Here is a 109,612-nt window from a genome sequence, read left to right on the forward strand (position 1 = left end):
CTGTTGGTAACCACCGGGAAAATAAAAGTGGACAGGGAAATTGAAGATAAGCTGACGGTCGACTTGTGGGTAAGTGGAAGGTTGGCGTAAATTTAAGAGCGGTGAGTAGGTTATCAAAAGCCCCAAAAAGGGGCTTTGCCGGCGGCTGAACTCGGAGGGCTATTCCTGTTGCTCGTAGGCATTGTCTGGAACCAAGTCGTAGTGCATCTCTTTCAAGCTCAGCTCATCGAGGGGCACAAGCGCGGAAGGGAGAGAGAAGCGGCGGATTGGGTGGTTACCACAGCAATCCATTACTTCAATGTCTTCCAGAGTTTCCTGTAGGTTATGTAATAACCCCTTTAGGTATGCGGTACTGGCAGAGGTGAGAGATAGGTATTCGTGTGAGCCACCGAGTTTAACAAAACGGGCTTCACTATCGGCCTCTTCAATTCGAAGCCAGGCCTCACCGTTATCGATATCTGGCTCGCCAAGAATCATAGGGCCGAGAGGGTCTTCATGGATAGGGGTCAGTCTTGTATCTGCTGGAGAAAGCAGTGAGCCTACCCAGACCCAACCTGAAAGACTGATCCGGCTTAGTTGCCATTCACACAACCAAACCGTTTGATCCTCATCGATACGAAACTCCCGATAGTCTCGTTGGCTGAGGTAGTTGTCGAAACTGACCTGGGTGCTGGGATTATCTCTGCGGAAGCTCTGCAGTTGCTGGGTCATTTCATAGTTAACTTCCCAGTGCTTTTTGAGACGCCACTGCATGGGGTATTGTCCCCATTCGACAATGTACTCCTCTCGCTCAGAGATGGTTTCTACCACGCGCCAGAAAGCACCATCAATCAGGATACAGGTTTCACCTATTTTACATCCGGGAGCGATGATACTAGATTCCGGGGAAGCGTCGGAGGCACTGACAATATGTTCAGGACGCCCTTCAATTACTTCATACCAGGGGAAACCATGCCGTAGCGGGGGAGGAAAAGCTAGTGCTGGCCGGCCGCCGAGTAAGCGGCGGAAAAGTACCGACTTCTCAATTTCCAGGTCAGAAAGTGTATAACCCTCCTGTTGAGTGATCTGGCCCCAAGTAAAAGCGGCTCGAATTAAATGTTTTTCACGGTCTGAAAAGCTCATGGGTGCAATCATGGGCAAACTAAAACGGAAACCTTACCACTGTGGGAGGGCGGGTGCTAATGCAATTCTGTGACTCGAGCTAGCCAAGGACAGGAATGTCTGAAGTTGGATACACTGTCATGCTCGACGTTATAGGTTAAGGAGAATACTGTCGTGATAGGGTTTAGGGGGCTACTTTATGGTGCAGTCATGTTATGGGGCTTGTTGACTACCCCCATGTTGATCTCGGAGGAAGTAACTGACTTACAGGATTGCTACTTGGATGGTTGGGGTCAACCATTACGATGCACACGAATTCCTGTAGGTGAGGGGGATGCCGAAGTGACTCTGGCCGTGTTCGTATCACCGGCTATGAATAAAGTACAACGGGAACCTTTGTATCTCCTTGCTGGGGGGCCGGGCCAAGCGGCGAGTGACTTAGCACCATTTCTGCACAAGTTTCGAAAAATTAATCAAAACCATGCAATCGTCATGGTGGATCGTCGAGGAACTGGGCTTTCCCGCTCATTTGACTGTGGTATTGATCGGGATACACCGATGGATTTGGAGTTTATATCCAAAGCTCTTGAGAAGTGTTATTTACAGCAGGCGAATTTTGCGAATTCATTGAGTAGCCGGCAGTCTGTTGAAGACCTGGAACGAGTGCGAAAGCACCTCAATCATCAGCGTATATCCCTCTGGGGCGGTTCCTGGGGGACTCGTACAGCACTTCTTTATCAACAATGGTATCCCAATAGTTTAAAAGCCCTGGTGTTGGATGCGGTAGCGCCAATCGATTCAAAAGTATTTTTGAGCGCGACAGCAGCCGAAGACGCATTAAAAATATTGGTGCGTGACTGCCTATCTGATGTGAGCTGTTCTAAATTTGGGAACTGGAGAACTGTACTGGATCAACTATTAAATGATTGGAATAAATCTATAGCGGTCGACTTCCCTGATCCCAATACGGGGAAGCCAATGGCGCATCCGATGTCTCGTTGGGTTTTACAAAATGCGATACGTACTGCACTTTACTCTCCAGAGGCGGCTGTACAAATACCATTTGCTATACAGCAGGCCGGTCTGGGTAATTATTATCCGCTATCGGGAATTCTAGGTTTATTTCCCGATGGCACTTCAGGAATGTCACTTGGTTTAACGCTCTCCATCGCCTGTGCAGAGGAGTTATCCCGGCTTAGCGAGGAGGAAATTGCTGCGGATATCCGGGGTACTTTTGTAGGAGATGCTTTCTTCGGGATATTCGAAAGTGGCTGCGAAGTTTGGCCAGTACCTGATAGAGCTTATGAGCAGCCTGAGTTGCGCAAGCACCCGGTACTTTTGATTTCAGGTGAAGCCGATCCGATTACTCCTCCAGCGTACGCTGAAAAACAGCTTGGGTATTTAGTGAATAAACAGCACTTGGTCGTTAGCAGCGGTGGCCATATCAATTCAATGAGAGGGTGTATACCTCGGTTGATTAAAGAGTTTCTTGAGTCGCCAGAAAAGAAACTCGAGCAGACTTGTATTACTGATATAAATAGGCCTCCTTTTACGGCGGGAATTTATGGGCCCGCAATAGAAGGACCTAAACGAAAGCACTTAGAGGAAAAAGGACTGTGATCAGGGTTGATTCTGTCTATAAGAAATTCGCGGCGAAACCTATATTGCGAAATCTTAGTTTTTCTGCGGCCGATGGGCAGGTCACGGCTTTGCTCGGGGCGAATGGGGCGGGGAAGACCACTTGCTTGCGGATTATTGCTGGTCTGCTGAAAGCGGATCGCGGAAAGGTTTTCGTTGGGGGGCTAGAGCCCAGCCAGCATCCAAAAGATGTACGGCGGCAGCTGGGTATTGTCGGCGATAGGGAGGGACTTTACGAGCGTCTCACCGTTGCAGAGTACCTATCCTTTTTTGCTAGTGCACAGGGACTGGCTGGGACGGAGCTTGAAGAGGCATTACTGGCGGTAAAGGGTGAGCTGGAATTATCGGATCTTTGGAATCGCCGCACAAAGGGGTTTTCCCAGGGGGAGCGAATGAAAGTCTCCTTGGCCCGGGCATTGGTCCACCGCCCTGCACATTTGATTCTTGATGAGCCGACACGGGGGCTGGATGTACTCGCGGCCCGCTTGTTACGCAAAACACTACTGCGCTTGCGCTCGGAGGGGAGCACAATTTTATTTTCCAGCCATATTATGGCGGAGGTTCTTGAACTATCCGATAGCGTTCTGGTGATGGCGGATGGCGCAATAGTTGGCAGCGGAACACCCGATGAGCTTATGGCACAAACCGGCTGCGGCAACCTTGAGGACAGTTTTGTGCGCCTTGCTTATGGAGACTTGAGGGAGGGGAGCCGGCATGAGTATTTTTAGGAATATGCGATCTCGGCAAATGCGGGGGCTGCTTCTTAAGGAGTTTCGAGAGGTCTGGCGTGATCGACGGGCTTTAGGGATCACACTGGGTTTTACCCTGCTATTTCCTCTGCTGATGATTGGCAGTGGTGCTTTATCTTACAAGGTAATGTCGGAAACCTCCTTTGCCGTAGCTGTTGTCGGCGGAGAACATGCTCCTTTATTGGAGGAGCAGTTACGTGGGGGAGACTTGCGTATTGAGCCACTGCAGGGTGGGGTGCCGCAGGAACTTTTGCAGGGTAAATATGATGTGGTTTTACAAATAGGCAAAAATTTTGCGGAAGATTATCGCGACTTGCTGTCCCCTACGGTGTATTTATATGTGGATAGTGCAGACAAGTCTGGAGGGCGCGGAGCACAGCGGGTTCAAGAGCAGTTGGCGCGGCTTCAGCAAACGATCATGCAGCAGCGGTTAGCGGTTCGAGGTATTGCCGCCCAGACTTTGTCCCCCTGGCAACTTGAGGTGCGGGATGTCAGTACTCCGTCTAGTCGTGGAGTAGCCATTTTGGGGCTGATGGTTCCGGTACTATTGATCATGGGGTTAATGGTATGCAGCACTGCTCCCTCTATTGATACCTCGGCGGGGGAGCGTGAACGCATGAGTGTCGAAATTTTATTGCAGCAACCTTTAAGCGGCTGGCAGGTTGTTGTGGCAAAAGTTTTGGCGGTTACTAGTATTGCTTGGTTTGGTGCACTCCTGTCTCTCGCAGTGTTGACGATATCTTTTAGTTTGCTCCCGTTAGCGGAGATTGGAGTACGCTTTTCTGCAGGTCTCTCTGAGTTGATAGCGATGAGCATAATATTGTTGCCCCTTGCGCTCTTGGTTGCCGTATTGCAAATTTTACTGTCGTTGCGTTCCCGCTCCTTCAAGGATGCTCAGGTTCAGCTGAGTATTTTGCAGGCTCTTCCTGTCACACTGTTAGTTGGATTAAAACTGTCCAATATTGAGCTGGATGCTCCCATTTGGCAGCTGGTCCCACTGGTTGGGCAGCAACAGTGGCTGAGCGCGCTCATGGCTGGGGAGCCAATTTCGACACGCCTGGCCCTGGCTGGCTCTGTGGTCACCCTTTCTTTGGTTGGGCTGTGTATATTAGTAGGTGCCCGTGCTTTACGACGTGAAAGCTTACTCGGGGCAACCTAGCTGGTGAACTAAGAGTTGTGATGGCATGAACGATTTCCGCGAAGGGTTGCTGAGCATTAATTTGCAGTCCATTGCTGGTAACTACCTGGACCTGAATAAACGTCTGAGGAGCGGTGCCAAGTGTGGCGCTGTGGTCAAAGCAGATGCTTATGGCCTCGGGATGAGTCAAGTGGTACCAGCGCTCTTTCGGCAGGGGTGCCGTGACTTCTTCGTTGCTACTCAAGCGGAAGGGGAGCGTTTGCGTAAGGAGTTGGGTGATAGTGTCCAGATCGTCATCCTCACAGGGGTCCGCGCTGGTGCAGAGTTGGAGTGCGCAAAGGCGGGGCTGATGCCCACGCTTTTTACTCTGGAGCAGCTGCGACACTGGGTCGATATCTGTGCTCAAGCAGAAATCGAAGGCCCCTGTGCGGTAAAAATCGATTCGGGGATGACTCGCTTGGGGATGGGCCCGGAGGAATTCGACCTGCTGTTGCGTGACAGGCAGCTATTAGCCTCGGCAGATATCCGTATCCTACTGAGTCATCTAGCCTGCGCAGATGAGCCGCAGCATCCACAAAATGACATTCAGTTGCGTAGCTTTAAGGAGGCGGGTGAAAAGTTACGGGTTCTATGCCCGGAGGTGCAGCTCAGTCTTGCTAATTCATCGGGTATTTTTCTCGGAGAGGATTATCACTTTGATATTGCGCGCCCGGGTTCCGCACTCTACGGCGTTAACCCCATTCCCGGTACCCCCAATCCGATGCGTCCAACAGTGACGTTGAGCCTGCCCATTGTGCAGAAACGTCTGGTTAGTCGCGAACAGTCGGTGGGTTATGGTGCGACCCAGCAGGTGACGGCGGGGAGCTGGCTGGCGGTGGCCCGCGGTGGTTACGCCGACGGTATAATTCGCGCTCAAGGAGGCCGGGGCTGCGGTTGGGCCTGTGGGCGCCAGCTACCGATAATCGGGCGTATCTCCATGGATTCCACCACGTTTGATATTTCTGCATTGTCCCACGACGAGCGAGATTCTCTTCAGTCGATTGAGATCCTCAACAATAACCTGACGGTGGATGCCGTAGCTGAGCACGCCGGTACAATCGGTTATGAAGTGCTGACAAGCCTGGGGCACCGCTATTTTCGTCGCTACATAAAAAGTTGATCACCTTGCAAGACACTATCACAAAATATCCACTGGAGCCGTTGCGTCCGGTACTGGAATTATTGGCTGATGGCGAGATGCACTCTGGCGAGTCTCTCGGCGAAGCTTTGGGAGTTAGCCGCGCAGCGGTGTGGAAACAAATACAGAAACTAGAACAGTACGGTCTGCAGTTGGAGTCCATCAAGGGGCGCGGATATCGTATACCTGGTGGGCTGGATCTTCTCTGCGCGAAAAAAATTAACAGCACACTCGATGATAAGGCGGAGGCTCTATTACGCGAACTGATTCTCTTTGATGAAGTGGACTCTACAAATGCTCAATTGTTGTCTCTGATGGAAGAGGGCAGTGGGCATGCCATCGCCATACTCTCCGAGCGCCAGAGTGCGGGTCGCGGACGCCGAGGCCGCCGTTGGATCAGCCCGTATGCGTCCGGTATCAGCCTCTCCGTTGGGTGGGAATTTAATGGCGGCGTTCAGTGTCTTGAAGGACTGAGCCTTGCCGTTGGGGTGGCAATTGCTCGGGCTTTGAACCGCTTCTCGGTACCGGATATACGTCTTAAATGGCCTAACGATGTGTGGTGTCGTGGTCGCAAGCTCGCGGGGGTTTTGCTGGAGCTCAAGGGTGATCTCACCGACCGTTGTGCCGTGGTGATCGGTATAGGGTTGAACAGCGGCCTGCGTGATAGTTGCGCGAGTGGGATCGACCAGCCCTGGGCTGACTTGCAGCAGGTTAAGCCTGGGATTCCCCGCAATCAATTGGCGGCGGCTCTTTTAACAGAGTTACTGCCGGTATTAGATAGCTACACAGAACTGGGCTTTGGTGCCTATCGAGATGTTTGGATGCAGCTAGATCAGTTTGCCGGACGAGAGGTCACACTACAGGCCGGTAATCAGACCTGGAAGGGAGTGGCGGCAGGGGTAAGCCGTGGAGGCGCTTTGATTTTGAATATGGATGGTGAATTACGACATTTTCACGGTGGCGAAATCTCTTTACGGGGGCAGCTTTGATTCTCGAATTGGATATAGGTAATACCCGCGGCAAGTGGCGCTTGTTGAGTAAGGGGCAGGTAAAGACCAGGGGTAGCTTTCAAACTGCTGATCTACGTGCCGGAGACCTACCTAAAGGGTGGGATCTACTTAATCCCAAAAGAGTACGTGTAGTCAATGTGGCGGGCCCGGTCGTTGCCGATACTTTGCAGGGGCATATCCAGGCGTTGTTTTCCTTGGAGGTAGAGTTTTCCCAGGTGTTAGAGGAGTGTGCTGGTGTTGCCTGTGGTTATGAAAACCATCGTCTTCTTGGGGCCGATCGCTGGCTGGCCATGCTGGCGGCGTTTGACCGAGACCGCCGGGCGGCTCTAATTGTGGACTGTGGCAGCGCAGTAACTTTGGATTTATTGGACAATAATGGACGTCACCTGGGGGGGTATATTGTCCCAGGTATCGGCCTGATGCAGCGATCGCTGTATCTCGATACCCATGCGGCTAAAAGTGCGCAGGAAGTTGCCTTCATAGAATCCCTTGAGGCTGGCCGCAATACCGACGAAGCGATTAATCGCGGGTTGCTGCTAATGGTACTGGGGGCTATTGATCGCGCGCTGGAGGAATTGTGCGAATTCTGTGACGGGGAGCCTCTTTTGTGGCTAACCGGCGGTGATGCTCCGCTGCTGTCAGCTCTTTACCAGCAGGATCATCGTCTGGCGCCTGAACTGGTAATGGATGGGCTGGCGTTAAGTAATCCTTGATGAAATAACACACTATGCGCTGGATAGCTCTTTTTTTACTGTTGTTGAATGTTGGAATCTTTGCTTGGTTCGCTTTGGGCTCCGGCGCTCAAGAAGAGGCGGTAAGAGTTACAGAAGAAAAAGTGGGGGTGCAAAACAAGCGTATTATTCTGGTTGGCGAAGTGTCGCCACAGACGCTCCCCCCTTTGACCGACTCCCCTGCGCGGTCGCTTGTCGATCACTCCGCAGAGCAGCTCTGCACCTTATTAGGACCTTTTTCAGAAGAGCATCAGGGAGCAGCGATCGTGCAACGCCTAAAAGCTTTGCAGGCCTCGGCTGAGCTGCGCGATATCGAAATGCAAGGGCCAATGCGTTATTGGGTCTTTTTGCCGCCGTTGAACTCCCGGCGGGAAGCCTTTAACCGATTGCGTGAATTGCAGGCCCAGGGGATAGACAGCTACGTAATTCCAAAGGGAGCGCTCGCTGATGGTATCTCGTTTGGTATTTTTAGTGAGCGCAAGCGGGCCGAGACTCTGACAGATAATCTGGTGGGGCGGGGGGTTCGTGCCCAGCTCCGCGAAGAACCTCAGACACATAGAGAGCGATGGGTGGTCTTAGCCCCTGGCGCCTCAGATCATTTGGCCCCCGAATTTTGGCATCGGTTGCAGCAGGAATATCCAGAGTTGGACCGGCGTCGAAACCTCTGTGCTGAGGTGGCGGGCTGAAGGGCCGCCGGACGATAGGTCTAGATCCTAACCAATTAATTATTTAAAGCCCGTATTCTTTGAGAGAAGTATTAGGCGACACAAAAATTCTGATTTATCTGCAAAAAGGGTGTTGCGTGTCGGGATAACATCCCATAGAATCCCGCCTCCACTGACAGGGCAGATTTATCGGTCTTGGCAGTGTACGGGATAGTGCTGGCGTAGCTCAGTTGGTAGAGCAGCTGACTTGTAATCAGCCGGTCGGGGGTTCGACTCCTCTCGCCAGCTCCATTTTATCCCGGTGTTGTTCAGCATTGATTTTTGCAGCTAAGTCTGTGAATTTTAAAGAAAAAGTGTTGACAGCGCGGCGGAAGGTGTAGAGAATGCACCCCGCATTGAGGCAGGGGTTCCCGAGTGGCCAAAGGGATCAGACTGTAAATCTGACGCGAAAGCTTCGGTGGTTCGAATCCACCCCCCTGCACCATTTTTCACACCGTAAGGTGTTGCCGGCAAAACAGGTAGTTTTGTCTGGAGGCTCCCGTAAGCGGGCATAGTTCAATGGTAGAACCTCAGCCTTCCAAGCTGATGATGCGGGTTCGATCCCCGCTGCCCGCTCCAGTTTTGGGTTTGGTTGGAAAGTCCTTCGGGTCGGCAGGCCTTTTGGTAGCCCAAGAGGCGATAATTTGCTCATGTAGCTCAGGGGTAGAGCACACCCTTGGTAAGGGTGAGGTCGGCGGTTCAAATCCGCCCATGAGCTCCATTTTTTAATAGCCGCGAGGGTGAAAGCTCTTGCGGTTGTTTGTGTCCGGGGTCGGGCTTTTCCGGGTCGGATGCGCATGTTCTGGACATAGATGATGTCATTGAGGGCTCATCTATATTAGGAGGCTGCAATGGCAAAAGAAAAGTTTGAACGTTCCAAGCCCCACGTGAACGTGGGCACCATCGGTCACGTTGACCACGGTAAAACCACTCTGACCGCTGCTCTGACCCGCGTATGTGCGGAAGTTTGGGGCGGTGACGCAGTTGCTTTCGACGGCATCGATAATGCCCCGGAAGAGCGTGAGCGCGGTATCACCATCGCTACCTCCCACGTTGAGTATGAGTCCCCGACCCGTCACTACGCGCACGTAGACTGCCCGGGACACGCCGACTACGTTAAGAATATGATCACCGGTGCTGCTCAGATGGACGGCGCTATCCTGGTATGTTCCGCAGCTGACGGCCCCATGCCGCAGACTCGTGAGCACATCCTGCTGTCTCGCCAGGTCGGTGTACCGTACATCGTGGTATTCCTGAACAAGGCGGACATGGTAGACGACGAAGAGCTGCTCGAGCTGGTAGAGATGGAAGTTCGTGAGCTTCTCGACCAGTACGAGTTCCCGGGTGACGACACTCCGATCATCGTTGGTTCTGCCCTGATGGCCCTGAACGGCGAAGACGACAACGAAATGGGTACCACCGCTGTTAAGAAGCTGGTTGAGACCCTGGACGAGTATATTCCGGAGCCTGAGCGCGCGGTAGACCTGCCGTTCCTGATGCCGATCGAAGACGTATTCTCCATCTCTGGCCGCGGTACCGTAGTAACCGGTCGTGTAGAGCGTGGCGTGATCAATACTGGCGACGAAGTTGAGATCGTTGGTATCAAGGACACCACCACTACTACCTGTACTGGTGTTGAGATGTTCCGCAAGCTGCTCGACGAAGGTCGTGCTGGTGAGAACATTGGTGCGCTGCTGCGTGGTACTAAGCGTGACGAAGTTGAGCGCGGTCAGGTTCTGGCTAAGCCGGGCTCCATCACCCCGCACACCAAGTTCGAAGCGGAAGTGTACATCCTGTCCAAGGACGAAGGTGGTCGTCACACCCCGTTCTTTAAAGGCTACCGTCCACAGTTCTATTTCCGTACCACCGATGTAACTGGTGCGTGTGAACTGCCTGAAGGTACTGAAATGGTAATGCCGGGCGACAACATTCAAATGGTTGTTACCCTGATCGCTCCGATCGCCATGGAAGACGGTCTGCGCTTCGCTATCCGCGAAGGTGGTCGTACCGTTGGTGCGGGCGTTGTTGCTAAGATCATTGAATAATCTTTGATCTTCGTGCCGCCGGGATTCACCGGTGGTGCACTAGATGAGAGGGTGAGCTATAGCCCTCTCTATCTTCGAGGGCCAAGGCGCTCGTGATGTACAGGCCAGTAGTTCAATTGGTAGAGCACCGGTCTCCAAAACCGGGTGTTGGGGGTTCGAGTCCCTCCTGGCCTGCCATTTTAAACACTCCACTTGAAATAAGTTTAGGGGTGTCGCAAGACCCTACTTGTCAGTGGGGCTTTTGTGTTTTTGAGCACTAAGGGCTTATCTATAGTGCGCTAAGGGCTTCATATATGAATGCTAAAGCAGAAGCGAAAACCTTTCGTCTTGACGGCCTGAAGTGGCTGCTGATTGTGCTGCTGGTTGGTGGTGCTGTCGCGGGCAATTCTTATTATGCCGAATTCCCCCTGATTTACCGCGTACTGGCAGTGACTGCAATCTGCCTGGCTGCCCTGGTTGTCGCGGTGAATACTGCGAAGGGTAATGCACTCTGGCAGCTGTTGCGCGAAGCGCAAACGGAAGTCAGGCGCGTGGTTTGGCCGACTCGTCAAGAGGCCACCCAGACGACTGTGATTGTGGTGGTTTTTGTGTTGATTATGGCGCTAATTCTCTGGGCGCTGGACTCCGCTTTAGGTTGGGCGGCATCCAAACTCATCGGCTAAAGGTTGATACATGTCAAAGCATTGGTATGTGGTCCAGGCTTACTCGGGTTATGAGAAGCGTGTAGCCAGCTCTTTAAAAGAGCGTATTGAGCTACATGAAATGGATCATCTGTTTGGTGAAGTGCTGGTTCCCACCGAAGAAGTGGTGGAGATGCGAGCAGGACAAAAACGGAAAAGTGAGCGTAAATTTTTCCCCGGCTATGTTCTGGTGGAAATGGAGCTGAACGACGATACTTGGCACTTGGTAAAAGAAACCCCTCGAGTGCTGGGCTTTATTGGCGGTAAGGCAGATAGGCCGGCCCCAATTACCGACCGCGAGGCGCAGGCCATTCTGAATCGTATTGACGATTCCGTTGATAAGCCCAAGCCTAAGACATTGTTCGAACCAGGTGAAATGGTTCGGGTCATTGACGGTCCGTTTAATGATTTCAATGGCGTGGTTGAAGAAGTCAACTATGAGAAGAGTCGCCTGAGAGTGGCGGTGTTGATTTTCGGGCGTTCCACCCCTGTTGAACTGGAGTTTGGTCAGGTAGAAAAGACCTGATTCCAGTCTGAATTTTTGCCCTCTTTCGCCGCAAGGTGGAAGGGGGTTTTCGCGTCCCCGGAAAATAGATTTTATTGGTCGGGGCGGGGAGCCAGTTCTTATAGCCGTATTGGTTAGCTGCAGCTGGCGTTACCACCCATCTAGAGGAGAGCTGTAATGGCTAAGAAAGTAGAAGCTTACATCAAGCTACAAGTTAAGGCCGGTCAGGCCAACCCGAGTCCACCCGTTGGTCCCGCATTGGGCCAGCACGGTGTGAACATCATGGAATTCTGTAAGGCGTTCAACGCCCAGACTCAGAGCCTAGAGCCTGGTCTGCCGGTGCCAGTTGTGATTTCTGTATACAGTGATCGCTCCTTCACCTTCATCATGAAGTCTCCGCCCGCCGCTGTACTGCTGCGCAAGGCCGCTAAGATCAAAAGCGGCTCTGGTCGCCCGAACACTGAGAAGGTGGGCAAGGTTACCCGCGCTCAGCTGGAAGAGATCGTAGAAATGAAGAAGGCCGATCTGACTGCATCCGATATGGACGCGGCCGTGCGCACTATCGCCGGTTCCGCACGCAGTGCTGGTATCGAAGTGGAGGGTCTCTAAGTGGCTAAGTTGAGCAAGCGTCAGCGCGCTATCGCTGAAAAAGTGGAAACTGGCAAAGCGTATGGCTTCGATGAAGCTGTGGCTCTGCTGAAAGAGTTGTCCAAGGTTAAGTTTGCAGAGACCGTAGACGCCTCTGTGAATCTGGGTATCGATCCACGTAAATCCGACCAGGCTGTTCGTGGTGCAACTACTCTGCCGCACGGCACTGGTAAAGACGTTCGAGTAGCTGTTTTCACCCAGGGTGCAAACGCTGAAGCCGCTAAAGAAGCGGGCGCTGACCTGATCGGTATGGACGAACTGGCTGCCGACGTTAAAGCCGGCAAGATGGACTTCGACGTGGTTATTGCTTCTCCCGATGCAATGCGCGTTGTGGGTCAGCTGGGTCAAATCCTCGGCCCGCGCGGCCTGATGCCGAACCCGAAGACTGGCACCGTAACTCCAGACGTTGCGACTGCGGTTAAAAATGCCAAAGCGGGTCAGGTGCGTTTCCGCGCTGACAAAGGCGGCATCATCCACGGTGGCATTGGTAAAGTTGCTTTCGATGCGAATGCACTGAAAGAAAACCTGGAAGCCCTGGTGGCAGACCTGAAGAAAGCCAAACCGGCTTCTGCGAAAGGTGTGTTCCTGAAGAAAATCACCCTGAGCACCACTATGGGCCCAGGTCTGGTTATCGACCAGTCTTCACTGAATATCTAATTATGGCTGTGCAGCCCCTGAGGGCTGTGCGCCGAAATGAACTTTGGGGTCCACCCTATGCTTCGGCAGATGAGTGGGCCGTCAAAGACCGTAGGTGCCCGGTGCGTTGAGGTTTAACGTATCTGGCTTAATCCGAACTTCGGCCAGGTTGGCCAAGAAGAGGTTTGAGCCTACGCAGACGGTGTCGCCCAAACCAGTATTTTGTACTGGATTTGAGCTTTATGCACCGGAACGGATCGGACGTTTAAGTCCGGTTTTTTTCAAATCCAGGAGTGACACTATGGCTATTGGACTCGAAGACAAGAAAGCGATTGTCGCAGATGTCCAGCAAGCTGCTGAGGGTGCCTTGTCGGCGGTAGTTGCGGATTCCCGCGGCGTTACCGTAAATGACATGACCGCCCTGCGCAAAGAGGCTCGCGAGAACGGCGTTTGGTTGAAAGTCGTCCGCAATACTCTGGCGCGTCGCGCTCTGGCAGGAACCGATTACGAATGTCTGACTGACAAATTCGTAGGTCCCAGCATTCTTGCATTTTCTAACGAACACCCAGGTGCCGGTGCGCGCATCCTGAGCCAGTTCGCTAAGGGCAATGACAAGCTGGAACTGAAAGGTGCTGCCTTCGAAGGCGCGATCACCGACGTCGCACTGTTGGCAAGCCTGCCGACATACGACGAGGCGATCGCCAAGCTGATGAGCGTGTTGAAAGAAGCATCTGCTGGCAAGCTGGTCCGCACTATTGCGGCCGTTCGCGACCAAAAAGAGCAGGAAGCTGCGTAATACATTCGCATTGGCGAATCGCGGTTTCAAAACGAAATACGAGCAGTTACTGCTCAAACCAATTCAGGTAATGACTCATGTCTCTGACTAAAGAAGATATCATCAACGCTGTTGCCGAAATGTCTGTTAAGGACGTTGTTGAACTGATCGAAGCAATGGAAGAGAAGTTCGGTGTAACTGCTGCTGCAGCAGTTGTAGCCGGTCCGGCTGCTGCTGAAGCCGCAGAAGAGAAGGATTCTTTCGACGTAATCCTGACTTCCGCTGGCGACAAGAAAGTGAACGTGATCAAAGCTGTTCGCGGCCTCACTGGCCTGGGCTTGAAAGAAGCCAAGGCACTGGTTGACAGCGCTCCGAGCCCGATGAAAGAAGGCGCAACCAAAGACGAAGCTGAAGCCGCTAAGAAAGAGCTGGAAGAAGCTGGCGCAACTGTAGAACTGAAGTAATTCGGTTGTTGCGATTCCCGCTATTGGTCGCCTAAAACGACATATAGCGGTAAGGCTGGTGGACTTTTGTCCGCCGGCCTTTTTGCCGTTTGCGGTACTGAGGTTTTAGCGGTGCCGGCGGGATAAAACCGTGGCAAACCTCATTTAACCATAGCGCAGTTGCGCTGCTCGAAAGCAAGCGGAGAGGTTTCTGAACAGGACAGCCAAGCTGTGTTGTTCAGAGGCTTCTCGCCCGGAGGGGCTCCCGAATGGAGTCCCACGAAGTCTTGTCACTGATCAAGCTGGGGAATTTGAATGGCTTACTCATATACTGAGAAAAAACGTATCCGCAAGGATTTTGGCAAACTGCCTAAGGTCATGGATGTGCCCTTCCTGCTTGCGATACAGCTGGATTCATATCGCAATTTTACACAGGCCGATAAGCGCCCCGACGACCGCTTGGACGTTGGCCTGCAGGCGGCGTTTAAATCCGTATTTCCGATTGTCAGCTATTCCGGCAATGCCGCCTTGGAGTACGTGAGCTATACGCTGGGTAAACCCGCTTTCGATGTGAAAGAATGCACCCTGCGCGGCGTCACTTACGCCTGTCCGCTGCGCGTACGTGTGCGCCTGATTATTTACGATAAAGAATCTGCGAATAAGTCCATTAAGGACATTAAAGAGCAGGAAGTGTACATGGGCGAGATTCCGCTCATGACCGATAACGGTACCTTCGTCATTAATGGTACCGAGCGTGTAATCGTTTCCCAGCTGCACCGCTCCCCAGGTGTTTTCTTCGATCACGACAAAGGCAAGACCCACTCCTCCGGTAAGCTGTTGTACGCCGCGCGCGTAATCCCCTACCGTGGTTCCTGGTTGGACTTCGAATTCGATCCAAAAGACCTGGTCTTCGTGCGAATCGATCGCCGCCGCAAGCTGCCGGCCACCATTTTGTTGCGTGCTCTGGGTTACAGCTCCCAGGAAATGCTCGAAATGTTCTTCGAGACCAGTAACTTTGAGCTGCAGGAAGACAGTGTCAGCCTGGAGCTGATCCCCTCCCGCCTGCGCGGTGATGTCGCTTCCTTCGATATCAAAGACGGGCAGGGCAAGGTGATTGTGGAAGAGGGGCGTCGTATCACCCCGCGCCACATCCGCCAGCTGGAAAAAGCCGGTGTTGAAAAACTGGAAGCGCCCCTGGAGTACCTGTTTGGTCGTATCCTGGCTCAGGATATTATCGATGAGTCCACCGGTGAGATCGCGGTTGAGTGTAATACGGAAATTACCGCTGAGGTGGTTGCTCAGTTACGTGTACTGAACGTCAAGCACTTCGAGACCCTTTACACCAACGACCTGGACCGCGGACCGTTTATTTCCGATACCCTGCGCGCCGAACCTTCCCGCACTCAGCTGGAAGCGCTGGTTGAGATCTACCGTATGATGCGCCCGGGCGAGCCGCCCACCAAAGAGTCTGCAGAATCCCTGTTTGAAAACCTGTTCTTCACCGATGAGCGCTACGATCTGTCCGCCGTTGGCCGTATGAAGTTCAACCGTCGCCTCGGCCGCGAAGATGAAAAAGGTCAGGGTACTCTGAGCAAAGAAGATATCGTCGATGTACTGAAAACATTGATCGATATCCGCAATGGCCAAGGTATGGTCGATGACATCGACCACCTGGGTAACCGTCGCGTGCGCTCTGTGGGTGAAATGGCAGAAAACCAGTTCCGTGTCGGTCTGGTGCGTGTAGAGCGCGCTGTGAAAGAGCGCCTGTCCATGGCCGAGTCTGAAGGCCTGATGCCGCAGGATCTGATTAATGCCAAGCCGGTGGCCGCCGCAGTGAAGGAATTCTTCGGTTCCTCGCAGCTGTCCCAGTTTATGGATCAGAACAACCCGCTGTCGGAAGTGACTCATAAGCGTCGTGTTTCCGCACTGGGCCCGGGCGGTCTGACCCGTGAGCGCGCCGGCTTTGAAGTCCGCGACGTACACCCGACGCATTACGGTCGTGTCTGTCCGATTGAGACGCCGGAAGGGCCGAACATCGGTCTGATTAACTCGCTGGCGACCTATGCCCGTGCCAACCACTACGGCTTCCTCGAGAGCGCCTACCGCAAAGTGGTTGACGGCAAGGTTACCGACGAAATCGAGTACTTATCTGCGATTAATGAAGCCAACTATGTTATCGCCCAGGCCTCCGCGGCGGTTGACGATAACGGCAACTTTGTCGATGACCTGGTGAGCGTGCGTCACCACAATGAATTCGCTTTGAAAAATCCGGGCGAAATCCAGTATATGGATGTCTCCGCCAAGCAGGTGGTATCTGTCGCCGCGGCAATGATTCCGTTCCTCGAGCACGACGATGCCAACCGCGCATTGATGGGCTCGAACATGCAGCGTCAGGCCGTGCCGACTCTGCGCGCTGAAAAGCCGCTGGTGGGTACTGGAATGGAGCGCACTGTAGCGCGCGACTCCGGTGTCTGTGTGGTGGCCAAGCGTGGTGGTGTAATTGAGCGTGTAGACTCCAGCCGGGTAGTGGTTCGTGTAGCGGACGCTGAAGTCGAAGCCGGTGATGCCGGTGTCGATATCTACAACCTGACTAAGTACATCCGCTCAAACCAGAATACCTGTATCAACCAGCGTCCGATCGTGAGCACCGGTGACCGCGTTGCCCGTGGCGATATTCTCGCCGACGGTCCTTCTGTAGACCTGGGCGAGTTGGCGCTGGGACAGAATATGCGCATCGCATTCATGCCCTGGAACGGTTACAACTTTGAGGATTCCATCCTTATTAGTGAACGCGTTGTACAGGAAGATCGCTTCACCACTATCCACATTCAGGAACTGACCTGTATTGCCCGCGACACCAAGTTGGGCAGTGAGGAAATTACTGCGGATATCCCCAACGTCGGTGAGTCTGCGCTGAACAAGCTGGATGAGTCCGGCATTGTGTACATCGGTGCCGAAGTCGGTGCTGGCGATATCCTCGTGGGTAAAGTCACTCCGAAAGGCGAAGCCCAACTGACCCCGGAAGAGAAACTGCTGCGTGCGATCTTTGGTGAAAAGGCGTCCGACGTAAAAGACACCTCCCTGCGTGCGCCAAGTGGCACCCGCGGTACCGTGATCGACGTGCAGGTGTTCACTCGCGACGGCCTGCAGAAAGACCAGCGCTCCATCGATATCGAGAAGGCGCAGCTCGATGAGGTTCGCAAGGACCTGAATGAGGAATACCGCATTGTTGAAGGTGCGACCTTCGAGCGTCTGCAACAAGCACTGCAGGGCCAGAAGGCTGCCGGCGGTAAGGGTATTGGAAAAGGCCAGGAGCTGAACGCTGAGGTACTCGCCGCTCTGCCTCGTGAAGACTGGTTCAAGCTGCGCATGGAAGACGAGAGTCTGAATGAGCAGCTGGAGAAGGCGGAAGCGCAGCTGAAAGAGCGCCGTAAACTGCTCGACGAAGCCTTCGAAGATAAGAAGAAGAAACTGGAGTCCGGTGATGACCTGGCTCCGGGCGTACTCAAAATCGTCAAGGTATACCTGGCGATCAAGCGTCGTATCCAACCGGGTGACAAAATGGCCGGTCGCCACGGTAACAAGGGTGTGATCTCTGTGATCAAGCCGGTTGAGGATATGCCATACGACCAAAACGGCGAGCCGGTAGATATCGTTCTGAACCCGCTGGGTGTTCCCTCGCGGATGAACGTTGGTCAGGTTCTGGAAATGCACCTGGGCATGGCCGCTAAGGGCCTTGGTGTAAAAATCGACAAGATGATCAAAGATCAGCAGGAAATCGCCAAGGTACGGGGCTTCCTGGAAGAGGTGTACAACTCCACTGGTGGCCGTAAAGAAGAGCTGGATACGTTCTCTGACGAGGAAGTGATGGCTATGGCGCACAACCTGCGTCGCGGTGTACCTATGGCGACCCCGGTGTTTGATGGCGCCGATGAAAGCGAGATCAAGCATTTGCTACGCCTCGCTGACATTCCAGATTCCGGCCAGATTACTCTGCACGACGGTCGCACCGGTGATGCTTTCGAGCGTCCGGTCACCGTGGGCTACATGTACATGCTGAAACTGAACCACCTGGTGGACGACAAAATGCACGCGCGTTCTACCGGTTCCTACAGCCTCGTTACTCAGCAGCCGCTGGGTGGTAAGGCGCAGTTCGGTGGTCAGCGCTTCGGGGAGATGGAAGTATGGGCGCTGGAAGCTTACGGCGCCGCCTACACCCTGCAGGAAATGCTCACGGTTAAATCTGACGACGTGGAAGGGCGGACCAAGATGTATAAAAACATCGTCGATTCCGACCACCGTATGGAGCCCGGCATGCCGGAGTCCTTCAACGTACTGGTCAAGGAAATCCGCTCTCTCGGCATGAACTTCGAGCTCGAACACGAGTAAGACCGATTGGTGCAGAAGCCTGTTCGCAGGTGAATTGAGACAAGCGCCGACACCCCTGAAAACACTAGGGTTGTCGGCCTGCCCGGCCCGGCGTAACGGCCGGGTTGACTACCCCCTAGTGGAGGAAAGGCCTTGAAAGATTTATTAAATCTGGTGAAGTCCCAGGAGCACCTGGAAGAGTTTGATGCGATTCGTATCGGTTTGGCTTCGCCGGACATGATCCGCTCCTGGTCCTACGGCGAAGTAAAGAAGCCGGAGACCATCAACTACCGTACCTTCAAGCCTGAACGTGAAGGCTTGTTCTGCGCCAAGATTTTTGGCCCGGTAAAAGATTACGAATGCCTGTGCGGCAAGTACAAGCGCATGAAGCACCGCGGCATTATCTGTGAGAAGTGTGGCGTTGAAGTGACCAAGGCCAAGGTGCGTCGTGAGCGCATGGGGCACATCGAGCTGGCCAGCCCGGTTGCACACATCTGGTTCCTGAAGTCCCTGCCGTCCCGTATCGGCCTGCTGCTGGATATGACCCTGCGCGATATCGAGCGCGTGCTGTACTTCGAATCTTACGTAGTGACCGAGCCGGGCATGACCACCCTGGAGCGCGGACAGCTGCTCAACGATGAGCAGTACTTCGAAGCGATGGAAGAGTTCGCTGATGAATTCGAAGCGAAAATGGGCGCCGAGGCGATCCAGGAGCTGATGAGCGACATCGAGTTGCCCGCGGAAATCCAGCGCCTGCGCGAAGAGATTCCGGCCACCAACTCCGAAACCAAGATCAAGAAACTGTCCAAGCGCCTGAAGCTGCTGGAAGCCTTCTACAAGTCCGGCAACAACCCGGAGTGGATGGTAATGAAGGCCCTGCCGGTTCTGCCGCCGGATCTGCGTCCGCTGGTACCGCTGGATGGCGGCCGCTTCGCGACCTCCGATCTGAACGACCTCTACCGTCGCGTGATCAACCGTAACAACCGTCTGAAGCGTCTGCTCGAGCTGAACGCGCCGGACATTATCGTGCGCAACGAAAAGCGCATGCTGCAGGAATCTGTGGACGCACTGCTGGATAACGGTCGCCGTGGCCGCGCCATCACCGGCTCTAATAAGCGCCCACTGAAGTCCCTGGCAGACATGATCAAAGGTAAGCAGGGGCGATTCCGTCAGAACCTGCTGGGTAAGCGTGTGGACTACTCCGGTCGTTCCGTGATCGTAGTTGGCCCGACCCTGCGTCTGCACCAGTGTGGACTGCCCAAGAAAATGGCTCTGGAGCTGTTCAAGCCGTTTATCTTCGGCAAGCTCGAGACCCGTGGCCTGGCCACTACCATCAAAGCCGCCAAGAAAATGGTTGAGCGTGAGGAAGCGGTCGTTTGGGATATCCTCGATGAGGTGATCCGCGAGCACCCGGTATTGCTTAACCGTGCGCCGACCCTTCACCGTCTGGGTATTCAGGCGTTCGAGCCGGTGCTGATTGAAGGTAAGGCGATCCAGCTGCACCCGCTGGTATGTGCAGCCTATAACGCCGACTTCGACGGTGACCAAATGGCGGTACACGTGCCGCTGACCATTGAAGCGCAGCTGGAATCCCGCGCGCTGATGATGTCCACCAACAACATCCTGTCGCCCGCTAACGGTGAGCCGATCATCGTACCGTCCCAGGACGTGGTACTGGGTCTCTACTGGATGACCCGTGAACGTGTGAATGATAAAGGCGAGGGCATGTCCTTCTCCGATATCAAGGAAGTGAGCCGCGCTTTCTACGCCAAGCAGGTGGGTCTACAGGCGAGAATCAAGGTGCGTATCCGCGAGATGATCGTGGGCGAAGATGGTGAGAAGCACGAGACGATCTCGATTCAAGACACTACCGTCGGTCGCGCGCTGCTGTGGAATATCGTACCGGATGGCCTGCCGTTCTCGCTGGTCAACCAACCGATGAAGAAGAAGTCCATCTCCCGTGTGCTGAATGAGTGTTACCGTAAGGTCGGCCTGAAGGCGACCGTAATCTTTGCCGACCAGCTGATGTACACCGGATTCGATTTCTCCACCAAGTCCGGCTCCTCGATCGGTGTGAACGACTTTGAGATTCCCGCAGAGAAGGCGGAATTGATCGATACCGCTGAAGCTGAAGTGAAGGAAATTGAAACCCAGTTTGCTTCCGGCCTGGTAACTCAGGGTGAGAAATACAACAAGGTTATCGACGTTTGGTCCCGTACCAACGATAAGGTAACCCAGGCGATGATGGCTGGTATCAAGAAAGAGGCGGTGATCGATCGCGAGGGTAATGAGACCAAGCAGGACTCCTTTAACTCTGTCTTCATGTATGCCGACTCCGGCGCACGGGGCTCCGAAGCGCAGATTCGTCAGCTCGCCGGTATGCGTGGTCTGATGGCCCGTCCGGATGGCTCCATTATCGAGAATGCCATTACGGCAAACTTCCGTGAAGGTTTGACCGTACAGCAGTACTTCATCTCGACCCACGGTGCTCGTAAAGGTCTGGCGGATACCGCACTGAAAACCGCAAACTCCGGTTACCTGACTCGCCGTTTGGTGGACGTTGCCCAGGACGTGGTAATTACCGAAGTGGATTGTGGCACCGATGATGGCCTGACCATGGCGCCGGTGATCGAGGGTGGTGATGTTATTGAGTCACTCGGTGACCGTATCCTCGGTCGTGTGGTAGCGCGCGATGTATTGAAGCCCGGCAGCGATGAAATCGCCGTTTCCGCCGGCACCATGATTGACGAGAAGTGGGTAGAGCGCATCGAAGCCATGGGTATCGATGAAGTTCTGGTTCGCTCCCCCATCAGCTGTGAAACCGCACACGGCATTTGTGCCCAGTGTTACGGTCGTGACCTGGCCCGTGGCCACCGCGCCAACTCCGGTGAGTCTGTCGGTGTTGTCGCCGCTCAGTCCATCGGTGAGCCGGGCACCCAGCTGACCATGCGTACCTTCCACATTGGTGGTGCAGCAAGTCGTGCTTCTGCAGCCGACAGTATTCAGATCAAACAGTCCGGTACCGTACGTCTGCACAACTTGAAGACTGTGAAGACTGAGGTTGGCACTCTGGTAGCGGTATCCCGCTCCGGGGAACTGGCTATTGCCGACAGCGCTGGCCGTGAACGTGAGCGTTACAAACTACCTTACGGTGCGGTGATCAGCGTTTATGACGGTGCTGAAGTAAACGGTGGCCAGGTTGTGGCTAAGTGGGACCCACACACCCACCCGATCATTACTGAGGTGGCCGGTTGGGTGAAGCTGTCCGGCATGGAAGACGGTCTCTCTATCCGCAAGCAGACCGATGAAATTACCGGCCTGTCCTCTATCGAAGTCATTGATCCGGCTGAGCGCCCGGCCGCGGGTAAAGACCTGCGTCCGGCGGTGACTCTGGTCGATGAAAACGGTGAAGAGCTGACTCTGGCTGATAGTAATGCGCCTGCGCACTACGCACTGCCTCCGCGCGCCATCCTCAGCCTGGCCGATGGCAACAAGGTGAATGTGGGTGATGTTATCGCGCGTATTCCGCAGGAATCTGGCGGTACCAAGGACATCACCGGTGGTCTGCCGCGTGTTGCCGACCTGTTCGAAGCGCGTAAGCCGAAAGAGCCGTCCATCCTGGCGGAAATCTCCGGTACCGTTTCCTTCGGTAAAGAGACCAAAGGCAAGGTTCGTCTGCAGATTACTCCGCGTGACGGTAAGCCGCTGGCCAACGGTAAGGACCACTACGAGGTTCTGATTCCGAAGCATCGCCAGCTGACCGTGTTCGAAGGTGAAACGGTAGAGAAGGGTGAGGTGATCTCCGATGGCCCGTCCAACCCCCACGACATCCTGCGCCTGAAAGGTGTTGAAGAGCTCGCTCGCTACATCACCAACGAAATCCAGGAGGTTTACCGTCTCCAGGGTGTAGGTATTAACGATAAGCACATCGAGACCATCGTGCGTCAGATGCTGCGTAAGGTTGAAATCACCGAGATGGGTGACTCCGGCTTCATTAAGGGCGACCAGGTTGAATACCAGCGCGTGATCGAAGAGAACGAGCAGCTGCGTGCAGAGAACAAGCAGCCCGCCCAGTTCGAGCGCCTGCTGCTGGGTATCACCAAAGCGTCTCTGGCCACCGAATCCTTCTTGTCCGCGGCCTCCTTCCAGGAGACCACCCGCGTTCTGACGGAAGCGGCGGTCACCGGCAAGGAAGATAAGTTGCGCGGTCTGAAGGAAAACGTGGTGGTAGGCCGCCTGATTCCGGCCGGTACCGGCCTTGCCTACCACGCGGAGCGCAAGCGCAAGCGCAGCCTGAAGCTGGAGGAGAGCTTCGGTGAAGGTCCTTCCGCAGCAGAGGTGGAAGCGGCGCTGACTGAGGCACTTAAGTCCTCTGGCGAATAAGGTATTTCTCCACTCCGCCACGAGGGTGGAGTGGAGGATGCCCAGGCACTTAGGTGCCAAAATGATATTGGCGACTGTCTGTGGTGTAAGCACGTACTTCCGTCGCCGATTGACTAGGCGGGTTGTCGCTTATAGAATGCGGCCCCCGCTTATGTGGGGTGTTTCGTCCGACCTAAGGGTTGGCGCTACACACAGACGATAGGCCCTCACTTTTAGAGGTGGGGGCATTTTATTTTTGGAGTGATTTTTAATGGCAACGATCAACCAGTTGGTTCGTAAGCCGAGAAAACGCAAAGTCGAAAAAAGCGACGTTCCCGCTCTGCAGGCTAGCCCTCAGCGTCGTGGAGTTTGCACTCGTGTGTACACCACTACACCGAAAAAGCCGAACTCCGCACTGCGCAAGGTTTGCCGTGTGCGTTTGACCAACGGTTACGAAGTAACTTCGTACATCGGTGGTGAAGGCCACAATCTGCAAGAGCACAGCGTGGTGCTGATTCGCGGCGGTCGTGTAAAAGACCTGCCGGGTGTGCGCTACCACACTGTACGCGGTGCACTGGACTGTGCCGGCGTAAACGACCGCAAGCAGGGCCGTTCTAAGTACGGTGCCAAGCGTCCTAAAGGTTAATCGCCTTTAACGATTTGCGTTTCGGTTTCCAACCGGAGTAAGGCTGAGCTCGCCGGATTGTAAGGTTTTACGGCGGCGTCTCAGAATAACCCTGAAGAGAGGCAATACCCATGCCAAGAAGACGAGTAGTCGCTAAACGCGAAGTACTACCCGACCCCAAGTTCGGGAACGTCACCCTGGCCAAGTTCATGAACCACGTCATGATCAGCGGCAAGAAATCAGTAGCAGAGCGTATCGTATACGGTGCTCTCGATACTATTTCTGAAAAAATGAACAAAGACCCGATCGAAGTATTTGAAGAGTCTTTGGAAAATATCGCGCCTATGGTGGAAGTAAAGTCCCGCCGTGTTGGTGGTGCGACTTATCAGGTGCCTGTAGAAGTGCGTCCCTCGCGCCGTACGGCTCTGGCAATGCGTTGGCTGGTAGAGTTCTCCCGTAAGCGCGGTGAGAAGTCCATGGCCCAGCGCCTAGCCAATGAAATGATTGATGCAGCCCAGAACAAGGGCGGCGCGGTCAAGAAGCGTGAAGACGTACACCGTATGGCGGAAGCCAACAAGGCGTTCTCTCACTACCGCTTCTAAGTCTGATGATTACCAACATCGGAAATTAATACCGAAAGGCAGCACGGAAATTTCCAGGCTGCCTTTTGCCGTTATATCGAGGATACAACTGTGGCACGTAAAACGCCTATCACACGTTACCGCAATATCGGTATCGTCGCCCACGTAGACGCTGGTAAAACCACCACTACGGAACGCGTACTCTTCTACACCGGCTTGTCCCACAAAATTGGTGAGGTGCACGAAGGTGCCGCCACCATGGATTGGATGGAGCAGGAGCAAGAGCGCGGTATTACCATCACTTCCGCTGCAACCACCTGTTTCTGGTCTGGTATGCAGCAGCAGTTCGATCAGCACCGTGTAAACATCATTGACACTCCGGGACACGTTGACTTCACCATTGAAGTTGAGCGTTCCCTGCGTGTACTCGATGGCGCTGTTGTTGTGCTGTGTGGCTCCTCTGGTGTTCAGCCGCAAACTGAGACCGTTTGGCGCCAGGCGAACAAATACGAAGTACCGCGCATGGTATTCGTCAACAAAATGGACCGCGCCGGAGCAGACTTCCGTAGGGTTGTAAGCCAGCTGAAAGACCGTCTGAACGCGAACGCTGTCCCTCTGCAAATGACTATCGGTGCTGAGGACGAGTTTAAAGGCGTTGTCGACCTGGTGAAAATGAAGGCCATTCTGTGGAATGAAGCCGACCAGGGCATGACGTTCGAATACGCTGACATTCCCGCTGAGATGCAGGATGAGTGCGACGAGATGCGCGAGCACCTGCTGGAGGCTGCGGCCGAAGCCAGCGAAGAGTTGATGGAGAAGTACCTGGAAGAGGGTGAGCTGACTGAAGAAGAGGTCAAGGCAGCTATTCGTCAGCTTACTTTGGCCAACGAGATCGTACCGGTCCTGGGCGGCTCTGCGTTTAAGAACAAGGGTGTACAGGCTGTTCTGGACGCTGTAATTGAATACCTGCCGGCGCCGACTGAAGTTAAGGCGATCGAAGGTACTCTGGACGACGATGAAACTGTTGAGACCCGTGAGGCTGACGACAATGCTCCGTTCGCTGCACTGGCCTTCAAAATTGCCACTGACCCCTTCGTTGGTACTCTAACTTTCTTCCGCGTTTACTCCGGCAAGCTGGAGAGCGGCACTGCGGTGTACAACTCCGTAAAAATGAAGAAAGAGCGTGTTGGTCGTATGGTGCAGATGCACTCTAACGATCGCAAAGAGATTAAAGAGGTTCTGGCGGGCGACATCGCAGCTGCGATTGGTCTGAAAGATGTAACCACTGGTGACACTCTGTGTGCCGAAAACGCCAAGATCGTTCTCGAGCGCATGGAGTTTCCTGAGCCCGTAATTCACGTTGCTGTTGAGCCCAAGTCCAAGCCGGACCAGGAAAAAATGGGTATCGCATTGGGCAAATTGGCCCAGGAAGACCCGTCTTTTCGCGTGAAGACCGACGAAGAAACTGGCCAGACCATCATTGGTGGTATGGGTGAACTACACCTGGACATCATCGTTGACCGCATGCGTCGCGAGTTCAATGTTGAAGCGAACATCGGTAAGCCTCAGGTGGCCTACCGCGAGACCATTCGCAACACCTCTGAGATCGAAGGTAAGTTCGTTCGTCAGTCTGGTGGCCGTGGTCAGTACGGTCACGTATGGGTGAAGTTCGAGCCCGCAGAAGACGAGTCTCAGGAAGGTCTGGAATTCGTTAACGAAATTGTGGGCGGTGCGGTACCGAAGGAATATATTCCGGCGGTGCAGAAAGGTATCGAAGAGCAGATGAAGAACGGTGTTCTGGCTGGCTACCCGCTGCTGGGCCTGAAGGCGACTCTGTACGACGGTTCCTTTCACGATGTGGACTCCAACGAGATGGCGTTTAAAATCGCCGGCTCCATGGCGACCAAGAAACTGTCCAGTCATGGCGGCGCAGTGCTGCTCGAGCCGATGATGAAGGTGGAAGTGGTAACGCCAGAAGAGAACATGGGTGATGTGGTTGGCGACCTCAATCGTCGCCGTGGCCTCATCCAGGGTATGGAAGATAACCCCGCGGGTAAGGTTATTAACGCGGAAGTACCTTTGGCGGAGATGTTCGGTTATGCAACCGATCTTCGCTCTGCTACCCAGGGTCGTGCTACCTACACCATGGAGTTCCTGAAGTACGCCGAAGCGCCGAAAAATGTTGCCGATGAGATCGTGGCAAAGAACAAGGCCTAATTAACTTCTGCACAAAAGGGCTCCGGACGATGTTTGGAGTCCTTTGGCAAACTTTTAGCTAGAGGACATCGAAGATGGCAAAAGAAAAATTTGAACGTTCCAAGCCCCACGTGAATGTGGGCACCATCGGTCACGTTGACCACGGTAAAACCACTCTGACCGCTGCTCTGACCCGCGTATGTGCGGAAGTTTGGGGCGGTGACGCAGTTGCTTTCGACGGCATCGATAATGCCCCGGAAGAGCGTGAGCGCGGTATCACCATCGCTACCTCCCACGTTGAGTATGAGTCCCCGACCCGTCACTACGCGCACGTAGACTGCCCGGGACACGCCGACTACGTTAAGAATATGATCACCGGTGCTGCTCAGATGGACGGCGCTATCCTGGTATGTTCCGCAGCTGACGGCCCCATGCCGCAGACTCGTGAGCACATCCTGCTGTCTCGCCAGGTCGGTGTACCGTACATCGTGGTATTCCTGAACAAGGCGGACATGGTAGACGACGAAGAGCTGCTCGAGCTGGTAGAGATGGAAGTTCGTGAGCTTCTCGACCAGTACGAGTTCCCGGGTGACGACACTCCGATCATCGTTGGTTCTGCCCTGATGGCCCTGAACGGCGAAGACGACAACGAAATGGGTACCACCGCTGTTAAGAAGCTGGTTGAGACCCTGGACGAGTATATTCCGGAGCCTGAGCGCGCGGTAGACCTGCCGTTCCTGATGCCGATCGAAGACGTATTCTCCATCTCTGGCCGCGGTACCGTAGTAACCGGTCGTGTAGAGCGTGGCGTGATCAATACTGGCGACGAAGTTGAGATCGTTGGTATCAAGGACACCACCACTACTACCTGTACTGGTGTTGAGATGTTCCGCAAGCTGCTCGACGAAGGTCGTGCTGGTGAGAACATTGGTGCGCTGCTGCGTGGTACTAAGCGTGACGAAGTTGAGCGCGGTCAGGTTCTGGCTAAGCCGGGCTCCATCACCCCGCACACCAAGTTCGAAGCGGAAGTGTACATCCTGTCCAAGGACGAAGGTGGTCGTCACACCCCGTTCTTTAAAGGCTACCGTCCACAGTTCTATTTCCGTACCACCGATGTAACTGGTGCGTGTGAACTGCCTGAAGGTACTGAAATGGTAATGCCGGGCGACAACATTCAAATGGTTGTTACCCTGATCGCTCCGATCGCCATGGAAGACGGTCTGCGCTTCGCTATCCGCGAAGGTGGTCGTACCGTTGGTGCGGGCGTTGTTGCCAAGATCATTGAGTAATAACTACTCTTGATCTGAGAAAAACCGCAGCGGACGCGCTGCGGTTTTTTTTTGCCTTCCTGTTTCCAGTTGCCGCCTTCCCGCTTCAATTTTCTCGTTGAATGATTCTTTGTGACATTCTCGTACCCTATAGGAGTCCTAGAGTTTGGTTCCTCGGTTGTCGATGGTAAATTTTCAGTGATCAAGTGGGGACTTCGAGCTTGTTGGTTCGGAGAGTGGCATATCAAATCGCACCCACAGTGGGGTTTGCTGGCCGAGTGGTGGCGGGTAAGGGGCGGTGGCCTAAGCGTAAGTAGGAGAGCCTGTTCAAGGGCGCGGTGTGCGAATGATGCACACCGCTGATCAGGGCTTGCGGGCTTTACAGTTCCGGGCTGTTATATCGGGTTGTTTTAACTTGGTTGTTGCTTATGGCCAGTCTTTACTAAGGTCGGCGCTGCGGCACCCCGCAAACAGTTTGTTGAATTGTGGTCCATTCATTTCAACCAATTCTTCGTGATCACCCGCTTCAAAAAAGATGGTTTCGCAGTGGCTCAGCCCGCTATCCAGTAAGGTTGTAATGCCGTAGGCCTGCCCAATCGGGGGGAGGGCACCCAATTCACAGTCCGGGAATACTGAGCCCAATTCATTCTCTGCGACCATCGTGAGACCGTTGCGGCCGGTTTCCATATGCACCGCGCGTAAATCAAGGCTGCTGCTGGCGGGAATCACCGCCATAACGAAGCCCTCTTTGTCCCGCAGAAGGATGGCTTTGGCCAGTTGGTCCTCACGCACATGAGCTGCATGCGCGCTCTCCCGGCTAGTGCGGGTATGAGGGTGTTGGATAAGGTGGTAGTCGACCGATTGGTCGTTAAGGTATTGACTCAACCTGGCGGCAATAGTCATAGCGGTGCCCTCGTTTTACCTAAGGTACTTCATTGTAGTTTGCGCAGATTGAAATTTGATCAGGCTGTACAGTTGACAGCCTCTTGCACGCCTCGTAGAATTCGCGCTCCTTTTCGCCCGCCCTCGGGGCTGCGGAAAAGGACGTTCTTTAGTTCACAAGTTGGAGTTTGATTCCATGCAGGGTCAACGTATCCGAATTCGCCTGAAGGCGTTCGACCATAAATTGATCGACGCGTCTACCCAGGAGATCGTAGAGACGGCTAAGCGCACTGGCGCGCAAGTTCGCGGTCCAATCCCGCTGCCGACTCGCAAAGAGAAGTACACCGTACTGATTTCCCCGCACGTTAACAAAGACGCTCGCGACCAGTACGAGATCCGTACTCACAAGCGTTTGCTGGACATCGTTGAACCTACCGAAAAAACCGTCGACGCGCTGATGAAGCTTGATCTGGCGGCCGGTGTTGAGGTCCAAATTAGTCTCGGCTAACACTTTTACTAACTACCGAACCCCGGGCGAAAAAGGTCTGGGTAGTGTAACGCTCTGAAACTGGGCGGCCGCAGTGGGTTAAAGCCCCGTGCACTGAGAGGTTAATAAGATGACTATAGGTATTGTCGGCCGCAAGAGCGGCATGACTCGCGTCTTCACCGAAGATGGCGTGTCTATTCCGGTAACTGTTGTTGAGGTTACTCCGAATCGCGTCACCCAGGTGAAAACTGTGGAAACCGATGGCTATACCGCTGTTCAAGTAGCAGTGGGTAACCGTAAGGCTTCCCGTGTCTCCAAGCCCGAAGCGGGCCACTTCGCCAAAGCCAATGTAGAGGCTGGCACCAATCTTTTCGAACTGCGCACTGACGGTTCTGAAGAGACTTTCGAAATCGGTTCTGAAATCACTGTAAGCAGCTTCGAAGCTGGACAAATAATCGACGTAACCGGCACTTCCAAGGGTAAAGGCTTCCAGGGCGGCATTAAACGCTGGAATTTCAGCATGCAAGACGCAACCCACGGCAACTCCCTGTCTCACCGCGCTCCCGGTTCTATCGGTCAGTGCCAGACTCCTGGCCGCGTATGGAAAGGCAAGAAAATGGCTGGACATATGGGTGCTGAGCGTGTGACCGTGCAGAACCTGGAAGTAGTTCGTGTCGATGTCGAGCGTAACCTATTGCTGGTTAAAGGCGCTGTACCCGGTGCTCCCGGTGGCAACGTTATCGTTCGTCCGGCAGTAAAAGCCTAAGTCTGAGGGGAATTAGATATGGAACTGAATATCGCTACTCCCGAAGGCGCTAAAGGCACAGTAGCTGTCTCTGAAGTGACTTTCGGACGTGAGTTCAACCAAGATCTGGTACACCAGGCAGTCGTCGCCTATATGGCTGGCGCTCGTCAGGGTACCAAGGCGCAGAAGAATCGTTCTGATGTTTCCGGTGGCGGTAAAAAGCCCTGGCGCCAAAAAGGTACTGGGCGTGCTCGTGCCGGTACTATTCGCAGCCCGCTGTGGCGCTCCGGTGGTGTAACGTTCGCCGCCGACCCGCGCGATCACAGCGTTAAGCTGAACAAAAAGATGTACCGCGCTGCGCTGCGTTGCATCCTGTCTGAGCTGGCTCGCCAAGAGCGACTGGTCGTGGTTGAGTCCTTCAATGTGGACGCTCCCAAGACCAAGCAACTGGTTAGCAAACTGGCTCAGTTTGACCTGTCCGACGCGCTGATCGTGACTGAAGAGGTTAGTGAAAACCTCTACCTTGCCTCACGCAACTTGCACAAGATCGATGTTCGCGATGTACAGGCGATCGATCCCGTAAGCTTGATTCGCTTTGATAAGGTCGTGGTTACCGTTTCTGCGCTCAAGAAAATTGAAGAGGTGCTGGGATGAACCAAGAGCGACTCTACAAAGTATTGCTGGGCCCGGTAATTTCCGAAAAAGCTGCAGGGCTGGCCGATAGCGCCAATCAAGTGGTTTTTAAGGTATCCACCGATGCTGAAAAAGCCGAGATCAAGGCTGCGGTTGAAAAGCTGTTTAACGTTTCCGTTGAACAGGTTCGCACCGTGAACGTAAAGGGCAAAACCAAGCGCACCCGCAACGGCATGGGCCGTCGCAGCGACTGGAAAAAAGCCTACGTTCGCCTGGCTGAAGGCAGCGACATCAACTTTGAAGCTGCTGAGTAAAGGGGACTGTTACAATGGCAATTGTAAAAACAAAACCGACCTCTGCCGGCCGTCGCCACCTAGTTAAGATTGTTAACTCCGATCTACATAAAGGTGCTCCTTACGCTCCATTGCTGGAGAGTAAAAGCAAAAGCGGTGGCCGTAACAACAATGGTCGTATCACTACCCGTCATATCGGTGGTGGTCACAAGCAGCACTATCGTGTAATCGACTTCAAGCGCAACAAAGACGGTATTCCGGCTAAAGTTGAGCGCCTTGAGTACGATCCGAACCGCAGCGCGCACATCGCTTTGGTTTGTTACGCCGATGGTGAACGTCGTTACATTATTGCACCAAAGGGCCTAAAGGCTGGTGCCACCATTCAGTCCGGCGATGCCGCACCGATTGCTGTGGGCAACACCCTGCCTCTGCGTAATGTTCCGGTAGGTTCTGTAATTCACGGGATTGAGCTGAAGCCTGGTAAAGGTGCTCAGCTGGCTCGTTCTGCTGGTGCCTCTGTGCAGCTGGTAGCTCGCGAAGGTCAGTATGCGACCATTCGTCTGCGCTCTGGTGAAATGCGCAAGGTTCTCGCTGAATGTCGTGCGACCCTGGGTGAAGTAAGCAACTCCGAGCACAGCCTGCGTAAGCTGGGTAAAGCCGGTGCTGCTCGCTGGCGTGGTGTTCGTCCTACCGTTCGCGGTGTGGCGATGAACCCGGTAGATCACCCGCACGGTGGTGGTGAAGGCCGTACCTCTGGTGGCCGTCACCCGGTTACTCCGTGGGGCGTTCCGACCAAGGGTAAGAAAACGCGCAAGAACAAGCGCACCGATAAGATGATTGTACGTCGTCGCGGCAAGTAAGCCGCGCGATGTCTGAGCAGCTAGAGAGGAATCGACAGTGCCACGCTCATTAAAGAAAGGTCCCTTCATTGATCTGCACCTGATCAAGAAGGTGGAGGCGGCGATTCAAGCCAATGATCGTCGACCGATTAAAACCTGGTCCCGCCGTTCCATGATTATGCCGGAAATGGTTGGACTTACGATTGCCGTGCACAACGGTCGTCAACACGTGCCCGTTTTGGTTAACGAAGAAATGGTTGGCCATAAACTGGGCGAGTTCGCTGCCACCCGCACTTACCGTGGCCACGCTGCGGACAAGAAAGCGAAGAAGCGCTAAGCCGAGGTTATAAAGATGGAAGTAGCAGCAAAATTACGCGGCGCACGTCTATCGGCGCAAAAGGCGCGACTGGTAGCTGATCAAGTTCGCGGCAAAGGCGTTGAAGAAGCCCTGGATATTCTTGCTTTTAGCAATAAAAAGGGTGCAGCGATCGTCAAGAAAGTACTGGAGTCGGCCATTGCTAACGCCGAGCACAACGAAGGTGCTGACGTTGACGAGCTGAAGGTGTCCACAATTTTTGTGGACGAAGGTATGACCATGAAGCGCATTAAACCGCGTGCGAAAGGTCGTGCTGATCGCATTCTTAAGCGTACTTGTCACATCACTGTGAAAGTGGCCGAGAAATAAGAGAGCAGGCGAGAAAACCATGGGACAAAAAGTACATCCTACCGGCATTCGTCTGGGTATCGTTAAAAAGCATACCTCTGTTTGGTATGCCGGCAGCGACGAGTACGCAGACAAGCTGTACACGGATCTGAAAGTTCGCGAATTTATTCGCAAAAAACTGGCCCACGCTTCCGTGAGCCGTATCGAAATCGAACGTCCGGCGAATACCGCTCGTGTGACTATTCACACTGCGCGTCCGGGTATCGTGATCGGTAAAAAAGGTGAAGACGTAGAACGTTTGCGCAAGGAAGTTGGCGCGCAGATGGGCGTACCTGTGCACATCGATATCGAAGAAGTGCGCAAGCCTGATATGGACGCGGCTCTGGTTGGCCAGAACGTTGCCCAGCAGCTGGAACGCCGTGTTATGTTCCGTCGCGCTATGAAGCGTGCCGTGCAGAACGCTATGCGTCAGGGCGCCGAAGGTATCAAGATTCAGGTAAGTGGTCGTCTCGGTGGTGCGGAAATCGCACGTACCGAATGGTATCGCGAAGGTCGTGTGCCCTTGCACACCCTGCGTGCCAACATCGACTATGCCGCTGTTGAAGCAAAGACTACCTACGGCATCATCGGTATCAAGGTGTGGATCTTTAAAGGTGAAGTTATCGGTGACGAAGTGCCCGATGAAAAGCCGGTAAAGAGCCGCAAGAAAGCTTCTAAATAAGGGGTACGCAAATGCTGCAACCAAAGCGTACAAAATTCCGCAAGGTACAGAAAGGTCGCAACCGCGGTCTTTCTCAGCGCGGCTCTAAAGTGAGCTTTGGCGAGTTTGGCCTTAAGGCCACCGGTCGCGGTCGCATTACTGCGCGCCAGATCGAAGCGGCTCGTCGCGCAATGACTCGTCACGTTAAGCGTGGCGGTAAAATCTGGATTCGTGTGTTTCCGGACAAGCCAATTACCAATAAACCCCTCGAAGTTCGAATGGGTAAAGGTAAAGGTGGCGTTGAATACTGGGTAGCTCAGATCCAGCCGGGTAAAGTCCTCTATGAAATGGAGGGTGTGACCGAAGAGCTGGCTCGTGAGGCTTTCGCACTTGCTGCGGCCAAGCTACCTGTAAAGACAACTTTCGTTAAGCGTTCGGTGATGTAATGAAGACTGCAGATCTACGCGAAAAGTCAGTTGAAGAGCTGAACCAGGAACTGCTGAACCAGCTAGAAGCTCAATTTAAGCTTCGTATGCAAAAGTCCACCGGTCAGCTGGCTCAGACTCATCTGCTGAAGCAGACTCGTCGCGACATTGCTCGCATAAAGACTGTGTTGACCGAGAAGGCAGGTAATTAATCATGGCTGAAGCAAAACTGAAGCGTACTCTGACCGGAAAGGTTGTGAGTGACAAGATGGATAAAACCATCACCGTTTTGATCGAGCGCCGTGTTAAGCACCCGATCTACGGCAAAATTGTAAACAAGTCCACAAAGCTTAAGGCTCATGATGAGAACAATGATTGCAACATCGGTGATGTTGTAACTATTGAAGAATCTCGTCCGCTGTCCAAGAGCAAATCCTGGGCTTTACAGAAAATTGTAGAGCGTGCGGCGAAGGTATAAGCCCTAGCGCATTGACTGCCGAATTGAAAGGTTTCGGAGAGAGACAATGATTCAAGCGGAATCCTACTTAGAAGTAGCTGACAACAGTGGGGCTCGCCGCGTCATGTGCATCAAGGTGCTGGGCGGCTCCCATCGTCGTTATGCCGGCGTGGGCGACATTATCAAGGTAACCGTTAAGGAAGCCATTCCCCGCGGTAAAGTGAAGAAAGGTCAGGTAATGAACGCTGTTGTGGTTCGCACCAGAAAAGGTGTGCGTCGCGCGGATGGTTCACTGATTAAATTTGACGATAACGCAGCGGTGCTGCTGAACCAGCAACTGGCGCCGGTTGGCACCCGTATTTTTGGTCCGGTAACTCGCGAACTGCGCGGTGAGAAGTTCATGAAGATCATCTCCCTCGCCCCCGAAGTTATCTAGGCCTCGAGCGGAGAAGAGTTATGCGCAAGATCAAGCGTGACGACGAAGTGATCGTTATCGCCGGTCGCGACAAGGGCAAGCGTGGTTCAGTACGTAAAGTACTGAACGACGGTCGTCTGATTGTTTCCGGCATACAGATGATCAAAAAGCACCAAAAGCCAAACCCGCAGATGGGTATTGCAGGTGGCATCGTTGAAAAAGAAGCGGCTATCCAAGCTTCTAACGTAGCCATCTTTAACCCTAACACCCAAAAAGCTGACCGGGTGGGCTTTAAAGTACTGGAAGACGGCACTAAGATTCGCGTCTTCAAATCCAGCGGCGAAGCCATCTAAGGCTCTTGACGCAAAAGCAGGTTGGTAGACATGGCAAAGCTTAAAGAGCTCTACAGTAAGGAACTCGCGCCCAAGCTTAAAGATGAGCTGGGTCTCGAGAATGTGATGGCAGTGCCGCGCATCACCAAAGTCACCATCAACATGGGTGTTGGTGAAGCGATTGGTGATAAGAAGGTACTGGAGCACGCTGTCAGCGATATGACAGCAATTTCAGGTCAAAAACCCATCGTTACTAATGCTCGCAAGTCTATTGCGGGCTTTAAGATTCGCGACGGCTGGCCGATCGGTTGTAAGGTAACTCTGCGCGGTGAGCGTATGTATGAGTTCCTGGAACGTCTGATCGACATCGCGATTCCACGTATCCGTGACTTCCGTGGCATTAGCCCGAAGCAATTCGACGGCCGTGGTAACTTCTCTATGGGTGTAACCGAGCAAATCATCTTCCCGGAAGTTGACTACGACAAAGTAGACAAGATCCGCGGTCTGGATATTTGTATTACAACCACAGCCGCAAACGACGATCAAGGTCGTGCGCTGCTGAAAGCGTTCAACTTCCCTTTTAAGGGTTAAGAGGATTCCATGGCGAAGAAATCCATGATTGCGCGTGAAAATAAGCGCGCTCGAACCGCAGCTAAGTACGCCGAGAAGCGTCAAGAGCTGAAGGCGATCATCGCCAGTGCCACTGCTTCTGAAGAAGAGCAGTGGGAGGCTCAACTCAAGCTGCAAAAAATGCCGCGCGATGCAAGCCCGGTACGTCAGCAACGTCGCTGCCGTATCACTGGTCGCCCCCACGCTGTTTACCGCAAGTTCGGCCTGTGCCGTAACAAGTTGCGCGAAGCCGCAATGCGTGGTGATGTTCCTGGCCTCGTGAAGTCCAGCTGGTAATTACCAGCTGGTTTAAGGCAGATTTGAGGAGTCTCATAAGATGAGTATGCAAGATCCGTTGGCAGATATGCTGACTCGCATCCGTAACGCCCTGGCGCGCGGAAAAGCGGAAGTCACCCTGCCTTCATCCAAACTGAAAGTGGCGGTAGCTAAAGTCCTGAAAGACGAAGGTTACGTTACTGATTTGACTGTAAGTGAAGGTGCCAAGCCGGAGCTGACCGTTGCCCTGAAATACTTCCAGGGCAAGCCGGTTATCGCCGAACTGAACCGCGTATCCCGTCCGGGACTGCGTGCTTACACTGGTAAAAAAGCTCTACCAACCGTACGCGGTGGTCTGGGTATCGCGATCGTTTCCACCTCTAACGGTGTGATGACTGATCGTGCTGCGCGTCAGGCCGGTGTCGGTGGTGAAGTGCTTTGCACCGTATTCTAAGCGGGGGTCACAATGTCTCGAGTAGCAAGTAATCCGGTAGTTCTCCCCGCAGGTGTTACCGTTGACCTGAAAGGTCAAAACATCGCTGTTAAAGGCGGTAGCGGTAACCTGGATATGGTTATTCACAGTGATGTAGAAGTAGGCCAGGCTGATAGCCAGCTGACTTTTGCCGCGCGCAATAACTCCAAGCAGGCCAGGGCACTCGCGGGTACTACCCGTGCACTGGTCAATAACATGGTGATAGGCGTAAGCGCTGGCTTCGAGAAGAAGCTGAAGTTGCTGGGTGTTGGTTATCGTGCGAAAGCCGCCGGTAAAACGGTTAACCTGACCTTGGGCTTCTCCCATCCGATCGATTATCAGTTGCCGGAAGGTGTGACTGCGGAAACGCCATCCCAGACTGAAATCGTACTCAAGAGCAGCAATAAACAGCTGCTGGGCCAAGTGGCCGCTGAGATCCGCGCGTTTCGTCCGCCGGAGCCCTACAAAGGTAAGGGTGTCCGTTATGCCGATGAGCGTGTGTATCGCAAAGAGGCCAAGAAGAAGTAAGTAGGGCATAGATATGAACGTTAAGAAAGCATCTCGCTTGCGTCGTGCACGTCGTGCCCGCGCCAAGATCAGTGAGCTGGGCGCCGTTCGCCTCACCGTGAACCGTACTCCGCGTCACATGTACGCACAGATCCTGTCTGCCGAAGGCAATGCGGTATTGGCATCCGCCTCTACTCTGGACAAGGACCTGCGCGAGAGTAAAACCGGTAACATCGACGCCGCTACCGCGGTTGGCAAATTAATCGCCGAGCGTGCCAAGGCTGCTGGTGTTGAAGTTGTTGCCTTTGATCGCAGCGGCTTTAAGTACCATGGCCGTATCAAGGCCTTGGCTGATGCCGCTCGCGAAGCCGGTCTGAAATTCTAAGGGTTGAGTTATGGCTAGAGAGAAAGACAAAAGCAACGACGAAGGCCTGCAGGAGAAGCTGGTCCAGGTCAACCGCGTTGCCAAGACTGTTAAAGGTGGTCGTATCTTCGCCTTTACCGCACTGACCGTAGTTGGCGACGGCAACGGCCGAGTCGGTTTCGGACGTGGCAAGGCGCGTGAAGTGCCTGTCGCGATTCAGAAGGCGATGGAAGCTGCACGCCGCAACATGATCCAGGTAGATCTGAATGGTGACACCATCCAGTACGCTACCAATGGTCGTCATGGTGGTTCCAAGGTTTACATGCAACCAGCCTCCCAGGGTACCGGTGTAATTGCCGGCGGCGCTATGCGCTCCGTACTGGAAATGGCTGGTGTACACAACGTATTGGCCAAGTGCTACGGCTCCACCAACCCGGTGAACGTAGTGCGCGCGACCTTTAAGGCTCTGGATCAAATGCAGAGCCCGGAAGATGTCGCTGCCAAGCGTGGTAAATCAGTCGAAGAGATTCTGGGCTAATCACAGCTCGGATTTAAGGTTATTGGTGGGTTAAGACCATGGCTAAGAAGACCATTAAAGTCACCCAGACCAAAAGCACCAACGGACGCCTGAAAAGCCATCAGGCGTGCGTTGCGGGTCTGGGCCTGCGCCGCATCGGCCACACAGTGGAAGTGGAAGATACTCCTTCCGTGCGCGGTATGATCAACAAAGTAAACTACCTGATTAAGGTTGAGGGGGAATAACATGCGTTTGAATGACCTGTCTCCCGCACAAGGCCACAAGCACAGCGCCAAGCGCGTTGGCCGTGGTATTGGTAGTGGTTTAGGTAAGACCGGTGGCCGTGGCCACAAAGGTCAAAAGTCACGCTCCGGCGGCAGTGTTCGTCCGGGCTTCGAGGGCGGTCAGATGCCTTTGCAGAAGCGTCTGCCTAAGTACGGTTTCACCGCTCGTGTTTCTCGCTTCACCGCAGAAGTACGTTTGGCAGAGCTGGCCAAGGTAGAAAGTGACGTAATCGATTTGGCAGCGCTGAAGAATGCCGATATCATCGGCGGCCATATCAAACGCGCCAAAGTGTTTCTCTCAGGTGAGCTTAGCAAAGCTGTTACCGTAAAGGGCCTGGGAATCACTAAAGGTGCAAAGGCGGCTATCGAAGCTGCTGGCGGTAAAATAGAAGACTAATCGAGGCGCCAATGGCACGACCAGGATCCGGTGGAAATCCCCTGGGCAACAGCAAGGGATTGGGCGAGCTCTGGGCTCGCCTTCGTTTTCTGTTTCTAGCGATACTTGTTTATCGACTGGGGACACATATTCCGGTGCCCGGCATTGATCCGGAAAAGCTGTCGAATCTGTTTAACCAGAACCAGGGAACGATCCTTGGTCTGTTTAACATGTTCTCAGGCGGCGCCCTGGAAAGGATGAGTATTTTGGCTCTGGGCATCATGCCCTACATCTCCGCATCCATCATTATGCAGTTGATGAGTGCGGTGACTCCCTCTCTGGAGGCTTTGAAGAAGGAAGGGGAGGCCGGAAGACGTAAGATCAACCAGTACACCCGCTATCTGACGGTATTGCTGGCCCTGATACAGGGTATTGGCATGACTTTCGGACTGGCAGGGCAAAATCTGGCTTACTCATCTGAGCCCGCGTTTGGTTTTTACTTTGTGGCGGTAACGTCACTGGTGACCGGTGCTGTATTCATGATGTGGCTTGGTGAGCAAATCACCGAGCGCGGTGTTGGCAACGGCATCTCCATGCTGATTTTTGCCGGTATCGTAGCTGGCTTGCCCGGCGCCATCGGGCAGGCCTTTGAGCAGGCACGGCAGGGTGAGTTGCATATTCTTATGCTGCTTATCATCGGTGTGATTGCGTTGGCTGTGGTGTTCTTTGTAGTGGTGATGGAGCGCGGGCAGCGTCGAATTACCATCAACCACGCCAGGCGTCAGGCCGGTCGCTATTCCGCAGCTCCGGCTGCACAGGCGAGCCATCTGCCTCTGAAGGTAAATATGGCCGGTGTTATTCCGGTTATTTTTGCCAGCAGTATCCTGCTGTTTCCGGCTACGCTGGCGCAGTGGTTTGGTCAGGGTGGTGAGGGTATCGGTGCCCAGATCCTGCAGTGGATGGCCTTGCAGCTAGGTCCAGGACAGCCGCTGAACATTATTCTGTTCGCACTGCTGATAGGTTTCTTCTGTTTCTTCTACACGGCGTTGATGTTTAACCCGAATGAAGTTGCGGATAACCTGAAAAAGTCTGGTGCCTATGTACCTGGTATCCGTCCAGGTGAGCAGACAGCTCGCTATATCGATAGCGTGCTGACCCGACTCACCCTGGTTGGTGCTGTGTATATCGCACTGGTATCCCTGCTACCGCAGTTCCTGGTGGTTGGGTTTAACGTTCCCTTCTATCTGGGGGGTACCTCGCTGCTGATCGTTGTAGTAGTAGTGATGGACTTTATGGCACAGGTGCAATCGCATTTGTTGTCACACCAGTACGAAGGCTTGATGAAAAAAGCGAACCTGCAAAGCTACGGTCGTCGCTAGTGCGTCACCTGCTCGCAGTTTGATTGAATTGAGGTAAGGTCATGAAAGTACGCGCTTCTGTAAAAAAGATCTGCCGTAACTGCAAAATCGTACGTCGCAAGGGTGTTCTGCGGGTAATCTGCAGCGCTGAGCCGCGTCACAAGCAGCGTCAAGGCTAATAGGGGCCAGCCCCTTACAGGATACGCCCAATGGGGGTATCCTGTAGAAGCTGGAAGAATTCGCCATCTGTTACAGCCCCGTTTCAGGTGGCAATACCTCAGAGAATTTCGATGAGGTCGGAGGTCAGTCCAAAGGGTGGACCTCCAACTAGGGGGCGTTGACTGTCGTCCACAGCCGTTTCGGGAGGCCGAAGCGGTCGTGGGCTATTGCAAATTAGTGTCTAAAAAGCTATTCTTGCGCGCCTTTTTGGTGGCGCCGTCGGTTTTTTAGTCGCTGTCAGCGCCGAAATCAAAGTAGAGTCACATACTTATTTATAGCAGTGGCTCCAATACGTGGAGTACGCCTCTATGGCACGTATTGCTGGTGTCAATGTACCAGACCACAAGCACGCCGTGATCTCCCTGACCCACATTTATGGGGTAGGTCTCACTAAGTCAAAGTCAATTTTGGCAGCGGTTGGTATCGCTGAATCCACCAAAATCCGCGACCTGTCTGAAGAGCAGATCGAAACCATCCGCGGTGAAGTTGCAAAACTCACTGTAGAGGGCGACCTGCGCCGTGAAGTATCCATGAACATCAAGCGTTTGATGGACCTGGGTTGCTATCGCGGTCTGCGTCACCGTCGCAGCTTGCCGCTGCGTGGTCAGCGCACCAAGACCAATGCTCGTACCCGTAAGGGTCCGCGCAAGCCGATTCGCAAGTAAGCCTGATTAAGGCGCGATATCGCGGTTTAACAAGCCCCTTTCCGGTGTAAAGCCGAGGGGATTTGATACAGGATTTAGGATACTGGTATGGCTAAGCCAAAAACTACTGTTCGCAAAAAGGTCAAAAAGACCGTTGTTGACGGTATTGCCCACATCCACGCATCGTTCAATAACACGATCGTGACGATCACTGATCGCCAGGGTAATACTCTCAGCTGGGCCACCGCAGGTGGATCTGGCTTCCGTGGCTCACGTAAGAGCACCCCGTTTGCAGCCCAGGTTGCCGCTGAGCGCGCAGGAACTGCAGCTCAGGACTACGGCCTGAAAAACCTTGACGTAGAAGTAAAGGGCCCCGGCCCCGGTCGCGAATCTGCTGTTCGCGCACTGAACAACTGCGGCTACAAGATCACCAACATCACCGACGTGACGCCAATCCCGCATAATGGTTGTCGTCCGCCCAAGAAACGTCGCGTGTAAGAGGGGGCTGATAAAATGGCACGTTATATTGGACCAAAATGTAAACTGTCCCGTCGTGAAGGGACTGACCTGCAGCTGAAGAGTGGTGTTCGTCCACACGACTCTAAGTGTCGCGCAGAATCCAAGCCCGGTCAGCATGGCGCTGGTCGTGGCCGTCTGTCCGACTACGGCATCCAGCTGCGCGAGAAGCAGAAAGTTCGTCGTATCTACGGCGTACTGGAAAAGCAGTTCCGCAACTACTATAAGGAAGCGGCGCGTCTGAAGGGTGCAACTGGTGAAAACCTGCTGCAACTTCTGGAAAAACGCCTGGACAATGTGGTTTACCGCATGGGTTTCGGATCAACTCGCTCTGAAGCGCGTCAGCTGGTTTCCCACAAAGCGATTCTGGTAAATGGCACTACTGTAAACATTCCTTCTTACCAAGTGAAAGAAGGTGATGTAATTGCAGTTCGTGAGAAAGCCAAGAAGCAGCTGCGTATCCAGAATTCCGTTTCCCTCGCTGCCCAGCGTGGCGATGTCGAGTGGGTAGACATAAACGCGAGCAAACTGGAAGGCACTTTCAAGCGCATTCCAGATCGTGTCGATCTGCCGGCAGAGATCAACGAAAACCTTATCGTGGAACTGTACTCCAAGTAACAATAACTCCACTTTAAGGAATGCAACTGTAAACAGGTATGGCTATGCAGACTGCTGTCAACGAGTTTTTGACACCGCGTCGTATTGACGTCACCGAGTACAATCAGAATCACGCCAAAGTGGTTCTGGAGCCCCTGGAGCGTGGCTTTGGCCACACTCTTGGCAATGCGCTGCGTCGCATCCTGCTGTCCTCCATGCCGGGCTGCGCCGTCACCGAAGTTGAAATCGACGGTGTCGAGCACGAGTACAGCGCGATTGAAGGTGTGCAGGAAGATGTTATTGAAATCCTGCTCAACCTGAAAGAAATCGCGGTTGTTATGCACGGTAAGGATCAGGCGATATTGAGTCTGAGCAAGAAGGGCGCAGGTGCAGTGACTGCTGGAGATATCCAGGTAGATCACGATATCGAGATTGTGAATCCTGAGCACGTGATCGCCAATATCACTGGTGATGTAGAACTCAACTTACGTCTCACCGTAGCGCGTGGCCGTGGTTATCAGCCGGCTGACGCTCGTCGCGACGAGGAAGAGGAAAGCCGCGCAATTGGCCGTCTGCAACTGGACGCATCTTACAGCCCGGTTCGCCGTGTTTCCTACAGCGTCGAAAGTGCGCGTGTAGAGCAGCGTACTGATCTGGATAAGCTGGTTCTGGACCTGGAGACCAATGGTACTCTGGATCCTGAAGAGGCTATTCGCCGTGCAGCCACTATTCTGCAGCAACAGCTCGCAGTATTTGTGGACCTGGAAGGTGAAAAGGATGCACAGCCGAAGGCTGAAGAGCCCGAGGTTGATCCAGTATTGCTACGCCCGGTTGACGACCTGGAGCTAACTGTACGTTCGGCTAACTGTCTGAAAGCAGAAAATATTTACTACATTGGTGATCTGATTCAGCGCACCGAAGTAGAGCTGCTGAAGACTCCGAATCTTGGTAAGAAGTCTCTGACTGAAATCAAGGACGTACTGGCTTCTCGTGGTTTGTCACTGGGTATGCGTCTGGAAAACTGGCCACCGGCCAGTCTTAAAGGCGACAGCAAATTAAGCCCCCTGTAAGCATTTGGTAGTCGCGGCGATGCCGCGACCAGTAGAAAGAACCCGAGCGGTGCCACAGCTTAGCGCGACACCGCTCCAGAACGACCTGCTGAGACAGCAACTGTGGTCGTAAGGAATTGAGTCATGCGTCATCGCTATAGTGGCCGTAAGTTCAGCCGTACCAGCGCTCACCGCAAGGCCATGTTCAAGAACATGAGCGCTTCTCTGGTAGAGCACGAACTGATTAAAACCACATTGCCAAAAGCCAAGGAGCTGCGTCGCGTCGCCGAGCCGCTGATTACCCTGGCCAAGAAAGACAGTGTTGCCAACCGTCGTCTGGCTTTCGCTCGTATCCGTGACAAGGATGCTGTGCGTAAGCTTTTTGATGAGTTGGGTCCCCGTTACGAAGCCCGCCCAGGTGGTTATATCCGTATCCTGAAGTGTGGTTTCCGCGCTGGTGATAAAGCACCTATGGCTTACGTTGAGCTGGTGGATCGTCCACAAGCTGAAGACGAAGCTGCTGAAGCATAAATTGCTTTAGCAATTGTGCTACGGAAGGCCGGTCTTAGACCGGCCTTTTTTGTATATGCGAGAGAGTTTTGTATGTCTTTTGAGCAATTGTTAAGTAATTTAAATCCACAAATTGTCGCAAGCCTGCGACGAGCCATTGAGCTGGGAAAGTGGCCTAATGGGGTTGTGCTTACCACTGAGCAGCGTACTCTTTGCGCAGAGGCTGTGGCCAACTGGGAGGCTCGCAATCTGCCGAAGGAGCAGCAAGTTGGTTATGTTGCTCCGAAGACTACAAAAGAGCCCTGTGTGGGTAAAAAAGAGGATGAGCAGCCGCTGAGCTGGGTATAGCATTGCTTTCTAATTTATTTTTAGTGATCCCGGCTGGTTTACAGATATTGGCGTGAATGTCTACAGCTGGGACGTTCTTTCCATTCCTGCTCCCCGCTTTCTCTGCTTATATAGTTACCGATAGATAAATATAAAACTCCCATTTGCTCGGTAACTAATTATGAAAAAATTGATATTGCTTGCCGGCGCAGCAACTCTGGCCGTTGTCGGCATTGATCACTACGACATTGATGTACAGGCCAGCGTGGCGAAGGTGCGTCAGTTTATTACCCCTATTGCGGAAAATAGTAGGTTGGCACAGGATATCGCAGAGCGTATACCCTGGTCACAACTTGAAAATTCCGAGATGAGGGAGTTACTAGACCACCCCCGTGTAAAGGCATACCTAGATCAGGAGCAGGCAAAACAGGCATTGAAAGATTACTTCGCCAATCTTGGTAACCTGTCCAGTAAGCAGGCTTGGGATGCCATTGAGCAGGTAGAAGATGAAAACCGGGTAACTGGTTATGAGGCACTCTCTTTAAAGTTGGCATGGTTGGAAAAAAATAGCCTCAATGAGGCAGAGTTCAAGCAGCGTGCCGAAGAGCTGTTTAATATCTATCGCGAGCAGGCGCAGTCGGTAATCAGTCGCTATGATCCGCATACCGAAGTACCGGGTTTCTCCACTTATAAGGACCTTGAAAGATCCATAGTGGAAGAGGTGCAGCAGATGACCGCTTTTCCGAATGGTATGAGCAAGCATGAGTACCTACGCAAACGTCTGCAAGAAGCACGTGAAACGGTTTACGGTACTTAAATAAATAGCAGTGCTGTTACAAACCAAGTAGCAGCACTGCTTCCTGACTGGCCCTATTTACATGAACAGGCCTATCAGGTCGTAGAACCAATTGCTGTTGTTCTCAAAGTCAGAGACTTCGTCTGTCTCATAGGCGCGAACCATACTGCCGCCATTGTGGTTCACGATATTATTTAGGAAATCCTTCAACTCCAATCCATGTTCGGCAATCTCTCCATAGTGGAGGTCAATAATTGTCGTACAGTGGCTCTCATTCAGGTTGCGAAACATGGGGAAGTAATAACCCCAGTTACTCGTCTGATTCAGCAGTGGAATTAGATTTTCATGGGTATCCTTCTGCCAGCGTTGACGCAATTTACTCAAGCGGGAATCAGCGTTGGGGTCGTTATAGATATCCTCGTAGAAGCGCTCATAGGAATAGGAAGAGAAGTTCCCATCCGCGAGGAAATGGGTGATGCCGAGGCGATCAGAAGGGAACTTATTAGATAGTGCCGCGTAAATTGAAGCAAGCTCATTACTGTCAAACCCTGGTGTGAAGGCTTTTATCGCATTGATTGGGTTCTCTTCATTGGGGTCCCCACCTTTTGTGTAAGTGGTCCAGGAATGCAGCACTTCGTTGTGTAACGGCAGCGATGGATACTCGCTAGTATTGTTACTGTCTAGGGGCGCCTGATAAAGTGGGCCAGAATCGTCTATCAAATACCCGTGATCGACATTCATGTCTTCACGAAGCTTTGTGTAATTTAACAGAGCACCAACGCTTCCTGCACTACATCCAGCAGCAAGCATTTGCTTGGGCTTCTGTAAATTATTTTTCACCCACGAAGTAACAGCTTGCACATTGCGTAAGCCATTGTGGTGCCAGATTAAGTCTGGACTCTGACCGCTGCTATCCTCATAGATTTCCGTCTTATCACCAACATAAATATCACCGGTGCAATAGGGAACGTACACCATATTCCATTCACCAGTCTTGAATTGGTTATATGGGTGGTGCGTGTAGATAAGTGGAGATACACCTGCTGTAGTGAGGTTATCAAAATTGGTGAAATCCAAAAGATGCACGTTACTCAGGTAGTCATCAGGGATGCCATTGGGATTGCGTGCACCGCGTATGCCTGCCTGGCCAGAGCAGCTCTCGTAATCCCAGCAGGCGCCGCCGCCCTCAAAATAAAAAATGGTATTACTGGTATCGGGCACCCGGTAAACAAAGAATTTATAAGGGGAGCCGTTACCACACATGGCGCCACTATTGGCAGGAACATCAATTTTTTGCCAGGTATTGAAATCGCCGGGATCGAAATCATCATTAAAGTTCGAGTCATCCATTGTCAGTGGATACATTCCTTGCGCTTGCTCGGAAGTTACAGGCGCATTGGCGTTGGGCGGGTCAAATAAGTGTTTTAAGGTTGTCCAAAAGTTGTAATCTCCCGGTTCGGCTTGGGCATAGGAGGTAATAAGAAGTGAGCTGGCGATTATAGCTGTTATAAAACCACGGAGAATTTTTATCATTATTAATCCCCTTCAGGTAATTGGTATTTTCTCTCTGGACTAGGCCGTTTTGCAGATATCGGGGGGGGCGAATTACAGCCCCGTTATCCGTAAGCCAAGTAGGACACTCGTCCAAATCGCTGTTTTGGTAAAACCCAAAGAGGTTAGTTAATAATGATCTTTCGGTCTAGTTGGAGTTGATAGAAAACTGGCTGGTCAGCTGGGACCGTTCAGTCCAAACCAAATTGGCGAAAATTATTTCTTTAATATTCAAATTATTTTATGAATCGTTGTGTTGTATGAGAAAGGGCGATATTTCTGCAGTGTTTTAGTTTTATTGAGGCTTTCGGCTGACAGAGTTGCTGCCAGAAATGTATTGGTTTCAGAGGATGAGTGGAGTCTCGTATGTCATCGGCAGCTGCTTTTGTAGTTTTTCGAGGAAATACTGTTTTTCTCTCAGGATCTGTCTTGCACCTTCCTGGCTGACTAATAGGAAATTAATTTTATCCTCTGCCTTGAGTTGGCCCAGTCTGTGAATGTCCGATCGAATTACATGTGCGATTCGAGGGTAGCCACCAATGGTTTGTCCCTCTATAAATGAAATTATAGGTTCGCCATCGTTTGGAATTTGGATGCTACCAGGCTGGAGGCCAGAAGAAATCATGTGTTTTGAAGTCCCACCGAGAGTACCAGAGCTCGGGGTTATCGATGGGAAAAGGCGAATACCCATACGATTACTTTGAGCGGAAATTTGGAAGGTAGACTTGTAGAAATTTTCCACGGTACTTGGGCAAAACCAGTTTTTTTCTGGGCCATCAACGACCCTTAATAGTGGGCGTGCTTGGTAATTCAGGTGAAACTCTTGGTTGAGCTGTGCAGGTTCTGCTATTCGAATAGCCTTGAAAGAAATTTTATCATTGTTTGCGATGGCGCTATTCCCGTGCCCTCCAAATCCGCTAATGAGATGAGTTGCAGTACTATTTAAAATTGTTGGAACGCAGATTTTTGCCGAAAAACCAATATAGGCACGAGCACCGTTGATCAATTTTTCGAAATCCAGTATGTCGCCACGTTTTATTTGGAGAACTTTGAAGTTGTGGACGGGTTTATTATTTAAGGAAACTTGGAATCGCGCCCCGGTGATGGCTATGGATATATCATCATCGAATTCAATTCTGGGGCCAATCAGGGTGATTTCCAGCACGGGATTATTTAGTGGGTTGCCCAATAGCAGGTTGGCTATTTTCATAGATAGGAAATCGGCGGCACCTCCTTGGGGAATCCCATAATGCATTAAGCCTGGACGCCCTGTATCTTGGACGCTGGTTTGTAAGCCGGCTCGGATAAAGTGGATACTCATAAAGACGAATCTATGGCGCTTCTACATTGTTCTCGATACGCAATGGCCTCAAATTCCAACTTGTCGATAGAATAGAATTTTATGATATCGAGAGGCTCTGCAATAAAGGGGGAGTTGCTGCTGGGCCGGAATAGCCTGACAGGTGTTTGCCCTATAATCTGCCAGCCACCTGCTGTGGCTTGTGGGTAAATTCCTGTTTGGCTACCACCGATACCAACGGCTCCCACGGGAATTCGTAGTCGAGGCTTTTTCTTGCGGGGGCAGTGCAGCCTGGGGTCCAGCCCACCCAGGTACAGGAAACCCGGTGAAAAACCCAGCATATGCACTAGGTAGCAAGTGGCTGTATGTAGCAGGACTATTTGCTTGGGAGTTAGGCCTGTATGTGTGCTTAACGTATGCATATCCGGGGCAAAGCCCTCTTCATAGCAAACGGGAATTTGAATAATGGATGAATCCCTGTCTAATTTTGAGGGGCTTTCGAGAAATTTCTGGATTTGTGTCTGTAGCGACTGTGTAAGACACTCGCTTTCATGAACCAAAGGGTCGAAACGAATAGTCAGGCACTGGTAGGCGGGGATCAGGTCGATAAGGTCATTGGGACCCTGCTTTTGGATATACTGCCGTAGCCCAATGATATAGCGGCTTAGTTCTTCACTCGGCTCTGCAGAAAAGCGAATATCGAGCGCGCAATCCCCATTTGCAGTAATAGTAAAGTCGAGCTTCTGGAGGTCAGATTTGTGCCGAGAAAGCGTCACGAGTGTATGCTCAGTCCGTGTAGTTGCAGGTAACTAGCTAGTCTCTGCGCAATATTGACTGCTTCTGGATTGTCACCATGCAAGCAAATAGTGTCGACTGAAAACTGAAGGGGAGTACCATGATAGCTTGTGAATCTGCTCCCTCTCGCTAGTGCGACTGCCCGCTCCAGGCAGCTATCTATATCGTGCAGAACGGAGTCCGGCAGGGAACGCGGAACAAGTTGCCCCGTGTTCAAATATTGTCGGTCTATAAAGCCTTCCCGATAAAATAAACGATTTTTCTCGGTGGCGATAGCTTCCATTGCGCCATTGGCAAGTCCGATAATTTTCAGTAAAGGATATTCCCTGGAGAGTAAGGTAATTATCCCCTCCGCCAAATACCGGTTCGTTTCGGCATCGTTATATAAAGCGCCGTGAAGTTTGATATGGTCCAGTTTTGTGTCGAATTTACGTGCAATCTCATGTAGCTGGTTTACTTGCCAGAAGAGGGAGTCTAGTAATTCCATTTGTGAAATAGGTAGGGATTTACGGCCGAAATTGTCCCGATCAGGATAGCTGGGGTGAGCGCCAATCTTTAAATTGTTGAGTAGTGCATTTTCGATAGATCTGGCCATGATTTCGGGAGAGCCTGCATGACCACCGCAAGCTATATTGCAGCGGGATATAAACGGCATGATTCGGGCGTCCTTGTGACAGCTGTGTAAATCATCACCTTCACCCAGATCGCAGTTGATATCAATTTTCACTGTAGCATCCTGCTTATATTTAAGTCGGTTTTATTTCTGAGAAATTACCTGCTGTGTAACTGTTGATTGCTGGGGCAGTGGTCCACTTCCGTAGATATTTTTTTTGAGTTTGATTCATAGCAATTTCCCAGTGGGGAACAGAAGCAGGCAGAAATTGAAAGACTCCATCTCTCTCTGTCGAGCTTTTTCCATAGTTCAGAAGTTGCAGTGCCACGGCTTAAGGAATAGAAAGGATACTCTGATTGTGCGGGAACAATAACTTCATTTATTTCCGCTGAAATTTCGAAGCCGTCATCAAGGGGCGGGTGATGAGTGGCAAGCCTTTTATTAAATGTGTCCAGCATTGTTTTATATTCTTCTCGGCAGCAGGCTCTTAGAAAATCATGGGTGCTAGAGTAATCTGTATTTTTGTAGTTGAAATTAACGGATTTTAGAATTGCAGGTCCGGACCCAGCGTTGTGGAAATTAAAGGTGATTTTGTTTTGATTGCTCTCTTCGTCATAGTTGCCATGGCTAAACTGAATGACTGGCATCGTCATTACTTTGACCTGCTGGTTGGCAGCCCTAGCTTGTAAATAAGTGGCATAAAACGAAGCCAGAGAAATCATAATGGCGCTTATAGCGATAACTAAATTTAAACGGTCGCGATTAAAAAACCTCATATCTTGTCGAACCTATCCAGTAATTTTTCTCAAACAAACCGATAAGAAAGGATGCCGGCTTTTAAGTCGACCTCCTTTCTTGTTCAACTAATTAAGCATCGCTTTTAAAAAGCGCCCGGTATGGGATACATCCATATCTGAGACGTCCTCAGGTGTACCCGCTGCAATAATTTGCCCGCCACCAGAACCGCCTTCAGGACCTAGGTCCACGATCCAGTCTGCGGTTTTTATCACGTCTAAATTGTGCTCGATAACAACAATCGTATTCCCGTGATCGCGCAGGCGGTGCAGAACGTCCAGTAATAATTGAATATCGGCAAAGTGCAAGCCGGTTGTGGGTTCGTCGAGGATATATAAGGTTTGCCCGGTATCGCGTTTGGATAGCTCACGGGAGAGTTTCACCCGTTGTGCTTCGCCGCCCGAGAGAGTAGTGGCCGCTTGGCCCAGTTTGATATACGAGAGTCCCACATCTATTAATGTTTGCAGTTTCTTGGCAATCGTGGGGACTGGATCGAAAAATTCCCTGGCATCTTCGACTGTCATATCCAGTACTTCATGGATATTCTTGCCTTTGTAGTGCACCTCTAAGGTCTCGCGGTTATAACGCTTTCCATGGCAGGTATCACAGGGCACATAGATATCCGGTAGGAAGTGCATTTCAACCTTGATCACGCCGTCGCCCTGGCAGGCTTCACAGCGGCCGCCCTTGACGTTAAAGCTGAAACGCCCCGGTTTATAGCCGCGGGAGCGGGCTTCCTGGGTGCCGGCAAAGAGGTCGCGAATTGGCGTAAAAATACCGGTGTAAGTGGCAGGGTTGGATCGGGGCGTGCGCCCGATAGGGCTCTGGTCTATATCTACACATTTATCAAAGTGCTCCATTCCATGCACAGCTTCGTAGGGTGAGGCCTTTAGGGTGGTGGCTTTGTTCAGTGCTGTAGCTGCAAGTGGGTAGAGTGTGGTGTTGATGAGGGTGGACTTGCCGGAGCCGGAAACGCCAGTTACACAGGTGAAGAGACCAACTGGAATTTCCAAGTCTACGTTTTGCAAGTTATTGCCACTGGCCCCTTCGAGTCGCAGCATATAGTCGGGGTTGGCAATATAGCGCTCTTCCGGTATGGCAATTTTCTTTTTGCCAGAGAGGTACTGGCCGGTGAGGGATTTTTTGCACTTGACGATTTTATCCGCGGTACCTGCGGCGACAACTTCACCGCCGTGTACCCCGGCACCGGGGCCGATATCGACAATATAATCGGCGCTGCGAATGGCGTCTTCGTCATGTTCCACCACGATTACAGTGTTGCCGATATCACGCAAGTGGGTGAGGGTATTCAGTAGGCGCTCATTATCACGTTGGTGCAGGCCAATAGAAGGTTCATCGAGGATATACATGACCCCCACTAGGCCAGCGCCGATCTGACTGGCTAGGCGGATACGCTGTGCCTCCCCCCCGGAAAGCGTTTCGGCGCTGCGATTTAGGGTCAGGTAGTTGAGGCCCACATCCACCAGAAAGCGGAAGCGGTCACGCAGCTCCTTAAGAATTTTATCGGCGATTTCTTTCTGCGCGCCTTTAAAGGTCAGTTCGTGATCGAAATAATTGAAGGCGTCGCCCACCGGCAGCTCGGTGATTTGTGCGAGGGTGCGGTTATCCACAAATACATGGCGGGCTTCGCGGCGCAGGCGAGTGCCTTGGCATTCGGGGCACTTTTGTGAGCTCAGGTATTTGGCCAGCTCTTCGCGCACAGATTGGGACTCGGTATCCCGGTAGCGGCGTTGGAAGTTGGGGATAATGCCTTCGAAAGTATGTTGTCGCACAGTGACATCGCCGCGGTCGTTGACGTAACTGAAGTCAATTTCTTCATCGCCGCTGCCTTCCAGGATCACTTTGCGGTGTCCTTTGCGCAGCTTTTTCCACGGCTTGTCGAGGTCGAACCCGTAGTGTTCGGCGAGGGAGTCAAGCATATGGTAGTAGTAGATATTGCGACGATCCCAACCGCGAATGGCGCCCTCAGAGATACTGCTCTCCGGGTCGAGAATCACCTTGTCCTCATCGAAGAACTGCTTTACCCCCAGTCCGTCACAGCTGGGGCAGGCACCAGCGGGATTGTTGAAAGAGAATAGGCGCGGTTCCAGCTCGTCCAGCGAATAGTCACAGACCGGGCAGGCGTGGCGGGCGGAGAAGAGTCGCTCTTCCTGATCGCCATCCATAAAGCTGATAGCGGCGATACCGTCCGTGAGATTCAGGGCAGTTTCGAAGGACTCTGCCAAGCGGAGCTGTAAGTCCTCGCGCACTTTGAAGCGATCAACGACCACCTCCACAGAGTGTTTGCGGCGTTTGTCCAGCTTGGGGGTGTCGTCCAGATCGCAGATAACCCCATCAATACGTGCACGCACAAAGCCATCGCGACGCAGTTGTTCGAACACATGCTGGTGTTCACCTTTGCGGTCTCGAACCACCGGTGCCAGCAGCATCAGTTTGGAGCCCTCCGGTAGGGCCAGTACCTGATCCACCATCTGGCTTACGGTCTGGGCTTGCAGCGGCTCATCGTGCTCTGGACAACGGGGCTCGCCGACGCGGGCGAACAGCAGTCTGAGGTAGTCGTATATCTCGGTAATAGTGCCCACTGTGGAGCGTGGATTGTGAGAGGTGGATTTCTGTTCGATAGAGATCGCCGGCGACAGCCCCTCTACGGTATCCACATCCGGCTTTTCCATCATCGACAGAAACTGGCGGGCATAGGTGGAGAGGGATTCCACATAGCGGCGTTGGCCCTCGGCATAGAGGGTATCAAAGGCCAGGGAAGATTTTCCGGAACCAGACAGTCCGGTAATCACGATCAACTTGTCGCGCGGGATGTCTAGATCGATATTTTTCAAGTTGTGGGTGCGGGCACCCCTTACATAAATCGTGTCCACGCTCTACCTATATTGCTGTTAATACTGGGCCGGGTCTCGGACTTGCTCCGCGCGGGGCGATCACAACTGCGGTGCCGGAAAAACAGGCAAGTATAAACTCGCGACCCAATGTGCCAAAATCGCCTACCGCAAAAAACCAACCGATGAACAGATAATACCGATGATTCCTGTAATTCTTTGCGGTGGCACAGGTTCGCGCCTGTGGCCACTGTCCCGTGAAGCCTACCCAAAGCAGTTTTTGCCGCTGACTGGTGATGAAACTATGCTGCAAGCCACCGCAAGGCGGCTAGAGGGAGTGACACAGCTACAGGCTCCGATTTTAGTGTGCAATGAGGAGCATCGCTTTGCCGCCGCGGAGCAGCTGCGCGAAATCGGTCACGGGGCTCAATCCATCCTGCTGGAACCCTGCGCGCGCAATACGGCACCGGCTATCGCTCTGGCTGCTCTGGCGGCACTGGAATCTGGTGAAGATCCACTTTTGCTGGTGCTGCCGGCCGATCATACGGTGGCAGATGTTGCGGCTTTTCAGCAGGCGGTAAAGCCTGCTCGAACTTTGGCGGAGCAGGGGCATTTGGTGACCTTCGGTATTGTGCCGACGCGGGCCGAGATCGGCTACGGCTATATTCGCCGTGGTGAGGCGCTATCCGCTGATGCCTGGAAAGTAGCGGAGTTTGTTGAGAAGCCGGATGCCAACACTGCGGAGTCCTATCTGGCTCGCGGTGAGTATTCCTGGAATAGCGGCATGTTTCTGTTCCGAGCTTCCCGCTATCTGGAAGAGTTGGGGCAACATCGCGAAGATATTCTCAGTGCCTGCCGAAATGCCTATGAGCGATCGGCGCGGGACCTGGATTTTACCCGGGTGGATAAAACGGCTTTTGCCGCCTGTGCGGATGAGTCGGTGGATTATGCCGTAATGGAACCTACGGAGTCGGCCGCAGTGGTCTCTATGGATGCGGGCTGGAGCGATGTGGGCTCCTGGTTGGGGCTCTGGGAGCTGGCCGAGCGGGATGCCGATAACAACCTGCTACAGGGGGATGTGCTGCTGGAAGACAGTAATGACTGCCTGGTGCGCGCGGAGAGTCGCTTGGTCAGCTTGTTGGGGGTGCGGGATCTGGTGGTGGTGGACACCGACGATGCCCTGCTGATCGCCGATAAGCAGCGGGTGCAGGAGGTAAAGAAACTGGTGGGTAGTCTCAAACGCTCCGGCCGCACCGAGGCCCAGAGGCACCGCAAGGTGTACAGGCCCTGGGGTTACTACGATTCTATTGACGCCGGGCCGCGCTTTCAGGTCAAGCGTATCGTGGTCAAGCCGGGGCAGCAGCTTTCACTGCAGATGCATCATCATCGCGCCGAGCACTGGATAGTGGTGAGTGGCACCGCAAGGGTCACTCGTGGTGATGAGGAGCTTCTGCTTACAGAAAATCAGTCCACGTATATCCCCCTGGGTGTGACGCACCGCTTGGAGAACCCGGGGACTATCCCGCTGGAGTTTATCGAGGTGCAGTCTGGGAGTTATCTGGGGGAAGACGATATCGTTCGCTTTGATGACGACTATGGCCGCGGCTAGGCGCCGTCGGCGAAAGTTGTGCAGCTTCTGCTACAGCCCGGCGCTCACTCACTGTACAATGCGCGCCCAATTTGACGCTGTTCCGGGAGCTGCATGAATTCCATCGAGCGCCGAGCCCTGGGTGGCCTGGCTTCCCTTTATGTCTTTCGTATGCTCGGCCTGTTTATGGTGCTGCCGGTGCTCACGGTTTATGGTGAGGATTATCGCGACAGCACACCGATGCTGCTGGGGCTGGCGATGGGTGCCTACGGTCTGAGTCAGGCCCTGTTACAAATCCCACTTGGACTTTTGTCCGATCGCTGGGGACGCAAACCTGTTATCTATACCGGTCTGGCACTATTTGCTCTCGGCAGTATCGTCGCTGCGCAGACCGATTCTGTGTACGGCCTGATTGTCGGGCGAATTCTGCAGGGGTGTGGCGCGATTGCTGCGGCAGTGATGGCTCTGGTGGCAGACCTTACTCGGGATGAGAAGCGCGGCATCGCTATGGCGGTGATCGGGGCTTCCATCGGCGTGGCCTTTATGCTGGCGGTCATACTGGGCCCGGCACTTGCGGGTATCGGCGGTCTGCCAGCGATCTTCTGGCTGACGGCGGCGCTGGCTCTGCTGGGTATGCTATTAGTTTGGCGGGTGGTACCGACCCCTCAGGTGGCAAAGCGCCCGGCGGTATTTAGGGGAGGTTTCCGCAAGGTGCTCCGCAGCGGCCTTACCTGGCGCTTGGTTACCGGGGCCTTCTTTTCCCACTTGTTGTTAACGGCGTTGTTTGTGGCCTTGCCACTGGTGCTGATTAATCGTTTGGACTGGCCGGCGGATGAACATTGGAAGCTGTATGGCCCACTGATGCTGGGTACTTTTATCGTAATGTTGCCACTGATGCGCATGGCAGAGCGTGCGGGTAGGGTATCGCTCGCTTTGAATCTCGCGTGCGTAGCCCTGGTAGCGGGCAGTGCAGCGTTGCTGCCGGTGAATGGATCTGTAGCAGTAGTGCTGCTGCTAGGTGTTTTCTTCACAGGCTTTAATTTACTGGAAGCACTGTTGCCCGCACAGCTGACTCGCAAGGCGCCAGAGGATGCGCGCGGTGTGGCCTCGGGTTTGTACGCCACTTTGCAGTTTTTTGGCACCTTTGTCGGCGGCAGCCTGGCTGGATACCTGTATGGAATCGGTGGCGCTAGCGCGGTGGCGGGGCTCGGTTTTGCGGTGCTGATGATTTGGATGTTGCTCTGGTGGGTCCTGCGTGAACGCGCACCGGGCGCTCGAGAGGGTAGTGCTTACTAACAGCCGATGTCTGTTGTATGCTGCTGTACAAAAATACACCGGTCGCTGCTATGGCGGCCGCGCATTCGCACATTTTGGGTGCGAGTAAAACTATATCGTAATTAACTTTTGAATGATTATTGCTCCGGGGAGACCCGGGTCGAGGAGAGGAGAGGGCCATGGCCAGGGGTATCAACAAAGTAATTCTAATTGGCAATCTGGGTAATGATCCGGAAACCAAATATATGCCTAGTGGCGGTGCGGTAACCAATGTCAGTCTGGCCACCAGTGAGAGCTGGAAAGACAAGCAGACCGGCCAGCAGCAGGAACGTACCGAATGGCACCGTGTAGTGTTTTTCAATCGCCTGGCCGAGATTGCCGGTGAATACTTGCGCAAGGGCTCTAAAGTCTACATTGAGGGCTCGTTGCGAACACGTAAATGGCAAGACAAAACCTCTGGCCAGGACCGCTTCACGACGGAAATCGTAGCCAGTGAGATGCAGATGCTCGACGGTCGCGGTGAACAGGGCGCTGGATTTGGCCAGGGTATGGGCGGGGCTGCAATGGGCGCCGCTGGTATGGGTGGTCAGATGGGGCAGTCTGGAGGTCAGGGCGGTTACGAGCAGCAGGGCGGTTTCCAACAAGGTGGATATCCACAGGGGGGCCAGGGGCGTCAGGCACCGAATCCCCCGCAGCAACCAGCCCAGCAGCCGAATCAGGCCTCTGCCGGTGGTTTCGATAACAGCTTTGACGACGATATTCCGTTCTAAAACAGGCGAGTCCTGTGTCAGATCTACATACCGGGTATAAGCCCGATCGGGTTGCGCTCATTCGCGCCGGAAATGAGATTGACGGCGCACTGCAGAAACGTCTGCAGCGCGCCGGTTTTCGCATGCAACAATTTGGCCCAAATGAGCTCGACCAGCTGCGTTCGGCCTCTATCGTTATCAATGCTTCGGCCTGTGCCGATGATCAGGGGATGCCGGAGTCTCTACAGGTAGCCAAGTTGCTGGCTGAGGGAAGTTACCAGCAGATTATTCACCTCTCCTCCTATGCCGTCTTTGCCGGCGGCGAACCGAGAAGATATGACGAAGATGAGGTGGCGGCACCGGAGACACGCAGTGGCCGGCAGTGGTTGGCCTGCGAGGAGGCCCTGGCTGGCTTTGAAAACCTGACTGTTTTGCGTTTTGGTTGGATGGTGGATAGCAACCGCGACGCCCTGCTGGGGCGGGTGTTACGCGGCTTCGTGGCGGGCGAGCCGGTCGCTCTGGACGGGCTCAATAAAGGCAACCCGGTTACCGCCCTGGACATGGCGCGTGTCACTGTGGCGGTGGCGCAGCAGTTGGCCAGCGGTGCTGGGGGACGGGGAGTTTATCACTACGGTAGCTCGGACAGCTGCACCGCCGTGGAATTTGCTCTGGAAGTCGTGGAGCGAGCGCAATCTTTGTACGATGAAGGCCGGTTTGCACAGTTTAGCGCTCTAGAGACTGGGCCGGATCAGCGGGACCGCGGGGTAGTATTAGCCTGTGGCAAGTTGCGTGATGTTTTTGGTATCCAGCAGCATAGCTGGCGCCAGGGGCTTACCCGTCAAGTCGAGCTCTGGCTGGAACGTCTGGATGCGGAGAGGCAGGAATAGTCTTCTTTGTACCTAAATAAAAAGGGCGCCAGATTGGCGCCCTTTTTATTTGTATCACACCTGCGTGTTTTAAATCTTGTCAAATATCAGGCAGGCATTGGTTCCACCGAATCCAAAGCTGTTGGACATGGCGCGTTTAATTTCGCACTCACGGAGCTCCGTAACCAGGTCCATTCCCTCGGCCGCTGGATCGCGGTTATCCACATTGGCAGAGGCGGCAATAAAGTTATTTTGTAGCATCAGTAGGCTGTAGATGGCCTCCTGTACACCGGCGGCTCCCAGGGAGTGCCCAGTTAGGGATTTGGTGGAGGCAAATGCAGGCACCTTGCCGGCAAAGACCTCGCGCATAGCTTTCAGTTCGGCGATATCGCCAACCGGGGTCGAGGTGCCGTGGGTATTGATATAGTCCACGCCGCCCTGGAGTCCCTTGCCATCCATGCCCGCCAGGGCCTGTTGCATACAGCGTACCGCGCCCTCTCCGCTGGGGGCGACCATATCGTATCCATCGGATGTTGCGCCGTAACCGGTAAGCTCGGCGTAGATGGTTGCCCCACGGGCTAGGGCGTGATCCATCTCCTCCAGCACCAGGCAGCCACCGCCACCGGCGATGACAAACCCATCGCGATCGGCATCGTAAGGGCGTGAGGCCTTGCTGGGCTCATCATTGTATTTACTGGAAAGTGCGCCCATCGCATCAAATAGGTGGGTCAGGCTCCAGGCCAGTTCTTCACCGCCGCCGGCAAAGATGACATCCTGTTTACCCATCTGGATTAACTCGGCCCCATGGCCGATACAGTGGGCACTAGTGGCACAGGCGGAAGAAATACTGTAGTTCACGCCTTTGATTTTAAAGGGGGTGGCGAGGCAGGCGGAAACCGTGCTGTTCATCACCTGCGGGACCCGATAGGCGCCGACGCGGCGAACACCTTTTTCTTTGAGGGTATGCGCGGCATCAATAATTTGTTGGGTCGAGGTGCCGCCGGACCCCATCACAATGCCGGTGCGGGGATTGGAGATATCGCTCTCCTCCATACCGGACATTTCGATCGCTTCGCGCATGGCGATATAGGCGTAGGCGGCGGCGTCGCCCATAAAGCGCAGTTGCTTGCGATCGATATGTTCTTTGAAGTCGATATCCACCGGGCCTGCGATCTGGCTGCGTAGGCCTAGCTCCCTGTACTCTTCCTGAAAGCGGATGCCACTGTGACCTGTTCTCAAGGAATCGGTGACGGCTTTTGTGTTGGTTCCGATACAGGATGTGATACCCATTCCGGTAATGACTACCCGACGCATAGTGATCTCCAGCATGACTTGTTGGCAGAGGCCTTTTTGGTTTCTACCAGTATTGGTTTCATAAGGTTAGAAATTATCGGTACGGGTAAACAAGCCTACGCGAAGTTCCTTAGCGGTGTAAATTTCGCGCCCGTCCACAGATACTGTGCCGTCGCCGATCCCCATGACGAGTCTGCGCTCGACAACACGGCTCAGCTGGATGTGGTAGGTCACTTTTTTACTGGTGGGCAGTATTTGACCGGTAAATTTTACCTCGCCACAGCCGAGCGCGCGGCCGTGGCCGGGGTTACCCTTCCAGGCCAGAAAGTAGCCTAGCAGCTGCCACATGGCATCGAGCCCCAGGCAGCCGGGCATTACCGGGTCGCCGGGAAAGTGGCAATCGAAAAACCAGAGGTCGGGCTGGATATCCAGTTCTGCGATCACCTCTCCCTTATCAAAAGCGCCACCCTCTTTCGAGATATGGGTGATGCGATCCAGCATCAGCATATTGGGGGCGGGTAGTTGGGCATTACCCGGACCAAACATCTCACCAGTGGAGCAGGTCAGTAGCTCCTCTCTGTTGTAGCTACTTTTTTGAACAAAATTACTCATCTTTTCCCCGGTTTTGGGTGGTTACGCAACTCATGTTGAGCGTTTTTGTAAGAGCGGGCATTCTAAGGGCTGTGTGTCGCTTGTCCAGTCAGGCAAAATTATTTTTGTGACTGTCGTAGTAATTACCTTCACAACATCTTATATGATCAATTGTGTCGAGCGCTGACACTCTGGACGAATTTGACGTCATCCTTTGTAAGTGAGCCTCTTTTTTAGCTATGTTAGATTCCCGCCGAGCGCGGGGGAGCGCTTGTTTCGAAATTATGGGGGGCGTAATGCTCAAGAAATGTTTATTCCCGGTTGCTGGATACGGCACCCGTTTCCTGCCAGCGACTAAGGCGATGCCGAAAGAAATGTTGCCGTTGGTGAACAAACCGCTGGTGCAATATGGCGTGGAAGAGGCCATTGAGGCGGGCCTGAGCGAAATAGGCTTCGTTACCGGCCGCGGCAAGCGTGCCATCGAGGATCACTTCGACACCAACTACGAGCTCGAACACCAGATTGCCGGGACCGGCAAAGAGCGTTATCTGGATTCCGTTCGGCAAGTGATCGACAGCGCCAGTTTTTCCTATACCCGCCAGGGTGAGATGCGCGGCCTGGGCGATGCCATATTGCAGGGGCGCCGTCTGGTGGGGGATGAGCCATTTGCTGTGGTGTTGGCGGACGACCTGTGCCTGAATGAAGACCTGGGTGTGCTTGGGCAGATGGTGCAGCTGTACAAGCAGTTTCGCTGTAGCATTGTTGCCGTTGAAGAGGTGCCCATGGATCAAATCCACAAATTTGGGGTGATTGCTGGCAATGAAATCAAACCGGGCCTCTATCAAGTAACTGACATGGTGGAAAAACCGGCTGCGGAAGATGCGCCGAGCAACAAGGCGATTATTGGTCGTTACATTCTTACCCCGGATATCTTTGATCTTATTCGCGATACTCCACCGGGAAAAAACGGGGAAGTGCAAATTACCGATGCGTTGCTGACTCAGGCGCGGCAGGGCTGTGTCCTGGCCTATGCCTTTAAAGGACGACGCTTCGATTGTGGATCGGTGGAGGGGTTTATTGAGGCCACCAACCACGTCTATGAAAATGTGTATCTGCCAGAACAGGCGGCCCAGGAGAAAAAATAAGTGTCAGAACTGACCTGCTTTAAAGCCTATGATCTACGGGGCCGTGTGCCCGATGAGCTGAATACCGATGTGGCTTATCGGGTGGGGCGCGCCTTCGCGCAATTCCTGGGAGCGCAGCGTGTGGTGGTTGGCCATGATATTCGCCTGACTAGCGGTGAGCTGACGGATGCCCTCGTGAACGGCTTGCGCGATGCGGGTGCAGATGTATTTCATATTGGTGAATGCGGCACTGAAGAGGTGTACTTTGCCAATTTCCATGGGGATTTTGATGGCGGTATCTGTGTGACTGCCAGCCACAACCCAATGGATTACAACGGCATGAAATTCGTTCGCGCCGGTAGTAGCCCGATTAGCGGTGATACCGGCCTGCTAGATATTAAACGTCTGGCGGAAGAGAACCGCTTTGCTCCAGTAGCAGAGCGCGGTAGCTTGCAGCGCTACGAGCACAGAGCTGCTTTTGTTCAGCATCTGCTTGGCTACATCAATAACAAATCCTTAAAGCCCTTAAAGCTGGTAGTGAATGCGGGCAATGGCGGTGCCGGTGCCCTTGTCGATGTCCTTGCCCCCCATCTGCCGTTTGAATTCGTGCGGGTGCATCACGAGCCTGATGGTAATTTCCCCAACGGAATTCCCAATCCACTCCTGCCGGAAAACCGCACCCCAACGACAGAGGCGGTACGGGAGAGTGGCGCCGATTTTGGTATTGCCTGGGATGGCGATTTCGATCGCTGCTTCTTTTTCGATGAAAATGGCGATTTTATCGAAGGCTACTATGTTGTCGGCCTGCTTGCTGAGGCCTTCCTGCTGAAGAATCCAGGCGCCAAGGTGGTCCACGACCCGCGGCTGCTGTGGAATACAGAGGATATTGTGCGTGCGGCGGGGGGCGAGCCGGTGCAAAGTAAGACCGGTCATGCCTTCATTAAGGAGCGTATGCGCAAAGAGGACGCCATTTACGGTGGCGAAATGAGTGCGCATCACTACTTCCGTGATTTTGCCTACTGCGATAGCGGTATGATCCCCTGGTTATTGGTTGCCGAATTAGTTAGCCGCAGCGGGAAGCCCTTGTCTCAGCTGGTGGGAGAGCGTATGGCCGCTTTTCCTTGTTCAGGCGAAATCAACTCCAAAGTACAGGATGCGGCGGCGCTGTTGAAAGCCGCGGAAGAAAAATATGCTGGGGATGCGCTGAGCGTCGAGCATGTGGATGGCTTGAGTGTGGCCTATGCAGACTGGCGCTTTAATTTACGTATGTCCAATACTGAGCCCGTAGTACGCCTCAATGTGGAGTCCCGCGGGGACGAAGCCTTGATGCGCGAGAAGACGGAAGAGTTGTTAGGGCTAATCCGCTCATAAGCCACGGCCGGTCTCACAGCAGCTTTTGAGCGGTCGATGCCTCGAAATAAAAAGCCCCGCCTGGCGGGGCCTTTTATTGAGGATTTGGCTCAGTTTAAACCTGTGGCGTCGACCGGGATCAATTAGACACTTCTCTCGATAGCAAAGCTGGCCAGCTGTTGTAAGGCTGTTTTCTGCTCGCCTTCAGGCAGAAACTGCAACTGGGCCTTGGCCTCATCCACAGCCGTCCGGGCGCGTTCCATGGTGTAATCCAGTGCTCCGCAAGCCTCAATGGCCTCGACAATTTCCGCCAGTTTTTCGGCGTTGCGTTGTTCGATCGCTTCTCTCACCAGGGTCGCCTGGGCATTACTACCATTGGCCATGGTATAGATCAGGGGTAGGGTAGGTTTGCCCTCCGCCAGGTCATCACCGACGTTCTTGCCCAGTTCTTCCGAGTTGCCGCGGTAATCCAAGGCATCATCTACCAACTGGAATGCCAGCCCCAGATGGCGGCCATAGAGTTTCAATGCGGTTTGTTCCTTCTCGCAGCAGTCGGCTAAAACGGCGGCGGTTTCGCAGGCGGCCTCAAACAGGGCACCGGTCTTTTTGTGGATAACGGTGAAGTAGTTATCCTCGCTTACCGCAGGGTCGCCGGCATTGACGAGCTGTTGCACCTCGCCCTCGGCAATCGTATTGGTGGTATCGGACAGCAGTGCCATGATCCGCATATCCTGTAGGGCAACCATCATCTGGAAGGCGCGGGAATAGAGGAAATCCCCGACCAGTACGCTGGGTGCATTGCCCCATTTGGCATTGGCGGTGAGGCGGCCGCGGCGCATATCGGATGTATCCACCACGTCATCGTGAAGCAAAGTGGCCGTGTGGATAAACTCAATGATGGTGGCCAGATCTAGGTGTTGATCGCCCTGGTAACCGCAGGCGCGGGCGCACAGTAGCACCAGTAGTGGGCGCAGGCGCTTGCCCCCAGCTTCAACCAGGTAGTGGCCTATATTTTCCACCAGGGGCACGTCCGAGTGCAGTTGGTCGAGAATACGCTGGTTGACCGCGGCAAAATCTTCGGCGGCGACCCGGTGAAAAGGCAGCATGTGAGAGTTCCTTATACGACTAGACAGGCGCCCCCCGAGGGGTCGGGCGGCGGAGGGCTGCTATTGTATCAACCCGGCGAATTGATTAGAATCTGCGCCCCGTCGATTGCGGGCTCCGTGGCTTTACAGTCAGCGGCGCCACCGGCGAATAGATGTTTAACAACACGGCGCAAGCTCCCAAAATGCGGAATGGTGACTAAATAGTCCGGCCGCTGCTTCGTGTCGTCCATACCGGAGCATAGAAATATGTACGCTGTTTTTGAGAGCGGTGGCAAGCAACACCGTGTAGAAGAGGGCGAAGTACTTCGCCTGGAAAAGCTGGAAGTAGCTACTGGCGAAACCATCGATTTCGATAAAGTGCTGATGGTCGTTGATGGCGACAAAATTAACATCGGCGCTCCCGTTGTAGACGGCGCTAAAATATCTGCTGAAGTGGTTAGCCACGGCCGCGGCGAGAAGGTGAGAATCATCAAGTTCCGTCGTCGTAAGCACTCCATGAAGCGCCAGGGCCACCGTCAGTGGTACACCGAAGTTAAAATCACTGGCATCAAGGCATAAGAGAGGAGTAACGACTCATGGCACATAAGAAAGCTGGCGGTAGTACGCGAAATGGTCGCGATTCCGAGAGTAAACGCCTGGGCGTTAAGCGCTTTGGCGGCCAGTCTGTAGCAGCAGGCAACATCATCGTTCGTCAGCGTGGCACTAAGTTCCACGCCGGTGTTAACGTTGGTATGGGCAAAGATCACACCCTGTTCGCCACGGCGGACGGCGTTGTGAAGTTCGAAGTGAAGGGCCCCAACAACCGCAAGTTCGTTTCTATCGAAACTGCTTAAGCGGTCATTAGCCCAAGCTTCATAAAAAGCCCCGCTATTGCGGGGCTTTTTTGTTGGAAAAGTCGCGGTTTTATGGCGGCGTGGAGTTGGGGTGACAGGTGCCTGCGAGGGGCGGCTTGTCGGCTGGTATGATGATAAGGGTACGCGAGTTTGCGTACCGGTTGAGACAACCGCTGTGGCGGTGGAGTAATTATGAAGTTTGTCGATGAGGCGCCCATCTCTGTGCAGGCAGGTAAGGGCGGTAACGGCTGCCTGAGCTTTCGCCGGGAAAAGTTTGTTGAGAGGGGCGGCCCAGATGGTGGCGATGGCGGCGATGGCGGTTCTGTTTACTTGGAAGCCGATGATGCCCTGAATACCCTGGTGGATTACCGCTACCAGCCCCGCTATGCAGCCGAGAGTGGTCAGGCTGGACGCGGGCGAAATTGTACTGGGGCAAAAGGGGAGGACCTGGTGTTGAAAGTGCCGGTGGGCACGACGGTAATCGATGCAGATACCGGTGAGTCTATCGGTGATATGACGGAGGCTGGAGAGCGCCTGCTAGTGGCTCAGGGTGGTTTCCACGGGCTGGGTAATACCCGCTTTAAATCCAGTACCAATCGGGCTCCGCGTCAGACTACCCATGGCACTGAGGGAGATCTGCGCAACCTGAAGCTGGAGCTGAAGGTGCTTGCGGATGTCGGTATGCTGGGGTTGCCCAATGCGGGTAAATCCACCTTTATACGAGCGGTATCCGCGGCCAAGCCTAAGGTGGCCAACTACCCCTTCACAACTCTGGTGCCCAATCTGGGAGTGGTGCAGGTGCAGAGGCATCGCAGTTTTGTGGTCGCTGATATTCCTGGGTTGATTGAGGGGGCTGCCGAGGGCGCCGGCTTAGGTATTCGTTTTCTCAAGCACTTGACCCGTTGTCGAGTTCTTTTGCACCTGGTAGATCTGGCGCCTTTCGATGGCTCAGACCCGGTGGAAAATGCCCGCGCCATCGAGCGCGAACTGGCTACCTTTAGCGATACTCTGGCCGGGCGTGAGCGCTGGTTGGTGCTGAACAAAACTGACCTGGTGCCCGCTGCAGAGCTGGAAGAGCGCTGCCGGTCTGTTGTGGATGCGCTGGGCTGGAAGGGGCCGGTATTTCGCGTGGCGGCGATTCGCGGCGAGGGCACCGATGTACTCAGTGGCCGCTTGATGGATTACCTGGAAGAGCGCCAGCAGCGGGAAGCACGGGACCCCGAGCTCGCCGAGGCGGAGCTGGAGGCGCAGCGCCAGATGCAGCGTGAGGCCCGCGAGCGGATTGAGGGATTGCGCGAAAGTCATCGAGCCAAGCGCAAGGCCGCTAAAGGACTTGTGGATGATGATGAAGATTGGGACGATGACGACCACGATGTCGATATCGAGTACCGTTCCTGAGTCACTTCCCTGCCGGCGGCATACCTGTGCCGCCGCGCTGAATTTTAGTCGGCTCCCAGGGCTTTATCGGCAATAAATAATGATTTGACCAGGTCCCAAGGGGCCAATGTCCAGGGGGGGGAGTATGGGCTCCATATCGGTGTCCCGCGAAGGGCTTGCGAAAGGTCGGCGCTGGGTAGTTAAGATTGGCAGTGCTTTGCTCACTGATAATGGTCGCGGTGTTAACGGTGCGGCCATATCTGGCTGGGTCGAACAGATTGCCGAACTGCGCCAGCGTGGCATAGAGGTGGTATTGGTTTCCTCTGGCGCTGTCGCTGCGGGTATGGATCGTCTGGGGTGGAGTCGCAGACCGGAGTCTATTCACCAGCTGCAGGCCGCCGCCGCTGTGGGGCAGAGCCACCTGGTGCAGGTCTATGAGCAGGCCTTCGGTCGATTTGATATTCGCAGTGCGCAGATCCTACTTGACCACGACGATCTCTCCAATCGAACTCGCTATCTCAATGCGCGCAGTACATTGCGGACCCTGCTCTCCCTGGGTGCCATACCGATCGTTAACGAAAACGATACGGTTGTCACTGATGAGATTCGCTTTGGGGATAACGACACCCTGGCAGCATTGGTGGCCAATCTTGTGGGGGCGGACGCTCTACTTATTTTGACCGATGCCGATGGGCTCTTTAGTGAGGACCCCCGCGATAACCCCGATGCGGAGCTGATCTCCGAAGCTTCCGCTTTGGACCCTAAATTACTGGAGGTGGCGGGGGATTCCCGTAGTGGGCTCGGGCGGGGCGGTATGATCACCAAAGTACGCGCAGCGCAACTGGCGGCGCGCTCCGGAGCCTGTACCCTGATTGCCGGTGGCGCTAGGGAGAGGGTAATAACGCGAGTGTGGCGGGGGGAGCCTCTTGGCACTTTGCTGCTACCCGAGGCGGACCCTCTCGCAGCACGCAAGCGCTGGTTAGCTGGGCAGTTGCAGGTGCGCGGTAGCCTTATTCTTGACGATGGCGCGGAGCTGGCTCTGCGTGATGGAGGTAAAAGTCTGTTATCGGTAGGGGTGAGGGCGGTGGATGGGCGTTTTCGCCGGGGAGACTTAGTTTCTTGTCGCAATGGCGCGGGGCGGGAGATCGCCCGTGGTCTGGTGAACTATGACAGTAGTGAAAGCGCAAGGATTCTCGGTCAGTCATCGGAGCGCTTTATTGATTTGCTTGGTTACCGCGATGATGATGAGTTGATCCACCGGGATAACCTCATCTTGCTCTAGAGTTCATGTCCATATCGCAGACACAAAAAAAGCCCCGCATGGCGGGGCTTTTTTTGTGTCTGCTTGCCTAAGAGATTAGGCGGCCAGAGCTTTAACCTGAGCGTTCAGGCGGCTCTTATGACGAGCGGCTTTATTCTTGTGAATAATGCCTTTGTCTGCCATGCGGTCGATAACGGGTACCGCTTCTGCGTATGCAGTTTTTGCTTTTTCAGCATCGCCTGCATCGATGGCCGCAACTACCTTCTTGATGTAGGTGCGCACCATGGAGCGCAGACTGGCGTTATGCATGCGGCGCTTGTCGTTCTGGCGCGCGCGTTTCTTCGCTTGAGGTGAGTTGGCCACCGGTTGCTCCTGTCTGGAATCTGTAAATCTGTAACTAACAGGCCCTGGGGCCCGATCGGGACGCGACATTATCCGCACAGCTGGTTGTTTGTCAACCATCTGCGGGGATGCCCAGTGCTTTGGGCCTCAAACCGAGTGGGCGGTTACTGGTTTGGTAGCTGCAAAGTGAACTCTACACCGCTGTTATCTGCGCGGTTGCAGGCCTTCAGGCGACCCCTGTGGAAATCCGCGATCAGCTTGGCGATATGTAGGCCCAGGCCAAGGTGTCCGGCGTTATCGCCGTCCTTGCGTACAGAAACGAGCGAGTCGAACAGTTTGTGGGCGTAGTTGCTCGGCAGAAGCGGGCCCTCGTTACTCACGCTGATCAGGTAGTCACCGCCCTCGATACGGGCTGTAAGGCGAATTTCGCTGTCCTCCGGGGCGAAGCTGCAGGCGTTGTCTACCAGTTTATCTAAAAGTTGTGCCAGTAGTTCCGGAGCCCCGAGGCAGGGGAGCTCGCCGTCGGGCTTGTCCAATCGGAAGCGGTGGTGGGGGTGTGCATCGCTGTAGCACTGCACCATGACATCGAGGAGGTCGGCGAGGTCAAAGGATTCGCGCTCGGCCTGGTGAATACTGGCTTCGAGATTGCTGGCTGCGGCGAGGCTATTAAGAATTCCGGACAGGCGTGCACCGCCGTCCATGGCGCGCTCCGTATAACGGCGGGTGGCTTCATCCAGCTCACCGGCAGAGAGGTTGTCTAGGGAGGAGCGCATCACCGCGAGAGGGGTCCGCAGTTCGTGGGACAACTTGCTGGCGAGGGTGCGCAGGTACTGGTGGTACTGATCCAGCTCCCCCAGCAGGCTGGCAAAGGCGCGGTTGAGGGCGCCCAGCTCATCTGCGGCGGTGGATTGGGGAAAGTTACCGCGCAGTTTGCCGCTGCTGTCTACGGCATTGCGTGCGGCGCGATGCAGTTTGCGAATGCGCCACGATAGCCAGCTGGCATAGCCGAGCAAGAGCAGCAGCGCAGTTGCCGCTGCCGCGCAGCTGATTAGCCACAACCGATGTGCGGCGCCTTCAGTGACCGATTGCATAGCTTCTGCGGATTGAAGAACCAGCACCCGGCCCAGCAGCGGCCTTTCGATAACTTCGTCGGCGCGTGTGATTACCGGCACACTGACCGCGCCGATACGGGACAGGAGTGGCCCGCTAAACCACTGCCCTGCGCGATCGCGGCCAATATCACTGGTGAGGGGTAGCGCATTTTTGGGTAATTCTGTTAATGCCTCCCTAGAGAGAAGTTTACGGTAGACCCAGCTGCGCAGCCACGGTCGGGGCTCGTCTTCGGCCGGGGGCATTATCTGCGGTTGACCAGTGCTGGCGAGCAGGAAGCCCTCGCTGTCCACGACCACCAGGCGCAGGCCGGGTTGGGCGAAATGGTCGAGTTCCGCTTGGAGGTCCTTTAGGGGGGCTACCAGGCGCCCAGGCTGTCCATCGGCCGGGAGAGTGCCGGCACTGTGTACTGGTGGGGTGCCTGCGCTGCTGGTGCGGTCCTGGACGCGAATGGAAAGGGCACCGTTGGTCAGTGCGTAGGGGAGGGCGAGTTCCAGCTGATAGCCCTCGTGGGAGGTGGTCCAGCGCCCTCGCAGGCGCAGTTCGCGCTGGTAACGCCCTTCACGGGGGTTGTGCCACAGCGCGTCGGCGGGCCCCTGGCTCGCCACTGGCAGCAGGTAATTGCGTCCGCTGGTAAAGATTTCAACCGTATCGCCACCCGCGAGCAGTTTAGTGCGAGGGTCCCGGTAGGCGGGCGTCTTATCGCGCACGGTTAGCAGCAGATATACCTGGTCTGTAAACTGGCCGAGTGTGACCTGGGCCTGGGGCGTGAGTTGCTCATTGAGAAGTTCCCGGGGTTTCAACGCCCATGGGCGCCAATCATCCCCGTAGCCATCCACCACCGGGGAGTGGGGGAGAGGGTTTAGGTACAGCTGGCTTCCCGGTGGGCGAGAGTGGCGCATAGGGTCTGGGGCGATCAGCTGGGGCGCGCTGGCGAGGCGTGCGGCAATAGCGGCTGCGGTGGCTTCCAATGCTTGCAGTTGTCCCTGGGCAAGCGCTGCATCTACCTGGCGCAGGTATTGGCAACCGGCCCAGGGCAGGGCCAGAGCGACAAGGCTCACCAGCAGAAGTTGGCGGCGAAGTTTCATGAAGGTGTTCTCAAAATACGGTAAGACAACCGCAGTGCTGAGGAAAAATCACAGTTGCCAGCGGTAACCCATACCGTAGGCCGTACCGATGGCATTGAATTCGCTATCCAGGGATTGGAACTTGCGGCGGATGCGTTTGACGTGGGAAGTAATAGTATTGTCGTCCAAAACTACCCGCGCGGCCTCCATCAGCTGAGTGCGAGACTTGACGTGTCCGGGTCTTTTGGCCAGGGCGTGAACGATCCAAAATTCAGTCACAGTCAGGTCTACGGACTTTCCGTCCCAATGGCAGTGCAGTCTGGAGATATCCAGCTCCAGCTTGCCCTGGGCGAGGCACTCACCGGCGTCGTCCTGGTTGCGCAGTACGCTAACCCGGCGCAGCAGGGCATTGATACGCGCCTGCATGTGGGGCAGGGAGATATCCTTGGTGAGGTAGTCGTCGGCGCCGAGACGCAGACCGGAAATAATGTCCAGCTCGGAATCCCTCGCGGTGAGGAACAGGATTGGCAGGCTGGGGGCCATGGCACGCAATTCCCTGCACAATTCAAAACCACCCTCGATTTCACTGCCGAGACCGACGTCGATAACCGCGAGGTCCGGTAGGCGCTGGCGAAAGCCTTCCATCGCCTCAATCCTTGCACTGTAGAGGTCGACCCGATAGCCGCTGCGGCGCAATGCATCGCGATAATTCTCGGCGATCGCGCGCTCGTCTTCGACAATGGCAATGGTGGCACTCATGGCTGATTCCGGCTGCTTCCTTTGGTGGCGGAGAATCATGCACGAAATGGTAGTGTATTGGCAAAAAGGCGGGCACAGATGGCCCGCAAGCACAACAGGGTTTCTTTACCGGGGGAGAGTGGGTGTCGGATCGGTAATCCGCACATAGGCACATCAGCGATTTGAAGTCGCCTTGCGCCAGCCGAGAGGATTTGCAGTCCTCCCGGCCATTTTCTCGTGTTTAAAAGTGCCCGGCCATGGATTCCGGCAGGGAGAAGCGAATATTCACCCGGCGCTCCATCGCGTAGGCGTCAACATCTCCGCGGGGGGCCTGGGAGTATGTGGAGCCCATCGCGCGGCGGCTGATGCGGGAGCTGTCGATCCCCAGGGATACCAGCGCCTGTTCGACACTCAATGCGCGTTGGTCTGAAAGTACATTGTTGTAACCATCGCTGCCGCGCGGATCGGCGTGTCCTTCCAGGTGGATTTGCAGGTGTGGATGGCGCTTCAGGAAGTCCGCCATGGCGTCTAGCTGCTGCAGCTGGGTCGTTTGAAGTTCATCTTCTCCGGTGGTGAACAGCATCTGAAATTGCAGTGAATCCAGAGCCACTTGGCTGGCATCGTTCGCGGACAGCTGAGCCGCATCAAGTTGCTGTGCCAGGTTGCTGAGCTCTGCACGGCTCTCTGTCAGTTGTGTTGCCAGCATATCTGCCTCTTCTGCTTGCTTGACCTGCTCGCCGAGCCAGGCTCCACCGAGTGCGCCGGCGATAAACCCGACCGGACCACCCACAGCGGCACCGGCGATGGCGGCTGTGGTAAAGACCGTGGCCTGCTTGGCCTGGGTCAGACTTGATTCGTTGATCTCATTCGCCTGAGTACCAGAGGCGATCAGAGAAGTCAGGGCTGCAACCATCAATGCTTTTTTCATTGCTACTCTCCTTGGAGGCTTTGTTTTGCTCGTCGGGGCCGATGTGTTCGGCCCGTTTGAGTGTTATTTAAAGGCTCCAAGGCGGCACTGGTATGGCGCAGTGATGGCAAACTTCCGCGCAATTGTGGCGAAATGTGGCAACCGGTCGGGCGCCTGTTAAGTCAGGCGGCGGTAGTGCCGGTCGCGGGGTGACACTACACGGACACGGACTCGCTGGGGGCGGGGGCCGCGCATTATCGCGATGTAGAGCACTATCGCCAGTACCAGGGCAATAATCAAAGCGTTAATGGTCATCCTGTCATCTCCCCGCGCCACCGACTCCGTGGGACGCGTAACTAGCTCACAGCTAGTATAGGCTCGCGGACTCCAGGTCGTAGGGGGGCTGCTACTCGCCTCTCCATGGTTTCTGCGGAATTGCGGTAGACTTGCCGGCCAGCAGGTCTCGACCAAATCCAGGAGTCATAGCGTTGTCCCAGTCACCCCCTACCCAAGAACAACCCGCCGAGAAATCCGGTGCGCCCAGACTCTTGCGCGGCAGCTCGGTGGTGGGGGCTGCGACCATGTTGTCACGGGTGGCCGGCTTGGTCCGGGATATGGCTCTGGCCCGCTTTGCCGGGGCTGGAGACGCCGCCGATGCCTTTTTTGTTGCTTTCAAAATCCCCAATTTTTTCCGCCGCTTATTTGCCGAGGGCGCTTTCGCTCAGGCGTTTGTGCCAGTTCTGGCGGAATACCGCCAAAAGGGCGGTATTGCCGCAGCGCGGCAATTGAACGACCGGGTAGCGGGTGCACTCGGCGGTGTCCTGTTGCTGGTGACACTGTTTGGCGTAGTGTGCGCCCCGCTGGTGACCGGCATTTTTGCGTTTGGCTGGTGGTGGGACGGCAGTGAGCGGGAGAAGTTCGATCTCGCCGCGGGTATGTTACAAATTACCTTCCCCTACTTGATGTTGATCTCCCTGGCGGGGTTCACCGGAGCGATCCTCAACAGTTTTGATCGCTTTGCCATACCGGCGCTGACCCCAATCATGTTGAATCTGGTATTGATCGGGGCGGCAACTGTAGGTACAGCTTGGTTTGACCCTGAGATACTGGCCCTGGCCTGGGGGGTGCTTGTAGCCGGTGTAGTGCAGTTGCTGTTCCAGCTGCCTTTTCTCGCCCGCGAGGGCCTGCTGCCAAAGCCCAAATGGGACTGGAGCGACCCAGGTGTGCGCAAGATACTGCGGCTGATGGCGCCGGCGATTTTTGGGGTATCCGTTACCCAGATCAGCCTGGTACTGGATACGCTGCTGGCTTCATTTCTGCCCAGTGGCAGCGTCTCCTGGCTGTATTTTTCCGATCGTCTGACCGAGTTACCCCTGGGGGTCTTTGGGGTGGCGGTGGCCACGGTAATATTGCCGAGTCTGTCCCGCCAGCACAGCGATGGCGACCCGCGCCGCTTCCGTCACACCCTCGATTGGGCGCTGCGCAGCGTTACACTTGTCTCTCTGCCGGCGTCGGTGGCCCTAGTTGTGTTGGCGGAGCCTCTGCTGACCACACTCTTCCAGTACGGACAGATGCAGCCGCGGGACATGCAGATGGCCGCCTGGTCCCTGCGGGCCTACGCCCTGGGGTTGTTGGCTTTTATGCTGATCAAGGTACTCGCACCGGGTTATTTTGCGCGTCAGGATACTTATACGCCGGTGAAATTCGGGCTGATTGCGATTTCCGCCAAAATGGTATTGAGTCTGCTCTTTGTGATCCCCCTGAATTACTACCTGCAGCTCGGCCATATGGGGTTGGCACTGGCGACTGCCTGTCAGGCGGTGATCAATGCCTGGTTGCTGTACAAGGGGTTGCGTCGGGATGATGTGTTCGTGCCCGAGGCGGGCTGGGGACGCTACCTGCTGCGGCTGGCGGTAGCCAATTTAGCCATGATGGGCGTATTGGTGGGGGTTCTCCACTTTTGGGGTGACTGGGCTATTTGGAGCTGGTTTGAACGCGCCTGGCGTATGGGGGTGTTGGTGGTGGCAGGGGGCCTGACCTACCTCTCGGTCTTATTTGTAATGGGACTGCGACCGCGGCACTTCCGCGCGACTAGTTAATGTTGAATAGGCCTCGGATTGGCGTTTCTCGATTGCAGGCAGTAGCCTCTGTTCGCTCTGCGGGAATCCGCTATACTGTGCGGCTCGATTTTATGAGGATGGGAAGATCGTTTTGGCCCAGGAACGCGAACTAATTCGCGGGTTGCACAACCTGCGCCCCCGCCACCGGGGATGCGTGGCGACGATCGGCTCGTTCGATGGTGTCCACCTCGGTCACCAGGCGATTATTGCTCAGTTACAACAGCGCGCGTTGGAGCAGAGCCTGCCCTCGGTGGCCATTATTTTTGAGCCCCAGCCCCACGAATTTTTTTCTGCCGAGAAAGCACCCGCACGGCTGATGCGTTTCAAAGAAAAGGTATTGGCCCTTTTTAACGCGGGTGTGGAGCGGGTTTTGTGTCTGCAGTTTAACGAGACCCTGCGCGGCCTCAGTGCCGAGGCTTTTATCCAACGGATACTGCTCGATGGCCTGGGGATCCGCCATCTGGTGGTGGGCGATGATTTTCGCTTTGGCTGTGATCGCAGTGGAGATTTCGGCCTCCTTCGGGAGATCGGCGCTCAGAGTGGCTTTACCGTGGAAGATACGGCGACTCTTCAAGTGGGCGGTGCCAGGGTGAGCAGTACCCGTATCCGCGAGGCACTGCAGATCGGTGACTTTGATTTGGCCGAAGCTCTATTGGGCCGCCCCTACCAAATTACGGGCAGGGTTGCGCCGGGACGCGCCCTTGGCCGTCAACTGGGCGCACCCACCGCCAATGTGCGCCTGCACCGCTACCGCTCTCCGCTGGTGGGTGTTTATACGGTGCGCACCACCGCCACCGATGGTACTGAGATCGCGAAGGGGCGCCGGGAATTGGACGGCGTGGCCAATGTGGGATTTCGCCCAACCGTGGAAGGCGAGGGTGCGCGACCCCTTTTGGAGGTCAACCTGTTTGATTTTGATGGCAACTTGTATGGGCGCGAGCTCGCCGTGGAGTTTTGCCATCAATTGCGCAACGAGGAGAAGTTCGCCTCGCTGGATATTCTTAAGGCCCGCATCGCTGAGGATATCGATAATGCCCGGCGGTGGTTTGTGCAAAACCCCCGGCCACACCAATAGACTGAGACGACCTAATTTATTTTTCTACTAGAGCTGAAGTAGACACCCAATGACTGATTATAAAGCGACCCTGAATCTGCCTGAGACCGACTTCCCCATGCGTGGCAACTTGCCACAGCGTGAGCCGGCAATTCTAAAAAAATGGCAGGACAATAAGCTCTACGAAAAAATTCGCGAGGCGCGCGCTGGGCGCGAGCAGTTTATCCTGCACGACGGCCCTCCCTATGCGAATGGCGATATTCACATTGGTCACTCAGTTAATAAAATTCTCAAAGACATCATTATCAAGTCGAAAACCCTGAGCGGTTTCGATGCCCCCTATGTGCCCGGTTGGGATTGCCACGGTCTACCTATTGAACATCGAGTAGAGAAAAAAATCGGCAAAGCCGGCACTAAGGTGGACCACAAAACCTTCCGCCAGAAGTGCCGGGAATATGCCGCTAAGCAGGTGGAAGGGCAGAAGAAAGACTTTGTCCGCCTGGGGGTTTTTGGTGAGTGGGATAATCCCTATCGCACTATGGATTATCAGTTCGAGGGTGACATTATTCGCGCCCTCGGCAGTGTAGTGAAAAACGGCCACCTGGCGCGCGGGTTCAAGCCGGTGTACTGGAGTGTGGTGGGCGGCTCCGCCCTGGCGGAAGCGGAAGTGGAATACCAGGACAAGGTGTCCTACTCCATCGACGTCTGCTACCCAGCGAGTGAAGAGGCGGACCTGGCGATTGCAGATGCGGCCGGTGGGCACGCCGGTGAGGGTCCGCTGTCGGTTGTGATCTGGACCACAACGCCCTGGACCCTGCCTTCGAGCCAGGCGGTTTCAGTCAATGCTGATCTGGAATATGTGGTTGTGCAGGCGGGCAATCGCCGCCTTCTGGTCGCGGAGGCGCTCAAGGAGGCAGTATTGGCGCGTGCGGGTTTTGCTGGGGAAGTAGTGGGCCGTATTCGCGGCGCCGCCCTGGAACACTTAAAGGTGCATCATCCTTTCTACGACAAGATGCTGCCCATTGTCCTCGGCGATCATGTCACCACCGATGCCGGTACCGGCTGTGTCCATACTGCGCCCGACCACGGCCCCGACGACTTCCAAGTCGGCAAGCGTTACGGTATCGAAACCCTCAACTACATTGATAACAACGGTGTTTATCGCGACAGCGTGCCGCTGTTTGCCGGCGAACACGTGTACAAAGTGGACGACAAGATTGTCGCGCTGCTTGAGGAGCGCGGCGTACTGCTACACAAGGGCAAGCTGGAGCACAGCTACCCCCACTGCTGGCGGACCAAGACGCCATTGATCTACCGCGCGACTCCGCAGTGGTTTATCAGCATGCAACAAAATGACCTGCTGGAGCAGGCGCAGAAAGCCGCCGATAACGTGTTGTGGATTCCCGGCTGGGGCAAGGCCCGTATCGACTCGATGCTCAATGGCAGCCCGGACTGGTGTATCTCCCGCCAGCGTACTTGGGGCGTGCCCATCGCTCTATTTATGCATAAGGAAACCCACGAACTGCACCCAGATACACCGGCGCTGATGGATAAAGTGGCCGCTATGGTCGACGAGAAAGGTATGGACGTCTGGTTTGACCTGGACGCCCGCGAACTACTCGGGGATGAGGCCGAACAGTACGAAAAAGTTACCGATACCCTCGATGTCTGGTTCGATTCCGGTGTGACTCATTACGCTGTACTGGAGCGCCGCAAAGGGTTGCGCTTCCCCGCAGATTTATATTTGGAGGGTTCCGATCAGCACCGCGGCTGGTTCCAGTCCTCCCTAAAAACCTCCATCGCCATCAATCATTGCGCGCCCTATAAGCAGGTGCTGACCCACGGCTTCACCGTGGATGCCCAGGGCCGTAAGATGTCAAAGTCCATCGGTAATACCGTGGCGCCCCTGGACGTGATCAACAAGCTGGGCGCGGATGTGCTGCGCCTGTGGGTGTCAGCCACCGATTTTAGCGGTGAAATGGCGGTCTCCGATGAGATCCTCAAGCGCACCGCGGATTCCTATCGCCGCTTGCGCAATACGGCACGCTTCTTCTTGTCCAATCTGGCCGGTTTTGATCCTGAGCAAGACCTCTTGCCAGAGAATGAATTACTGGCGCTGGATCGTTGGGCGCTGGATAAGGCGGCGCGTTTGCAAGACGAGATTCTGGCCGCCTACGACAGCTATCAATTTCACCAGATTTACCAGAAGCTGCATAACTTCTGCGTAGTGGAAATGGGTGGCTTCTATCTGGACATCATCAAAGACCGCCAGTACACCACCAAGGATGACAGCGTCGCGCGCCGCTCGGCGCAGAGTGCGCTCTACCATATTGTGCAGGCGTTTGTGCGCTGGATAGCGCCGATCCTGAGCTTTACGGCCGAGGAACTGTGGCAATTTATTCCGGGTAACAACGCCGATAGTGTTTTTATTGCCGAGTGGTATCCACTGCCCAGGCTACCCGTAGAATCCGTCAAGGGTGCTGAGTATTGGGCCGTGATCGCTGAGGTGAAAACCGCAGTGAACAAGGTTCTGGAGGAACAGCGCGCAGCCGGTGTGATCGGTGGATCCCTGCAGGCGGCGGTAACCCTTTACGCCAATGATGATCTGCGAGAGAAATTACTGGAGTTGGAGAATGAGTTGCGTTTTGTACTGATTTGCTCTTCGACCTCTGTACAACCTTTAAGTGATGCGGCTGGTGCCGAAAGCACCGAGTTGGAAGGATTAAAAATTAGTGTGAGCAAGGTGGATCATCCCAAGTGCGCCCGCTGTTGGCACTACCGCGCCGATGTGGGAGAAAACAATGATTACCCGGATATTTGCGGCCGCTGCGTCGAGAATGTGACCGGTGCAGGCGAGGTGAGGCACTATGCCTAAGTCCAATCTGTTACTCGGCCACCCCTGGCGCTGGTACTGGCTGGCTCTAGTGGTTGTGGCCCTGGATGTCGCCACTAAAGTGTGGGCCGTGGACGAGTTTATGCGTGGCCCGGCGATGCAAATTATTCCGGGGTTTCTCCAGTTCACCTATGCGGAAAATTACGGCGCCGCTTTTAGCTTTCTGGCCGATGCCGGTGGCTGGCAGCGTTGGTTTTTCGGTGTGATCGCCCTGGGCTTTAGTATTGTCGTCACCATTTGGTTGTGGCGTTTGCCGTCGTTGAAGCGTTGGGAGCCTTGTGCTCTGGCCCTGATCCTGGGTGGTGCCCTCGGCAACCTGTGGGATCGTATCCTGCTGGGCTATGTACGGGATTTTATTTCCGTGTACTACGGTAGCTGGCACTTCCCAGTATTTAATGTGGCGGACATGGGTATCAGTATCGGCGCGGCCATGCTGGTTATAGAGTTGCTTTTTTTTGCGGAAAAAGACGGCGACAAGACAAAAAATAACGCGGAAGTTTAACGAATTATGAGTAATGGCGTTATCGGCGAGCACAGTCGCGTAACCTTGCACTTCAGCCTGAAGATGGATGATGGTACCGAAGTGGACTCCACCTTCAAAGGTGATCCCGCCTCGTTTAGTGTGGGTGATGGCAGTCTTTTACCGGGTTTTGAGAAAGCCCTGTTTGGCCTCAAGGCTGGCGACGAGGCGGAAATTGAAATTCCCCCTGAACTCGGTTTTGGCCAGCGCAATCCTTCTAATATGCAGAAAGTTCGCCGCGACAGCTTCTCTCCGGATATTGAATTGGAGCCGGGCTTGGTCGTGTCCTTCGACAATGGCGGCGGTGAGCTGCCCGGAGTGATCCGCGAGATTGAGGACGACCAAGTGACTGTCGACTTTAATCACCCTCTGGCGGGTCAGACATTGAGCTTCCACGTAAAAATTATCGCGGTGGATTCGATTCAATAGAATCGGCGTTTTCACACATTGAGCAGATAACCGAGAGAGTGTTGAAGTAAAGATGCAAATCCGACTGGCTAATCCCCGCGGCTTCTGTGCCGGTGTCGATCGCGCGATCGATATCGTCAACCGCGCCCTGGATGTCTTTGGCGCACCGATCTATGTGCGCCACGAGGTGGTGCACAATAAGTTTGTGGTGGAGAGCCTGCGCGAACGCGGCGCTGTGTTCGTGGATGAGCTGGAGGAGGTGCCCGATGACGTTATCGTTATTTTCAGTGCACACGGCGTTTCCAAGGCCGTACAGCGGCAAGCGGAAGATCGCCATCTGCGTGTGTTTGACGCCACCTGTCCTCTGGTTACCAAGGTGCATATCGAGGTTAGCAAGTTCAGCAGTGATGGCGCCGAGTGCATATTGATTGGCCACGCCGGGCACCCGGAGGTGGAGGGTACTATGGGCCAGTATGACGGCTCCGCCGGCGGCGCTATCTATCTGGTCGAGGACGAAGACGATGTGGCCAGGCTGCAGGTGAAAGACGTGAACAATCTCGCCTATGTCACCCAGACCACGCTCTCGATGGACGATACCGCGCGTGTGATCGACGCGCTGCGCCAGCGCTTCCCCAATATCCGCGGTCCACGCAAGGACGATATCTGCTACGCCACCCAAAACCGCCAGGATGCAGTTCGCCAGCTCGCCCTGGAGAGTGACTTGGTACTGGTGGTGGGCAGCCCCAACAGCTCCAACTCCAATCGTCTACGCGAATTGGCCGAGCGCTGTGGCGCCGATGCCAAATTGATCGACGGCGCCAGAGATATCGATGCCGGCTGGCTCACCGGTAAAAGCTCCATCGGCATCACCGCCGGCGCCTCGGCACCGGAAGTGCTGGTACAGGAAGTGATTACCAAGCTGCAACAGCTTGGTGCCAGCTTGCCGAAGGAGATGGATGGTCGAGAGGAAAATATCCGTTTTTCTCTGCCTAAGGAGTTGCGCTAAGGCGCCGCTCCTTCTTGTTACTGTTTTTTGATCTCAACCCTCTCCCTCACTTTCTCTTTAGTTTTACTCCCGCCCATCGCCTCTGTGTAACCGCTTGTCAGTAGTGGCCTCAAACATCGACATCTTCACTTTTAATGGCGTCATTAACTGGTATATATACGATATATATAGAAATGTAAGTTAAAGCGAAGACCTGTTTAACCGGTGCGCGTCTTTTAGTCGGAGTACCTTAGAATCGACACCAAATTTCAAAGCATGTCAAATACAAGACAGTTTAATTGTACGTTGCATTGATATGTGGGTATGGGTTTAGGGTCTGACAGTTTTATAGTTTTCTAAATTTTGAGTAAAGCGGTATGAATAAGCTTGGACGTACTAACGGGTTTACTTTAATTGAGTTGATGGTGGTAATCACTGTGCTGGGGATTGTAACTGCGCTAGCAGTTCCATCTTTTAGCACATTAATAGAAAACAATCGTATGTCAACTATGACTAATGATTTGAATAGTACTTTACAGTTTGCGCGATCTGAAGCCGTGCGCCGTAAAGGAGACGTTCGAGTGAGCGCCGTCGATGGTGATATTGGTAAGGGGCTCCGAGTATGGATTGATGATGGTAGCGGAGATTTTGGCGATGACGATATTGAACTGCGTGTTTTGAGTGTCAATCTTGGTGGTCTTGATCTGTCAGTAACAGTGGACGATGCCTCAAAATCAAATATCGACTTTTCTTTTAATGCTCGGGGGGAGAGAAGCCTGGATGGAACCTTGGTGTTAGGGCTATGTGATAGTCGACAGGGGGATTATGGGCGTAAGTTGGAGTTACTGGCCTCTGGGGCTCTTAGGTTAACAAAAAACATTACCTGCAATAGTGGTGGAGGAATACCTAGTGTTTGATCAGCGTGGAGCAACCCTAATAGAAATTTTAGTTTCTATTCTGGTTTTGGCAATTGGATTACTAGGTTTGGCGGCCACACAAATGATGAGTCTGAAGAATGGTAATGGTTCGCACCATCGCTATATGGCAGCGCTTGCCGCACAGGAAATTATTGAGCGAATGAGAGCCAATCCAGTTGGTTTTAAGTCAGGAGACTATGATGGTAATCATGGATTGAGTGTAGATCTTGCTGGAGAAGACGATGATATTTCCGGGGGAGCGCCGTCCACAGATAATAATAGTTTAACTCCAGATTGCAGTAGCAAATGTACACCTTCAGAGCTATCAGACCTTGATATTTATGAGTGGGAAAACTTACTTTCAAGTAATTTTCCTTCCGCTACAGGGAGTATCAAGAGTGATGCTGGAGAGGTTAAAGTTACGATTACTTGGAAAGAACAGCATACTGGGAAGAGTTATGGTGGTAGTTCTGGAAATCTGGATGACGCTACCTTTGAGATGAGCGTGGAGTTATAGATTATGATTTATTTATCTTTACAGCGCGGCCTTTCATTAATTGAGTTGATGATTGGTATTCTATTAAGTTCTCTTTTGTTACTTGGTGTGCTGCAAATATTTCAAAGTAATAATGACACCTTGAAGATGCAGAATGGATTCGCCAGGGTGCAGGAGAGCGGGCGTTTTGCGGTAGATATGTTTGGTAGAGAAGTTCGACAAGCCGGTTTTTGGGGCTGTGCAGAAAAGGATGATATAGGAAAGCTGCTAAAAACTGATGATGAATTTCTTAAGAATATAGGTTCTAACGGTATTCTTGGGGTGGAGAGTGCCTCCAGCACAAAAAAAGTCGGGGAAAAGGAAGTGGCACTTGGTACCGATGTGCTCATTCTCAGTGGCGCAGAAGATGCCTGTGGAGGCAAAGGGAAAATGCTGAATGGCGTGAGTGATAGTGATGTAATTGTGACAGAAAATTGTCCCATTGAAGCTGGTGATATTGTGCTGGTGTCGAATTGTCTGTCTGGGAGCGCCTTTACGGTAACCGGGATTACTGTTGATGGAACGTCTAAAAATAAAAAACTGAAGTATGAAAAAGGTAAAATTGCTGAAGGCTGGATTGAGAATGAAAGTGATACTTTTGGTCTGGATAAAAAATATGGTGCGGATTCAAAAATATTGACGCCCTACCAAAGAACGTTTTTCATTTCCGAAGGGGCACCGGGTAGTAAATCTTTATTCGTCCAGGAGCATGAAGGTAAGCCTCAGGAGCTTGTTCCTGGAGTGGAAGACATGCAGGTATCTTATGGTTTGGATACTACAGACAGTGGAATAGTTGATAAATGGCAAATAGCTGGCGCTGATGATGTCATGGCTAAGGTGGTTGCAGTAAAAATAGAGCTCGTAATCTCGAGTGATAGTGATTCTGGTGCAAATAGCCAAACTATCACGCGCTTGGATGGCACATCCTATGAGCCGGATGCAGATGGTAAATTGAGAAAGTTATATGTAGCCACTATTAAGGTGCGCAATAGGGGGAGTATGTAATGAGATGTTTGAAAAAGGAGCAGGGTGCCGTATTGATGGTTAGCCTGATTATTCTTTTGGTTTTAACTCTCATAGGTATTTCAGGTGCCCGTAGTGTTTTGATGAGTGAACGTATGACCTCTGCTTCGAGGGACGCTAAGGTTGCTTTGGAAGTGGCAGAATCTATGGCCAGGCTTGGAGAAAAAGAAATAGAAGGCCTGGTTAAAATTAGTAATTTTGGTTCGGTAAATTGGCAGCATAATGAAGGGGAGGGACCTGAGGATATTTTTTCTGAGGACACCTGGAAAGATACTAATTCAACTTCTAAGCAAGTCTCCATGCTGGATCCTGCAGGCAATAAAATATCTGGGCGTATGTATATCGAACGTTTTGGCTTGGCGGCAGGTGAATCTAATGTTGATGACGTGGATTTGAGTTCAGGGAGTACAGGGGGGGATGATACGACGGTCTACGTGTTTAAAATTGTGAGTCGTGGTGTCAGTGTTAGTGGTACGGAGAGAATTATTGTGACTCTGTATGGTAAGGAATTCTAAGGGGCGGTGTTATGAAATTAAAAAAACAATATAAGAAGAAAGTTATTTTACGTTCATTGAATATTGCTTTGTTGCTACTGATATCCTCTGAGCTTTCTGCTGCGCCAGGTAATTTATCGGATGTGCCACTCTATTCGCGCGGTTCCGCTGAGCCAAATATTATGTTTGTCTTGGATTCATCTAGGTCTATGCAAGGAATAGTTTATCCACCTTCAGAATATGATGGAGATGCCACAGATAGGCCTAGCTGCTCAAATCCAGTTAATAATAGAAATGTCATGGTTAATTTTGCTGTGCGTCTTTCGGATGGGTACACTGAGTTTAGATTGAGTGATAGCGGTAGCGAGTGGAAAGTTTGGAATACTAGTGGTAATTGTTTTCATGATAATAAAAAATATAATGCCAGGTTGTATGCGTCAGGTTATTACTACGACAACAATAATTCCCCAGAACACTATAGGACATTGGATTCTGATAGTAATTCCGGTTATTACAGAAAAAAGGTGTCTGGAAGATTTCTAAATTGGTTTTTTTCCGAAAAGAATGCTTCGGGAAGTTATGTTGCTGATAAGTTTGTTGATGAAGAAAATAACCCAATGCGCTCTAAGGTGGACTTGCGCAAAACAGATATAATGAAAACTGCAGCAAAGGATCTGGTTTCTCAGCTGGAGGATGTGCGAATAGGCCTTATGCAGTTTAATGGGAATGAAGGCGGGAAAATGTTACAGGGCTTAACGAGCCTTACGAATGATAACCTGACTACTATTCTTGATGCGGTTGATGAAGTTGGTGCAAGTGGGAATACTCCATTGGCCGAATCATTTGCTGGCGTTGGCCGTTACTTTATTACTGGATATGAAAACCAGAACCTTATTTATAAAGATGGTGATGGAAATAATAAGTCCGAATCGGGCTCGAAAATTTTTTCAGGCGAGTCAAGTGGCGGCAATGAATCTACCATTTTAGACTGGGGAAAGGTTAGTAAACCAGGTGATACTGTAGCTAGTAGTGCTATTCAATATTATTGCCAAAAAAGCTTTATGGTGGCACTTACTGATGGCGAGCCGACTCAGGATGATAAGGTAAGCAATATTTTAGTGGATTATGATGAAAATTGTGATTCTAATCCCGGTGAGTGTACTGATGATGAGCAGATGGATGATGTGATTAAGGCACTCTATGATATTGATTTGCGTCCAGATTTTATAAATCCAGATAATACTCCAGCTATTAATAACATAACCAGCTACCTAATTGGCTTTGCAAACCAGGGATTGTCTGACACTGATGTAATGAAAAACGCTGGCCACCTTGGTGGGGGCGGTGTTTACTCTGCAGATAATGCATCACAGTTGCAGCTTACCTTTAATAAAATTTTTAAAGAAGTTCAGGCTATTACCGGTAGTTCAAGTTCGGTTGCTTTTAACTCAACCGTGTTGGACAGTGGCTCGGCAATTTTCGCGGCTGAGTTTCATAGTGGAAAATGGAACGGAAATTTATCAGCCTGGTCGTTAGACTCTTCAGGAAAACTTGCCCCCTCTCCTACCTGGCAGGCAGCTTCAATCCTTGATGGTGTTGCAGATGTTGATACCAGAGTAATGCTGACTTATAAGGATAATAAGGGAGTCCCTTTTACTGCTGCGGAGGTGGGAACAACGGATTCTGATCATACCAAGGATCTTACATTTTATAGTTATATAACAAATGCCGTAGATGATGGGAGAGTATCGGATCGAATTGATTTTTTACGTGGCGATCGCTCTAATGAGGGCGATGAGGAAGGTGAGTTTCGGGAGCGTGAAAGTCGTTTAGGGGATATAGTGAATTCCACACCGGCTTACGTGGGTGCACCGAATGCCGGCTGGGCTGATGCATCTTTCTCCGAAAGTGAATCTTATGCCGCATTTCAGGTTGAAAAGAAAAATCGAACTCCAGTAGTCTATGTCGGTGCTAATGATGGATTTCTGCATGGCTTTAATGCCAATATGGATACGACGAACTCACCCAGTGCGGGAAGGGAGTTGATAGCCTATTCACCATCTATCCTGCTTAGTGAAGTCTACGACGAGGGATTGCATCCTCTAAGCTCTCAATACTACGATCATAAATTTTATGTTGATGGTACGCCAACGGTTTCTGATGCTTATATTGATGGAAGTTGGAAAACTGTTTTGGTTGGGGGGTTAAACGCAGGAGGAAAGGGTTATTATGCCCTGAATATTACAGACCCTGAAACCTTTAGTGAAGAAAATGCCGAAAGCATTGTGATGTGGGAATTCTCAGATAAAGACAATGAAAATCAGGGCTATAGTTTTAGTCGACCACAAATAGGACGTATGGCTAATAATGAATGGGCAGCGATTTTTGGTAATGGCTATAACAGTAAGACTGGTGACGCGGGTATATTTATTGTTTATCTAGATGGTTCCGATGCTTCAACCAGTAAGTATACTTATTTGTCAACGGGGAAAGGAAGTGCTTCCAATCAGAATGGTATGTCTACCCCAGCAATCATTGACTCTGATTTGGATGGTATTATTGATAGGATCTATGCAGGGGATCTCCAGGGTAATATGTGGGCTTTTGATGTCTCTAATACTAATTCGAGCATGTGGTCGGTAGAAAAGAATAGTACAACAGGTTTCGCTGAACCTTTATTTACTGCTGCCGGGGAGGCAATAACTGCGCCACCCTTGGTTGTTCGAAATATAAAAGATAATGAATCTCCAGGCTTGTTGGTTTCTTTCGGTACTGGTCAGTATCTGGTTGATACAGATACGGCGGATACAGATGAGGGTGGTTTTTATGCGGTGTCGGATAATGGAACCTATGGTTTAGTAAAAGAAAATCTTGAAAAGCGATCATTAGTCAGGAAAACGCTTTCAGATGGCTCCCTTCGTCGCAAAATTGATGATGAGTCTGCCGAGGTAGATTGGACCACCAAGTTCGGTTGGTATATTCCACTACAGGAAGGCGATAATGTTAATGGAGGGGAGCGAGTCATTACTCGGCCATCCGTTCAGGGCCATGTTCTTTTCTTCAATACAATGATTCCCAGTGGGCAGGTGTGTTCAGCAGGTGGTAGTGGTTGGTTGATGTCTGTTGATATCTGGAGTGGAGTAGCTCCCGAGAAAGAAGTTTTTGATGGCGACGGCAGCGGCACAATTGATAGTAACGACTATGGTTATGTAGGAGAGTATATGGCCAGTAGTAGTCCCAATGAGTCCGGGTTTATAGATAATTCCAAAACTGGTAATAAGAGCCAATTAACAGGAAACAGTGCCGGAGGAGTTGATCAGCGAGAAGTGAAAACTTATGGTGGGGGCCGAATTGGACGCTTATCCTGGGAAGAAATAACGCCCTTTTAACTTTGTTAGATTCTATTTCTGCCCAGCTTCGCTGGGCAGTTGCCTATAAATTTTTTTGTACCTTGAATATATGAAAAAACAAATCGGTTTTACTCTTATTGAATTGATGATTGCTGTCGCAATTGTCGGTATCCTAGCCGGAATCGCCTGGCCTGCTTATCAAGAAAATGTGCGGACTGCCAGCAGGGCAGATGCACAAGGGGCCCTGATGGGGCTTGCCCAGGCAATGGAGAAACATTTTACTGAATATGGCACCTATAAAGGTGCGGCATCAGGAGGGGGAGATACCGGTATACCAGATATTTTCCCTTCATCTTCTCCGCTGGATGGGGGAGCAAAAAAATATAACCTTAGGATTACCGCTGCAACTCAGGCTACCTATACTCTTAGAGCTACGCCTATTAATAGTCAGATCGGAAATGGCATAGTCGAGCTTCGCTCAAGTGGGACTCGTGGGTGGGATCGCGATAATGATAGTAGCATCGATGACCCGAAAGATATGTGCTGGAATAAAAGTTGTTGATTAGCTGGATTGGTGTTTTGGGCAAACTAGATCTTCCCCACTTCCATTTTCTACAATTCCATTGCCATTTTTGTCTTTTGCATAATAGGGGCGTCCAATAGCATTAAGAATTATTATCCAGCCATATTTTGCCTCGCCTGTCGCGGGGCAATAGGAAAAATTGCCACTTTGGGATGGGGTTTTCCCATCTGGCTTAAATGTAATAGAGCCCTTATTGTTAAATGCCATCCAGCTAAGAGAGGCATTACTCTTTAAGCTTTCTAGTTTTCGCTCAATTCTTTCACCAGAATCTAACTCACCATCTTTATCCATATCTGCGAATAATAGGGCACCTCTAGACCAGTTGTCGGCACAAACGTCATTCTGCCCTTGTGGGCACAAAGTGTAATGAAGGTTTTCATTATACGCTTTAGTACGCATCAACATTAGCAGTCCAAACAATTCTTGTTGCTTCACTTTACTTTGATAACGCTTTATAAAATCAATAAAAGAGGGGAGCGCTAGTGTGATAACAAGCGCCAGTATAGTGATGCTGATCAGTAACTCTATGAGGGTAAATCCCGTTACTCTCTTCACGGTGCAAACTCCTCGGTTGTGAGTTTGCACTAGCATACTGCTACCCTTCTAAAAGCCAATCACAGGCGATTACGGTACGATCGTTTTATTAGGTCTCCAGCCCCAATTTTTTCAATCGGTAACGCAGAGAACGAAAGCTAATCCCCAGTTTTTGAGCCGCAGCGGTGCGGTTCCAGCGGGTTTTGGTGAGGGCGTTTTCTATTGCCTCTTTTTCTATATCCTGTAGAAACGCATCCAGGGAGTTGTACTGACTGGGATCAAAGCGGTTGGTATTTTCTAGCTGTTTTTGTGATAAGGGCTCCGTTATTGCCGTGGTGGCTAAAGCCTGTCTATCCTGCTGTTGTTCATCTCTTTCCAGCAAAAGGTCTTCACAACAAATTTCCTGTTGATCGCACAGAGTGAAAGCGCGCTCCAGGATATTTTCTAGTTGACGCACATTACCGGGGAAAGGATAGTTTTGCAGAGCTGCCTGGGCATCTGTGGATATTTTGGGTGGTGTGACGCCTGAGTTATTAGCTATGCGTTGCATAATCGCATTGATCAGTAGGGGGATGTCTTCGCTGCGCTCGCGCAGGGGCGGCGTTGAGATTTCGATGACATTGATGCGGTAGTAGAGGTCGCTGCGAAAGCGGCCTTCATTGACTTCCTTGGCCAGATCTTTGTGCGTTGCACTAAGAATACGCACATCAATGGGTATCTCCTGGCTTGCGCCGATAGGCCGAATTCGTTTTTCTTGTATGGCACGTAAGAGTTTTACCTGCATATCGAGAGGCAGGTCGGCCACTTCGTCGAGAAACAGGGTGCCGCCCTGGGCACTTTGTAGTAAGCCGGCTTGATCTTTGTGTGCGCCGGTAAAACTGCCTTTTTTGTGCCCGAAAAATTCACTTTCCATGAGCTCTGCGGGGATGGCACCACAATTGATGGGCACAAAAGGTTTATCTGCACGAGCCCCCTGGCTGTGGATAGCGCGAGCGGCCAGCTCCTTGCCGGAACCCGATTCACCACTGATATAGACCGGGGCATCACTGCGTGCGACCTTGCGGATTTGTTCGCGCAGCTTGTGCATATTATGTGCTTCGCCCAAAAGCAGCTGCTCAGAGTTTTTTCTCTGTTGGGGATCGCGGTCACGGTTTAGGCGCAGGGCTAGCTGGGCGAGGTTGCGCAGCCGCTCCAGGTCTACGGGCTTGCTAACAAAATCGAAGGCGCCGAGTTTCAAGGCTTTAATGGCGGTATCCATATTGCCGTGGGCGGTGATTACCGCGACGGGTAGATCCCGGTGGATACCGCTACCGATATGCTCCACCAACTGCAGACCATCGCCATCGGGGAGGCGTAAGTCTGTGAGGCAGAAATCATAGCGATTTTCTGTGAGCAGGCGCTTCGCCTCTGCGAGGTTGGCGGCGGTGTGGCAGTCCACATCCATGCGCTGCAGAGTGAGAGTGATTAGTTTGCAGATATCTGGTTCGTCGTCGACAACCAGGGCCAGAGGTAGCATCAATTCTCTGTCTTTTCTTGTTGTTGAGATTATGGGCAAGAGTGCCGTTTTTGATTATGTCAGAAATTCTTTACGAATAATCCACTACATTTTGGGAAAAATTCCTGAGCAGAATCAAGTCACACCGTTTTAGTGCGCGAATTCAACCCGGAAGCAGCTCCTGTCGTCGTCGCTGCGACAGTGGTAGATGTTCGCTTTGTTGGTTTCACAGAGCTCACGGGCAATATATAAGCCGAGGCCACTGCCCTTATTACCGGTGGTAAAGAAGGGTTCAAAAACCTTATTGCGATTCTTCTGTGGAACCCCTGGGCCTTGGTCTTTCACATCCAGTTGGATACAGCCTCGCACTGGATTGTAGTACACACTGATTTCGGCCTGTCGCTTACCGGTGGCGGTCTGTGAGTGATATAAAGCGTTGTCAGTGAGGTTAGTCACAACCTGAGCCATTTGTGCGGCGTCAAACTTGGCACTAACAGGTTGTTTCGGTAAGTCGAGTTCAACACGGTCCGACTGGTCGGAGCCGGCGTTGTAGTCCTGGATTAGCTGCTGCAGCCAGCCACTCAAGTCGTGTTCCTGGGGATTTCCCGCTTGGCGGCGGGATAGCTGCATTACGTTTTCAATAATCTGGTTTACCCGCTGGCTCTGCCTACAGATGATATCGGTAAGATGATGATCCTCTTCTTGCAGTTGAGAAGACTCGGATAATAGCTGTGCGGCGTGGCTGATGGCGGATAGTGGGTTGCGGATTTCATGGGCGATTGATGCCGTGAGATGCCCGAGAGAGGCGAGCTTTAATTTCTGTGCGGCCTCGGCCAGCGTGCGATTATCTTCCACAAACACCAGGGTACTACTACCGCTTTCATGCTCAAGCTTGGCAAAGTTGAGGTGCAGCTCGCTACCATTTTCTGCTTGCAGAAGGGGAGTACCTGGCCCCCCATTGTTGCGCCATTGGCGAATCGATCGGCGTAAGTCACTCCCGGCTTTGCTATCGGTGTGTAGCTGCTCCCCCAGAAGTCGTCGGGCTGCCTGATTGATCAGCTCCGGTTGACTACTAGGGCCCACTACTAATACCCCGGTACCCATACGTTCGATAATTTGTTGAGCTAACCGCTGAAGGTGTGCCGCCTGTCGGCTCTGCTGGTCAGCGCGCAAATTGGCGCTGCGGATGCGAGCTGATAGGTATTGCAATGCACTCACTGTGGCAAACAGCAATAGGCCCAGGCCACCGGCGGCGACAATGTCTTGGGAAGTCCCCTGACCCGAAATCAAGTTGTACAACTGCAGGCCGATTACTCCGATACTGGCCAGGGCCGCGAAGAAGGCACTCATACGTCGGTCTAAGAGTATGGAGCCGATAGAGCAGTTAATGAGTAATAGGTAGCCGAGCCCGGAATTCAGACCGCCACTGGATTCAATTAACAGGAGAAAAACTAAAATATCGCAGGCCAGGATAATACCGATCTGACCCGTGCCCACTTGGTAGGCCTGCTGGCGTAGGAAAATAAGCCAGCCAAAATTAAGGATGGAATACACCACAATCGTGTATAGAAATAATGCGGGGGCGTAATCTCCCAGGGCACCGGCGCCGATATCCGAATAGAAAACGCCCAATAACACCAAGGCGATAGACAGTCGATAAATTGCGCAGATTCGCAATAGTTCGTGGTGCTGGAAAGAGGGGTGGGTATTGATATCGTTGGCGCTACTCAAGGTGGATTCCCGGTTTGTTGTTGTGGCGGGCCGCTGCCGATAGTATCCGCACAGGTTACAATGGCGGCCTGTCTTGTCCGAGGTTTAACAATGTCTACTTTGCAGCTAGTACTGGCACAAATCAATTCTCTCGTGGGAGATATTCCGGGGAATACCGCCACTGTTATTGAGCTGGCGAACCGAGCTCATCGCGAGCTGGGTGCCGATCTGGTCCTGTTCCCCGAGTTGACTTTGTGCGGCTACTCTCCGGAGGATTTGCTACTGCGTCCAAGCATGCAGACCCGTATTGAAGCGGCGTTGGAGGCGCTAAAAGCAGTTCAGTTGCCCTGCGCAATTCTGGTCGGATATCCTCGCCAGCGGGATGGTAAGTTGTTCAATATGGCGGGCCTGATTGTCGGTGGCGAGTTGGTTGCCGAGTACGCGAAGCAGAAACTGCCGAACTATCAGGTCTTCGATGAGAAGCGCTATTTCACCAAAGGGACACAACCCTGCGTAGTGGAGATCAAGGGCATTCCCGTCGGGGTCAGTATTTGTGAGGATATCTGGCACCCAGAACCCCTGCAGGCGGCTGTTGAAGCCGGGGCCAAATTGATACTGAATATCAATGCCTCTCCCTTCCACCGGGGTAAGGCCGAACAGCGCCAAGCGTTATTGTTACGGCAGGCACGTGCCGTGCAAACACCCATTGTGTATGTGAACTGGTGTGGTGGTCAGGATGAGTTGGTTTTCGATGGCGGTTCCATGGCGGTGGACGCCCAGGGACAGGTGTGTGCCAGGGCGGAGGAATTTGCGGAGCAGCTGCTACCGGTATCGGTTTCCCGACAGAGTGGCGGAGTAACCCTGTTGCCAGGCGAGGTGGCGCCTCCCCTGGAAGACCTTGCTGCGGTTTACCAGGCGCTGGTATTGGGAGTACGGGACTACGTCAATAAGAATGGTTTTAACGGCGTTGTACTCGGGCTTTCCGGAGGGATTGATTCGGCGTTGACCCTGGCGATTGCGGTAGATGCCCTGGGTAAGGATCGGGTGGAGGCGGTGATGATGCCTTTCCGCTACACCTCGGATCTGAGTAAGAATGATGCCGCCGATCAGGCTCAACGCCTTGGGGTTGAATATCGGGAAATTGGTATCGAGCCGGTTTTTGATGCCTTTATGGGGGCGCTGGCAGAGGAGTTTGCCGGCAGGGACAGGGATACGACTGAGGAAAACCTGCAGGCGCGCTCTCGCGGTGTCCTACTGATGGCGATTTCTAACAAGAAGGGCGCCATGGTACTGACCACCGGTAACAAGAGCGAAATGGCGGTGGGCTACGCTACTTTATACGGCGATATGGTGGGCGGCTTTAATGCGTTGAAGGATGTCCCCAAGGTGCTGGTGTTTGAGTTGGCTCGCTACCGCAATACGGTATCGGCTGTGATACCTGAGACCGTGATTACTCGGCCACCCAGTGCTGAGCTGGCGCCGGACCAAGCAGATACCGATAGCTTGCCACCCTACGAAGTTTTAGACGGGATTCTGCACCTCTACGTTGACTGGGACTACAGTGCGGAGCAGATTATCAGTCGGGGCTTTGAACGTAGTGTGGTGGAGCGGATTGTGCGCCTGGTGTCGCGCAATGAGTATAAGCGCCGCCAGGCCGCTGTTGGTGTGCGGATATCCGAGCGGGGTTTCGGGCGGGATCGGCGCTATCCGATTACTAATGGCTGGAAGGCCGGCGAATAGGTTCGTGCACAATGTAAAACGGCGCCTTTGGCGCCGTTTTACATTAAAGGTAGGAAATTACATCAGCTCCGGGGGGAGAGGAGCTTCACCGCGATTGTACTCGGGGTTGTATAGCTCGCGGCTGTCGAAGCCCTTTGGATCTGACTTCTCAAACAGGCCAAGGGTTACTCGGTGCACCATACTGCGACCGCTAGCCCCTTTGAAAAAGGCGTAGTTGAAAGTGCCATCTTTTTTGAAGGCCGGGTGATTTGGGTAGTTATTGCGCAATACATCCAGAGCATTGGACTCCAGTTCCGGCATTTCCATCAGGTGATAGCCCTGTACCATGACGGCGAGGGCATCTGGTACGGCCGGGGTTTGCTGGAAGTTTTCCACAACGTAGCGACCGCGGTTCGCTGCAGCGAGGTAGGCACCGCGTTTAAAGTAGTAGTTGGCGACGTGGATTTCGTAGCGGGCTAGCAGGTTGCGCAAGTGAATCATGCGTTTCTGGGCATCCGCAGCGTAGCGGCTCTCCGGATAGCGGGCCATCAGCTGGGAAAAGTAGGCAAAGGATTCGCGTGCCGAGCCGGGATCACGATTGGTCAGGTCGGTGGGCATAAAGCGCTCAAACAGGCCCGCGCCCTCGGTGAAAGAGGAGAGCCCTTTCATGTAATAGGCGTAATCGACGTTGCGATGTTGCGGGTGCAGGCGGATAAAACGGTCTGCGGCAGCAATGGCAGCATCGTTTTCGTAATTGCGATAATAGGCGTAGATCAGCTCCAATTGGGCCTGTTCGGCGTAGTTACCGAAGGGGAAGTTGTCTTCCAGGGCCCGCAGGTTCTTGATCGCCAGGTCCCACTGGCTGGTGCGCAACTGCCGCTGTGCAGCTTCGTAAAAGGCCTGTTCAGTGCGGTTGCCGGTGGGCAGCCCCTCTTCTGAATCGTCGGTGTTGGCGCAGGCAACCAATATTGCGGACACCAAGGCCAGCAACAGCATTTTCCAGGCTTGCATAGCCCCTCGCTCTATCATTCTCACACTCTACCTTATTAAACTATCCACCAAGATTAATCTGGCGCTCCAGACATTTAACCACAGTCCCGGAGCTGCCCAAAGTATTTGCAATTGTTTAATGAATGACCACCTAAAACTCGATATTGAAGTTCCGGCCAATATGGCTGGTCGAAGATTAGACCAAGCAGCGGCCGAATTAATTCCCGATTATTCCCGTGCACGCCTGCAATCCTGGATCAAGGGCGGCCAGCTCACCTTAAACGGCGCTACCGCTAAGCCCAAGGATAAGCTATTTGGCGGTGAGCAGCTCAGTCTTCGCGCGGAGCTGGAGGTTCAGGGGAGCTGGATTGCTCAACCTCTGGATCTGGAAATCCTCTATGAGGATGAAAGCCTCATAGTGGTCAACAAGCCCGCAGGCTTGGTGGTCCACCCGGCTGCAGGCAATCCGGATGGCACCCTGTTAAACGGCCTGCTCCACCACTGCCCATCCCAGGAGAAAATTCCTCGCGCGGGTATTGTTCACCGCCTCGACAAGGATACCAGTGGCTTGATGGTGGTAGCTAAGACCCTGCCGGCACAAGTGCATCTCGTGGACCAGCTGAAACAGAGAACGGTCAGTCGACAGTACGATGCCCTGGTTCAAGGCTATATCACCAAGGCCGGACGCGTCGAGGCCCCTATTGGCCGGCATCGACAGAACCGCCTGAAAATGACGGTGTTGGATTTTGGCGGCAAAGAAGCCATAACCCATTACCAGGTTCGGCAGCGTTATCGGGCCCAGACATTACTGCGCTGTAAGCTTGAAACCGGGCGCACACACCAGATACGCGTGCATATGGCCCACATTCGTCATCCTCTGGTGGGTGACCCTCTGTATGGGGGACGAGCGAAATTGCCCGCTGAGGCCACGGGGGAGCTTATCCAGGCCCTGCAGAGCTTCCCTCGCCAAGCGCTACATGCGGCGGAACTGGCCCTTATTCACCCGTCTAGTGGGGAAAAAATGCACTGGTGTGCTCCCATGCCAGCGGATATGCTGGCGCTGCTCGATCTTCTCGACAGGGATCAAGTCGAGTGATCACCGGTGGACAAAGAGCCACTTGAAGCGGCGTGGGTATCCTGACACCCGCGCCGCAACACCTATGCAAAGCAGAAAACGCATGTCCATTGACCATTACCTGACCCCCTCTTGGCCTGCACCAGCCCGGGTGCATGCGGCAACGACCCTGCGCAGTGGCGGCGCCAGTTCCGGGCCTTTTAGTCAGTTTAATCTTGGCGCTCATGTCGGTGATGAGGAGTCAAGGGTCCAGGCCAACCGGCGACAACTGTTGGAGGAGCAGAAGCTGCCCGCAGAACCCCAGTGGCTGGAGCAGATACACAGCGACAGGGTTATCGAGGCCCAGAGCGATGGGCTGGTCCGCACAGCCGATGCCAGCTTCAGCAGCGATAGCGGAGTTGTGTGTGCGGTTCTTACCGCAGACTGCCTACCGGTGCTTCTTTGCAATAAGTCGGGGACCAAGGTGGCGGCGGCGCATGGGGGATGGCGGGGTTTGGCCGGAGGCATCCTGCGCAACACCATTGCCGCACTGGATTGCGAGCCGCAGGAACTGCTGGTTTGGCTCGGGCCTGCGATTGGCCCTGAGGCTTTTGAGACGGGGGTCGATGTTTTGGAGGTCTTCTTTGAGAAGGCTCTGAGTGGCGCGCACACTGAGGCGATAGCCCAGTGTTTTCGTCCCCACAGTGAGAAACCTTTGCACTTTCTCGCCGATATCTACGCCCTGGCTCGGGCCGAGTTAGCCGAGCTCGGTGTGGAGAATATTTATGGCGGTGAGCACTGTACATTCAGCGAAAACGAGCGCTTTTTTTCCTATCGTAGGGAAAAAACCACCGGTCGTATGGCTTCACTGATTTGGTTGGCCGGTAATGAGTAAATAAGCGCCGCTGAGTGACGATTGCTGTCAATCGTTAAATCGCACTGCACTTACTATTTTGTATAGGCCATTTGTGTAATGGGATTAGGTGCGGCCCGCAGTTGGGGCTCTCTCCGCATAATTCAAGATGAGTTGGGCACTAAAGAATACCTTGATAGCGAATAGTTTCGCACGCCAGGGAATTTTGTCGGAAATTCCCACCAATTGATTTAAATCATTGAAAACCTTCCCCTCGCCCCTATTTTAATGGTCATCACTACACTGAAGGCGTGGCGCCCACAGGTTGCTATCGACGCAGTGCTACACAATATTCCCGAGTAGGAGAGGTTGCATTCATGCGTATAGACCGAATGACAAACCCGCTGCAGGCAGCTTTTGCCGATGCGCAATCACTGGCCGTTGGCAAAGACCACAATCAAATATACCCAGAACATTTGTTGCTGGCGCTGCTCAACCAGAACAACGGCAGCGTCCCCGCATTTTTATCCCAGGCGGGTTTTAACCTAAATGGTTTGCGCAATGATCTGGCTAAGCGACTGGATAATCTGCCGACCATCAGCTCCCCCACCGGCGATGTGGGAATGTCACAGGAGCTGATGCGCTTGATGAATCTCACCGATAAAAAAGCGCAAAAAAATGGTGATAGCTTTATCTCCAGTGAGACCGTCTTGCTTGCGGCGTTTGATTCCGCGGCGGGGGAAATTTCCAAAATACTCAACGCCAATGGCGATCTGAAACAATTAGAGGCGGCAATACAAAAAGTGCGCGGCGACGAAAAAGTTGACGATCCCAATGCGGAAGAGGCGCGCCAAGCACTGGATAAGTACACGCTGGATCTCACTGAACGTGCGATAGCCGGCAAGCTCGATCCGGTGATAGGCCGCGATGATGAAATTCGCCGTACCATCCAGGTGCTTCAGCGTCGCACCAAAAATAATCCGGTGCTGATCGGGGAACCCGGCGTAGGCAAAACAGCGATTGTCGAGGGGCTCGCCCAGCGAATCGTCAATGGCGAAGTGCCTGAAGGTCTTAAGGATAAACGCCTGCTTTCCCTAGATCTGGGGGCCCTGTTGGCGGGAGCCAAATTCCGTGGTGAGTTTGAAGAGCGCCTGAAAGCGGTGCTCAATGAACTGTCCAAGCAGGAAGGCCGGATCATTCTCTTTATTGATGAGCTGCACACCATGGTGGGCGCCGGTAAAGCGGAAGGTGCCATGGATGCCGGCAACATGCTCAAGCCAGCATTGGCGCGCGGTGAGCTGCACTGTGTCGGTGCCACTACTCTGGATGAATATCGCAAGTACATCGAAAAAGACGCGGCCCTGGAGCGTCGCTTCCAAAAAGTATTGGTGGATGAGCCCACAGAGGAAGATACCATTGCGATCTTGCGTGGATTGAAGGAGCGCTACGAGGTCCATCACGGTGTAGATATCACCGACTCGGCAATTATTGCCGCCACTAAATTGTCCCAGCGCTATATCACCGATCGCCAGCTGCCCGATAAGGCCATCGACTTGATCGATGAAGCCGCCAGTCGTATCCGCATGGAAATAGATTCCAAGCCTGAGTCCATGGATAAGTTAGAGCGCCGTCTTATTCAGCTAAAAATTGAGCGGGAGGCGGTAAAAAAAGATAAGGGTGATGAGGCCACACAGAAACGATTGGCCAAGTTGGAGGAGGAAATTCACCTGCTGGAAAAAGAATATTCCGACCTCGAAGAAGTGTGGAAAGCGGAGAAATCCCAGCTCGCCGGCAGTCACGACTTAAAGGAAAAGCTGGAGCAGGCCAAACTGGATATGGAATCGGCGCGCCGTGCCGGTGACCTTACGCGCATGTCGGAGTTGCAGTACGGCGTGATTCCCCAGCTGGAACAACAGCTAAAATCTGCTGCCACTGCAGATGTTGGTGAAGAGCCGCGCCTACTGCGCAACCGTGTCACCGATGAAGAAGTGGCCGAAGTCGTTTCCCGATGGACCGGCATTCCCGTTTCCAAAATGCTGGAAGGTGAGCGGGAAAAACTGTTGCGTATGGAGGACGAGTTACACAGGCGTGTGATCGGGCAGGGTGAAGCTGTGGAAGCTGTAGCCAATGCTGTGCGTCGCTCACGCGCGGGTCTCGCCGATCCAAATCGCCCAAATGGTTCCTTCCTTTTCCTTGGGCCCACCGGGGTCGGTAAGACGGAACTGTGCAAGGCGTTGGCGCAATTTCTCTTTGACACTGAAGATGCCATGGTGCGCATCGATATGTCAGAATTTATGGAGAAACACTCGGTGGCCCGTCTGATTGGTGCCCCTCCCGGCTATGTGGGATACGAGGAGGGCGGTTACCTGACCGAAGCCGTGCGACGCAAGCCGTACTCGGTAGTCCTGCTCGATGAGGTGGAGAAGGCGCATCCGGATGTTTTCAATATTCTTCTACAAGTGCTCGACGACGGTCGTCTGACCGATGGCCAGGGGCGCACTGTGGACTTCCGCAATACCGTTGTGGTGATGACGTCGAACCTGGGCTCGGACCTGATCCAGAAGTTTGCCAGTGCCACGAATGGCGATGACCTGGATGCCGAAATTCGTTACCGCCAGATGAAAAATGCGGTAATGGAGGTCGTTGGCACCCACTTCCGTCCAGAGTTTATCAACCGTATTGATGAGGTGGTGGTGTTCCATCCGCTGGACAAGGCGGAAGTGCGTTCTATTGCAGAAATTCAATTGCGCCAGTTGTGTCGTCGCCTCAGCGAACGCGATCTGAAGCTAGAGGTTTCCGAGGCTCTGCTGGATAAGCTCGCAGAGGTGGGTTTTGACCCGGTGTACGGCGCGCGCCCCCTTAAACGCGCCATCCAGATCTGGCTGGAAAATCCGCTGGCGCAAGATGTACTCGCTGGAAAATTTACTCCCGGAACTACCATCCATGCAGATGTGGAAGGTGATCGGGCGGTATTCCGCTGAGCGATTGCTACAGTGTTACTGAAATAGATGAATTCCATCTATTTCAGTATCGGCCGCGACACATCCTTGCTCGCGTTAACCTATCAATTAATTTGCCGAATTAATACTTTCAGTGCCAGTAAGAACTGGCGCTGTATATCCCCAGCCGAAAAGTGGCATCCCTTTACCTTCTTCGTTCTCCTGTTGGCGATGACTGAGTGCAATGGCGCGAGCGTTTAGCGGTAGATACCGTATTTTCTTCATAAACTGAACTCTGTAGATTGCTAAGTGCGAACACCGTACTGGGCAAATTTTCTGGCTTGTCGATTTACGAAATTTTCGTGAGTGATTGGGGGTAAATGATCAGTAAACGCATGATGCTAATGCTGCTTGGTTGCCTGATGCTTTTTGGCGGCATATTTGCGTATAAATTTATTGGCAGTTACATGGTGAATCAATTCCTCGATACCATGACCCTACCGGCACCCACAGTGACCTCGGCGAAAGCGGAGCAGCAAAATTGGCGAGAGGATTTAAGTGGGGTTGGCACTGTTCGTGCAGTGAACGGTGTTGAAGTCACCACTGAGGCCGAGGGGGTTGTGAGTGCCATCCATTTCAAATCTGGGCAGTACATACACAAAGGCGACCTTCTCGTGGAAATATTTGCCGAGCCAGAGAAGGCCCAGCTACAGGTTCTCGATGCGGAGCTGCGTTTGGCCAGGCGCAATTATGTGCGAATTAAAACCTTAACCGAACGCGGAGTAACCACCGAAGCGGATCTGGACACTGCGCGCAGTACTTTGGATCAGGTCGTGGCCAATATCGAAGTACAGCGTGCCAGGGTAGATCAGCGCAGAGTTGTAGCACCATTTAGCGGTGTACTGGGTATTCGTCGCATAGACCTGGGGCAGAATGTCAGTCCTGGGGAGGCGGTGGTTTCCCTGCAGCAGCTGGATCCTATATTTGTCGATTTTTCTCTTCCCGAACAGAAATACGCCATGGTGAAGGCGGGAATGTCGGTCAGCCTGACAACGGATGCTTTTCCCGAAAACATTTATCGCGGAAAAATCACTGCGGTGGACCCAAGGGTAGATAATTCCAGCCGCAATTTTCTTATACAGGCCACATTGAATAATCCAAAGAAACACTTGCGCCCAGGCATGTTTGCCCAGGTTTCGATACAGATTGAAGCGAGCCGCCGTGTATTGGTGGTGCCCCGTACGGCTCTGGTATTTGCACCTTATGGCGTGTCGGTTTTTGTATTGGAAAAGAATGAGAAAGGTAACACCATCACAGCGAATAAGCGCTTTGTGAAAACTGGGGAAGAGCGCGGTGATCTGGTGGAAATTGTACAGGGATTATTACTGGGTGATGAGGTGGCGAGTAGCGGTCTGCTTAAATTGCGCAATGGCGAGCCGGCCATTATCAACAATGAAAACAAGCCGCCGGAGAATCCATCCCCAAACCCTGGGAATAGCTAACTTTCGCAGGGGGGCGTGGTGAACTTCACAGAGATTTTTATTCGCAAGCCGGTATTGGCTTCTGTGGTTAGCCTTTTTATTTTTTTACTAGGCCTGCGTTCAATCACTGAGTTAAATATTCGCCAGTATCCAGAATTGGAAAATGCGGTCATCACTGTGACCACGGTCTATGTAGGTGCCGATTCCGATCTGGTACAGGGTTTTATTACCACGCCCCTGGAACAGGAAATTGCTACGGCTGATGGTATCGATTATATGGTGTCGACCAGCGTGCAGGGGCTTTCCACGATTAATGCCTATGTACGATTTGACTTCGATCCTAATGAGGTGCTCACCCAGGTCGTGGCCAAGGTTAATAAGTTGCGCAGCGACTTGCCTGAGGAATCTGAAGACTCCAGTGTGGAAATGCAGCAGGGTGAGACCACGGCTGCCATGTACCTGTCGTTTTCCTCGGGCATTCTCGCCAATAATCAGATCACCGATTACCTGGTTCGGGTAGTACAGCCCAAACTGGCCACCGTAGCAGGTGTGCAGCGCGCGCGCCTGCTGGGAGATAGCACTTTTGCTATGCGCGCCTGGCTTAAACCTAAGGAGATGGCTGCGCTGGAGGTAACCCCGGAGGATGTGGCCAACGCTCTGCGCGATAATAATGTTTTATCCGCGGTAGGGGCCACCAAGGGCTCGAGAGTGGCGATGGAAATACGTGCAGATACGGACATTTCCCGTCAGGTGGACTTTCGCAATCTGGTGGTGCGCGCCAGCGGCGATCAATTGGTGCGCCTCAGGGATGTAGCCGAAATTGAGCTGGGTGCAGAAACTTACGATAGCTCGGTCACCTTTAATGGACAATCAGCGACGTTTATCGCGATCGAAGTGGCGCCAAATGCAAATTCCCTGGATGTCATTAAGCGTGTTCGGCAAAAGCTGCAGAGTGAAATTTTTCCGCAGCTGCCCGAAGGGATGCAGGGGGAAATCCCCTATGACAGTACTGAATATATCCAGGATTCTATTGCAGAAGTCGTGCGTACAATTATCGAAGCGGTGATCATCGTAATTGTGGTGATCTATCTGTTTTTGGGCTCCCTGCGTAGTGTTTTGATTCCCGCTGTGGCACTTCCCCTGTCCTTGGTGGGTGCAATGTTCCTGATGTTATTGATGGGTTTCTCTATCAATTTACTCACTCTACTCAGCATGGTTTTGGCCATCGGCATAGTGGTGGATGATGCGATCATTGTCTTGGAGAATGTACATCGCCATATCGAAGAGGGGCTCGCTCCCCGCGAAGCGGCTATCGTGGGGGCACGAGAACTGGCCTGGCCAGTAGTGGCCATGACCACTACTTTAATCGCTGTTTATATTCCCATAGGTTTTCTCGGAGGTCTTACCGGCACTTTATTTATCGAATTTGCTTTTTCTCTCGCCGGCGCTGTATTGCTGTCTGGTGTGGTGGCGTTGACCTTGTCTCCGATGATGGCGGCGAGAATTCTAAAACCACGGGATAGCGGTGGAACGCGCTTGGAGGTCTGGTTGGAGCGGCGTTTTGCGAGTTTACAAAAAGGTTTTGAAAAGCGTCTGCACAATTCGCTGGAAGAGCGAGAAGTAATTTTATTATTTGGTTTGATTGTCCTGGTAAGTTGCTATTTCCTCTTCATCACCTCACCGCAGGAATTGGAACCGATAGAGGATCGAGGCCTGATACTGACCATTTCCACAGCGGATGCCTACGCCACCCTGGATTATGTCGAACAGTACAGCGGGCAGCTGGTGGACATTGCCGATTTATACACGGAAGTTGAAAATATTTTTCTGCTCAATGGTGCAGGGACTTTTAGTAGCGGTGTCAATAATGCCACCGCGGGTTTTGTGCTGGGGCCCTGGGAAAAACGCGATCGGGATACTGCACAAATGCAGGCATTGATCAGTAAGGATGTACGCAATATTGCCGGGCTGAAAGTGGCGGTGGTGGTACCGCCGAGTTTGCCCACTGCCGGCGGGCAACTCCCGGTTGAATTTGTGATTGGGGCAACTGAGCCGATGGAGAACCTCTCGGCAGTTGCCAGTGAAATTATGGCGAAGGCATTACAGAGCCGAAAATTTATTTTTTTGGATTCTGATCTGAAAATTGATAAGCCAAAAATCGTTATTGAAATTGACCGGGAGAAGGCGGCTACGATGGGGGTGGATATGGCGGACCTAGGACGTGACCTGGGCGCTATGTTATCCGGCGCCTATATTAATCGTTTTTCCCTGGATAACCGCAGTTACAAGGTAATTCCACAGGTTGAGCGGATTGACCGCCTGACCTCCGAGCAACTGGCGCAATACTATATTCGCGCAGTTAACGGTGACCTTGTCCCTGTAGCGACTCTGGTGAGCCTGCGTGAAACCGTGGAACCTCAGCAATTGAAACGTTTCCAGCAGCTCAATGCCGTAACGATTTCCGGGGTGCCGCGTCCCGGTATCACCTTAGGGGAGGCACTGGCGGTGCTGGAGACCGCGGCTGAGGAAATACTGCCTGCGGAGTACTCGGTGGACTACTCCGGTCAATCCCGCCAGTTCAAAACTGAGGGCTCTGAATTAGTGGTAACTTTTTTCTTTGCCTTAATCGTGATTTACCTGGTGCTCGCCGCCCAGTTTGAATCTTGGCGCGACCCGCTCATCATGCTGGTCACCGTGCCCATGAGTGTCTGTGGGGCCATGATATTTGTCAGCCTGGGGTTGACCACGCTGAATATTTACACGCAGGTGGGATTGGTGACTTTGATTGGTGTTATTTCCAAGCATGGAATTTTGATCGTGGAATTCGCTAATAAATTACAGTTGGGTGGGTTGGATAAGCGTGCAGCTATCGAAGAGGCTACCTCAATTCGACTGCGCCCCGTACTGATGACCACGGCATCACTAGTGCTGGCGATGGTACCGCTGCTGATTGCTTCGGGCCCTGGAGGCGGGGCCCGTTTTGCTATGGGCCTGGTTGTGGCTTCGGGTATGAGCATAGGAACACTGTTTACGTTATTTGTCGTACCGGCTATGTACTTATATTTGGGGCGCGACTACCAGGCAGTAATAAAAGCGCGAGGGAGATAACGCAGTTCGTTTGGGGGGGATGTTTGGCGTCGCTGTTTCAGACGTCGAGGATACCCCTTGTGGTATTGCTTCGGCGGAACTCACTGGGAGTTACTCCCTCGTGCTTTTTAAAGAATCGGGTGAACACGGCCCGTTCAGCAAAGTGCAGTTTTACCGCAATGCTCTCGACGGATTCACTGGAAGACAGAAGTAGCCGTTTCGTTAGGGCTAGGGTGACGCTATCTTTTAGCTCCTGAAAAGTGACCCCCTGCTCTTTCAATCTTCTTTGCAGGGTGCGTCCACTGGTGCGGAAGTGGGCGGCGGCCTGCTTGATGGTGACTTCTTCGCTGAGTATGTGCTTCTCCAGCCACGAGCGCAGGCTGGCGGCCAAATTGTAGCTCGACAAAGTGTTGTGCAGAACGGTTTTGAGAATATTGCGGCTCTGACTACGCAGCAATTTATGGTAGCTGGGGATAGGGAAGTCTAGGGTTTGTGGGCCCAAGATTATAGCGTTGGCATTGCTGTTGAACTCTATTGGACACTGGAATATCCGAGCGTAAATAGAGTCATCTTTAGGTTGGGGGCTACGTAACTTTACACTGCGTACCTCGGTAAATTGGGGATTCAGAGTGCGCAGTAATTCTGCGATACGGGCCATCAACATCTCGGCCAGGAAATGGTTTACCTGTTCACTAAATAATTCCAATCTCCAGTGCAAATTTAGAGTTTCAAGCTCTTCTTCCTGCTTAGTTTCGAACCTCAGTAGCGGTGCTAGCGTTTGAGACAAAACAATTTCCGCAGGCCTCAGGATTTCCCGTGGGCGTCGCAGAGAAGGTTGTGCCTCAATAATGGTTTCCTCGAGCCACAAAATAATGGGGAAACGACTAAAGCTGAGCCCCGGTGAAGAAACGGGGGAGAGCGCCACCAGGTTTTCTATAAGGGCATTGAATTCGCTATAACTGAGCCGCTCGCTTTCGCGGGGATTCCAGCTAAACGTAAAAGGCAGGCGCTCAATCAATATCCCGATGGGGATACCGAGGCGCGCAGCAGCAGTTACAAAATAAGGTGCAAAAATTTTAGGCACGCCGGCGTGGCCGGACATATTTTTATTCTGGTCTCTCATGACTCTTTGCCGTCCGGGTGGCGTTGGCTGGATCATAGCAAAGGCGCTTTAAACAACGAAAAGAAAAATGTGAAATATGACGATGCGGTCGCCTCATGTGGCGTACTGGATCATCCTCTGGCGCGTTAAATCCTATTGCGATGCCAGTCTCACCGGATAACGTGCAGAGGTCTGCAGCGTGTTGCGAAACGGATACCTTGAGACTCTGCGGTCAGTAAATTTCCACTTATAAAATTATAAAGGTTGATAACCATGACTCTGTCTAAGCGACTGGGCGCAGGCCTGTCTGTTTTTTTTGCTGCGATGGTAGGTGCTTCTTCAGCGGTAGCGGAGAACTGCTATATCTTGGTCCATGGACACGGCGTTGAGGGGCACACAACCAGTACAGATAATGATGGGAGTTTAGTGCAGCCGGCACTGGATTACTGGAGTGAAACCTATTTTGATGAATATAAAAACAGTAGCTTTATTGATCAGCTGCTAACTAGTGGCGGAAACTATGGCGTGGTGGGGTACAACTCTACCGATGAGGGTGAACTTCCCTATTGGCACGACCAAACTTCGGGAGAAATTGCCCGGCAAATTCTTCAGATCCGCAGTGGGGCTGGGGATAGATTCGAACACGACAAGCAGTGTTCTGCAGAGGATACTTTTTGGATTATTTCCCACAGTCAAGGTGCTGCGCAGATGATGTATATCGCGGGTAACGCGGTTGAAGGATCACCATACTACAACCGCGCTTACGATCAGTTCGACACCGATACAGAAATGCAGGAAGTCAAGAAGTGCTCGACCACTTGGTATGGCAGCAAAAGCTGTAAAACGGTTACCCAGGAAGTGCAGGTTGCCAGCCTGAGCGATGTGAATGCGGTTACCGTCGATTTCGATAGTGCAATTAGTGGTGTGGCTGCAATTTTTACCACCGGCGGTGCGATCACAGGTACCGAGGGTGTCGACCGGATTTGTAACGGCACTTGGTACGACGAGGTAATCAACGATCTATTCTTTGGTCGAGAGTGTGCCGCAGTGCGCTATATGCAGACGAACGATATTTATACCGTACGCAATTATGTGGGCACTAACTTGGCTGCACCGGTCTATACCATCGGTGGCTATGCGGGTTTCCCGGGTGCGGAAAGTGTTTCCTCAGCACTGCTAAATGGCGAAGATGACGGTTATATCAATCTCGCCTCCCAGATGAACTGTTCCGGCTCCGGCAAGCGCAATCTCTGGTCCAATCTAAAGCAATACGATACTTTTATGGGCATTGCCTACGGCAGCGCAACGTTCTCCTGCGATAACGACAACAAGGGTACGGCTCGCTCTTATAACTTGGCCAGCATCTATACCGACCACGATGCCCAGCGCAATGGCGGTATTATGTCCCCGGATTACGATGGCATACCCGATGGCCTGGACTGCGGTGTGGGTAAAAATAGTGCCGGCCGCATCGCCGCCTGTACCGAGTAGTTTTTAACGGGAGAGAGTTCATGCCTGCCAACAACAAGCGTCGATTAACCATCTTTGCAAGTATCGTCTTTATCACCGCTGCCGTGGTTTATTGGAGCACTGGTGAAGGTGGGGAAGTATCCTCGGCGGTTGTTGCCAAGGCTGAGGCGGGAGGGCTAGCCGCCCGCCAGCCCCAGCGGGCAGAACCCCGACAGGTCGATCCTGTGCAGGAGGTTTCGATCGAGGATGAATCTGTGCAGGTTTGGCAGGAGATCCAAGCTAAGCCGGTCAAGACCGAACTGCACCAATCCCTGCTCTCCGATTTGGCGAAATTTCACCGTTATCCACCGGGTAATCGCTCCATTAAGAGTGTCTCACAAGATCCGATTTCCCAGACCCACGCCCCGGATCAGCGCACGACCTACAGTGATAATGGCGATACGCTGACCCTTTGGACTGATCAGAAATTCTATCGGTATGGGGATGCCGTGCGGATCTATGCCTATCAAACAGACAGCAACGGGGTCAAGGTGCCGGCGGAGCTCACTGCCCTGATGGTGCTGGACGATCAACATGTGGTGGGCTCTTTGACCTTTGAGGATAGCAATGGAGACCGGGTTTACGAAGCGGAAATGGAGGCGGGGATTTACCAGGGAGAGTCACTGCCAACGGGTATCTACAAAATCATTGTAGATACCGATATCGATGGTCTGCGTGATGCCGCTGCGTTCACCTTGTCGGAAGACACCGGCAGCTACACCGGTAATTTGCGTGATTCCGTCACTAGTGAGGGCGATTTACTGGTGGAGGCCGAGGTAGAGGTGCTGCAGCAGGGGCGTTTTTACTTCCGCGGTTCCCTCTACAATGATGAGCAGACACCGATCGGTAGTGCCCAATATCAGGTTGAGCTGTCTCCAGGGCGCCACTGGATTCCCTTAGAGTTTTACGGATTGATGATCCGTGATGCTGAACAGGATGGTCCCTACCTGGTAAAACAGCTCAGCATAGCCAGAGTGACTGTTCCGAGAGCCGACAGGCTGTTTGAGCCGGGTTATTACACCGAGCGTTACAGCCTGGAGCTGTTCAACGATAAGCCCTATAAAGAGCTGTAATGGCAGGGACGTCAGCAGTTATCGCGGATACTTTTTTTCTCATTTGCGATACGCTGCTGGCGCTCGTCCTCGCCCAGCATGCGGTGATTCCCCTGCTCGTCAATTTCGCGCACTCGAGCGTGAGTTGTCAGAGATTTCAGATTTTTCTGCGAGGATTCACAGCGTTGCGCACGGGCTTGAGCTTGTGCACGCGCAATTTCTTCCTCCATTTTTGAAGAGCCTTGGGGTTCTTGTTTATTGGTATTTTGCGGCTCTGGAGAGTGCTTGCTAGCTTCCTGCTTAGCCTGCTCCTCGGTCAGCGCGGCTTGCTGCTCCGACTCCCACTGTTTAAAGCGCTCCGATTTGGGCTTCTTGATGACTTCAACCTCAGCGCTATTGGGCGGTTGTTCACCAAAGTGCACGACGCCGTCTTCATCCACCCACTTGTAGATACCGTTGGCTTGTGTGGCCAGTGCCAGGCCAGAGAATAGCATTGCGAGTGCGATGCGCATTGATTTACCCCTCATCGTTTTAGCTTTCCTTACCCGGCGTATTGTACCGGCATCCTTGGACTTTCCTGTAACTCTCTTAACACTTTTATTCATGTCTATTGACAGTCCAGGTTGTATTGGCAAAATCGACCGCTTCCTCGGCGAGTAGTCGTCTCCGCACACCCGCGGCCAGGACGCTAGCTCAGGCGGATCATCCTTCCGCCGCATTTCCGTCGAGAGGCTCTCCCTACCCCTGGAGGCCTGCTAGCCTGCAATTCGGACACTGCGGTGTCGGGTTTGGGCTGGGTGTTTTATTGCAAGCGATGATTTCATCCTAAAAATCGGCATGTAAACACGCAACAGGCTGATATCTGTCACCATTTTCCTTTACAATTGGCGTTCAGCATTCTTGTTGTTCGTTCGGTTAGCGCTTCTTCGGTGATGGCTATCCTACCAACTAGGCAAATTGAGGAGACTCAAGTGGAATTACTTTCCGGCGGCGATATGTTGGTTCGCGCGCTGCAGGATGAAGGGGTAGATCTGATTTTTGGCTACCCAGGCGGTTCGGCACTGCATATCTATGATGCCATCTTCAGGCAGAAGTCCATCAAGCATGTACTGGTGCGTCACGAGCAGGGGGCGACCCATGCGGCAGACGGTTATGCCCGTTCCACGGGCAAGGCGGGGGTAGTACTGGTGACCTCCGGCCCAGGGGCTACCAACGCGATTACTGGAATTGCCACAGCTTATATGGACTCGATTCCTATGGTGGTGATCTCGGGCCAGGTGCCCAGGGACAAAATCGGCGAGGATGCTTTTCAGGAAACCGATATGGTGGGTTGTTCACGCCCGATCGTGAAACACAGTTTCCTGGTAAAGAATGCTGAAGAAATTCCCGCGGTGGTTAAGAAGGCCTTCTATATCGCTAATACCGGCCGCCCAGGGCCGGTGGTTATTGATGTGCCCAAGGATGTGACCAATCCCGCAGAGCGGTACCCCTACCATTACCCCGAAAAACTGCGCATGCGCTCCTATACCCCGGCGGGTAAGGGACACAGCGGTCAGATACGCAAAGCGGTTGCACTGCTGCTATCGGCGCGACGACCGGTGATTTACGCCGGCGGCGGCGTCGTGCAGGGGGAAGGCTCCGAACTGCTCACGACGCTGGCGCGCCACCTTAACTACCCGGTGACCAATACCCTGATGGGCCTCGGTGCGTTTCCCGGTAGTGATAAGCGCTTCCTCGGGATGCTCGGGATGCACGGCACATTTGAAGCCAACACTGCGATGCATCATGCCGATGTGATTTTGGCGGTGGGGGCGCGTTTCGATGACCGTGTTACGAATACCCCGAACAAATTCTGTCCCGGCGCCAAGATTATTCACATCGATGTTGACCCGGCGTCCATCTCCAAGACGATTGTTGCCGACATACCCATCGTGGGCACTGTCCAGTCGGTGTTGGCAGACATGCTGGAAGCGTTTAAATCCAGTGAGGAGCAGCCAGATCAGTCGGCGATTGTTGATTGGTGGCGGCAGATAGAGGACTGGCGGGAGCGCCACGGCCTCTATACCGCTCCGCGCTATAGAACCGATGGTGCATTAATTATGCCTCAGGAAGTGATTCGTGCGGTTTACGATATTACAGAGGGGGATGCTTACGTCACCTCGGATGTTGGGCAGCATCAGATGTTTGCCGCTCAGTATTACCACTTTGATAAGCCGCGTCGCTGGATCAACTCCGGTGGCCTCGGCACCATGGGCTTTGGCTTACCCGCTGCCCTGGGGGTGAAAATTGCCCACCCCGATAAGGAAGTCGTATGTGTGACCGGGGAGGGCAGCATCCAGATGTGTATACAGGAGTTGTCTACCGCTACTCAATACCATCTACCAGTCAAAATCCTATGCCTTAACAACCAGGCCCTCGGCATGGTGAAGCAGTGGCAAGAGATGCAATACGAAGGGCGCCTATCCAATAGTGTTTACGAAGAATCCCTGCCGGATTTTGTCAAGCTCGCTGAGGCCTACGGACACCTGGGTGTGAAAATTGAACGACGCGAGGATTTACATGCAAAGTTGCAGGAGGCTTTTGCGCAAAAGGATCGCACGGTATTTATCGATGTTTATGTCGACCCCTCTGAGCATGTGTATCCGATGCAGGTCATGCCGAGCGGCTCCATGCGCGATATGTGGCTGAGTAAAACGGAACGGACATAGGGGCTAGGGCGATGCGTAGAATTATTTCGGTTCTGATGGAGAATGAGCCGGGTGCTTTGTCCCGTGTTGTTGGGTTGTTTTCCCAGCGCGGTTACAACATTGAGAGCTTAACTGTCGCGCCTACCGAGGATGCCACTTTGTCGCGGCTAACCCTGGTGACCATTGGTGATGACCACAAAATTGAGCAGATCACTAAAAATCTGAACAAACTCATCGATGTAGTAAAGCTGGTCGACCTCACTGAGGGTTCTCATATTGAACGGGAGCTATTGTTGGTAAAGGTGCGTGCAAACGGCGCCCAGCGCGATGAAGTAAAGCGCAGCGTGGATATTTTTCGCGGGCAGATTGTGGATGTCACCAGCAGTATGTACACGGTGCAAGTTGCAGGTACCGGTGAAAAGCTGGATGCGTTTTTGCAGGCGTTAGGAGAGCACACCATCATGGAAGTCGTGCGCTCAGGGGTCTCGGGAATTGCCCGTGGTGAAAAAATATTAAGTGTGTAGATAGCAGGAAACAGGAATTTAGCAATGCAAGTTTATTACGATAAAGATTGTGACCTCTCTTTAATTCGCGGAAAAAATGTTGCCATTATTGGTTATGGTTCTCAGGGACACGCTCACGCCAATAATCTCAAAGACTCGGGTGTGGCTAATGTAGTTGTTGGCCTGAGAAGAGGGTCAAGCTCCTGGAGTAAGGCCGAAAGTGCTGGCCTGCGTGTTGCCGAGGTGGAAAGCGCAGTCAAGGATGCGGATGTGGTTATGATCCTGGCTCCAGATGAGTACCAGGCGAATATATATCGGGAGCAGGTGGCTCCAAATTTAAAATCCGGATCGGCACTCGCTTTCGCTCACGGCTTTAATATCCACTTTGAATTAATTGAGCCGCCGGCCGATGTGGATGTCATTATGATCGCGCCTAAAGGCCCCGGCCATACGGTGCGCTCTACCTATCTAGAGGGTGGCGGCGTGCCAACCCTGATTGCGATTTACCAGGATGCCTCGGGTAAGGCGAAGGATCTCGCCCTTTCTTACGCCAGCGCAAATGGCGGTGGCCGCTCGGGCATTATTGAAACCAACTTCCGAGAAGAGACTGAAACCGACCTGTTTGGCGAGCAGGCGGTACTGTGTGGCGGTGTGTCTGCGCTGGTAACTGCGGGCTTTGAAACACTCGTTGAGGCCGGCTATGCGCCAGAGATGGCTTATTTTGAGTGCCTGCACGAACTTAAGCTGATTGTCGATCTTATGTACCAGGGGGGTATTGCCGACATGCGCTATTCTATTTCCAATACCGCAGAGTACGGCGACTATGTTACCGGGCCGCGAGTCGTTACCGAAGATACCAAGGCTGAAATGAAGCGTGTGCTCAAAGATATTCAGACCGGTAAATTTGCCAAGGACTTTATGCTGGAGTCTCTCGCCGGGCAACCGCGTTTGAAAGCGGAGCGTCGTATCGGGGCCGAACATGAAATTGAACAGGTGGGCGCCAAGCTGCGGGCGATGATGCCCTGGATCAAGGCCAATAAAATTATTGACCGGACCGAAGGCAGCGGTTGATCCTTTTTATAAGAAAAACGGCGGGGCTTCCCGCCGTTTTTTTTTGCCCTGTGCGCACATTGGGCAATGGCGTACACTCGCTGGCTGCAAAATGTATTAACGGAGAGTCTATGAGCGTTCAAGGGGATAAGAAGCAGCCCGCGGACCCAGCAAGTGAGTCGAATGAGGAAATTCGTTTACCGATCGACGAGCATATTGAGGAAGAGGTTGCGGAAAACGGCAAGAGAGTACGTGCTCGTGGAGTGTATCTTCTGCCCAACCTGATTACGACGGGTGCTCTCTTTAGTGGCTTCTATGCCATCGTAGCCGGAATGAGTGGCAACTTTGAGGCGGCGGCTATCGCGATATTTGTAGCCATGGTGCTGGATGGTCTGGATGGGCGAGTGGCGCGCTTGACTGATACTCAAAGCGCCTTTGGTGTGCAGTATGACTCCCTCTCGGACATGGTGTCCTTTGGCCTTGCCCCTGCCTTAGTGGCATTTAGTTGGGGTTTGGGCACCTTGGGAAAATTTGGTTGGGCGATCGCATTTTTATATGCGGCCTGTGCCGCCCTGCGCCTGGCCCGTTTCAATACCCAGGTCGATACAGTCGATAAGGGTGTATTTATCGGTCTCGCCAGCCCGACTGCGGCGGCAATAGTCGCCAGTATGGTTTGGGCGGGGCACGATTTGGAGGTCGGTGCAGGTTTGGCAACAATCGCTGCGCTGGTAACTGGAGCGGCTGGGCTCCTGATGGTCTCCAATTTCCATTACACCAGCTTCAAGCGACTGGATTTCAAGGGTAGGGTGCCCTTTGTAATGATGCTTGCAGTTATCCTTATCTTCAGCCTCGTGACTATAGACCCCGCTGGAGTGTTGCTCACGTTGGCCGTACTCTACACACTATCGGGCCCGGCGATGTGGCTATGGGGGCGAGTACATCCGAAACCAGCCAATCAGCCTGGGAAAGCCGATAGTGATAAAGCGAAGGATAAAGAGCTGCATTAATTTAAAAGGATTCCTTTTGGGGTCTGTGTTGCATGACCTTACTTTATAGGTAAGCGGGGATGCGAGCTAACACGGAATTGTGATCGTCGGAAGGTCGGATGCGGCCTTAATATTCCCCTCAAAATAAGAGGGCTGTGCGACAGCTGAAAAAAGTCTTGCACAGAAGCACAGTAATCCGTATAGTTCGCCTCCTCGCTGCTCAGGCAGCAGCGGGAAGGCAGCTCCAAGTGATTGATTTTCTTAAGAAAATTACTTCAAAAAAGAGCTTGCCAAGCACCGAGAGGCCGCTATAATGCACGCCACTCAAGCAAGGGCGGAAACGGCCTTGCAGGGATTCGGAAAGCTCTTTGAGTTACACGGATCGCCGAGAAAAAAGCTGAAAAAACACTTGATTCAGCGACCAGGATGTGTAAAATACGCGTCCCGCAGTTAGAGCCCGGCGCTCAACTGAGTTGTTTAAAAATTCGATCAAGCAATATGTGTGGGTGCTTGCGGAATGATGAATCGATACATCTAGCTTCGGCTAGAAAAAGATTTATCGGAAGTAAGTAACTCATGTCAATGAATTACGTTTTAATTCCGAGCAAAACTTAAGTCTGATCAGGAGCCATATTCCGGTTCTTGTGAAAGGCGAACTCTTTAAACTGAAGAGTTTGATCATGGCTCAGATTGAACGCTGGCGGCAGGCCTAACACATGCAAGTCGAGCGCGAAAGTTCTTCGGAGCGAGTAGAGCGGCGGACGGGTGAGTAACGCGTGGGAAATTGCCCAGTAGTGGGGGACAACATTCGGAAACGGATGCT

At 53.1% G+C, this 109,612-nt stretch carries 106 protein-coding genes, 5 tRNA genes and 1 rRNA gene; 90 read left to right on the forward strand and 22 right to left on the reverse strand.

What is annotated here, in order from left to right:
* Nucleotides 1-159: 159 nt before the first annotated feature.
* Entirely contained in the window at nucleotides 160-1,122 is a 963-nt protein-coding gene (locus Q1A69_RS08575; RefSeq protein ID WP_299584057.1) for a hypothetical protein, read from the reverse strand.
* 321 nt (nucleotides 1,123-1,443) lie between these two features.
* Between Q1A69_RS08575 and Q1A69_RS08580 the strand changes: the two genes are divergently transcribed.
* The 25 genes from Q1A69_RS08580 (at nucleotide 1,444) to tuf (Q1A69_RS08700) (ending at nucleotide 27,401) form a co-directional block, all read left to right on the forward strand.
* A complete protein-coding gene (locus Q1A69_RS08580) occupies nucleotides 1,444-2,721 on the forward strand; it encodes an alpha/beta fold hydrolase (RefSeq protein ID WP_299584060.1) in 1,278 nt (425 codons plus the stop codon).
* Nucleotides 2,718-3,467 (forward strand): ATP-binding cassette domain-containing protein, encoded by a 750-nt coding sequence (locus Q1A69_RS08585; RefSeq protein ID WP_299584063.1) that lies wholly within the window; start codon nucleotides 2,718-2,720, stop codon nucleotides 3,465-3,467. The genes Q1A69_RS08580 and Q1A69_RS08585 overlap by 4 nt, the downstream gene beginning before the upstream one ends.
* Nucleotides 3,454-4,647, forward strand: a complete 1,194-nt coding sequence (locus Q1A69_RS08590; protein WP_299584066.1) for an ABC transporter permease — start codon at nucleotides 3,454-3,456, stop codon at nucleotides 4,645-4,647. The genes Q1A69_RS08585 and Q1A69_RS08590 overlap by 14 nt, the downstream gene beginning before the upstream one ends.
* Before the next feature lie 25 nt (nucleotides 4,648-4,672).
* Nucleotides 4,673-5,785: an alanine racemase gene (gene alr, locus Q1A69_RS08595; protein ID WP_299584069.1), complete on the forward strand. Its 1,113-nt coding sequence runs from the start codon at nucleotides 4,673-4,675 to the stop codon at nucleotides 5,783-5,785.
* A gap of 5 nt (nucleotides 5,786-5,790) precedes the next feature.
* Nucleotides 5,791-6,792 carry a bifunctional biotin--[acetyl-CoA-carboxylase] ligase/biotin operon repressor BirA gene (gene birA, locus Q1A69_RS08600; protein WP_299584072.1) on the forward strand — a complete coding sequence of 334 codons (1,002 nt, stop codon included), beginning with the start codon at nucleotides 5,791-5,793 and terminating at the stop codon, nucleotides 6,790-6,792.
* Nucleotides 6,789-7,526, forward strand: coding sequence for a type III pantothenate kinase (locus Q1A69_RS08605; protein ID WP_299584075.1), 738 nt, complete (start codon nucleotides 6,789-6,791; stop codon nucleotides 7,524-7,526). Before birA ends, Q1A69_RS08605 begins: the two co-directional genes overlap by 4 nt.
* A 14-nt stretch (nucleotides 7,527-7,540) precedes the next feature.
* Complete coding sequence (locus Q1A69_RS08610; protein ID WP_299584079.1) at nucleotides 7,541-8,230, forward strand: hypothetical protein; 690 nt, start codon at nucleotides 7,541-7,543, stop codon at nucleotides 8,228-8,230.
* A 194-nt stretch (nucleotides 8,231-8,424) separates the two neighbouring features.
* Nucleotides 8,425-8,500 (forward strand) — tRNA-Thr (locus tag Q1A69_RS08615).
* Nucleotides 8,501-8,609: 109 nt separating this feature from the next.
* Nucleotides 8,610-8,693, forward strand: a tRNA-Tyr gene (locus tag Q1A69_RS08620).
* Nucleotides 8,694-8,753: 60 nt separating this feature from the next.
* A tRNA-Gly gene (locus Q1A69_RS08625) sits at nucleotides 8,754-8,827 on the forward strand.
* A 67-nt stretch (nucleotides 8,828-8,894) separates the two neighbouring features.
* Nucleotides 8,895-8,969 (forward strand) — tRNA-Thr (locus Q1A69_RS08630).
* Nucleotides 8,970-9,099: 130 nt separating this feature from the next.
* Nucleotides 9,100-10,293, forward strand: a complete 1,194-nt coding sequence (tuf, locus tag Q1A69_RS08635; RefSeq protein ID WP_299584081.1) for an elongation factor Tu — start codon at nucleotides 9,100-9,102, stop codon at nucleotides 10,291-10,293.
* A gap of 101 nt (nucleotides 10,294-10,394) precedes the next feature.
* Nucleotides 10,395-10,470: transfer RNA gene (locus Q1A69_RS08640), tRNA-Trp, on the forward strand.
* A gap of 116 nt (nucleotides 10,471-10,586) precedes the next feature.
* Nucleotides 10,587-10,955, forward strand: a complete 369-nt coding sequence (secE, locus tag Q1A69_RS08645; RefSeq protein ID WP_152451114.1) for a preprotein translocase subunit SecE — start codon at nucleotides 10,587-10,589, stop codon at nucleotides 10,953-10,955.
* Between the two features lie 10 nt (nucleotides 10,956-10,965).
* Nucleotides 10,966-11,499, forward strand: coding sequence for a transcription termination/antitermination protein NusG (gene nusG, locus Q1A69_RS08650; RefSeq protein ID WP_299584084.1), 534 nt, complete (start codon nucleotides 10,966-10,968; stop codon nucleotides 11,497-11,499).
* A 156-nt stretch (nucleotides 11,500-11,655) separates the two neighbouring features.
* Nucleotides 11,656-12,087: a 50S ribosomal protein L11 gene (gene rplK / locus Q1A69_RS08655; RefSeq protein WP_143729454.1), complete on the forward strand. Its 432-nt coding sequence runs from the start codon at nucleotides 11,656-11,658 to the stop codon at nucleotides 12,085-12,087.
* Nucleotides 12,088-12,783, forward strand: a complete 696-nt coding sequence (gene rplA, locus Q1A69_RS08660; RefSeq protein ID WP_299584087.1) for a 50S ribosomal protein L1 — start codon at nucleotides 12,088-12,090, stop codon at nucleotides 12,781-12,783.
* 280 nt (nucleotides 12,784-13,063) lie between these two features.
* A complete protein-coding gene (rplJ, locus tag Q1A69_RS08665; RefSeq protein ID WP_299584090.1) occupies nucleotides 13,064-13,558 on the forward strand; it encodes a 50S ribosomal protein L10 in 495 nt (164 codons plus the stop codon).
* A gap of 77 nt (nucleotides 13,559-13,635) precedes the next feature.
* Entirely contained in the window at nucleotides 13,636-14,001 is a 366-nt protein-coding gene (rplL, locus tag Q1A69_RS08670) for a 50S ribosomal protein L7/L12 (RefSeq protein WP_299584093.1), read from the forward strand.
* Between the two features lie 294 nt (nucleotides 14,002-14,295).
* Nucleotides 14,296-18,369 carry a DNA-directed RNA polymerase subunit beta gene (gene rpoB / locus Q1A69_RS08675; RefSeq protein ID WP_299584096.1) on the forward strand — a complete coding sequence of 1,358 codons (4,074 nt, stop codon included), beginning with the start codon at nucleotides 14,296-14,298 and terminating at the stop codon, nucleotides 18,367-18,369.
* Between the two features lie 132 nt (nucleotides 18,370-18,501).
* Nucleotides 18,502-22,731, forward strand: coding sequence for a DNA-directed RNA polymerase subunit beta' (rpoC, locus tag Q1A69_RS08680; protein WP_299584099.1), 4,230 nt, complete (start codon nucleotides 18,502-18,504; stop codon nucleotides 22,729-22,731).
* Nucleotides 22,732-22,981: 250 nt separating this feature from the next.
* Nucleotides 22,982-23,356, forward strand: coding sequence for a 30S ribosomal protein S12 (gene rpsL / locus Q1A69_RS08685; protein WP_067150990.1), 375 nt, complete (start codon nucleotides 22,982-22,984; stop codon nucleotides 23,354-23,356).
* Nucleotides 23,357-23,466: 110 nt separating this feature from the next.
* Nucleotides 23,467-23,937: a 30S ribosomal protein S7 gene (gene rpsG / locus Q1A69_RS08690; protein ID WP_299584102.1), complete on the forward strand. Its 471-nt coding sequence runs from the start codon at nucleotides 23,467-23,469 to the stop codon at nucleotides 23,935-23,937.
* Between the two features lie 90 nt (nucleotides 23,938-24,027).
* Nucleotides 24,028-26,133 carry an elongation factor G gene (fusA, locus tag Q1A69_RS08695; protein WP_299584105.1) on the forward strand — a complete coding sequence of 702 codons (2,106 nt, stop codon included), beginning with the start codon at nucleotides 24,028-24,030 and terminating at the stop codon, nucleotides 26,131-26,133.
* 74 nt (nucleotides 26,134-26,207) lie between these two features.
* Nucleotides 26,208-27,401: an elongation factor Tu gene (tuf, locus tag Q1A69_RS08700; RefSeq protein WP_299584081.1), complete on the forward strand. Its 1,194-nt coding sequence runs from the start codon at nucleotides 26,208-26,210 to the stop codon at nucleotides 27,399-27,401.
* Nucleotides 27,402-27,806: 405 nt separating this feature from the next.
* On the opposite strand, the gene Q1A69_RS08705 is transcribed toward tuf (Q1A69_RS08700), so the two are convergent.
* On the reverse strand, nucleotides 27,807-28,283 hold the full coding sequence (locus Q1A69_RS08705) for an aminoacyl-tRNA deacylase (RefSeq protein WP_299584108.1): 477 nt from the start codon (nucleotides 28,281-28,283) through the stop codon (nucleotides 27,807-27,809).
* A gap of 175 nt (nucleotides 28,284-28,458) precedes the next feature.
* Here Q1A69_RS08705 and rpsJ point away from each other — a divergent pair, with 175 nt between their 5' ends.
* The 30 genes from rpsJ (at nucleotide 28,459) to Q1A69_RS08855 (ending at nucleotide 43,694) form a co-directional block, all read left to right on the forward strand.
* A complete protein-coding gene (gene rpsJ, locus Q1A69_RS08710) occupies nucleotides 28,459-28,770 on the forward strand; it encodes a 30S ribosomal protein S10 (RefSeq protein WP_010133849.1) in 312 nt (103 codons plus the stop codon).
* Nucleotides 28,771-28,879: 109 nt separating this feature from the next.
* Complete coding sequence (gene rplC / locus Q1A69_RS08715) at nucleotides 28,880-29,515, forward strand: 50S ribosomal protein L3 (protein WP_299584111.1); 636 nt, start codon at nucleotides 28,880-28,882, stop codon at nucleotides 29,513-29,515.
* 18 nt (nucleotides 29,516-29,533) lie between these two features.
* A complete protein-coding gene (rplD, locus tag Q1A69_RS08720; protein ID WP_252465819.1) occupies nucleotides 29,534-30,148 on the forward strand; it encodes a 50S ribosomal protein L4 in 615 nt (204 codons plus the stop codon).
* Entirely contained in the window at nucleotides 30,145-30,441 is a 297-nt protein-coding gene (gene rplW, locus Q1A69_RS08725; protein ID WP_299584113.1) for a 50S ribosomal protein L23, read from the forward strand. The genes rplD and rplW overlap by 4 nt, the downstream gene beginning before the upstream one ends.
* A gap of 14 nt (nucleotides 30,442-30,455) precedes the next feature.
* Nucleotides 30,456-31,280, forward strand: a complete 825-nt coding sequence (gene rplB / locus Q1A69_RS08730; RefSeq protein ID WP_299584115.1) for a 50S ribosomal protein L2 — start codon at nucleotides 30,456-30,458, stop codon at nucleotides 31,278-31,280.
* Nucleotides 31,281-31,317: 37 nt separating this feature from the next.
* On the forward strand, nucleotides 31,318-31,596 hold the full coding sequence (gene rpsS / locus Q1A69_RS08735) for a 30S ribosomal protein S19 (RefSeq protein WP_299584118.1): 279 nt from the start codon (nucleotides 31,318-31,320) through the stop codon (nucleotides 31,594-31,596).
* Between the two features lie 15 nt (nucleotides 31,597-31,611).
* Nucleotides 31,612-31,944 (forward strand): 50S ribosomal protein L22, encoded by a 333-nt coding sequence (gene rplV, locus Q1A69_RS08740; protein WP_020411389.1) that lies wholly within the window; start codon nucleotides 31,612-31,614, stop codon nucleotides 31,942-31,944.
* A gap of 19 nt (nucleotides 31,945-31,963) precedes the next feature.
* A complete protein-coding gene (gene rpsC, locus Q1A69_RS08745; protein ID WP_299584121.1) occupies nucleotides 31,964-32,644 on the forward strand; it encodes a 30S ribosomal protein S3 in 681 nt (226 codons plus the stop codon).
* An 11-nt stretch (nucleotides 32,645-32,655) separates the two neighbouring features.
* The gene (rplP, locus tag Q1A69_RS08750; protein WP_299584124.1) at nucleotides 32,656-33,069 is read left to right on the forward strand and encodes a 50S ribosomal protein L16; all 414 of its coding nucleotides are present in this window, start codon (nucleotides 32,656-32,658) and stop codon (nucleotides 33,067-33,069) included.
* A complete protein-coding gene (gene rpmC / locus Q1A69_RS08755) occupies nucleotides 33,069-33,260 on the forward strand; it encodes a 50S ribosomal protein L29 (RefSeq protein WP_020411392.1) in 192 nt (63 codons plus the stop codon). Before rplP ends, rpmC begins: the two co-directional genes overlap by 1 nt.
* Before the next feature lie 2 nt (nucleotides 33,261-33,262).
* Nucleotides 33,263-33,526 (forward strand): 30S ribosomal protein S17, encoded by a 264-nt coding sequence (gene rpsQ, locus Q1A69_RS08760; RefSeq protein ID WP_299584127.1) that lies wholly within the window; start codon nucleotides 33,263-33,265, stop codon nucleotides 33,524-33,526.
* Nucleotides 33,527-33,572: 46 nt separating this feature from the next.
* Nucleotides 33,573-33,941, forward strand: a complete 369-nt coding sequence (gene rplN, locus Q1A69_RS08765) for a 50S ribosomal protein L14 (RefSeq protein ID WP_143729420.1) — start codon at nucleotides 33,573-33,575, stop codon at nucleotides 33,939-33,941.
* A 20-nt stretch (nucleotides 33,942-33,961) separates the two neighbouring features.
* Nucleotides 33,962-34,273: a 50S ribosomal protein L24 gene (gene rplX, locus Q1A69_RS08770; protein ID WP_108731661.1), complete on the forward strand. Its 312-nt coding sequence runs from the start codon at nucleotides 33,962-33,964 to the stop codon at nucleotides 34,271-34,273.
* 30 nt (nucleotides 34,274-34,303) lie between these two features.
* Nucleotides 34,304-34,843 carry a 50S ribosomal protein L5 gene (gene rplE / locus Q1A69_RS08775; protein WP_299584130.1) on the forward strand — a complete coding sequence of 180 codons (540 nt, stop codon included), beginning with the start codon at nucleotides 34,304-34,306 and terminating at the stop codon, nucleotides 34,841-34,843.
* 9 nt (nucleotides 34,844-34,852) lie between these two features.
* A complete protein-coding gene (rpsN, locus tag Q1A69_RS08780) occupies nucleotides 34,853-35,158 on the forward strand; it encodes a 30S ribosomal protein S14 (RefSeq protein ID WP_152451155.1) in 306 nt (101 codons plus the stop codon).
* Between the two features lie 40 nt (nucleotides 35,159-35,198).
* Nucleotides 35,199-35,591 (forward strand): 30S ribosomal protein S8, encoded by a 393-nt coding sequence (gene rpsH / locus Q1A69_RS08785; RefSeq protein ID WP_299584133.1) that lies wholly within the window; start codon nucleotides 35,199-35,201, stop codon nucleotides 35,589-35,591.
* A gap of 12 nt (nucleotides 35,592-35,603) precedes the next feature.
* On the forward strand, nucleotides 35,604-36,137 hold the full coding sequence (gene rplF / locus Q1A69_RS08790; RefSeq protein WP_299584136.1) for a 50S ribosomal protein L6: 534 nt from the start codon (nucleotides 35,604-35,606) through the stop codon (nucleotides 36,135-36,137).
* A gap of 13 nt (nucleotides 36,138-36,150) precedes the next feature.
* A complete protein-coding gene (rplR, locus tag Q1A69_RS08795; protein WP_299584140.1) occupies nucleotides 36,151-36,501 on the forward strand; it encodes a 50S ribosomal protein L18 in 351 nt (116 codons plus the stop codon).
* A 10-nt stretch (nucleotides 36,502-36,511) separates the two neighbouring features.
* The gene (gene rpsE, locus Q1A69_RS08800; RefSeq protein WP_073277521.1) at nucleotides 36,512-37,018 is read left to right on the forward strand and encodes a 30S ribosomal protein S5; all 507 of its coding nucleotides are present in this window, start codon (nucleotides 36,512-36,514) and stop codon (nucleotides 37,016-37,018) included.
* Between the two features lie 38 nt (nucleotides 37,019-37,056).
* Complete coding sequence (gene rpmD / locus Q1A69_RS08805; protein WP_299584143.1) at nucleotides 37,057-37,242, forward strand: 50S ribosomal protein L30; 186 nt, start codon at nucleotides 37,057-37,059, stop codon at nucleotides 37,240-37,242.
* A gap of 1 nt (nucleotide 37,243) precedes the next feature.
* Nucleotides 37,244-37,678: a 50S ribosomal protein L15 gene (gene rplO / locus Q1A69_RS08810; RefSeq protein WP_299584146.1), complete on the forward strand. Its 435-nt coding sequence runs from the start codon at nucleotides 37,244-37,246 to the stop codon at nucleotides 37,676-37,678.
* Between the two features lie 11 nt (nucleotides 37,679-37,689).
* Nucleotides 37,690-39,036, forward strand: coding sequence for a preprotein translocase subunit SecY (secY, locus tag Q1A69_RS08815; RefSeq protein ID WP_143729412.1), 1,347 nt, complete (start codon nucleotides 37,690-37,692; stop codon nucleotides 39,034-39,036).
* A 41-nt stretch (nucleotides 39,037-39,077) separates the two neighbouring features.
* A complete protein-coding gene (gene rpmJ, locus Q1A69_RS08820; protein ID WP_010133825.1) occupies nucleotides 39,078-39,194 on the forward strand; it encodes a 50S ribosomal protein L36 in 117 nt (38 codons plus the stop codon).
* A gap of 348 nt (nucleotides 39,195-39,542) precedes the next feature.
* The gene (gene rpsM / locus Q1A69_RS08825) at nucleotides 39,543-39,899 is read left to right on the forward strand and encodes a 30S ribosomal protein S13 (protein ID WP_020411405.1); all 357 of its coding nucleotides are present in this window, start codon (nucleotides 39,543-39,545) and stop codon (nucleotides 39,897-39,899) included.
* 87 nt (nucleotides 39,900-39,986) lie between these two features.
* On the forward strand, nucleotides 39,987-40,376 hold the full coding sequence (gene rpsK / locus Q1A69_RS08830) for a 30S ribosomal protein S11 (RefSeq protein WP_143729411.1): 390 nt from the start codon (nucleotides 39,987-39,989) through the stop codon (nucleotides 40,374-40,376).
* Nucleotides 40,377-40,391: 15 nt separating this feature from the next.
* Nucleotides 40,392-41,012: a 30S ribosomal protein S4 gene (gene rpsD / locus Q1A69_RS08835; RefSeq protein ID WP_299584149.1), complete on the forward strand. Its 621-nt coding sequence runs from the start codon at nucleotides 40,392-40,394 to the stop codon at nucleotides 41,010-41,012.
* Nucleotides 41,013-41,056: 44 nt separating this feature from the next.
* The gene (rpoA, locus tag Q1A69_RS08840; RefSeq protein WP_299584152.1) at nucleotides 41,057-42,061 is read left to right on the forward strand and encodes a DNA-directed RNA polymerase subunit alpha; all 1,005 of its coding nucleotides are present in this window, start codon (nucleotides 41,057-41,059) and stop codon (nucleotides 42,059-42,061) included.
* A 123-nt stretch (nucleotides 42,062-42,184) separates the two neighbouring features.
* Nucleotides 42,185-42,571 carry a 50S ribosomal protein L17 gene (gene rplQ, locus Q1A69_RS08845; protein WP_299584155.1) on the forward strand — a complete coding sequence of 129 codons (387 nt, stop codon included), beginning with the start codon at nucleotides 42,185-42,187 and terminating at the stop codon, nucleotides 42,569-42,571.
* Nucleotides 42,572-42,643: 72 nt separating this feature from the next.
* Nucleotides 42,644-42,898 (forward strand): DUF1315 family protein, encoded by a 255-nt coding sequence (locus tag Q1A69_RS08850; RefSeq protein ID WP_299584157.1) that lies wholly within the window; start codon nucleotides 42,644-42,646, stop codon nucleotides 42,896-42,898.
* A 160-nt stretch (nucleotides 42,899-43,058) separates the two neighbouring features.
* Complete coding sequence (locus tag Q1A69_RS08855; RefSeq protein WP_299584160.1) at nucleotides 43,059-43,694, forward strand: hypothetical protein; 636 nt, start codon at nucleotides 43,059-43,061, stop codon at nucleotides 43,692-43,694.
* A 57-nt stretch (nucleotides 43,695-43,751) separates the two neighbouring features.
* On the opposite strand, the gene Q1A69_RS08860 is transcribed toward Q1A69_RS08855, so the two are convergent.
* The 6 genes from Q1A69_RS08860 to uvrA form a co-directional block, all read right to left on the reverse strand.
* Complete coding sequence (locus Q1A69_RS08860) at nucleotides 43,752-45,206, reverse strand: pectin acetylesterase-family hydrolase (RefSeq protein WP_299584163.1); 1,455 nt, start codon at nucleotides 45,204-45,206, stop codon at nucleotides 43,752-43,754.
* Between the two features lie 361 nt (nucleotides 45,207-45,567).
* A complete protein-coding gene (locus Q1A69_RS08865; RefSeq protein ID WP_299584166.1) occupies nucleotides 45,568-46,545 on the reverse strand; it encodes a biotin-dependent carboxyltransferase family protein in 978 nt (325 codons plus the stop codon).
* Nucleotides 46,542-47,300 carry a 5-oxoprolinase subunit PxpB gene (pxpB, locus tag Q1A69_RS08870; RefSeq protein WP_299584169.1) on the reverse strand — a complete coding sequence of 253 codons (759 nt, stop codon included), beginning with the start codon at nucleotides 47,298-47,300 and terminating at the stop codon, nucleotides 46,542-46,544. Before pxpB ends, Q1A69_RS08865 begins: the two co-directional genes overlap by 4 nt.
* Nucleotides 47,297-48,046 (reverse strand): 5-oxoprolinase subunit PxpA, encoded by a 750-nt coding sequence (gene pxpA, locus Q1A69_RS08875; protein ID WP_299584172.1) that lies wholly within the window; start codon nucleotides 48,044-48,046, stop codon nucleotides 47,297-47,299. Before pxpA ends, pxpB begins: the two co-directional genes overlap by 4 nt.
* A 44-nt stretch (nucleotides 48,047-48,090) precedes the next feature.
* A complete protein-coding gene (locus Q1A69_RS08880) occupies nucleotides 48,091-48,708 on the reverse strand; it encodes a hypothetical protein (protein WP_299584175.1) in 618 nt (205 codons plus the stop codon).
* An 87-nt stretch (nucleotides 48,709-48,795) separates the two neighbouring features.
* The gene (gene uvrA / locus Q1A69_RS08885) at nucleotides 48,796-51,621 is read right to left on the reverse strand and encodes an excinuclease ABC subunit UvrA (RefSeq protein WP_299584178.1); all 2,826 of its coding nucleotides are present in this window, start codon (nucleotides 51,619-51,621) and stop codon (nucleotides 48,796-48,798) included.
* Between the two features lie 160 nt (nucleotides 51,622-51,781).
* On the opposite strand from uvrA, the gene Q1A69_RS08890 reads away from it, so the two are divergent.
* The 4 genes from Q1A69_RS08890 to Q1A69_RS08905 all read left to right on the forward strand — a co-directional run bounded on the left by Q1A69_RS08890 (nucleotide 51,782) and on the right by Q1A69_RS08905 (nucleotide 56,078).
* Entirely contained in the window at nucleotides 51,782-53,188 is a 1,407-nt protein-coding gene (locus Q1A69_RS08890; RefSeq protein ID WP_299584180.1) for a mannose-1-phosphate guanylyltransferase/mannose-6-phosphate isomerase, read from the forward strand.
* Between the two features lie 93 nt (nucleotides 53,189-53,281).
* Nucleotides 53,282-54,463 (forward strand): MFS transporter, encoded by a 1,182-nt coding sequence (locus tag Q1A69_RS08895; RefSeq protein WP_299584183.1) that lies wholly within the window; start codon nucleotides 53,282-53,284, stop codon nucleotides 54,461-54,463.
* Between the two features lie 158 nt (nucleotides 54,464-54,621).
* On the forward strand, nucleotides 54,622-55,212 hold the full coding sequence (gene ssb / locus Q1A69_RS08900; protein ID WP_299584186.1) for a single-stranded DNA-binding protein: 591 nt from the start codon (nucleotides 54,622-54,624) through the stop codon (nucleotides 55,210-55,212).
* Between the two features lie 14 nt (nucleotides 55,213-55,226).
* Entirely contained in the window at nucleotides 55,227-56,078 is an 852-nt protein-coding gene (locus Q1A69_RS08905; RefSeq protein ID WP_299584190.1) for a sugar nucleotide-binding protein, read from the forward strand.
* Nucleotides 56,079-56,147: 69 nt separating this feature from the next.
* Here Q1A69_RS08905 and fabB read toward each other — a convergent pair whose 3' ends face one another.
* Nucleotides 56,148-57,371: a beta-ketoacyl-ACP synthase I gene (gene fabB / locus Q1A69_RS08910; protein WP_299584193.1), complete on the reverse strand. Its 1,224-nt coding sequence runs from the start codon at nucleotides 57,369-57,371 to the stop codon at nucleotides 56,148-56,150.
* Between the two features lie 66 nt (nucleotides 57,372-57,437).
* On the reverse strand, nucleotides 57,438-57,962 hold the full coding sequence (gene fabA / locus Q1A69_RS08915) for a 3-hydroxyacyl-[acyl-carrier-protein] dehydratase FabA (RefSeq protein ID WP_299584196.1): 525 nt from the start codon (nucleotides 57,960-57,962) through the stop codon (nucleotides 57,438-57,440).
* 275 nt (nucleotides 57,963-58,237) lie between these two features.
* On the opposite strand from fabA, the gene galU reads away from it, so the two are divergent.
* Nucleotides 58,238-59,086, forward strand: a complete 849-nt coding sequence (galU, locus tag Q1A69_RS08920) for a UTP--glucose-1-phosphate uridylyltransferase GalU (protein ID WP_299584199.1) — start codon at nucleotides 58,238-58,240, stop codon at nucleotides 59,084-59,086.
* On the forward strand, nucleotides 59,087-60,436 hold the full coding sequence (locus Q1A69_RS08925) for a phosphomannomutase (protein WP_299584202.1): 1,350 nt from the start codon (nucleotides 59,087-59,089) through the stop codon (nucleotides 60,434-60,436). It abuts the gene before it with no gap.
* Nucleotides 60,437-60,558: 122 nt separating this feature from the next.
* On the opposite strand, the gene ispB is transcribed toward Q1A69_RS08925, so the two are convergent.
* Nucleotides 60,559-61,521 carry an octaprenyl diphosphate synthase gene (gene ispB / locus Q1A69_RS08930; protein ID WP_299584205.1) on the reverse strand — a complete coding sequence of 321 codons (963 nt, stop codon included), beginning with the start codon at nucleotides 61,519-61,521 and terminating at the stop codon, nucleotides 60,559-60,561.
* Nucleotides 61,522-61,767: 246 nt separating this feature from the next.
* Here ispB and rplU point away from each other — a divergent pair, with 246 nt between their 5' ends.
* The 4 genes from rplU to proB all read left to right on the forward strand — a co-directional run bounded on the left by rplU (nucleotide 61,768) and on the right by proB (nucleotide 65,013).
* A complete protein-coding gene (rplU, locus tag Q1A69_RS08935; RefSeq protein ID WP_299584208.1) occupies nucleotides 61,768-62,079 on the forward strand; it encodes a 50S ribosomal protein L21 in 312 nt (103 codons plus the stop codon).
* A gap of 17 nt (nucleotides 62,080-62,096) precedes the next feature.
* Nucleotides 62,097-62,354 carry a 50S ribosomal protein L27 gene (gene rpmA / locus Q1A69_RS08940; RefSeq protein WP_073277572.1) on the forward strand — a complete coding sequence of 86 codons (258 nt, stop codon included), beginning with the start codon at nucleotides 62,097-62,099 and terminating at the stop codon, nucleotides 62,352-62,354.
* 192 nt (nucleotides 62,355-62,546) lie between these two features.
* Entirely contained in the window at nucleotides 62,547-63,752 is a 1,206-nt protein-coding gene (cgtA, locus tag Q1A69_RS08945; protein ID WP_299584211.1) for an Obg family GTPase CgtA, read from the forward strand.
* Between the two features lie 124 nt (nucleotides 63,753-63,876).
* Nucleotides 63,877-65,013 carry a glutamate 5-kinase gene (proB, locus tag Q1A69_RS08950; protein ID WP_299584214.1) on the forward strand — a complete coding sequence of 379 codons (1,137 nt, stop codon included), beginning with the start codon at nucleotides 63,877-63,879 and terminating at the stop codon, nucleotides 65,011-65,013.
* A 75-nt stretch (nucleotides 65,014-65,088) separates the two neighbouring features.
* Here the strand turns inward: proB and rpsT are convergent, their stop codons facing one another.
* The 5 genes from rpsT to Q1A69_RS08975 form a co-directional block, all read right to left on the reverse strand.
* Complete coding sequence (gene rpsT, locus Q1A69_RS08955; protein WP_020411431.1) at nucleotides 65,089-65,355, reverse strand: 30S ribosomal protein S20; 267 nt, start codon at nucleotides 65,353-65,355, stop codon at nucleotides 65,089-65,091.
* A gap of 143 nt (nucleotides 65,356-65,498) precedes the next feature.
* Nucleotides 65,499-67,532, reverse strand: coding sequence for an ATP-binding protein (locus Q1A69_RS08960; protein ID WP_299584216.1), 2,034 nt, complete (start codon nucleotides 67,530-67,532; stop codon nucleotides 65,499-65,501).
* 48 nt (nucleotides 67,533-67,580) lie between these two features.
* Nucleotides 67,581-68,270 carry a proteobacterial dedicated sortase system response regulator gene (pdsR, locus tag Q1A69_RS08965; protein ID WP_299584219.1) on the reverse strand — a complete coding sequence of 230 codons (690 nt, stop codon included), beginning with the start codon at nucleotides 68,268-68,270 and terminating at the stop codon, nucleotides 67,581-67,583.
* Nucleotides 68,271-68,490: 220 nt separating this feature from the next.
* A complete protein-coding gene (locus Q1A69_RS08970; protein WP_299584222.1) occupies nucleotides 68,491-69,177 on the reverse strand; it encodes an OmpA family protein in 687 nt (228 codons plus the stop codon).
* 156 nt (nucleotides 69,178-69,333) lie between these two features.
* Nucleotides 69,334-69,471, reverse strand: coding sequence for a hypothetical protein (locus Q1A69_RS08975; protein ID WP_299584225.1), 138 nt, complete (start codon nucleotides 69,469-69,471; stop codon nucleotides 69,334-69,336).
* Between the two features lie 173 nt (nucleotides 69,472-69,644).
* Here Q1A69_RS08975 and murJ point away from each other — a divergent pair, with 173 nt between their 5' ends.
* From murJ to Q1A69_RS09035, 12 genes are all read left to right on the forward strand, one after another.
* Entirely contained in the window at nucleotides 69,645-71,255 is a 1,611-nt protein-coding gene (gene murJ / locus Q1A69_RS08980) for a murein biosynthesis integral membrane protein MurJ (protein ID WP_299584227.1), read from the forward strand.
* Between the two features lie 112 nt (nucleotides 71,256-71,367).
* Nucleotides 71,368-72,351, forward strand: coding sequence for a bifunctional riboflavin kinase/FAD synthetase (ribF, locus tag Q1A69_RS08985; RefSeq protein ID WP_299584230.1), 984 nt, complete (start codon nucleotides 71,368-71,370; stop codon nucleotides 72,349-72,351).
* Nucleotides 72,352-72,400: 49 nt separating this feature from the next.
* Nucleotides 72,401-75,205 (forward strand): isoleucine--tRNA ligase, encoded by a 2,805-nt coding sequence (ileS, locus tag Q1A69_RS08990; RefSeq protein ID WP_299584233.1) that lies wholly within the window; start codon nucleotides 72,401-72,403, stop codon nucleotides 75,203-75,205.
* Nucleotides 75,198-75,725, forward strand: coding sequence for a signal peptidase II (lspA, locus tag Q1A69_RS08995; protein ID WP_299584235.1), 528 nt, complete (start codon nucleotides 75,198-75,200; stop codon nucleotides 75,723-75,725). Before ileS ends, lspA begins: the two co-directional genes overlap by 8 nt.
* A 6-nt stretch (nucleotides 75,726-75,731) precedes the next feature.
* Nucleotides 75,732-76,172, forward strand: a complete 441-nt coding sequence (locus Q1A69_RS09000; protein WP_299584238.1) for a peptidylprolyl isomerase — start codon at nucleotides 75,732-75,734, stop codon at nucleotides 76,170-76,172.
* Between the two features lie 52 nt (nucleotides 76,173-76,224).
* The gene (gene ispH / locus Q1A69_RS09005; protein WP_299584240.1) at nucleotides 76,225-77,157 is read left to right on the forward strand and encodes a 4-hydroxy-3-methylbut-2-enyl diphosphate reductase; all 933 of its coding nucleotides are present in this window, start codon (nucleotides 76,225-76,227) and stop codon (nucleotides 77,155-77,157) included.
* A 356-nt stretch (nucleotides 77,158-77,513) separates the two neighbouring features.
* Nucleotides 77,514-78,053 (forward strand): GspH/FimT family pseudopilin, encoded by a 540-nt coding sequence (locus tag Q1A69_RS09010; protein ID WP_299584244.1) that lies wholly within the window; start codon nucleotides 77,514-77,516, stop codon nucleotides 78,051-78,053.
* Nucleotides 78,046-78,570, forward strand: coding sequence for a type IV pilus modification protein PilV (gene pilV / locus Q1A69_RS09015; protein WP_299584246.1), 525 nt, complete (start codon nucleotides 78,046-78,048; stop codon nucleotides 78,568-78,570). The genes Q1A69_RS09010 and pilV overlap by 8 nt, the downstream gene beginning before the upstream one ends.
* A 3-nt stretch (nucleotides 78,571-78,573) precedes the next feature.
* Nucleotides 78,574-79,593, forward strand: coding sequence for a PilW family protein (locus Q1A69_RS09020; RefSeq protein WP_299584248.1), 1,020 nt, complete (start codon nucleotides 78,574-78,576; stop codon nucleotides 79,591-79,593).
* A complete protein-coding gene (locus Q1A69_RS09025; protein WP_299584249.1) occupies nucleotides 79,593-80,126 on the forward strand; it encodes a PilX N-terminal domain-containing pilus assembly protein in 534 nt (177 codons plus the stop codon). The genes Q1A69_RS09020 and Q1A69_RS09025 overlap by 1 nt, the downstream gene beginning before the upstream one ends.
* 11 nt (nucleotides 80,127-80,137) lie before the next feature.
* The gene (locus Q1A69_RS09030) at nucleotides 80,138-83,494 is read left to right on the forward strand and encodes a PilC/PilY family type IV pilus protein (RefSeq protein WP_299584251.1); all 3,357 of its coding nucleotides are present in this window, start codon (nucleotides 80,138-80,140) and stop codon (nucleotides 83,492-83,494) included.
* 70 nt (nucleotides 83,495-83,564) lie between these two features.
* Nucleotides 83,565-84,017 (forward strand): type IV pilin protein, encoded by a 453-nt coding sequence (locus Q1A69_RS09035; RefSeq protein ID WP_299584254.1) that lies wholly within the window; start codon nucleotides 83,565-83,567, stop codon nucleotides 84,015-84,017.
* Here the strand turns inward: Q1A69_RS09035 and Q1A69_RS09040 are convergent, their stop codons facing one another.
* The 3 genes from Q1A69_RS09040 to Q1A69_RS09050 form a co-directional block, all read right to left on the reverse strand.
* Nucleotides 84,018-84,593 (reverse strand): GspH/FimT family pseudopilin, encoded by a 576-nt coding sequence (locus tag Q1A69_RS09040; RefSeq protein ID WP_299584257.1) that lies wholly within the window; start codon nucleotides 84,591-84,593, stop codon nucleotides 84,018-84,020.
* Between the two features lie 88 nt (nucleotides 84,594-84,681).
* Complete coding sequence (locus tag Q1A69_RS09045; protein WP_299584260.1) at nucleotides 84,682-86,088, reverse strand: sigma-54 dependent transcriptional regulator; 1,407 nt, start codon at nucleotides 86,086-86,088, stop codon at nucleotides 84,682-84,684.
* A 129-nt stretch (nucleotides 86,089-86,217) separates the two neighbouring features.
* A complete protein-coding gene (locus Q1A69_RS09050) occupies nucleotides 86,218-87,798 on the reverse strand; it encodes a HAMP domain-containing sensor histidine kinase (RefSeq protein WP_299584263.1) in 1,581 nt (526 codons plus the stop codon).
* A gap of 90 nt (nucleotides 87,799-87,888) precedes the next feature.
* Between Q1A69_RS09050 and Q1A69_RS09055 the strand changes: the two genes are divergently transcribed.
* Nucleotides 87,889-89,517, forward strand: coding sequence for an NAD+ synthase (locus Q1A69_RS09055; protein WP_299584266.1), 1,629 nt, complete (start codon nucleotides 87,889-87,891; stop codon nucleotides 89,515-89,517).
* A gap of 57 nt (nucleotides 89,518-89,574) precedes the next feature.
* Here the strand turns inward: Q1A69_RS09055 and Q1A69_RS09060 are convergent, their stop codons facing one another.
* Nucleotides 89,575-90,507: an outer membrane protein assembly factor BamD gene (locus Q1A69_RS09060; RefSeq protein WP_299584269.1), complete on the reverse strand. Its 933-nt coding sequence runs from the start codon at nucleotides 90,505-90,507 to the stop codon at nucleotides 89,575-89,577.
* A gap of 118 nt (nucleotides 90,508-90,625) precedes the next feature.
* Here Q1A69_RS09060 and rluD point away from each other — a divergent pair, with 118 nt between their 5' ends.
* From rluD to Q1A69_RS09085, 5 genes are all read left to right on the forward strand, one after another.
* Nucleotides 90,626-91,582: a 23S rRNA pseudouridine(1911/1915/1917) synthase RluD gene (rluD, locus tag Q1A69_RS09065; RefSeq protein WP_299584272.1), complete on the forward strand. Its 957-nt coding sequence runs from the start codon at nucleotides 90,626-90,628 to the stop codon at nucleotides 91,580-91,582.
* An 82-nt stretch (nucleotides 91,583-91,664) separates the two neighbouring features.
* Complete coding sequence (pgeF, locus tag Q1A69_RS09070; protein ID WP_299584276.1) at nucleotides 91,665-92,435, forward strand: peptidoglycan editing factor PgeF; 771 nt, start codon at nucleotides 91,665-91,667, stop codon at nucleotides 92,433-92,435.
* A 335-nt stretch (nucleotides 92,436-92,770) separates the two neighbouring features.
* On the forward strand, nucleotides 92,771-95,374 hold the full coding sequence (clpB, locus tag Q1A69_RS09075; RefSeq protein ID WP_299584279.1) for an ATP-dependent chaperone ClpB: 2,604 nt from the start codon (nucleotides 92,771-92,773) through the stop codon (nucleotides 95,372-95,374).
* Between the two features lie 338 nt (nucleotides 95,375-95,712).
* Nucleotides 95,713-96,834 (forward strand): efflux RND transporter periplasmic adaptor subunit, encoded by a 1,122-nt coding sequence (locus Q1A69_RS09080; RefSeq protein WP_299584282.1) that lies wholly within the window; start codon nucleotides 95,713-95,715, stop codon nucleotides 96,832-96,834.
* An 18-nt stretch (nucleotides 96,835-96,852) separates the two neighbouring features.
* Nucleotides 96,853-99,921 (forward strand): efflux RND transporter permease subunit, encoded by a 3,069-nt coding sequence (locus tag Q1A69_RS09085; protein WP_299584284.1) that lies wholly within the window; start codon nucleotides 96,853-96,855, stop codon nucleotides 99,919-99,921.
* A 37-nt stretch (nucleotides 99,922-99,958) separates the two neighbouring features.
* On the opposite strand, the gene Q1A69_RS09090 is transcribed toward Q1A69_RS09085, so the two are convergent.
* Complete coding sequence (locus Q1A69_RS09090) at nucleotides 99,959-101,023, reverse strand: AraC family transcriptional regulator (RefSeq protein WP_299584287.1); 1,065 nt, start codon at nucleotides 101,021-101,023, stop codon at nucleotides 99,959-99,961.
* Between the two features lie 252 nt (nucleotides 101,024-101,275).
* On the opposite strand from Q1A69_RS09090, the gene Q1A69_RS09095 reads away from it, so the two are divergent.
* Both Q1A69_RS09095 and Q1A69_RS09100 read left to right on the forward strand, forming a co-directional pair.
* Entirely contained in the window at nucleotides 101,276-102,493 is a 1,218-nt protein-coding gene (locus Q1A69_RS09095; RefSeq protein WP_299584290.1) for a hypothetical protein, read from the forward strand.
* 20 nt (nucleotides 102,494-102,513) lie between these two features.
* Nucleotides 102,514-103,584, forward strand: a complete 1,071-nt coding sequence (locus Q1A69_RS09100) for a hypothetical protein (protein WP_299584293.1) — start codon at nucleotides 102,514-102,516, stop codon at nucleotides 103,582-103,584.
* 11 nt (nucleotides 103,585-103,595) lie between these two features.
* Here Q1A69_RS09100 and Q1A69_RS09105 read toward each other — a convergent pair whose 3' ends face one another.
* A complete protein-coding gene (locus Q1A69_RS09105) occupies nucleotides 103,596-104,075 on the reverse strand; it encodes a DUF4124 domain-containing protein (RefSeq protein WP_299584296.1) in 480 nt (159 codons plus the stop codon).
* A 459-nt stretch (nucleotides 104,076-104,534) separates the two neighbouring features.
* On the opposite strand from Q1A69_RS09105, the gene Q1A69_RS09110 reads away from it, so the two are divergent.
* From Q1A69_RS09110 to Q1A69_RS09130, 5 genes are all read left to right on the forward strand, one after another.
* A complete protein-coding gene (locus Q1A69_RS09110) occupies nucleotides 104,535-106,271 on the forward strand; it encodes an acetolactate synthase 3 large subunit (protein ID WP_299584299.1) in 1,737 nt (578 codons plus the stop codon).
* Between the two features lie 11 nt (nucleotides 106,272-106,282).
* Nucleotides 106,283-106,774 carry an acetolactate synthase small subunit gene (ilvN, locus tag Q1A69_RS09115; protein ID WP_299584301.1) on the forward strand — a complete coding sequence of 164 codons (492 nt, stop codon included), beginning with the start codon at nucleotides 106,283-106,285 and terminating at the stop codon, nucleotides 106,772-106,774.
* 24 nt (nucleotides 106,775-106,798) lie between these two features.
* Entirely contained in the window at nucleotides 106,799-107,824 is a 1,026-nt protein-coding gene (gene ilvC / locus Q1A69_RS09120) for a ketol-acid reductoisomerase (RefSeq protein WP_299584304.1), read from the forward strand.
* A 110-nt stretch (nucleotides 107,825-107,934) separates the two neighbouring features.
* Nucleotides 107,935-108,810 (forward strand): CDP-diacylglycerol--serine O-phosphatidyltransferase, encoded by an 876-nt coding sequence (gene pssA / locus Q1A69_RS09125; RefSeq protein ID WP_299584307.1) that lies wholly within the window; start codon nucleotides 107,935-107,937, stop codon nucleotides 108,808-108,810.
* Between the two features lie 641 nt (nucleotides 108,811-109,451).
* Nucleotides 109,452-109,612: ribosomal RNA gene (locus Q1A69_RS09130) — 16S ribosomal RNA — on the forward strand; the annotation flags it as partial.

It is taken from the genome of uncultured Microbulbifer sp., assembly GCF_947498635.1.
In the GTDB taxonomy this organism is placed as follows: Bacteria; Pseudomonadota; Gammaproteobacteria; order Pseudomonadales; family Cellvibrionaceae; genus Microbulbifer; species Microbulbifer echini.

What these genes read in the sequence shown, in the direction of transcription:
- proB (WP_299584214.1), top strand. Translation starts at nt 63,877, where the DNA reads ATGGGCTCCATATCGGTGTCCCGCGAAGGGCTTGCGAAAGGTCGGCGC.
- Q1A69_RS08865 (WP_299584166.1), bottom strand. Translation starts at nt 46,545, where the DNA reads ATGAGTATCCACTTTATCCGAGCCGGCTTACAAACCAGCGTCCAAGAT.
- rplF (WP_299584136.1), top strand. Translation starts at nt 35,604, where the DNA reads ATGTCTCGAGTAGCAAGTAATCCGGTAGTTCTCCCCGCAGGTGTTACC.
- Q1A69_RS09055 (WP_299584266.1), top strand. Translation starts at nt 87,889, where the DNA reads ATGTCTACTTTGCAGCTAGTACTGGCACAAATCAATTCTCTCGTGGGA.
- fabA (WP_299584196.1), bottom strand. Translation starts at nt 57,962, where the DNA reads ATGAGTAATTTTGTTCAAAAAAGTAGCTACAACAGAGAGGAGCTACTG.
- Q1A69_RS09010 (WP_299584244.1), top strand. Translation starts at nt 77,514, where the DNA reads ATGAATAAGCTTGGACGTACTAACGGGTTTACTTTAATTGAGTTGATG.
- rpsG (WP_299584102.1), top strand. Translation starts at nt 23,467, where the DNA reads ATGCCAAGAAGACGAGTAGTCGCTAAACGCGAAGTACTACCCGACCCC.
- rplV (WP_020411389.1), top strand. Translation starts at nt 31,612, where the DNA reads ATGGAAGTAGCAGCAAAATTACGCGGCGCACGTCTATCGGCGCAAAAG.
- Q1A69_RS09045 (WP_299584260.1), bottom strand. Translation starts at nt 86,088, where the DNA reads ATGCTACCTCTGGCCCTGGTTGTCGACGACGAACCAGATATCTGCAAA.
- rpmC (WP_020411392.1), top strand. Translation starts at nt 33,069, where the DNA reads ATGAAGACTGCAGATCTACGCGAAAAGTCAGTTGAAGAGCTGAACCAG.
- lspA (WP_299584235.1), top strand. Translation starts at nt 75,198, where the DNA reads ATGCCTAAGTCCAATCTGTTACTCGGCCACCCCTGGCGCTGGTACTGG.
- rplE (WP_299584130.1), top strand. Translation starts at nt 34,304, where the DNA reads ATGGCAAAGCTTAAAGAGCTCTACAGTAAGGAACTCGCGCCCAAGCTT.
- Q1A69_RS09090 (WP_299584287.1), bottom strand. Translation starts at nt 101,023, where the DNA reads ATGAGAGACCAGAATAAAAATATGTCCGGCCACGCCGGCGTGCCTAAA.
- Q1A69_RS09020 (WP_299584248.1), top strand. Translation starts at nt 78,574, where the DNA reads ATGATTTATTTATCTTTACAGCGCGGCCTTTCATTAATTGAGTTGATG.
- pgeF (WP_299584276.1), top strand. Translation starts at nt 91,665, where the DNA reads ATGTCCATTGACCATTACCTGACCCCCTCTTGGCCTGCACCAGCCCGG.
- rpsE (WP_073277521.1), top strand. Translation starts at nt 36,512, where the DNA reads ATGGCTAGAGAGAAAGACAAAAGCAACGACGAAGGCCTGCAGGAGAAG.
- galU (WP_299584199.1), top strand. Translation starts at nt 58,238, where the DNA reads ATGCTCAAGAAATGTTTATTCCCGGTTGCTGGATACGGCACCCGTTTC.
- Q1A69_RS08880 (WP_299584175.1), bottom strand. Translation starts at nt 48,708, where the DNA reads ATGAGGTTTTTTAATCGCGACCGTTTAAATTTAGTTATCGCTATAAGC.
- pssA (WP_299584307.1), top strand. Translation starts at nt 107,935, where the DNA reads ATGAGCGTTCAAGGGGATAAGAAGCAGCCCGCGGACCCAGCAAGTGAG.
- rpsD (WP_299584149.1), top strand. Translation starts at nt 40,392, where the DNA reads ATGGCACGTTATATTGGACCAAAATGTAAACTGTCCCGTCGTGAAGGG.
- tuf (WP_299584081.1), top strand. Translation starts at nt 9,100, where the DNA reads ATGGCAAAAGAAAAGTTTGAACGTTCCAAGCCCCACGTGAACGTGGGC.
- Q1A69_RS08610 (WP_299584079.1), top strand. Translation starts at nt 7,541, where the DNA reads ATGCGCTGGATAGCTCTTTTTTTACTGTTGTTGAATGTTGGAATCTTT.
- Q1A69_RS09060 (WP_299584269.1), bottom strand. Translation starts at nt 90,507, where the DNA reads ATGCAAGCCTGGAAAATGCTGTTGCTGGCCTTGGTGTCCGCAATATTG.
- rplU (WP_299584208.1), top strand. Translation starts at nt 61,768, where the DNA reads ATGTACGCTGTTTTTGAGAGCGGTGGCAAGCAACACCGTGTAGAAGAG.
- rpoA (WP_299584152.1), top strand. Translation starts at nt 41,057, where the DNA reads ATGCAGACTGCTGTCAACGAGTTTTTGACACCGCGTCGTATTGACGTC.
- Q1A69_RS09030 (WP_299584251.1), top strand. Translation starts at nt 80,138, where the DNA reads ATGAAATTAAAAAAACAATATAAGAAGAAAGTTATTTTACGTTCATTG.
- Q1A69_RS08895 (WP_299584183.1), top strand. Translation starts at nt 53,282, where the DNA reads ATGAATTCCATCGAGCGCCGAGCCCTGGGTGGCCTGGCTTCCCTTTAT.
- Q1A69_RS08590 (WP_299584066.1), top strand. Translation starts at nt 3,454, where the DNA reads ATGAGTATTTTTAGGAATATGCGATCTCGGCAAATGCGGGGGCTGCTT.
- rpsJ (WP_010133849.1), top strand. Translation starts at nt 28,459, where the DNA reads ATGCAGGGTCAACGTATCCGAATTCGCCTGAAGGCGTTCGACCATAAA.
- tuf (WP_299584081.1), top strand. Translation starts at nt 26,208, where the DNA reads ATGGCAAAAGAAAAATTTGAACGTTCCAAGCCCCACGTGAATGTGGGC.
- Q1A69_RS09095 (WP_299584290.1), top strand. Translation starts at nt 101,276, where the DNA reads ATGACTCTGTCTAAGCGACTGGGCGCAGGCCTGTCTGTTTTTTTTGCT.
- pdsR (WP_299584219.1), bottom strand. Translation starts at nt 68,270, where the DNA reads ATGAGTGCCACCATTGCCATTGTCGAAGACGAGCGCGCGATCGCCGAG.
- secY (WP_143729412.1), top strand. Translation starts at nt 37,690, where the DNA reads ATGGCACGACCAGGATCCGGTGGAAATCCCCTGGGCAACAGCAAGGGA.
- ilvC (WP_299584304.1), top strand. Translation starts at nt 106,799, where the DNA reads ATGCAAGTTTATTACGATAAAGATTGTGACCTCTCTTTAATTCGCGGA.
- ispH (WP_299584240.1), top strand. Translation starts at nt 76,225, where the DNA reads ATGCAAATCCGACTGGCTAATCCCCGCGGCTTCTGTGCCGGTGTCGAT.
- rplJ (WP_299584090.1), top strand. Translation starts at nt 13,064, where the DNA reads ATGGCTATTGGACTCGAAGACAAGAAAGCGATTGTCGCAGATGTCCAG.
- rplD (WP_252465819.1), top strand. Translation starts at nt 29,534, where the DNA reads ATGGAACTGAATATCGCTACTCCCGAAGGCGCTAAAGGCACAGTAGCT.
- Q1A69_RS08890 (WP_299584180.1), top strand. Translation starts at nt 51,782, where the DNA reads ATGATTCCTGTAATTCTTTGCGGTGGCACAGGTTCGCGCCTGTGGCCA.
- Q1A69_RS08705 (WP_299584108.1), bottom strand. Translation starts at nt 28,283, where the DNA reads ATGACTATTGCCGCCAGGTTGAGTCAATACCTTAACGACCAATCGGTC.
- ispB (WP_299584205.1), bottom strand. Translation starts at nt 61,521, where the DNA reads ATGCTGCCTTTTCACCGGGTCGCCGCCGAAGATTTTGCCGCGGTCAAC.
- fabB (WP_299584193.1), bottom strand. Translation starts at nt 57,371, where the DNA reads ATGCGTCGGGTAGTCATTACCGGAATGGGTATCACATCCTGTATCGGA.
- rplQ (WP_299584155.1), top strand. Translation starts at nt 42,185, where the DNA reads ATGCGTCATCGCTATAGTGGCCGTAAGTTCAGCCGTACCAGCGCTCAC.
- Q1A69_RS08960 (WP_299584216.1), bottom strand. Translation starts at nt 67,532, where the DNA reads ATGAAACTTCGCCGCCAACTTCTGCTGGTGAGCCTTGTCGCTCTGGCC.
- rpsC (WP_299584121.1), top strand. Translation starts at nt 31,964, where the DNA reads ATGGGACAAAAAGTACATCCTACCGGCATTCGTCTGGGTATCGTTAAA.
- rplW (WP_299584113.1), top strand. Translation starts at nt 30,145, where the DNA reads ATGAACCAAGAGCGACTCTACAAAGTATTGCTGGGCCCGGTAATTTCC.
- ileS (WP_299584233.1), top strand. Translation starts at nt 72,401, where the DNA reads ATGACTGATTATAAAGCGACCCTGAATCTGCCTGAGACCGACTTCCCC.
- rplO (WP_299584146.1), top strand. Translation starts at nt 37,244, where the DNA reads ATGCGTTTGAATGACCTGTCTCCCGCACAAGGCCACAAGCACAGCGCC.
- Q1A69_RS08970 (WP_299584222.1), bottom strand. Translation starts at nt 69,177, where the DNA reads ATGAAAAAAGCATTGATGGTTGCAGCCCTGACTTCTCTGATCGCCTCT.
- rplN (WP_143729420.1), top strand. Translation starts at nt 33,573, where the DNA reads ATGATTCAAGCGGAATCCTACTTAGAAGTAGCTGACAACAGTGGGGCT.
- ssb (WP_299584186.1), top strand. Translation starts at nt 54,622, where the DNA reads ATGGCCAGGGGTATCAACAAAGTAATTCTAATTGGCAATCTGGGTAAT.
- rplX (WP_108731661.1), top strand. Translation starts at nt 33,962, where the DNA reads ATGCGCAAGATCAAGCGTGACGACGAAGTGATCGTTATCGCCGGTCGC.
- rpmA (WP_073277572.1), top strand. Translation starts at nt 62,097, where the DNA reads ATGGCACATAAGAAAGCTGGCGGTAGTACGCGAAATGGTCGCGATTCC.
- Q1A69_RS08850 (WP_299584157.1), top strand. Translation starts at nt 42,644, where the DNA reads ATGTCTTTTGAGCAATTGTTAAGTAATTTAAATCCACAAATTGTCGCA.
- rpsM (WP_020411405.1), top strand. Translation starts at nt 39,543, where the DNA reads ATGGCACGTATTGCTGGTGTCAATGTACCAGACCACAAGCACGCCGTG.
- rplP (WP_299584124.1), top strand. Translation starts at nt 32,656, where the DNA reads ATGCTGCAACCAAAGCGTACAAAATTCCGCAAGGTACAGAAAGGTCGC.
- rpsK (WP_143729411.1), top strand. Translation starts at nt 39,987, where the DNA reads ATGGCTAAGCCAAAAACTACTGTTCGCAAAAAGGTCAAAAAGACCGTT.
- Q1A69_RS08575 (WP_299584057.1), bottom strand. Translation starts at nt 1,122, where the DNA reads ATGAGCTTTTCAGACCGTGAAAAACATTTAATTCGAGCCGCTTTTACT.
- rpmJ (WP_010133825.1), top strand. Translation starts at nt 39,078, where the DNA reads ATGAAAGTACGCGCTTCTGTAAAAAAGATCTGCCGTAACTGCAAAATC.
- Q1A69_RS09035 (WP_299584254.1), top strand. Translation starts at nt 83,565, where the DNA reads ATGAAAAAACAAATCGGTTTTACTCTTATTGAATTGATGATTGCTGTC.
- clpB (WP_299584279.1), top strand. Translation starts at nt 92,771, where the DNA reads ATGCGTATAGACCGAATGACAAACCCGCTGCAGGCAGCTTTTGCCGAT.
- Q1A69_RS09100 (WP_299584293.1), top strand. Translation starts at nt 102,514, where the DNA reads ATGCCTGCCAACAACAAGCGTCGATTAACCATCTTTGCAAGTATCGTC.
- rpsQ (WP_299584127.1), top strand. Translation starts at nt 33,263, where the DNA reads ATGGCTGAAGCAAAACTGAAGCGTACTCTGACCGGAAAGGTTGTGAGT.
- Q1A69_RS09105 (WP_299584296.1), bottom strand. Translation starts at nt 104,075, where the DNA reads ATGCGCATCGCACTCGCAATGCTATTCTCTGGCCTGGCACTGGCCACA.
- rplC (WP_299584111.1), top strand. Translation starts at nt 28,880, where the DNA reads ATGACTATAGGTATTGTCGGCCGCAAGAGCGGCATGACTCGCGTCTTC.
- rpmD (WP_299584143.1), top strand. Translation starts at nt 37,057, where the DNA reads ATGGCTAAGAAGACCATTAAAGTCACCCAGACCAAAAGCACCAACGGA.
- Q1A69_RS08975 (WP_299584225.1), bottom strand. Translation starts at nt 69,471, where the DNA reads ATGACCATTAACGCTTTGATTATTGCCCTGGTACTGGCGATAGTGCTC.
- rplK (WP_143729454.1), top strand. Translation starts at nt 11,656, where the DNA reads ATGGCTAAGAAAGTAGAAGCTTACATCAAGCTACAAGTTAAGGCCGGT.
- secE (WP_152451114.1), top strand. Translation starts at nt 10,587, where the DNA reads ATGAATGCTAAAGCAGAAGCGAAAACCTTTCGTCTTGACGGCCTGAAG.
- rluD (WP_299584272.1), top strand. Translation starts at nt 90,626, where the DNA reads ATGAATGACCACCTAAAACTCGATATTGAAGTTCCGGCCAATATGGCT.
- Q1A69_RS09000 (WP_299584238.1), top strand. Translation starts at nt 75,732, where the DNA reads ATGAGTAATGGCGTTATCGGCGAGCACAGTCGCGTAACCTTGCACTTC.
- Q1A69_RS08855 (WP_299584160.1), top strand. Translation starts at nt 43,059, where the DNA reads ATGAAAAAATTGATATTGCTTGCCGGCGCAGCAACTCTGGCCGTTGTC.
- alr (WP_299584069.1), top strand. Translation starts at nt 4,673, where the DNA reads ATGAACGATTTCCGCGAAGGGTTGCTGAGCATTAATTTGCAGTCCATT.
- rplR (WP_299584140.1), top strand. Translation starts at nt 36,151, where the DNA reads ATGAACGTTAAGAAAGCATCTCGCTTGCGTCGTGCACGTCGTGCCCGC.
- ilvN (WP_299584301.1), top strand. Translation starts at nt 106,283, where the DNA reads ATGCGTAGAATTATTTCGGTTCTGATGGAGAATGAGCCGGGTGCTTTG.
- rpsL (WP_067150990.1), top strand. Translation starts at nt 22,982, where the DNA reads ATGGCAACGATCAACCAGTTGGTTCGTAAGCCGAGAAAACGCAAAGTC.
- Q1A69_RS09080 (WP_299584282.1), top strand. Translation starts at nt 95,713, where the DNA reads ATGATCAGTAAACGCATGATGCTAATGCTGCTTGGTTGCCTGATGCTT.
- rplB (WP_299584115.1), top strand. Translation starts at nt 30,456, where the DNA reads ATGGCAATTGTAAAAACAAAACCGACCTCTGCCGGCCGTCGCCACCTA.
- rpoB (WP_299584096.1), top strand. Translation starts at nt 14,296, where the DNA reads ATGGCTTACTCATATACTGAGAAAAAACGTATCCGCAAGGATTTTGGC.
- Q1A69_RS08860 (WP_299584163.1), bottom strand. Translation starts at nt 45,206, where the DNA reads ATGATAAAAATTCTCCGTGGTTTTATAACAGCTATAATCGCCAGCTCA.
- rplL (WP_299584093.1), top strand. Translation starts at nt 13,636, where the DNA reads ATGTCTCTGACTAAAGAAGATATCATCAACGCTGTTGCCGAAATGTCT.
- cgtA (WP_299584211.1), top strand. Translation starts at nt 62,547, where the DNA reads ATGAAGTTTGTCGATGAGGCGCCCATCTCTGTGCAGGCAGGTAAGGGC.
- rpsH (WP_299584133.1), top strand. Translation starts at nt 35,199, where the DNA reads ATGAGTATGCAAGATCCGTTGGCAGATATGCTGACTCGCATCCGTAAC.
- rpsN (WP_152451155.1), top strand. Translation starts at nt 34,853, where the DNA reads ATGGCGAAGAAATCCATGATTGCGCGTGAAAATAAGCGCGCTCGAACC.
- Q1A69_RS09025 (WP_299584249.1), top strand. Translation starts at nt 79,593, where the DNA reads ATGAGATGTTTGAAAAAGGAGCAGGGTGCCGTATTGATGGTTAGCCTG.
- nusG (WP_299584084.1), top strand. Translation starts at nt 10,966, where the DNA reads ATGTCAAAGCATTGGTATGTGGTCCAGGCTTACTCGGGTTATGAGAAG.